This window comes from Pseudomonas neustonica, from assembly GCF_003797945.1.
Lineage (GTDB): Bacteria > Pseudomonadota > Gammaproteobacteria > Pseudomonadales > Pseudomonadaceae > Halopseudomonas > Halopseudomonas neustonica.
This window is the reverse complement of record NZ_RKKU01000011.1, coordinates 1-115,343: the sequence shown is the minus strand read 5'-3', so window position 1 is coordinate 115,343 and position 115,343 is coordinate 1. Positions and strand designations below refer to the sequence as shown.

Sequence of the window (115,343 nt, the reverse complement as noted above, 5' to 3'; positions counted from 1 at the left end):
TGGAGAGAGGCTTCCGTCGAATCGATCTGATTCAGCTACGCGATATATGCGAGGTGCTGAACATAAGTCTGCTCGACTTCGTCAGCCGCTTTGAAGCCGAGCTTTCAGCACCTAACCAAAGCAGATAGCCTGCGACCGGGTCACCGCAACGATCGGGTCAAGGCCAGTTGTTATTCATATGGTAAAAGGTAGTTGTATGAAGCACACACTCGAGCACAAAAGCCTTACCTGCGTCTGCATTTCCGACACCCACGGCCTTCACGCAGAGCTTCCTGTATTACCGGAAGGTGATGTCTTGATTCACGCTGGAGACTGCCTCGGCAACGGCAGTGTTAGATCTCTCGAATCGTTTGCGGAGTGGTTTGAGAGTCAGCCTCACAAACACAAGATCCTTGTCGCAGGCAATCACGACCTCGCGTTACAAAATCACCCGGAACTGATCCCGAAACTCCTGCCAACAACTCACTACCTGCAGGACAACGGTGTCGAGATCGAAGGCGTCAAATTCTGGGGCTCCCCCTGGACTCCCCGCTTTCACAGCGGTGCATTCATGCTGGATCGAGGCTGGGCACTTGAAGAACGCTGGTCCCTCATCCCGGATGACACCGATGTACTTGTCACTCACGGGCCACCCCACCTGTCTGGAGATATGGCAATTGACGACACCCTTCGAGTAAATGTCGGATGCGAGTGCCTGCTTCGCCGCACCCGAGACCTGCCATTGCAGGTCCATGTGTTTGGGCATATCCATGAGGGGTACGGGTTATATCAGCGAGGCGCGCAGCGGCTGATCAATGCATGCTCTTGCACGGAGTATTACGAACCGACCAATCACGCGGTGGTGTTCACGCTAGACACAATGAACCGCTCCGGTAATTTATTCAGCACGGGCAGTCGACCAAGGCAGCCCCCATACTCTTTTGGTTAACCAAGATCGTGATAGAGGCATTCGATTGTAAGCGTATCCCACTTGTGCAAATCACCGGCAATGGCCCCGGCGAAAAAAGCATTGGGAGCACTCCCACTCTCGACGTTACATTCAACCTAGCAAAGCTAACGGAACCCAAGGGTAACCAGGTCTTCATCCGAAACGCTCGCGTCGCTGAGCAGCCCAATAACGGGCCGCTAGTAGTGAGTGCGCACTGCTTTAGCAGCAGCGCTCTGCTCCAGCTACAGCACATGCTTAGAGGCATCAGCGAGGAGCTAGCCCAGCGCCTTGGTTGCCCGCCGTCCGCTGGTCTTACTGCCATTCTCTGTTTTTCTGAGATCGCGCATGCTGTGCGTGTAGATCGCGCGCCCCTGGTACCGTCGCTTGCACGTCCTTCCGAAATGGGTAGAAGAAAACCGTTGGCATGTGTGTTTCATAACTGGCTAGGTGAGCGAAGACTAGCCATGAAGATTGGCAGACACTCTCCTGATCTCATCACATGGCCTAGTTTTCATTACCCAGGCCCGGATGGCGGAACAGAACAAGCTAACCCGCTGCAAAGGCTTCTGAACATATTCAACGAGCAGCAGCCTTGTGAATCCCTTCGTCGAGAGCTTCAATTGCTCGCTGGCGCCTCTAACAACTCGTGGCTAGCCTCGCTAACCCCAGCCACTCTTGAGGACTTGGAAGTCAGTTTTTTTCTGCCCAGAAACACGCAACATACCAAGCAATGGTGGCTATATGACAATGAGGCCTCGACTGCCGTCGACCTGATACTCAAGCGCCTGATATGGAGCCAGCAGTACCTAGCCAGTTTGTAGTTTGCTGAAGGAGGTTTATGGTTCACCCTGCAACGAAGGCATTGTAAAAATATCTGATAAGACCCTGAACGCCTCTTCTTTGCGTGAAGAAGAGTAGTCCTCTCGATCGTGGTAGTAGCAATAGATATCGTCGATGTGAACCGGCCGCTCCGCCAACTCGCTCATTGGCAGCATGGTCGCGTAGTCCGAAACCATGTCGATCCATTCTCCGTCCCGATCCCGAAAGTAGCTTTTGGGCACCCTATCGAACAACGACTTTCTGAATGCACGCATATGCGCCCAAACGTTCCCGCCACCATGCCGGCGCGCACTATCGTAAACAGGTGTGTAGAGCTGCGCAGGTTTGGATGGCCGGAACATCGTTCCGTTGATCAAATCTGCACCAGCTGCGACTTCTTCATGAAGCCGCTCAACCACTCTCGACGACATCAGCGCATCATCCTGGTCAAGGACGACAATCAGTGACTCAGGGTTAGTGCAAATACGTTCAATAGCTTCAATAAAATTCGGCATGTAGCCTTGGCGCTGCTCTCGCCGAATAAGGGTAGTTCTCGCAAGCAAATCGCGCAGTAGCGAGGGAATCCTGGCCTGCCAAGCTACGCTTCCTCCATCCTCAATCAGGATGATGCCGAAAGCTTGAGAGCGCTGCTTTCGCAGAGAGTCCAAACAGCGCTTCAGTTTTTCTACCGGAGTATCCCTGCCCTTCAACAGAAAAACGACACTCTCAGCACGTACCGGATAGCGCCAATGCGCGTCGGGCACCAGGTCGAAATGGTTCTTTTGGCCATCGGGTACCAACCCTTGCCCTATCAGGTCTCGCAACAGAGGCAAGTTGATACAGGCCTTATCCTCGTTCCGCGGATGAATATAAAAAGATCGGCTATCACCACCTCTTAGGCTGGCTAATCCAGCCTTAGGCTGAAGTCGCTCTACCGCCCTGTGCCAGGTCAGTTCAAATTTACCGGCAGCGCTGGGATTGGGTATCGGCAGTTGTTTGAAGAGTTTCTTCAGATCAAGGAGGCAGAAGCGCACCTCTGGAACGTGACCACCAGCGGGTGAACTGTAAGGGTTAAAGCCCGACTTACTCTGAGGGATGTTGAAGCCCACTGAAAGCACACCGGGATCACTGCAAGCATGTTTCATATCCACCAAATAGTCATGCCTTACGTCACACCTACCAATCAGCACATCACTGTCACATTGCAACACAAATTGCGTGTCGATTTGCTCAAATGCCCATAGCTGCGGATAAAGCGGCGCGCGGCCGCTAGTATGAGTATCTAGAACAGTTTCGTTTGCGAACCAGCGTGAGTAGACATCACGGATAATACTCTCTGTGTTCGGCGAGATAAGAACCGCATCAATCACACCTTCAGCTTTCAGACGCTCCGCGATCGCCAAAACATCCTTCAGGCTTCCGCTGCTATATTCGCGCAAAAAGGGGCCTTCAAAGGTATCAACCGCCAAGCAGATTCGTCTGAACCTCGATGGATAACCGAGCTGACTCACAATGTGCTCGACTTGAGGGCGCAGCACATCCGCATCTTGTGCGCAGGCTTTGATGAGCAGTGTGGTCTCGCTATCAAGATAGAATGCTTCAGGTTCATCCTTAGGCGATTCAACGTCGTGAAGCGCGCATACCAGGCGGCCAAAGAAGCTTTCAAATCCAGGCAGTCCTTTAAGGCTTTGATGCTGAGGGATGGTTGACTCTCGCCTCACCAGCTCCTGATCGCGGTAACCCAGCACACCTATCGCGTAGAGCCTGGCAGCCGAGTCAACAAATCGCGGAACAGAGAACGGCACGATATCCGAACCGATATCGATGTTTACCAAGCGACCTGCATGGGTCAAACGCAGGTTGGCCCTACTGACGTTCGACACAACCAATCCGGCATTGAAGCAGTCAGCAAGAAAAGCAAACACCCGATCTTCTGGCAGGAATTCGGGCAGCTCGCGATAGTCTTTCCAATCATAACGGCATCGGATAGCTCCACCAGCAGAACCCTCCCACGAGAGGTGAGGTGCAATGGTGGATGGAGCGCTGCGCAAACGTTCGGCCAGCTTGGTAGCCTCGGCCCAAGTCATGCCCCACGGGTAAAAGCGTTTGACTACCTGGCTGTTTTCCAGCGTTACAACGCCCTCCAAACCAAACCCCAAAACAGGCAACCCCTCGTCCAGTATCGCAACCCAGCGCTCCACTGCACGTGCCAGTCGGAAACGCTGGCGAGCCCATTCCTGCTTGATCCGATTCTCGCTCGTTACCTGCCCCGAGAGCGAGTAATAGCAATAGATCGGCGTTCCAACAACGGCCCCCTTCTCCGGCTTAAAAACAAGCAACGATGCCACTAACCAATGGTCTTCTGCGCTACGAATATCCGGATAACGAATGCTCGATTGAGTTCGCAATATCAGGTTGCATGAAGGAAGCTCTTGCTCCTGATCACCAAGACAAAATGCCTGTATGAACGCGAGCAGTCGAGTGCGGTTGAGCAGCAAAGCTTTGTCCGCGACGTTGATCCTCGAGAGAGTACTTTGGCCCATACGAAGGTAGTTGCTGCCGATCACATATTGCGCCCCGCTGGCGTTGCCTTCTGCGACTAAAGTTTCTAACGAATCCTCAGCAGCTAGCACATCATCGGCATCCAGACGGGCAACCCACTCGGCGCGGGGCAAGTGATCATCAACATAGTCCAGTAAGGCATTTCTTGCCCTGGCTGCAGTACCGCAATTGCCATGTAAAACGACCACACCCGGGTGCTCCAGCGTGATCCTGCACGCCTCCTTCCAATCATCTGTCGACTGATCATCAAGGATGACAACACACGCCTCACCAGATTGAAAAAGCGTTTGCCGCATGGCTGACTCCAGTGCGGCGGGCAAATGATCGCGCTGATTGTGCAACGCAATCGCGATGATGACTTGAGCATCACGAGCAACCTGAGATACAGCCTTGGAACACGATATGTTCCGTGATGATAGTCCGACTGAGAGTTGCTTTGGAGCTGTGCGTTGGTAGTTGCTAGCCGGCAGTGTGGGTACCAGTGATTTGGCTTTCGTCGAATCCGAAATAGGCGTTTGCGCGCTCAAAGAACTGCTTCCTTATTGCAGGTGTCATCCGTCGTCCGTGAAGCTGATAAAACATGGCGAGCCCTCGAAGCTTCTCAGCCCCGCCTTTTCTGGAAAGCTGGTCGGCCGCGGTACCAAGATACCAAGTAGCGGTGTGCTTACCAGTAAACCCGAAAGACACGCTCGGTAAGGACAGCACTCGTACAGCCAGGTCACGGTCATTACAACTTGCCAACCCCTCTGTGAAGGCCCCTGCGCCGACCAACGTTCGGAGGGATATGAACGTGTTGGAGCCCTGCCACCCCGGATTGCCAGCGAGAAAGTCGTCTGCGGTTAACGCGACTGGTGGCGTGGTAGGAACCTCTATACCTTCTTTACACAGCCGCAAACCAGAGACGATAACACTTGGCATGTCGTTCGCCATTGCACAGTCACAGCACAGCTGCAGGTGGTCGGTGTCCCAAGCATCATCGTCGTCAAGTATCGCAATATAGGCAGCCGGCCAACTAGCCCGAATTAGCTCGATGCCCGTGTTCCAGCTGCCGGCGGCACCATGTGTCCCCTTGTTATTCAAAAAATGCACAGGGACTCCCTCAACACACCCCCGTAGCTGATCTTGCTCACTCTCAGTTAGTGGCCTCTCATCGGAAACCACAATCAACACATCCGGCTTACGTTCCTGAGAGGAAATGCTGGGTAATGATCTACCAAACAAGTACTCAAAGCGGGGCTTAGTCGCAACCAGTGCAATTAGCGGAGGGAAAGCGCCGGCAAGCATCATGCTTCGACGGCGCTATCAAGGGTGGGAAAGTACTCGTTTGAGGTACTCTGTTCTGCCGTTCGGTCTCGGAGATTGCGGGTCCAGGCGGTGCGCAGAAGAGGCGTGTCCACGCCAAGCTGCTCTGCGTAGCTCTGCAGGGCAGCAACATCCTTAGGTAAGCAGCGCCCTCCCCAGCCTCTAAGCCCATCCGGCCCTGGAACCTGCCAGTGAGTCGTCCCCATCCGCTCATGGTCCTGATGAAATGCGCGCTGAAGCTGATCCCAAGTACACTGGCTACCGCTGCGCTGGAAGATATCGAACATCTCGTTCATAAAGCTAACCTTCATAGCCAAGAAAGCGTTTTCTTGATACTTCAAGAACGCAGCACTCACGGCGTCTGGGAGGATCAATGTGCGCATCTCGCCAGTGATATTACTGTGGTCGTGGAAAAGCTCAGCCACAACATGGCAGTCTCTCTCATTACCGCCAAGTACCAACGAGCGCATCGAGAGCATATCTTCAATTGGGCTAGCTTCACGCAGAAACTCAGGACTGACTACTAGCCGCAACGTAGGGTACTGAGCAAACGCTTGTGCCACTGCATCAGGAGGGACTGCAGACTTTACGCAAATGACGGGGTAACAACCAGGACTCTTGCCCGATGCCCGCTGGAGGCCATCTATTACCTCGTGAAAAGCTGTCAGATCAGCATTTCCATCTATTTTCGCGGGAGTGGGTACCGCCAAAAAGATAATTCGGCAGCTCGAGACCAGTGCCTCTATGCTCGATGACTGAGTCCCTAACTGCGGGTCACATATTCTGACATCGCAGCGCAAGTCAAATGCAGCTTGCAGCGCTTTGCCCACAGTTCCAAAACCGACAATGCCAATCACTGGCCTCGCAGTGTTCTTCATTCACAGCACTCACAGATTGAATGAGAGCTAAAGTCTTGAGTAACTGACCCTAGTCCCTGGGTATAACGCAAAAGCACTTTTTCGCCGTAAGCCCGCACAGAACGACTTGGACGCGAGACTTTATCAGTCGATATTAGGCCCAGCAAGAATCGAAGCGTATTACGCGCACTAGACGCAACTGTGCCTAAAATCACTCGCGTGACACTATGGCGATACATGCTCAATCGACAACAGCTCAGCTCCCACCAGCCGCCAGTACACCATCACCCTCGATTGCATGATCAAGGAGCCATGGTGTTATTGGTAATCAGCCGCTGCATGCTTTGCATCCATGCTGACTTGAATGCGTCATCTCCGGCAAACAGCTTGTAGAGCTCCAACTCATCCTTACGCCGTTTCAGCATCACTTCTTTCAGGATTTTTTCGAAAGCCAGTTCCCGGTTATGCGGGTCAGGATTGTCTTGATACTTGGGCTTAAAATCCGGGTGCTGCTTGATGCTTTCGGCGATATTGACGAACTTGACCTTCTGCTCCTCAGGAGTCGCGCTCCACCCCTGAAACCAGCGCTCATTGAATGAACGCACGATGTCCTCCAACGGATCAAATTGTGGGTCCGTATCATGCCCACCGCGCGGATTCGGGTTCTGCGGGTCAACCTCGGACTCAGCCTGATCGAGCGCAATAGCCTGATTCAGTTTTACTCGCTGTAAGCCGTAGGAGCTGAGATCTACCGACTCTAGAAGCTCATCGATGGAGTCTGACTCTGGGTCCTTGACCTTCAGCTTCGGAATAAGGAATTTGAGGAACCAGAACAGCTTCTCCCACGCAACAATCTCATACGGCATGATCGACGCCATCTGGCCGTAGACTTTTACGTATTGCTTGGCCTTGATTTTGAAATCAATCTTGTCGCCATCTTCCAGATCCAGGCCTTGCTCAAACCGTGACGCGGCCACATCGATAATCGGGCTTAGGGTCTGGGCGTCCTCATTGTTGAAGTAGCGGCTCACAAAGTCCTCTACCTCATGCCATTCGTACACGCCGACATCATCCATCAGCTCCTTGAGCTCGTGGAGAACATTGACGTCGGTCGACCTTGTGAGAGACGTCGAGGTATAGAACGGATCAAACGCCTCCTTGATCTCGTCGATGGAATTACAAAAATCCAGGACAAAGAGATCCTCTGTTTTTTTGTCCAGTTTCGGAGCTGAACGATTGAGGCGAGACAATGTCTGCACGCACAGCACAGATGCAAGAGGTTTGTCGATGTACATGGCACAGAGTTTAGGCTGATCAAACCCCGTCAGATATTTGTTGGCTACAACTAGCAGCCGGTACTCGTCAGTATCAAACTTGTCCTTGGTGTCGTTATCCGAGAAGCCGTTCATTCCCGCTTCGGTGTACTCAATACCGTCAACCTCTTTCGCACCTGAAAAGGCTACCAGCGCCTTGAACGGATTCCCCTTCTCCTGCAGCATTCGTGCAATCGACTTGTGGTAGCGAATTGCGGTTTCAATATTATGCGTTACGACCATCCCCTTGGCTTTGCCCTTCAGCTTCTTGGCATTCACGACGTGAGGGATGAAGTGCTCAAGCATGATCTCGGCTTTGATCTCAATGGTTCGCTCACTTCGTTCCACGTAAGCTCGCAGCTTTTTCTGAGCCTTTTTAGTGTCAAACAGCGGGTTCTCAGAGATCGATTTCTCGATTTCGTAATAGCCTCGGTACGTGGTGTAGTTGGCCAGCACATCGAGAATGAAGCGCTCCTCGATCGCCTGCTTCATCGAGTAAAGGTGAAATGGCTTGTAGGTGCCGTCAGCCTGCTTTTCACCAAACTTTTCCAGGGTGGTGTTCTTGGGGGTCGCAGTAAATGCCAGGTAGGAAGCGTTACCACGCATCTTGCGTGAACGCATGGCTCTCAGAATTTTATCCTGATCATCCTCGTCATCCTCCTGCCCCATTGCCCGGTTCATATTGTCGTGAGCCGAACCGGACTGAGAGCTATGAGCCTCATCAATGATCACCGCAAAACGCTTGTCACTCAGATTCTCTATCCCGTCGACGATGAAGGGGAATTTTTGAATCGTGGTGATGATGATCTTTTTACCGCTCTCCAGCGCGCTTTTCAGCTCAGAAGATTTGAACACCGGCGCAACGATATTCTTGACCTCGGAGAAGTCCTTGATGTTGTCGCGAATCTGCTTATCCAGTAGGCGTCGATCAGTGACCACGATTACCGAGTCGAATAACGGTGTGTCCAACGCTCTGCCTCGAGCAGCTTCATCAGACGCCGGATAGGCTTCAATCAACTGATACGCAGCCCATGTAATCGAGTTTGACTTGCCCGAACCTGCCGAATGCTGAATCAGATACGTGTGACCTACGCCATGGTGGGCAGCGTGATCCACCAAGCGCCTCACGACTTCCATCTGGTGGTATCGAGGAAAGAAAAGCGTACGTTTACCCAGCGGGTCCTTGCTGCTGCCATCCAGGCGCATGAAGTGCTGAATGATATTGGCCAAGCTCTCCTTGGTGAGCACTTCCTGCCACAGATAGGCTGTCTTGTGTCCATTCGGGTTAGGCGGGTTACCTTGGCCGAAATTATGGCCTTTGTTAAACGGCAAGAAGTAGGTGTTCTTTCCATCCAGCTTGGTGGTCATGTACACCTCATCGGTGTCCACAGCCATGTGCACCAGACAACGAGCGAAGCTGAGCAATGGCTGATTTGCATCGCGGCCCTCGCGATACTGCTTCTGCCCTTGATAACGCGCAGTTTGCCCGGTCCATGGGTTTTTAAGCTCCATAGTCACCAACGGGATGCCGTTGAGAAATAGAACCATATCGATCTCATGGAGGGGGTTTGCTTGGGAGTAACGCACCTGGCGGGTACAGCTAAAGATATTCGCAGTAAAGTTCTGCTTCACCTTCTCACTACTGCTGGCCAACGGAGCTGGGTACATCAACTGAAAGTGCGCATCGTCGACCGCTAGCCCTTTCTTCAGCAGATACAAAATGCCGTGCTTTTTGATGAGCCGGTCATAGCGCTCAATGAGCTTGCGACTCCAGTCGGAGGGGTTATGCTTTTGCAGCTTACCCAGCTCCTTGGCCTGGGTCTTCTCAAGGAAGCGCCAGAACTGCTTTTCATCCAGAGCGAATTGAGCATTAAAATCAGAAGGTAGCCCAAGCTCGAAGCCGTTGTTGGCAACCAACTGTCCCGTCGGGGATTCATTCAATTCAGTGGCCTGTTTGTAGGCTTCAGTGGTCATCCCCGTGAGCGCCTGCTCGATGGCTACTTCCAACGCCAACTCATTGGTTTGGCTAACCATTTATCGCTCCTTGCCCGTAGTGACTTTCCAGTAATGCAATCATCCGCCTTTGGTGCTCGGCGATCTCGTCTACACCCCAACGCTTGTCAGCCTGATCATAGATCTCAAATATCGCCTTCAGCTTCAATGCGTCATACCGGGGTTTGTCCCTAAAGTCTTCACGCTTTTTACCAACCGTCTGGTTGCTGTATGACGAGTTTTCGCCCGGACTCAGCAACACCAGGTTGCCGAACGCATCCAGCGACTCCTTGGACAGGGACTTTTTGTACTCCTCACGCTGAGGATGCACGTGCTCCACAGAGTTCTTTGATGTGATTCGGTACCGCTTGAGCTTTTCATCATCCTTGTCACCGTTTTTCCAGAGCAGGTATTCCAGCTTCTGAAACCAATAATGCTCGAAGCTAGTCCCCTTCGCGCTGGCCAGATACCGTGAAACAGATGCCCAGCTATCAGTAGCCGGCGCACCCCCAACGGCGATTTTGAAACTGGCCTCTTTTTGGGTTTCTGTTGCAAGCGAAAGCTGATTGTCGATCTTTTCCAAGGCCGACAACGCTTGCTCATAGCCCATATCTGGATCCAACACCAACCGTGCGAGAAAAGCGGTCAGCCAGTAATGCGCGGAACGGTCACCCGTAGAGTTTCGCACCGCTTGCAACTGAACCAGCTCGCTCAACTCTCGCGCACTGCGGTTGATGTAGTATTTTCCGCCGGATTGAGAACGGCTCATGTAGGTGAGTCGCAGCTGAGGGTCGGCGCTGTCATCATGCTCCACCCACTTCACCACCCAGGTGTCAAACTGGTATCGAACCTGCCAAAGCAACTGGATGAAAGACTTGATTTCGACCTCGTCCTTGTTGAGCAAACACTCAAAACAGGCCATCAGGTTGGACGCCTTAATTCGTGCGCTGATATCCGGCCAGCCCCTCAATGCGCAGAAAACCCGCAACGCGTGAATCAACAGCAGCTCGAAGCTAACGATTGAGCGACAATAGACGGTTTCGTCTTCAATGCCCTCCTGGACGTCCTTGTCGGCCTTCAGCTCAACATTCGCTGAGGCATCACCGGCTTTGACCTCCTCTAACAGCGACGCAAGCGTCTTACCGCTCAATGTTCCCGAGCGCCCTTCGCTATCAACTGACTTCTGCTGAATGCCACTACTCTCGTAGCTTTTGAGAGCTGAATACTCAATGGCATGCCAGTTGGCATTAGGGAACAGCTGTCGGAGATTACGTTCAAAATAGTTCTCCGTATGCTCACAGGCCTGCCAGATTGCGCTGTACAGCGGCAGGTCACTTGTCAGTTTACGGAAAAGTTTGGCCTTCAACAGGTCGACCGGCTCCAGCTGAATACCTGCAGTATTCATGCTGGCGAACAGGCGGTTGAGGTCCATGCTCGAAGGAACGATATTGTTTACCCAGCTCACCTTGCGGTAGATATAGTCGGCAAACCCCTCTCGGCTGAAACTCTCATTTTCAGGCAGCTTCTTGACCTGCTGTTTGAGCACGCGCAGGTTCGCATCCAGATGGGTCAGGTAGGCGTCATTCTCGATGGCATCAGCCCCTGGGCGCGTCATTCGATCCAGCCCCGCATAGCTACCAAGGAGATCACTCACTGCGTCACGGATCTCGAACGTCAATCTAGGCTTTTTACCAAGGATAGAAACCTCCGCCAAAGGCGTGATCACACCAGCAGCCTTGAACGCCAGTGACAACAACATCAAAGTAGTCGTGCGCTGTTGACCGTCAATCAGCTCGTAAGTGAGCAGTTCTCCCTCATCACGAATAGCTGACAACACACTGCCGATAAAGTACTGAGGCTCCCTCGCCTTGTAAGCGTCCCGGATATCGTCAAACAGTTTGAGTACATCCTCATCACGCCATACATACGGACGCTGATAGCTGGGAATGACGAAGGCCATACCGCGGGTGCGGACCGCTGCCAGCGTCAGCACTTCGGTGCGCACATGATGCTCCGCAAGCGCCCTCATCTCCGCCCTCCCACAATTTGCTGGTGTAATGCAGCAGCGAAGCGACTTTCGTACTGCCCTGCATCCAACTGCAAACCAAACTGCTCGCAAACTGCGTCCATAAACCGCCGCTTCACACTGTTCTTGTCCAAATTGCTTGAATCCACTCTGAGGTTGAAGCTGTCCAGGAATTCAAAGCACTGCTCGGGGGTATAGCTGGCGGCGATCCAGTCCAGAATCGGATACTCTCGAACAAAGGCCGGAACAGAGTTCTCACGCACAGACTTTTGATTACTCACTCGTCTCGAATACACCACACGAAACAGCTTCTTAGCCGCTCGCTCCAGCTGGTTTTCACCAAACTGGCTGATATAAAGCAGAAGGCAGGCCTCGTAGAGTTTTTCGAGATAGCCGCAACCAGACAAGCCTTTTAGCCACTCGATGAACTGCCGATATTCGCGCAGATGCGCCAGATCTGGCTGCTGCCAGTACCGTTTGTGCAGGCCCTGAAAATAGGCCAGATAGCGGATGCTGTTGATGCCCGCGTTCAATGGCTGGCGCACTTCGTAGCCTTGCTGGTCGGCCTGCTGGCGGACGTCGCCTGCCAGGCCAATCTGGCGGCGAATGCGGCCATAGGCAATGTCGTCGCCTTCACCGGTGCCCTGCGCCAGTTCAGAGACAATACAGTCGCGAATCCGCTGCTGTTGGTTGTGGGGCGGTAGCTCCCGTGGTTTCACGCCCTGCCAATAGCGGCCTTTCAACAACGCGCTGACCGTGCTGTCCAGCGAGCCCATGGCTTCCCACTGGCGGGCAAACTGTGGCTGGTACAGCTTGTCCACCGCCCGCAGGTGGTGGGCCTTGATGATATCCGGGCCGCCCAGCCTTACCCCGCCGGTGTTCTGGGTTTCGAAGAAGCGGTAGGCATCATCTTCTGATTGGGTAATCACCAGGGTGAATTGCAGCTTATGGAAGTCGATCCCGTCTCGCACCCGATCCAGACGGTCACGCAGCCACTGTAGGTTGTGCTTGATCTGCTGCTGGCTGATGGGGTGTTCGTAGACCAGGCCACCTACGCTCGACGGGTCGGGATCCAGCAGGCAGCCCATCAGCGCCAGGGTGGTGATGCGCTGCTGGCCGTCGATGATATTCAGTTTGCCGCCTTCCTGATGCAGGATCAGGCTGCCCAGATAGTAAGGCAGTTCAGCATTTCGCTGGGTGTGCGACGCGATATCCCGCAGCAAACCATCCAGTTGCTTGTCCTGCCAGCAATAGGGGCGCTGGTATTCCGGGATAGTCAGCGATCCCGTCACTGTCTCCTTATCGCTGGTGATAATGGCATTGGCGATCGAAGATGTCTCTGGATGCAAACATTCAGAGAAGAGCTGGGCAGCGCTGCAGGTGGCGACCTGTACTGTCATGCTGGATCAGGCCTCCACCATGTCGGGGGTGATTCGGATTTTCCCGGTGACAGCGCTGTTAATCAGGGTGGTTTTGTATTCTTTGAGCTTTTCGATTTGCGCGGCAAGCAACTCGACTCCCTTATCCGATGAGGCAAGGAATCCGCTGACATACTTGCCGATTTTTCGTTGCTCTTCGACTGGAGGAATGAACAGGTCCACCTTAGAAAAGTTCTCAAAATTCAGGTCTTGGCCGTCGCGAATAAAACTGGCCGTTCTCTGTAACGCTGCTATATAAGCTGGCAGCTTGAGTAGATAGGCATAGAACCCTGGATCAATCTTCTGGAGAGGACGAAGAACAACATACGATGAACGAATGCAACCTCTCGACCATGCACGCTCAAGCCCGCCCTGGAAGCTTCGCATACTGATCACGAAATCGTCTCTTTCCACATGCTTCCGTTTATCGAGATGAAACTGAATCTTGACAACCCTATACCCTGTCAATTCTTCGTATTTATCTTGAGGGATAACGCCGTAAGCCTGAGTCGCAGAAAGCTGCACATCATCAGTCCACGCCCTCTCTTTTCGCTGTGTAAAAAGGAACTTGCTTCTCCTAACCTCCCAATGCGCTGGAATCTCCCCAATCCAGTCCACGCCGGAATCTTTCATGGGCACATTGGGATCAAGCCCCTGGGTGACAGCTTTTTGGATAATGATTTGCTTGCGCTCTTTCAGCAGGGCGATCTGCTTCTCTTTGATGGCAATGGCTTCGTCGATTTGGGTGGTTTTTTTGTCGAGGAATTTGGCTATGGCAACCTGCTCGCCTGAAGTTGGCATCAGACCCCAGACATCATAGAAGTCATCACTATATAAGCGCAGCCTACTATCTATGACGCCCGTGCTTTTTCTCTTGTATTCCGCTTTATATATTTCCGTACGAAGCAAGTAATGGAAGTAACCATGACTATTATTATCTTTCAGCCGGTATACTGAGTAAGCTGGGCTAACGATTCCATCAAAAGCAGAAAACCCTAAGCTGCCATTCCAAGCGAGCATAATATTACTCACAAGATCGTTTCTACGGACGATTTTATAACCTTCTAAACTTTCAGCATTTGTCATCAAGTCTCCGTCAGCCATTCTTTCTGACTTTGGAGTGACTCCCGTATATTGAGACACTGAAAGCAAATTTTCCCCTCCGCTTTCACTCCGCTCATTGACCTCGTGAAACAAGTACTTTAAGCGCCTCACATCCCAGTCAGCCGGGATCTCGCCGAGCCAATCAACCCCGGAATCTTTATAAGACTCATACTTCGGCAATTCAGCAATACTCAACATAGCCACCTACCCCTGCACCTGCTCAACATCCACACCCAGAATCTGTGCAATCAGCCCCTCGGCCTTCTGTTCCAGGCTGATAATATCCTGGGCCACTTCTTCCAGTGAGCGCAGTGGCTTGTGGCGGTAGAAGTATTTGTTGAAGCTGATTTCGTAGCCTATTTTGGTGGAATCCAGGTTGATCCAGGCTTCCTCCACATGGGGCTTCACTTCTTCCAGGAAGTAGTCGTGGATGCCTTGCTTGTCGCCCTCCTTGAGCAGGGGGATGGATTCGCTGTCACGCAGGTCGGCGCTAGACTCAAAGATGAGGTATTCGTTGGCCTTGCCGGTGGGGTACAGGCCGTAGTCCGGCAGTTGATCCTGGGTGCAGTCGTAGCGGTGTAGCAGTTCATCCAGCTTGTCGTCTTTGAGCTTGACCACTTTCTTGATCACTTTTTCGGCGGTGTCGTCGTACCAACTTACGGCATTGAGGATGGCGTTCTTCTCGGGAACGGAGAGCTTAATCTTTCTGGCCTTGAGTTCGGCGTCCACCTGTTTTTTGAACTGGTTGTAATCATTGAACTCACCCTCACCGATGGCGGCCATGAGTTCACGGGCGGTGTCCACCAGGGCCTTGAGGCTTGCCCAGCGTTTCACATCCAGCAGTTTGGTTTTGGCCTTGGTGTTGAGGCTGATGTCGTTGTCTTCACACCAGGCCATGACCTGCTTCTCGATGCTTTTCAGGAAGCTCTGCTTGCTGTCCTTGCCGTGGCCGGTGTGGTCGTAGACCTTGTCGCCGTGTTCGGCATAGAGGTGCTCCATGACCTCGCTGATCTGTTTGTCGAAGCGAAGACCAGCGATACGCTCTTCGGAGAACTGGGCCTTACGGCGGTCCGGGCGTTCGATGGTGACCTTGTGATAGCCGAAGTCTTCGTTGCGGAATACCTGGCTGGCGATGCCTGTCGGGTCGTTGTTGCTGTTCATCTCGCGCTCGATGGCCGCGCAGTCCAGGTAGGTGCGGGTGATTTCCTCGATATGTTCCGGGGCGAATTCGCAGTTCTTGTTGCCCAGGTTCTTGCGCAGCTTGCGGTACAGCAGGCTGGCATCAATCAACTGCACCTTGCCGCGCCGGTTTTCCGGTTTGTTGTTGTTCAGCACCCAGATATAGGTGGTGATGCCGGTGTTGTAGAACAGGTTGTTGGGCAGCTGGACGATGGCTTCCAGGCAGTCGTTCTCGATGATGTAACGGCGGATATTGCTTTCGCCGCCGCCGGCATCGCCGGTGAACAGGCTGGAGCCGTTGTGGACCGAGGCAATGCGACTGCCTTTTGAACCCGTGGCCGGGTCTTTCATCTTGCTGACCATTTCCATGAGGAACAGCAGCTGGCCATCGCTGGAGCGCGGGGTGGCGTCGCAGTCCTCTTCATTGCCCCAGTAGTCCCTGAGCTTGATCTTGAAGCGCGGGTCGATGACGTCGCTGCCGTCCTTGATGTGCTTCTGCTCCGAGGCCCAGCTTTTGCCGTAGGGCGGGTTGGAGAGCATGAAGTCGAAGCGGCTGGAGGCGAATTCATCGGTGGACAGGGTGGAGCCCACCTTGATGTTCTCCGGGTTGTTGCCCTTGATCATCATGTCGGATTTACAGATGGCGTAGGTTTCGTCGTTGATTTCCTTGCCGTAGAGGTAGATGTCCCGCTGACTTTTGGAAGAAGGATCGGAGGGATATTTCTCTTCAATGAAGTCCTGGGATTCAGTGAGCATGCCGCCGCTGCCGCAGGCCGGGTCGTACACGGTGAGGGTGAGCGGCAGATCCTCCTTGATCGGGTCGAACACCAGATGGGTCATCAGCTCAATCACTTCCCGCGGGGTAAAGTGCTCGCCGGCCTCTTCATTGTTTTCTTCGTTGAATTTGCGGATCAGCTCTTCAAATACATACCCCATCCCCAGGTTAGATAGTGCCGGCTGTTTGTAGCCATCCGGGTCTACGGCATCGTACGGGGTAAGGTTGATCTTTGGGGAGACGAATTTCTCTACAACATCCAACAGCACGTCCTTGTTGGCCATGTGCTGGATTTTGCTCTTTAACTCGAACCGCTCGATGATTTCCTGAACGTTGGCGCTAAAACCGTTGAGGTACTCTTCGACGTTGGCCAGAAGAATCTGCCGGTTGTTGGTGGCGGTACTGTAGAGGCTGGTCAGCGTCCACTTGGAGATGTTGTAGAACACGTAACCAGACGCCTCTTTCAAAGGCTCCTCATCCAGCTCTGTCGCCAGCATCTCTTCCCGCTGATAGCGCACCTCTTCCAAAACCGCAGCCTTGGTTGGCTCCAACAGAGTATCCAAGCGCCGGAGAACCACCATAGGCAGAATGACGTCGCGGTACTTACCACGCACATACACGTCCCGCAGGCAGTCGTCGGCGATGTTCCAGATAAAGGAAACCAGTTTGTTGTGTACGCTGTGATCCATGTTACTTCCTGGTGACTCAAGCCGCCGACCGACAGTCAGCGGCTCGAAAAGAGTGATTCGTGGAGGGCGGGCCTCACTCCCCTTTTTCATGAAGCCCGTGTTGGCAAGCACTGCTACTTACCAGAGTTCCGACATATTAAGTCGCCGCTGGCTGCCTCCTCAAGCAAATAGGCAGTCTTTGCTGGTCCTGGCGATGTTTCAGCGACGCAGATCGCCCTATGACGATGGGAGGGCTGGCTCCGCCATCGTCGTTTTGCATGATCAGGTGTCTGCATCGCGCAATTCGACCAACACATCTGTAGCCCATTTCTGCTCCGCGTTGATGACCTTAGCCTTCTGGAACCGCTCTGCCATGAGCATCAACTGGTCACCAACAGGTTCGGCAAAGTCGAACCCAACCTCTCTCGACGAAGCGTAGCGAAGTTGCCAGTAGCCCATTCCCTGGTCAAACCGCACTTTCAACCGCTGCCCGTCTGTAAACTCAACGAGCAGTTTGCGATGGTGGGGCACGTCGCGATTGGAGGCCTGAATATCGAGCTGGACTTTTGCTCCGGTTTTTACCGACAGCCACATGCGTCCGAACTCCTCAAAGTCATCAATACTAGGCCAGTCGTCAAAAACTCTTCGGCTTTCCCCACGCGGCTGCTTGAATAGTGTTTGCACATGCACGTCAGCGTCACTAGCAAGGCGATCCTTGAAGAATCCCAGAATGGAGCCAAGCAAGCTCACAGATGGTGGGTTCTGGAAGTAACGATCACTATATGAAAGCGACGCTACTATCCCTGACTTCAGCAAAGCCTCAATCGTCGGGTTACCCGCTGCGATCAGCGACCAAAAGCGTTCACCAAATCCGCTGGCAGGCCCATTGAGCTGATCAAAGATCTCAATATCCAGGGTCGGGGCATGAGGGGCACTGTCTGGCGACGCCGTACCCAACTCCGCGGGCACCAAGTCGGCTAAAGGCTGGAGCCGAGAAACCACAACCAGATCCGCACCTTGATGCCAGCCACTACCCGGCAGGGTCGATTGCGATGATCGGGTAGCGATGGTTGCCACTCCGCTGCTATGCACGATCTGACCAACCACATGGACTGAAGTGTCCGCCACGTAGTGACAAATGTTGATGCCGATCGACTTGAGTCGGCGAAGATCTTGAAGGACCTCGTCGCTGTGCTCGCCACGCGGAATCACAAGGGTCACATCCAACTCATCGGAAAGCAGGTAGTTGTAAAGAGCACGGCTAAACTGAGGTGCCAACATATCCCAGTCACATGACTCTCCGCTCGCCCAGAGCACTATTCCGCTGGCGCCCTCATTGATGCAACGCCGCAGCACCTGCTCAATATTACCGGGAGCGTAACGGGCGTCCTCAAGGGATAGCTTGTCCTCTTGCGCTAGCCCGACATGATGTCCGAACTCATCACCCAACCACTCCAGGGCCGACTGACGATCAATCTTGTCGTGATCATGCCGCGTGTGTGAGTCCAACAGACAGTCGCTGCAGCCGTGCTGGCAACTCGAACACCGGAGCCGTTCAACCATCCCCTTCATTAGTTGCTCTACATGCAACGGAGCACTGGTCGCGAATCCTGCGCCACCGCTGATCACGTCATACAGCTGAATAACGAGTGCAGCATCACCGGATTCCAACCGTGCCGGCCGCGTGGAATAACCTAGCTCTGATGCAGATATACCCAAAATGCTAGCGAGCGAATTACGCAAGGCAATGGAGAGAGTGATCCCGACAGTACGCCCCAATTCGGAATCAGGTAGATACTCGCCAGTAACCGGGTGACGCAGCAGGACTTCAAATACGTCGGTGTAGGTTGTCGCCCCCAGCGTCACATTGGCGAGCAAACTGCCGGCGCCCGGGCAAGGCATCCTCTTGTTGTTGTCGTCTTTGTCCTCTTTGGTCGGGCGCGGGGAAACGTGATCCGACGACGGAGACAATGAAGGCGGAAACTGGTCATGCGCCAACATGGACTCGGCGCGCCCACAGCTCATGCAAAGTGCATAACCTGCGCCCGTGGCACCCAAACTGTGATTGAAAACCCGACCATTCACTCCATAGGCCATACTTCCAAGCGCAGGGTTTGGCAGCGGCACACTCGCCGCATCAACAAAGATCCAGGACGGCTCAACCGGGATATAGCGCTGATGCTCGATGTCATTGGTAGCATTCACATAAGCGTCTGTGACGAACCCTGCAGGCTCGAGGACTTTACGAGTATTGCTTGCTTTAATGGTCGCTCCACACTTGCGGTTCGTACAAATTAACGCATCGCCCTTTACCAGCCCTTCTTCGTATCCCAGGCTACCGCACGCGTCACAGCGCCAGGCCATATTCAGCTTTTGTGCCTCGTTGGTGTCGGCGTTGATGTTGTGCCAATGAAGCGAAACGCCAGCGGAACGGAACACACGCCCATCGAGCACAATGTCGGCACCTGGCGCATACTCACGGATCGCGATAGAGAGGTTGCGAGAAGGCAGCCCCTTGTAGCGGGCCACATTGTCCTCACGGTCTCGTTTTGAGCTGGAGTCACTCTGCTTGCTACGGAAATAATCCTCAACTGTAAAGTTGTCGAAATTAACAACATCCGTCGGGAACCCGTATCCCGGCAAGAAGGTTCGAGCGGCCAGGTCGCGCAACAGATACTCTTTGCAATGCCTGTTTTTCTCCATCCTCAGGCGCTTCTGGTAAGGGCTGTCCGGTTTGGCCTGTAGCTCTTCCCCGACCAGGTAGCGATACTCGTCCAGCCAGCGGGCCTGAAGCGTTTTGATGGCTTCAGCCGTTGTACGACGAAGCTGATCCGCCGAAACGCCATTCAATGCAGTTCCTTTTACTAGTGCCCCCAACGCATCATCAGCATTGGATACCGCCACGCCCAGCCAGTCGATAAAACGTGCACATTGAGACTGGCCCGCGTCTTCACTAAAGAACCACTCGGTGTTGAGATTAGTGCGTTCGGTTTGTGTCGTGCCAACCATCTCATGCCAAAAGGTTGCCAGCAGCAACGAGTTCACATGCCGCTGGACCAGCCGTTCGGAATTCAAAGCTACTGCGGGCGCAGGGATTTTAGTTTCGAAGGGCCAAGATGGATTGGTAAACACCTGCTGATCATGCGGGTTGTTTTTGCAGAGCGTGTAAGACAACGCCCTGGATTCTTTGCCTCGTCCAGCGCGACCAGCACGCTGAAGATAATTTGCTGGATGCGGTGGCACGTTGTTCATCACAACAGCAGAAATACCGCCGATGTCGACACCCATCTCCATGGTAGTGGAGCAGTTCAAGACATTGATCTGCCCTTTCTTGAACATGTCTTCATACTTTTCCAAGCGCTCTGCAGCCTGTTGGGCAGAGTGCTCGGCCGTGCGGTAGTAGAATCCGCCTTCTACGGTGCGGTCACTAATATCCGTCCAGAGATTTCGCTCACGTAGCACCTTGATCGCTGGGTCGTCATTCACAGCAGCCCGCGTTTTCTGCAGTCCTGGGAGGTAATCGTCTTGAGACCGGTCAAACTTCCAGACCTTGGGCATCTCGATCTTTGATGCGTGGAACGACGCCCGACGGGCCTCACTCAGCTTCGAGAAGTCCACACGAGCAGGCAAATAAGGGGTCAGGCCTCTGAACGTGGTATCAAGCAACTTATTGGAAACAGGACACACATATGCCCGGTCTACCAGGGAAAAACCAATATGCTCTCTGGGTAGATAGTGACGGTTACCATCTGATTTGAAAGGCCCGCCGGGGCGGCTTAGCTCAAGCCACGCAGCCTTCAACCATGCGTTGACTAGGGCAACGTCCACCGGGTTGGATGGACTCAGCCCCGCACCTAACAGAAGAAGCTTGATCAGACGCTGGTCATGCCTTCCTTCACGAATTTGCGGCCAACGTTTTACTCGAGCTTCATCCCATTCCGTCGAGTCCGGTTGACGCAAAACCTTCGATGAAAAGCGACTGCCTATCCAGTTAAGCCAGCTTGCTTCCACAGAAATGTAGCTGTTCTCCCGGACGTGGAAGTCCAGAGCAACCTTCAGAAAGTCGTGCCAATCTTGAGCAGAGAGGCCACGCTGCTCCCATTGCGCAGGCAGCGGTCTTGACTCATCAAGACCTCTGTAAGTTAGTTTCACCAAGCCCAAGGTTTCCAAGCTGTTCTGACGCTTTGGACGCCGCATGAACTCTCTGAATAGCAGCATGTCTGCCAGCTTGTGCGGGCCGTCCTTATCGCTAAAGATCTCTGGCTTTTGATACTTATTGTAAAGGAGTATGGAGTCCTTCAGGTCGGACTTATGCTTCAACTCCTCCACCATGGTGCTCCAGTCCAGAGAGACCAGACTAACCTTGGGCTGGCCACTTTGAGGATCTGCCAACTGGGCCGTCAGCCGCTCCAGCTCCTGCCTGGCTTTTTGCTCGTCCTCCCGCAACCCAACCTCTTGATAGAGCTTGATGTCATCCTCGAATTTGGCAATGAGGCGACGCAGCACATCTGGTGGAACATTCGCACTCGCAGCATTTGAACTAGCCTTAGCAGCTTGATGCCATTGCAAAATCTCGACAACCAGTCCGCGCAGCCGACTGCGCTCAGCCTCCTGCTGCATGCGGACAGCCATACGGGCAGTACCCTGCCGGCTGTCAGTGAAGGTAATCAGCCGGCGACCACGCCCAGGCAGAGACTGGCTCCCATATTGGTTGGCCCCTCCGTCACTTTCAAAATCCGGGCAATACTCCAGCACGGTAGGCACTGCCTGAGAGACGTAGAAAGGCGCACCCAGCATAGCCCGCCTAAATGGCAGTCCACCTGCAAAGCCGCTGTATTGGCACTCAGGATTGGCGCAGCAAAGATCCACCGCGTCGTTAATTGAAAGCTCGACTTTGCTTAAGGAGGAAGAAAAGAAGGTGCCGTGAATTTTGTCCAACTCAACCGAAATATAACCATCGGTCGTGTCGGTAAGCGCCGACATGACTATCGGCGTGTAGCCGACTTTGAGCGCGCCGGAGTTGTCTGCCGAAGCAGAGTCTTCGTCAAATGCACTCTCGGACAACAGCGAGAACTCATCACCGGCTGATCGTTCCCACTGGTTCAGACGCCCGTGCCGATCCAGGCCCAGCAGGTGCGGTTCGTTACATTCACGACAAAATGTGAGTTCGAAAACCGGACTACCGCAATTGCACTGTGACCGCTGGTCTGCATACACATTCCCAAGCGGCCAACCCTCTTCTAGCGCCGTGCCCTTCTTAGCGGAACAGTCTCTATCGAAGCAGGCCCATAACCCATGCGTCACTCGTTGAAAAAAATGCGCTCTGAGCTGCAAGAAGGCAGGAGCATCTGACGTTGGCCGCGTGCCAGAACACATATCCAGCCACTGCAGGGCACGCCGTTGATCAAAGGTATCACCGAACTCACGGGACATGCGGGCAGCAATATCTGCAACACCCAAAGGCTTGGGCGATTGCACAAGCATGTCGCGGATACGGCGTGCTTCCGGCGCGTGAACTAGCGCCTCAAACCGCTGGGGGTTTACATCAGGTTCTGCGTTATTCGGTGGAGCCATCTGCAACAAGGCGTCCAGCGCAACCGACGTTTCTTTACTAGGTGGGAGTGTGGGGATAACCCTGCTGCCACCGAGCACGTCGATATTTTCTATCGGAACACCAGACAAGTCAGCCAGAAACTGCTTTAACTGAGCAACAGCGTCGTCCCCGGCAAGGGTCGCAGATGTGGCGACAAAACGAACTTCGCTCGGCGACACTCCAAAAGCAGTCATAACTCGACGTAACTGAAGTGCCAGCTCCGCTGCCTGTGAACCTACGTAGGAGTGAGCCTCGTCCAGCACAATCCAGCGCAGAGATTTTTGCTTTTTGGAAATTTGTACGATGGGAGCATCAATCTGTCGCACCATCATGTATTCAAGCATGGTGCCATTGGTTACCAGGATAGGCGCTGGTTTGTCGCGCATCAGCTCACGCGAGAGCACCTCGTTCGGCTTCCCTTTTTGCTCTGTCTTTACCTTTGCATGCAGCTCAGGGGTATTGCCGTTGTAAAGGCAGTAGCGAATACCATCATCAAAGGATCGCGTCCATGCATCTAGACGCTCACGCTGGGAGTTGATCAGGGCATTCAACGGGTAGAGAAACAATGCGCGCACGCCATTGAGTGGTTGCCCATCACCGGCCGCCAACTCCCGGTACAAATCCTCCAGCACAGGCACCATGAAACACTCGGTTTTGCCCGACCCAGTACCGCTGGTAACTACAACTGAACGACGCTTTTCCAGCAACGCCTGCCAGCTAGCAAGCTGATGAGAAAAGGGCTTCCAGCTTGCAGCAAATCGATAGCGACCATTGCTCTTGGCATCCAACGACGCAACCAACTCGGGACTGAGCAACCCTTGATCGCCCGTCAGTTCTTGCATTGTAAAAGCTGATTCCTGCCAGCCAAAGGTCTGCTCAAATAGAGGTGGTGCCAGGAATGCGCCCTCAGAACCTGGTTCGCCGCTCATGATGCTCGTCAAATGCTTGCGTAAACCAGGGTGTGCGATGCTCAGCATACTCAGCGTCGACTCGGTTGTACGGGACAGCGTCTGGTCTACCAGCTCAGAAAAATAGGAGGTCATATCCTTACAGATCCTTATCAGAACTCAACAAATTGCGCAGCAATGAGATTTGATACAGCGAGCTGAACCAACGAGAGTCAAGGTCACGAATCTGCCGCAAGAAGAAGATCGTGTTGGCGCCATCGCCGAAAACGTCAGATACCTGGGCCTTGCCGCTCGCTACCGCTGCAAGAAAAACAGGCAGATATACAACGGCATTTCTGTAGCTCATTTCTGGCTCAAAGTTGACAACGCACTCGTCCTGAGCCGCACACCAACGCTGCAGTTCACTTCCACTGAAGTCAGGCCATTCCGCATCAGCGCGGTCATGCAGAAGCTCCTGATACCAGTGCGCCCTGACAAGCACCTGCAACATAGGCAGATCCAATTGCGCATCCTGGCCTAGCGGCTGACTGGCCAAATAACGTTGAATGTTTTCGCCAAAGGCTGGTACCGCCTCCCCCAGTTTCTTCGCCATCCGTTCCAGCACAGCCGAGACAGCCTGCTCCGGAAGGCCTTTAACCTTGAGAAATGCACCAAAACGCTGACCAGCACGATGCAGGTGCCGGATTGGAAAGCACTCCCACAGGAACGGGAACTCGGTTTCAATACGTCCGATAAAGATTGGGTCCATTTCGAACTTGAAAAGAGCCATCGCGAGACCACAGGGATGAGCGACAAGGGCCTTCCATACTTCAAAGGTACCAAGTGGCAGATATCCAAACTGGTCGTATAGTGTGCGCAGAAACTGCCAACCACTGTGTATTGGATTGACTGCCATCGAGTCGAAAACCGGCAAGAATGCACTTACCTCTGCCTTAGGGTCGAACGCAAGGACAGCCTTTTGCAGGCTGTGGATGACTTCTTCCTGCGAAGTTGAGGCCGCGTTGCCAGCCAAAAAAAGTGGCCTGAAAGTCACGCTTGAAGCTTTATTCGGCACTACCAGCCAAGGGCCCTCCTTGGCGACCAGCGCGGGTAACTCGTATTCCCCGGTAGCAACCCCTTCGCTCAATCTAGATGATAAAGAACAGGTTTTACGCGCAGGTTCATGCAGCAGCATTAACTCTGGAACCGGGTAAGTTGCGGCACGCAAGTTGGATGCAGAGAGCAGATTACGGTCAGAGTCCAGAAAGACCTCAGTTTCATACTTACGAATACGATAGGATGCTTCATGTCCTCCGCCGAACACCCTCAACTCAACAACTTGATCAATCCCGGACTGCAACGAAAAAAGATCCATAACCTTGCCTCGAATACTGAACAAGCTCACTTCAACGGGCTTCTCTCGAGCAACGTAGCGCCAATGGTAGCGGGCTGAGTTTGCAATGCTGCCACGCAGACTCAGCTCCAACTCAAATCGAGTGGGCGCCCCTGGCTTTCCGAAGAGAAACACGCGTGTACCAAGCAATTCATCTATCGAGATCTCTCGCTTCAGAGGAGTACCGTCAGCGGAAAATGCCAGGCAGCCAGAGGACGGGAACGGCACCTCTACCGTAATTTCGTCACCAAGGAGGTTAGGAGTGATTGTCAGCTCCAGCTTCGCAGGTGGCATACCTTGCGCGTCCAGCTGAAACTCGATGTGATCCGCATGTTTGATCTTGTGAGCAAGGACACCTGGCGCTTCGATAGAGCTCAGGCAGTTGTGCGCGGTATAAACGAGAACACTGCCTTTGTCTGGCTGATCTCCTCGTCTCAATTCAATGCGAAAATCCGATGGCAGCACCCCAAGCCGCCGCCGCAAAAGCGTGTCTCCGTTTTTATTCCGTACGGACAGATACTGGACACCCAGGAGCTCTGGCGCTAAGCACTCCGTTATACGCCGACCGGCAACAAACAGGTCCCCTTTCATATCCAGTGCCTGCCCTTCAGTCTGCGGCCAATAGACACGCGGCATACCAAGGAAGGTACTTTGGGGCTTGGTGGGCCAATCGAGGGAAACGCCAACCAGTTCGGGGCGTGCGGTGGAGTCATGATTGCATCCCGTGCGTATCCGAAACACCTCATCACACATAACCCGGATCTCTGCCCTCCCCCGCAGGATAAATGAACGAAGGGATAAAACTTCTGGACGAGCTTCGGGCAGAGCACTGTCGTCAACACACTCACAAGTCGCGCTCTTCGGTATTACGAGCAGAACCGTTTCCGAATGGGAGGAAAAAGAAGCCTGGCCGCACAGCTGCCAGCGATCATTGACACGCTCAAATCCAACCGGCACATCTCCCAGTGCGACAATGCTGTTTGGCACAGGTACAGCGGCCAACACCAATCCCCCCGCTGTTGCGACAAGAGACAAGCTGGCGCTGTGGTCTTTACGCCTCAGAATTACGTTCCGTCTACGCAGACGAACACGCGCAACGCCATTCTCTACTGTTGCGTACCCCGGCCCTAAAGACACAAGCTCGTTGTCGCCTTCTCTTAACGCGAGATCAAACCGGGTAGTCGCCGGCTGAAAGGCAAGGTTGAACGAAACGATTTCCGGCATCGACAGCTGCAGTCTCAAACACTCCGATGGCTCTTCCAAGTAATGGATACATTGCCATCCATCGCGCTGCCGTCTGGTTTTCGCTGTTTCAACCACAACCCTTTTTAGCAAGCCATTCAGGAGTTCTGTTCCGGTCGAGTGATCCAGCGGAAGCGGGAATACCTCGCGCCACTGCGGGTAGGAAACATCAAGTTTTTTTACTGGCTCCGACTCGTTGTAGAGGTCATAGAAGCTGGCGAAGGAAACCAGTTGGTCTGCCATCCCCGCGATCAACTCGATAGACGTACTCTCAAGGAACGCCTGAGGTAGCCCGGCGTTTGCTACCAGTAACTCCACCTGCTGATAGGTGTTTTGCCCCATCGCATGGGCTTGGTCATAGGATCGCAAAATGCGACTAAACAGAGCCTGAAATTTGCTGTCGGACTCGGCCAGAAGCTTAAACGGCAGCCCACCCTCTCCAAAAAGAGATCCAAGAAAATTTCGCCGATCAGAGTCATATACTCGTATCGGACGCTTCCAGTAGCCGTCCAAACCTTTGGGTACTGCGCGACTTAGATCCCCTGCACTGATTGAGTAGCCGAGAACCTGCCAAATAGGATCCCACGTCCAGCCATGCTCTCGCTGATACTCATGGCGGTACCACTCTGAGCAAAACAAAACAAAGCAAGCACATGCTGCCGAGTCCTTGCTAGCCAATTCGAAGCCGGGAAGATCAGAAAGCAGTTGACCAAGAGCGCGATACTCTTCTGCAGTGCAGTGATAGCCATAAAGTGGACGCTGATCTGGACCTACAAGCGACCGTCGCTGAAAAAAATCGCGCAGCCAAGCTGCGCAGCTGAATACGGACGTTGCGTTGGAGTTCATACAAGCTAGATCCTTCTATGCTGTCGACTACGACCAGATGGAGACAGGGATGGAGGTCGAAAGATAACGGCCCATCCATGAGACCGGCGGTAAAAGTGTGATGGCCATCACTTTAGCCACCGAGCAACGCACGGTAAAGCGCTTATTAACGTCAGCGCGTTTATGCCGTTGGCCCTGAAACAAGCGTGGCCATCCATGACCGCGGGATCCGTCCCTGCCCACTCCCAGCGTGCACAGTTGAATGATATGGCGCGTTACCTGACAGACCAATAATGGACATGCCTACAGGTCAAGTTTTCAGGCGGATGCTGGAACCTGCGCATCGCTTCTTGAACGCGCGCTACTTGGGCGGTAACTTAGTCGTGACTTGCTGTGGGGAAGCGATTTTGCAGCTCCCAGACCGTCGAGGGCCCATCGGCAAAGCAGTCGACCTTGCATCAATCCAAATCAACATGCCATCTTGGTTGACACGTATACACAAGCGACGCTTATGTGTCAGCTTTTCAAGCAGGTAAGGACACCATAAAACGCAGCAACCCCCTGAATCCGTCCGCTGGGATCTCGCCCTTCGCTACCGCCTGATCGAAACGGTTGCTTGGTGGGAGGGTCGACTGACCACACAGCACTTGATCCAGAGCTTTGGTATCAGCCGCCAGCAGGCCTCCAAAGACATCAACACCTACATCACCGAGCATGCCCCGAAGAACCTTGAGTACGACAAGCATCTGAAGGGCTATGTACCAAGCAAGCGCTTTCAGCCACGCTTTATCGATGACAGCGCCAGCGCCTATCTGCACCTGTTGAATCAAAGTCATGACCGTGCGCCTCACATTGAGGGCCTGGCGCTGGCCTATGCGCATACTGAGTTCCTGAAGGTATCGGACCGGTCCGTGCGACCCGAGGTATTGCGGCCACTGCTGCGGGCCTGACGCGAGGGCCAGCGACTGGAATGCGATTATGTGTCGTTCACCACAACCGACGATGAGACCCGCCTGATCGCGCCACACACATTGGTATTTACCAGCATGCGCTGGCATGTGCGTGCATATTGCGAGAAGAACGGCGACTACCGGGACTTTGTATTGAGCCGCTTTCGCGGGGAGCCCGAGCTGATGGACGATGTGTCCGAGCACACCCGCGAGGCAGATGTCGCCTAGAACACCGAAGTTTCCGTGATCATTGAGCCGGATTCCCGGCTGAAGCCCGAGCAGCGCGCCATTGTCGAAGCGGATTACGGCATGCTTGAGGGGCAACTGAAAATCGACACCCCCGGGGCGCTGGTGCAATACGTGCTGCAGCGCTACCAGATTGACCCGACCAAGGTGCAGGCCAAGCCGACGGCGTGGCAAATCGTGGCCGCGAATCTGGACCACTTTCAACAGTGGCTCTATTAAGTAGGGGAATCGAGCGTATTAAACCCGACGCCTCGGCGCCGCGCTCAACCTGAAGCAGTTTTTTCCAGCACGCTGCTAAGAGCCAATTAGACATCTTGCCAGTCTATGCACTACTCGCGTCGATTCCTGTTGCATGCCCACACACAGGCTGGCGCAATTACTTGGGCAGCAGGCCCCGCCAAACCGCTTCATTGGTAACCGCATCTACAAAAGCCTGGGCACTAAAGCCGTCGGGATAAAGTGTTTGGATTTCTGCGTCATCCTCAGCATCTAGAGGCTGCAAGTAGTGTTTCTGGTCCTTCAGGGCAACTTCCATCACCTCGCGCGATACCACTCTAAAACCATCTAGCAGCTCGCCGTCGCATTCTATCGAGGTATCCACTACCCAGGCATGGATTGGCAGCGCTGCGTTGGCATCCTGCAGGTTCAGATCTCGGCGCAAGGTGTGGTCGCTATTCAATAGCGGCTGCAAAGCTTGCTGTTTACGCCTCAACTGTCTGGCTGCCTTACGCAGAGTGTTGGTTCGGTGCAACCATACCTCGTGTCGCGAGGAGCGGATAAAACCTGACTTCACTTCGAGCAATAACACCACGCCATCGAGGTGGCAGATAAGGTCCATTTCGCCTGCATCGTTCCCATCTAGAATCGGAGGCTGATAACCCACAATCACCTTGAAGCCTCGTTGCCGCAATGCTTGCGCCAGGCAAAGCTCAACCTGCTCAGTCTCGCTGCGCAGTTCAGGTCTGCGCACGCCTATGCGGCGTAAAGAGTTAACGGCGGAGACAAGATTGTTTTGCTGACCGGCAATCCAGGGAAACTGAAAGCTGTACCGTCCAATTTTATAGAACGGCTGTTCTGAAAGCCTGGGAACGGGAACTAACGGGCTAGCCTTGATCTGGGCTGACAACTGGCGCAAATCTACGGTCCAGAACTCCAGTATGTTTTTTGCCGCCACTGCATCCCCTGTTGGGTTTGCCTGGCTCACAGTCCAGCCCCGAATCCGCTTTATTTTGGCGGGCAGTTCCGACCAGGTCATGGGGAAGCCGTTCTCGCCTTCGAGCAATCCCTCCCACGCCATCTGTCCTAACGCTGCAATGGTTGATTCGGCATGACTTCTATTGCGCTTGTAAACTTCCAGATACGACTTAACAAAGAAGGCGGAAGATAGTTCACTGGCCAGCAAGGTCTGGTGCAAGTCGACCTCTGCGCCATCAGCCAGAAGGATCTTGTCGCTGCATCCAAAAAGGGTCTGCATCACAAGGCGACTGCGCACAGCCTTGATCCAGGCCCATTGATTGGCTTCATGGTTTTCAGGCGTGCCTATGGTGACATCAGCCATCCCGGCGATGACAAAATCGTCCATCGCGCGACGCAACCAATAGCTCCATAGCAGCAATGACTTTTCTTCAGTCTGCTTCCAGCGGCTAGCGCTCTCAGTGCTGACACTGAAGATGACAGGCTGCCCCTGCTCCATTTGATAGTGCATGTCGCTATCAAAACAAAAGGAATCGATGGTCGCTTCATAGTCGAGTCGCTCGCTCATCGCGGCAATAAGCACAGCAACGGATTCAAGGTGGGCTATGCATTTCTCTGGCGAGCCGCCTCCGGGGAATAATAGCGGCGAGAGATGGCGTTTAAGAGACTTGCCCAGTATTTTTTCTGTCAGCTGAAAGTCTCGCTCGCTACAGCGTTGCAGCTTACGTTGGATAATGCGTTCGTAAACTGCCCAGCTTTGCTGGGTATTTTGCTCAACACTCTCAAGGGCGGGGTAAGCGAGAATGCTCAGATAAGACATCAACTCGAGCAGCGATAGCGTTTTCAAATGCTGCTCGGCTTGCGCTATTAAGTCATCAAATGGCTCAAGCTGTTCCACCAAGCGATTACAGGCATTCAGGAAAGCACCCCATTCATGTCCTGTGACCGTCTGGCCAAGATGGCGCATCACCTGCGAATCAGTTTTAGTAAAAAGCTTTGAATAACGGATCGCCCAGCGCAGTAAATCAGGATTGTGCTGGGCGAGGTGATCCAGCAGAGAGCGGTCAATATCATCTTGGACCCACAGAATCTGAGCCAGGACTAGCCTTGCCAGCTGTGTTTGTTCAAGCAAGCCTGGTTGCCACCAGAAGTCCAAACTCAAAAGACCGGCAGCACGATCACGCTTACCGTGCTTGCCTGCTGGCTTACCATCTAAAAAATCATGCATGCACTCATCAGCAGTTGCAGCTGGGTTCAGCTTAGCACTGTAGCGGGACCACTGATCCTGATAGTAAGACTTGCAAGGCGTATCGTTCATCGAGCTTAAACAGACCTATATGAAGATTTTTGCGGACCGCGGCGAGCGTAGGTGAGCAAACTATCGCGATGCCCCCGACCAGCATTCAGCCTGAATCGCTAATTAGCTTACTCTTAGTCGATGACAGACCCCATACCTGACCCAGTTCAATGCCCTGGCACAAACCAATCCAATTGACGCATTTCTATACTGGATGAGTTGCTCCCAATAGCGATCCGGAGACATTTCTTTGGACTACCCCAGCTCCCCTGGACATTTCCCAACCTCATAAAGAGGCGAATCGCAATAGCGCACTTTAATGCGCCAAAATAAATCATACGTCATTATCCAGGGCATTATATTGCGCTAACCACGTGTTGCCGCTATGCTTCAACGCATTATAATGCGCCGACTACTGGTTTAATCATGGCCAAAGAACTCACTGTTGAAGTATTCGCTGATGGTACCTGGCAAGACGCCTACAGCCTGAAATTCGAGAATCCCTTGAATCCTCGTGAGGGAGCATGCATCACTGGCTACCTGACCAGTTTCTACCTCAACAATATGGAATGCGAAAGCTCTTACTTCGAGCACTCCGTGAGCGTAGTGCATCGCTTGGACATGAACATCTATACCTCTGAGGGCTATCCGGCATTCCTTCTGGACATAATTCCCTCCGGGGCAGCATTTCGTTCGCTGGAGAAGCGCTTCGCAGCCCAAAAGCCAGATGACATCGCCATGAGTCTGTTTCTTCTCGAGCGGTGTACCCCATCCCCTATCGGCCACATGCGGATCAAACAGTCGCTGCCCTACCTTGATGAAGGCGAGCCCTTGGGCTTTAACCGCGCAGAGGTGGCCGAGCGCAATACGGATTTCTTGGAGTATGCCTATGAGCAAGGTGCTGCCATCGGCGGCGCCACTGGGGCTGGCGGTGAAGCGCCCAAGCTGTTGCTGGCGGAAGACCACAACGGGCTAATGTTTGCCGAGGCCACGCTGTCGGCTGAGCAGACCAAGCAGCACTGGTTCGTAAAATTCCCCAGAAACCGGGCAGCAGCCATCGACAAGGATATTTTGAGAGCCGAGTTCCAGTATTACCGCGCAATCACTGAGATCGGCATGAGCACTATCTCTACAGATGGGTTGGCGCTGATTGATGACGGTGAGCACAAACCCAGCCTATGGATGCCCCGCTTTGACCGCGAAGTTACCGAGCAGGGCATCCTGCGTCACCCAGTAGAATCGATTTACTCAGTGTGTGACGTTACTGAGAACGGTGCATACCTGAGACATGAGTTCGTGCTTGGCCGTCTTGGCGAAATCTGGACGATGGCCGAACAGGGTGATGAGCTGTTTGACTTGGCCGTCGAGTACATTTCAAGGGATCTGCTGAACCGCATCCTGGGCAACTCTGACAATCATGGAAGAAACATCTCGATTATACGGGACGGAGGCAAGCTGAGGCTGGCACCGATCTACGATTTGGCCCCTATGGTTCTCGACCCTGACGGAATAACCAGAGTGACAAAGTGGAAGCACGAGAAAGCAGGGGCACCGGACTGGAGGCAGGCGTGCAGCTCTCTGGCAGACGATGCTTCGGGTGATCTTTACTTCGATGCTCTGCGCAGCCAGGCCCAGAGCTTCCGTGCCCTACCCGACCTGCTCGTAAACCTGCCGGACAGCGTTCGCAACGCGAAGAGCATTCCGCTCAACAATCTGGATGCTCGCCTGAAGGAATGGGGGTTGATATGAAAGAGATGACGTTGGAAGAGCGCAAGGCTTACATTCAAACGGTGGCCGATGAGGTCGCACAAGGGCGATTGACCCTCGGCGGTGCCGTTAAGCGTCTGCGTGAAAACATCCTAGGGGTAAATCAAGAGCGCTTCGCCATGGCCTGCAAAATTTCGAAGCGGGCTCTCTCGCAGCTCGAGGTCGATAGCGGCAATCCGACTCTTGCGACCCTGGAAGCCGTCTTCAAAAAGTTCGGCCTGAAAATCAGCCTCTCTCACCTCAGTCCGGTAGACCTCAACGCTGCATTCGCTCAGAAAAACAAGGCCGGCTTTGCCATGCCCAAAGTTGGTACTGCGCCGTCGCCTTCCCCTAAATCAGACAAGCCCATTTAGGTTATTCTTATCCACTGTGCCAACGCAGCGTGCTAAGCATGGCACGGGCTTCATCAACCCAATCCGGCGCTATTTTCAGACGCCAGTTCAAACGTCAAAACGGGAGTTGAACCGATATTATGCGTGCTCAACTTTCAGGCGGGGCCCTTTCAAAAGATTCTTGACAGCCCGTCAAGATCCCATAAGATTACACGCAGTCTTTGTGAGTTATACCAAATCCAAGTTTCACGCAAAATATCGCTGAGATCCGCGGAATAGAGCCTTTTAACGCCTATAAGGCCGGCTCCCCCCGGCTCCACCAAATAAGCAAGACCTAAGACCCTGATTATCCTCGTGATTTTCAGGGTTTTTTGTGCCCTAAATTTGAGACTGTCGGAAAAGTGTCAGATTCACTTCGTTACGATTTACGTATTACCAACTCACCAAGCTTTCATTCCAACCATGTTCAGGCAGGAGCGCCTAGCCATGGGGTTAGTGATCACCGCTCTTTTACCTAACGACAAACACTCTTTGCGTTCGCCTTCAGGCCGCTGAAGTTGATCGGCAAAGCGTCCGCGCTAATCATTGAGTGCTGCCAGCACTCATCTGCCGCGCGGTCCGTCCTCGTCTAACCTGGCAGAGGTCAGCATCTTCAAAATAACCAACGCAAACGCCCGGCTCTTGGTCTCGTTATCCAGCACTTCCAGCGAGAGTTTCTCGTGGTCGGTCATGGCGTCGAGCACAGTATCTAGCACGCGCTTGGGGAACAGGCCGTGCATCACTTGCTCCACCGAGTGGTTGTCCACCTGGGCCATCACATCTTGCTGACGGCTGATGCGCTGGGCGATGCCGGTGAGGAACTGGAGCTGGTCGTCGTCGCTCACCTCGGCACCGAAGATATCGTTCAGTGCTTCGATGATTTCCGACAGGCGCTTTTTTTCCGGGTCATGCGGCTTACCGCTGCCAACATCGCTGCCGGGCTTGAGGGTGTATTCGCCGCCTTCTTCGCTTAAACGCAAGCGGTGTTCGGCTTGCTTGCTGAGGCGATAGTGGGTCAGTTGCAGCTCGCCAACGTCCACGTCCTCTTGCTGCAAGCGATCGTAGCGAAGCAACGGGTACAAGTTTCTTGCATATACGCAGAGCTGCTCCAGCTCGCGGTCCTCGTAAGGCACAATCTGCGAGAGAAACTCGTACAGACGCACAAAGCTTTGCAGGTTCTTGCGAAACAGGTCGAGCTGGTCGATCTGCTCTCCGGCTTCTTTCAATGCGTGTTCGGCTTTTTTCAGGCCAGCGCTGTCGCCATTGGCTTCCGCTGTACCTTTGAAATGCAGCGCTTGTTCGCGCGATTCCAGCGAGAAGGCATAACGCTTGGCAAAGCGTTCCTTGGCCGGAGTGCAGTAATAGGTAAGCTTGCTGGCCGCCGCTTTAGGGTTGAAGAAGGCCATGGCGAACGCCTCGACCTCCTGCCAGTAATAGATTCCCTCGGCGTCCAGTTTCTTCTGCAGGTCATAAATGATCTGCGGGTCGGTCACGTCGGTCAGCTCGGCCTTGGTGTAGTACGGTAAGAAAGCGTCGAGAATATCCTGCGACTCGTTGAAGAAATCGAGGATGAAGGTGTCCTTGCTGTCACCGAAGGTGCGGTTCAATCGCGACAGGGTTTGCACGCAGTCCACGCCCTGCAGTTTCTTGTCCACGTACATAGCGCACAGCTTTGGCTGGTCGAAGCCGGTCTGGTACTTGTTGGCGGCGATCATCACGTTGAAGTCCTGGGTGTCGAAGGCCTTGGCCAAATCGCGGCCATTCAGACCGGCGTTAAGCAGGCTGCTGCTTTCCGTCACCTCTTCGGGGATCACCTCATCGGGTAAAACGCTGCCAGAGAACGCCACCAGTGGGTGCACATCGTTGTAACCCATCTGCTGCACGTAAGACTTCACCGCCAACTGGTAGCGCACCGCTTCCTGGCGGCTACTGGCAACGACCATGGCCTTGGCCTGGCCACCCAGCAGACCCCGTATATTCGCGCGGAAGTGCTCGACGATGATTTCGACCTTCTGGCTGATGTTGTACGGGTGCAATCGCACCCAGCGAGCCAGCTTGATACGGGCCTTCTTGCTATCCACCTCGTCGTCCGCTTCCTCCCCGTTGGGGTGAGCAATCTTCCAGGCGGTGCTGTAGGTGGTGTAGTTGCGCAGCACGTCGAGGATAAAACCCTCCTCAATGGCTTGGCGCATGGAGTAAAGGTGAAACGCCTCCGGCTTGTTGCTTGAGCTGGCCGGCAGCGTCGGGTCGGCCGGGCGACCGAACAGCTCCAGGGTCTTGGCCTTGGGCGTGGCGGTAAAGGCGTAGTAGCTGATGCGCTCATTTGGTTGGCGCGCCTGCACGGCGGCGTCCAGCAGCTCTTCGGCACTGACTTCTTCCCCTTCCAGGGCATCACTGCCGAGAATCTGTTTCAGCTTGCTGGCCGACGAGCCGGTTTGCGAGGAATGCGCCTCGTCGGCGATCACTGCATAGCGTCCGCTGGCCAGCTTGGGATACTTGTCCAGGGCATCGAACAGCGCCGGGAAGGTCTGGATGGTGACGATGATGATGCGCGTCTGCTCAGCCAGCGCCTCGGCTAACTGCTCGGATTTACTCTGGTTGCCGACATCACGGCTGATCGGCTTGACCACGCCCTGGGCGTGCTCGAACTGGTAGATGGTGTTCTGCAACTGGCTATCCAGAACCGTGCGGTCGGTGACCACGATCACCGAGTTGAAAAGCCGTTGGCCGTCAGCGTCGTACAGCGAGGCCAGTTGATGGGCGGTCCAGGCGATGGAGTTGGACTTGCCCGAGCCAGCGCTGTGCTGGATCAAATAACGCTTGCCCGGCCCTTCAACGCGGGTGGTGTTGATCAGCTGGTTGACCACTTCCCACTGGTGGTAACGCGGGAAGATCATGGTCTCCTTGGTCACCGGCGTGCCGTCAAAGCCTTCACTGGTTTTCTTCTCTAGGTGCAAAAAGCGCCCCAGCACCTTGAGCCAGGCATCCGGCTGCAGCAGGCGCTGCCAAAGGTAGCCGGTGGCGTATTGGCTGTCATCTTCCGGTATCGGGTTGCCCGCACCGCCTTCCGCACTGCCGAGGTTGAACGGCAGGAAGAAGGTGTCTTTACCCGCCAACTTGGTGGTCATCGCCACTTCGTTCTGGCCCACGGCAAAGTGCACCAGCGCGCCACGCCTGAAGGTCAGCAGTGGCTCGGGCTTGCGCGTCAGTGGGTCTTTGACTGGGCGGTCGTTACGGTACTGGCGCTTGGCGTTTTCCACCGACTGCTTGAACTCGCTTTTTAGCTCAAGCGTGGCGGTGGGGATGCCGTTGACGAACAGCACCAGATCCAACCGTGGGTTGTAGCTCTGCCCTCCGCTAGCCGCATCACGCGCATGGGGTGAGTAAGACACCTCCGGTACCACGCGCAAGCGGTTGCACTGGTAGCGCTTGAGGGTATCCGGGTTCATGCCGTGGTCGGGCTGGAAGCTGCACGTCTCAATCTTCACCCCCGGCAACTTAAAGCCGTGGCGCAAAACATCCAGGGTGCCGTTCTGTTCCAGCTCGCGCACCAGCTTCTGCACCAGCACGCCGTCCGGATCAGTCGGGTTGGCCTTGGCGAACTTGTCCCAACGCTCGGGCCAGGCCTCCTTGAAGTACCCCAGCACATCCTCGATATACAGCGCAGTGCGGCGGTCGTAACCGCTGGCCGTACCGACTAGCCAGCCTTGAGCAGCCAGGGCGTCAATAATGTCGTTTTGAAACTGTATTTCGCGGCTATCTGCCATACCTACCCCTAGCTGTCTTACCCCGAACTGAACAAGAGCCGCTCTCCTTACACAAGAAAACTCTTATGTAAACATAGGGCCTCAAATTTACATATGGATTTTCATATGTAAATTTGAGCCTGCTCTCTTACACACGCTCTTAGCCGCCTAAAAATCAGCTATTAAATAACTGCACATATCGAGAGAAGAAAAATATCCGATTACGTTGGTACCCAGTGATTTCAACCAGCATCTGATCATCGGCCATTTTTCGCAGTAACGCCGATGCTGTTTGGTGGCTTACCTGAAGTATTTCGCTCGCCTGAGTGGCCGTTACCGCCGGGCGACGGTAGAGATGTTTAAGCAATGTCTGAACATTCTCCGCACGCTTGCCGTAACCAAAAGCCAGTGCATCCATCTCCTGGCGCAGTGCCAAAATACCTTCAAAAGTCTTTTTGCCCTTGCCGGCAGTTTCGATGACCGCAGAGAGGAAAAATTTGACCCAGTGTTGAATGTCGTTTGAAAGACGCACGCGCATCAATGCGTCGTAATAGCTGGCACGGTTGCGCTCGAAAAAATCGGAAAGGTACAACGAGGGCTTGCGCAGTAACCCCTTATTGACCAGGTAAAGCGCAATCAGTAATCGACCAATACGGCCATTACCATCCAGAAAGGGGTGAATGGTCTCGAACTGATAATGGCTGATGGCAATACGTATAAGCTCTGGTACATCGACCTGCTCGTTGTGCCAGAACAGCTCCAGCTCGCCCATCAGATCTGGCACTTCCGATGGGTGCGGCGGGATAAAAGCCGCATCAGCCAGGCTACTACCGCCGATCCAGTTCTGCGATAACCGGAACTCACCTGGCGTCTTATGCTCACCTCGCACGCCCTGCATAAGGATGGAGTGGGTGTACTTGAGTAATCGGTTGGACAGCGGAACGTGCTGCAACTCTTCCACCGCCTCGTTGATAGCCTGAATGTAGTTCTGCACCTCCTGCCAGTCGTCGCGCTTCTCCGGTGCAAGCTGACTACTGTCCAGCACAGCTTCATCCATCTCCGTCTGCGTGCCCTCGATGCGCGATGAATTGTTGGCCTCCTTGGTGATGTGCATCTGAATAAACAGTTCCACATCCGGGACGATCAAGGTGAAGGCATCCAACTCAGCCAAGGCGCGGGAGGCACGCTCCAGCAGGGTGTTGATTTTCGGGTCTTCCCAGCTCCACTCGCGGTTGACTGTTAGCGGGCTGAAGCTCTTGTATTGATACTGTTGCAGCCACGCACCCGCTTTGAACTCTTCAAACTTCATAAGGCGTTCCCCACTGCCGACTGTTGGTTGTCACCGTGCTCAGGTCATAGCGGTTGGCAGGGCCGACTAGCCAGCCTTGAGCAGCTAGGGCGTCGATAATGTCCTGCTGAAACTGAAATCCCCTGCTGTCAGCCATTTTGCTGGTCCTTTTCCCAAACATCCTACCGAGGTTAGATACGCCAGATACCCTCGGCGATCCCCGCTAGCCTTTGCTGGCGCTCATCGATTTGCTCAAGCCCCCAGCACTCTTCAGTAGCCAGCTCGTGGGCCAGGGCGATCTTAGACTGCTGGTAAATCTTGATTTTGCTGGCAAATGGCATGTTCGAGGCGCCGATATTCAGCTTGCCGCCGAGCAGCGTCAGATTGCCCCAGCGATTGATATACAGCGCATGCTGATCTGCATCTTCGCCCAAAGTATCTCGCCAAGCAGGCGATAAGGTCTGCGGCATGATGTGCTCGATATGCACACCCAGGGTGTTTTGCAGCGTCTTCTCTTCCGGTGAAAGATGGTTCTCGATACCCCGAAAGATGTAGTTAACGATGTAATGCCGTCCCATCGACTGATTACGAAACGCCAGAACGAACTCCGCACTGCTGGGCGACGCCGCTTCGAGAATCTTGCTTGCCTCAACTAGGCCTGCGGCACCTTGACTCGCCAGCACTTTAGCTGCCTGGTGGTAAACCTTTTCCAATTCCTTGGAATCCTTGCTGCAAATGGTGCTGTAGCGGAAAGTCAGCACTTCACACAAGCGGGCAAAGTCACGCAAAGCCTCGTTATTCAATACGGCAGAGCCAGCCAGGAGTGCGGAATAGCACATACTGGCTCGCAGGGTGTTGAGATTCTGGTACACCTCGCGCACGGCGTTGTCGCTTACCAACTCAGGTTTGATGAACTGGCCGTAGAAACGCGACATCTGCTTTAGATCTTTAATCAGCTGTTTGACGCCCCGGCTGCTGACCTCCTTCTTGAATAGGGCAAAGACGTCGTCCTTCTGCACCTGAGCATGCTGGGTCAGCAGGTAGTGGCGCAGAAAGCGGGTAATATCTCCGCCTTCCAGGTTGTCGATGATCTTGTCCCAGTCCTCGGCCAGGGCCTCGACCGACTCATTGGTCTTGGCTGCAGCGGCCAACAGGTGATTTTTCAGCAAATCACCCGCCGACAGCGCCAAGCCACGATCATTCAGGGTTTCGAAGATAATGAAGGCATTGGCGATATCCGGCACATCGATGACTACGAACTCCAGGCCGGTCATGATCTTGCGCTCTATCTGCTCAAGCGCCTTCAACGGGTTGTCACTGGCCGCTAGTAGCTGATTCAGATAGCCAGCCAAACGCTCGGTATTTTCGATCATGCGCTTGTTACGGTTCAGCTCATGGCTGTCGAGCTGGCGAACGGTTGCCCAATCACGGCGCGAAGAGTCTTCAGGCCCACAGAGAATAAAATCTGTAAATACCTTGGCGTTGGCATTGCCCGGGCGAAACTTGAAGCGCAGATCAGGCTCGGCGTAGGCGTTCTCCAGGAACTGCTGTACCCGCCCAACCAAGTCGGGTTTCAAGTGCTGATACTGGTCGCGAATCAAGCCAAGCAGCAAAATGATGGTGGTCAAGCGTTGCTGGCCATCGATGACCTCTGGCCGAGCCTGGTCAGGTGAGCACAACACCACAGAGCCCATAAAATGATTGCTACCCAGGGTTTCGACGATGTCATGCCACAGCTCATCAACCTGCTCAAACTCCCACGCATAGGGACGCTGATAAGCAGGGATGGTCAGTTGGCGGTTGGGCACGCCCAGTAATTTGTTCAGGTTGGTTTTATCGACATTTATGATCATGCTGCTTCCTTGGTGATCGCTAGCGCCCCTTGGGCGGTCATACTCGTGTCGAAGTGCTGGCTGGCTCGGTTCGCTCTAAACCATAACGCACACTCATATATGATTTCGAGAGGCCTGCAGGGTCGTTCTCGAGTCGCTTATCAACTCATCGACCAAATCAAACCACTCCGAAATATCATCGAATTGAAAAGTAAGAATGGGATTGAATCGTTTGGCAATGGTTGAAAAATGATTGGAGCCATTCTCAGGCGAATACTGCCTGCGCAAGTCATCAAGCAAGAGGCCATCGCAGTCGATGCTAAGGTCCGCAGCAATACTCTCGAAATCACCATCGCCTCTCACCTCGAACCCCAGACTTAAGGTCACAACTATTTCAGGGCAGTGGTCCGGGTCTTCGCAGACTTCATCTATGGCTTCAAGCACCTCCCCCAAACCGATCAAGGCATTAGCGCTCAATGCTTTGTTCCGCCAAGACAGCAAGGTTGCTCGCAACCGCAGCAAATCAGCACTCATAAGAGAGCACCTCAGTATCAAGTCCAGCGCGTCGGTCATAGCCGCTGGCGGTGCCGACCAGCCAGCCTTGAGCGGCCAGGGCATCGATAATGTCTTGTTGAAATTGCGCTTCCTTGCTGCCCGCCATTACACGGCCTCTTCTACTAATTCGGGAATAGGCGCGCTGGCCGGTGGCTGCCAGCCGCGTACGTCGATCTTGCCGGTGACGGCGGCGGAGATTAGGGCGGAGCGACGCTCTTGAAGAAGCGCTATCGTGTTTTGCGCTTCTCCAAGCATCGAGTTGAACATTTCGGTTTTTTGGATCAAATACTCAGCGATGATCTTCTGCTCACCCTGCGGTGGCATTGGCACAATAATGCCCCGAATATCTTCCACGTTTACTCGTTTGAAGGTCGAACCGATCATCAGGTTATCAAGCTGAACCATAACGACTGGTGAGCGCAAAACGGCCTGCAAGTAATCACTCGAAAGCCATTCGTATTGTTTTTTCAGCACACACACGTCTTGCCCCATGGCAAAAGGAGGATGCCAATTAGCGACTTGTGCCACCTCACCAACCGTTGCGTTACGACTGAATATTAAATCGCCTGCAACAAGCTCTCGACCGCCCTCAATAAGCTGCCGGTAAAATACTTCCGTGGTCTGCTTTGCGTTATCGAGAGCGACATAACGACTCTGTACTTCACGAATACTCGCGAGAGGAATGCCTTCGTCCACAAACTCGGCGGTGATGTGCTTGCAGTCTGTTACTGACCAATACCATTTCAGACCGGCCACCACCCAATGCGCCGGCACCTCGCCTAGCCACTCCACGCCGGAGTCTTTCATCGGCACCGTGGGGTCGAGACCTTTGGTGACGGTGCGGGAGATCACGGCCTGACGCTTTTCCTTGAGCAGTTCGATCAGGCGCTGCTGCTCTTCGATCAGGGCATCGATTCGGGCGGTTTCGTGGTCGAGGAAACGGGCGATTTGGGTTTGTTCACAAGCAGGTGGAATTGCGGTGAAGAGTCGTCCAAAAGACTCCGGGTAAAGCCTTAACCGAGAATCCATAATCCCTGCGGAGTGCGTTTTGAAATACCTAATGCACTCATCTGAGCGCACCAGGTAATCAAGAAACTCAGGTACAGATCCATCCGTCACATAAAAAACGCAGTACGCAGGGCTGACAATTCCTCTCTGCCAAGAAAAACCAAGTCCCCGATTCCAGGCAAGCATGATGTTAATGACAAGGTCGCCTGCCTGGCACACTTTGTACCCTTCAAGAGACTCCGCGCGTGATAAGTGATCACCTTCATCTAGCGTCTCAGACCGTGGCTTTATCCCGAAATAAGCGGAAACGGACAAAAGCTCCTCAGATCCATCTGTACTGCGCTCAGCCCTTTCCACAAAAACATTCTTAAACCGCTTTAGCGCCCAGTGATCTGGAAACTCGCCAAGCAGTTCAACGCCGGAATGCTTGTACCCCGGATATGAAGGAAAACTCATGCCGATAGCCCTTCAATCATCTGCTTGATGCGGTCTGTGCAGGCTTTGAGGTCGCGGTCGATCTCGGCCAACGCACGCGGTGCCTGGAACACATAGAAGTGTCGGTTAAAGGGGATCTCGAAACCGACAATACCGACTTCGCCATCCAGCGCATCGGTTTTGCTTTCGTCGATCCAGGCATCCGGTACATGGGGGATAACTTCGCGCGCAAAATACTCGTACACCGATTCGCCCAGCGGCACGTTCTCGTTGTCGCGCAGACCGGCGTCGGCTTCCGGCTGGCCTTTGACCATGCAGATATCGGCCTCTGGGTCGCGCTCGCTCAGGGCGCTCATCAGGGCTTTTAGCTCCGGCGTGCTAAGGCTGACGCTGTGCGCAGCCAGGGCTTTTTTCAGCAGCTTGATGAACTGCTCGCGGTTGCGGTGCAACTGACTGGCGTCCATCGCTTGCAGGGCGGCCAGCAGGTGCTGCTGAGCGGCGCTGTCGAGTTTTTGCAGGGCTTTTTCTTCCAGCGCCTTAGCGATGCGTTCGCCACTGGTTTGAAAGTTCAGGCGCAGCGGGCGTTCGACGGTGATACGGCGGTAGCCGAAGGCGTCGATGAGGAAGATTTTGCTCTGCGCGGTTTGCTCAAAGCTGCCATACAGGCGCACCAGCTCGCTGATTTGATCCTCGGTGATGTACTGGCGCTTGCTGCCGAGCGATTTGCGCATCTTGGCGAAGTGCTGGCTGCCGTCGATCAGCTGCACCTTGCCCTGGCGCGCGCTGGCTTTGTGGTTGGAAAGAATCCACACATAGGTGGCGATGCCGGTGTTGTAGAACATGTCGGTGGGCAACGCGACGATGGCTTCGACCAGATCGTTCTGCAGCAGGTAGCGGCGAATCTCCGACTCACCTGAACCCGCGCCGCCGGTAAACAGTGGCGAGCCGTTGAGGATGATGCCAATGCGCGAGCCGCCGTCGCGCGGGTCACGCATCTTGCTGACCAAGTGCAGCAGAAACAGCAGCGAACCGTCGGACACACGCGGCAGGCCCGGGCCGAAGCGTCCGTCGAAGCCTTTGTGGCTGTGCTCGTCGGCAATCTGCTTCTGCACCTTCTTCCATTCCACGCCAAACGGCGGGTTGCTAAGCATAAAGTCGAAGTGGTGCTCGGGGCCAGCCAGTTGGTCGTTGGACAGGGTATTGCCCAGCTTGATGCTGGTCACGTCCTGGCCCTTGATCAGCATATCTGCCTTGCAGATAGCGTAGGACTCGGGGTTCAGCTCCTGGCCGTGCAGAGATACGGTGACCTTGTCGCTGATGGATTGGATGTACTCATCACCCTCGGATAGGAAGCCACCTGTGCCGGCGGTGGGGTCATAGATGGTGACGATGCTATTGGGCGCGAGTTTATGGTCCTGATCGGTGATCACCAGCGAGGTAGTGAGGTGCACGATATCGCGCGGGGTAAAGTGCTCACCGGCCGTTTCGTTGGAGCTTTCCGCAAACTTACGGATCAGCTCCTCAAAGATGATGCCCATGCCAAAGTTGCTGATGAACTCGGGGCTCAGGTCGGTGGCGGCGAAACGCTGCACCACCTGATACAACAGGTTGGCGGTTTCCAGCTGCTGGACGAAATCTTCAAAGTGGAAATGCTCGAAGATCTCGCGAGCATCTTTGCTGAATGCCTGCACGTAGCTCATCAGGTCGGCGGCGGTCTGGGTGTCGGACAAAGTGCCAAGGGTCAGCGGCGATGCGTTGAAGAACTGCTGGCCAGCAGCACGCAGCAGTAGGCGCTCACGTACCATATCAGGCCGACCTTCCTGCGCGCAGGACTCACTAATTACCGCCTCTTTGCTCGGCTCAAGCACGCACTCCATTCGCCGCAGCAGGGTGAAGGGCAGAATAATGCGGCCGTACTGAGACTGCTTGAAGTCACCGCGCAGCAGGTCTGCGATGGACCAAAGAAAGGCGGCGGTTTGGGAATGGTTTTCCGTGTTCAAGCAATTGCTCCTTGGGGTGCGCGTAAATTCGCAGTGTAACTTAAATGGCGGCGCGTAAAGACGCGCTCTGGCTCGCTAAGCCAGGTTGTCCCACCGCCCGACTGAGGCCTGCGCAGTCATCAGCCAAGCCCTAAACTGAGGTGCGGTCGCGGACTAGCCGCGCCTCACAAACCGTCATTGGGCCTATTCAGACGTGATCACCGATCAGGGTGAGCACGTCATCAATAAAGCGCCCCTCAGCCGGATCGGTTCCTTCGCGCAGGTAACCCGGCAGCAATTGCTGTAGCTCGCTGCGGTCGATCGGTTGGAACTCCAACAGAGCTTCGAGCATGGCGGGACGAAGCAGGCGACGCTGGGGCGGCGTATCCGGCAAGGCAGGTCGAATGACCTGCTGATCCAGATAAAGCAGCTTCTCGCGCAGGCTGGCGCCAGCATCCTGAGCTATGCGTTCAGCATGCTCAGTCTGCTCCTCGGCAACTTGTTGAATGACCTCATCTTCGGCTTGTTCCGGTTCTGCCTCCGCCGTCGGCTCGGTACGCAGTGCGGCAAGCTCCTGAAGAAGAGGTTCTAGCTGCAGCTTGGCATTGCGGAACCAGTCCACTGACCAGATGCGGCGAATACGCCAGCCAAGCTGTTCCAGCACACTCTGGCGCAGCCGGTCGCGATCGCGGGCCGACTTGGCTGAGTGGTAGGTCGCGCCGTCGCACTCAATGCCCATAAGGTAGCGGCCGGGTTGGCCAGGGTCGCGCACGGCAAGGTCGATAAAAAAGCCAGCGACACCTACTTGCGGCTCGCACTGATAGCCATGGCGCTCCAAGGCGTCGATAACTGCCACTTCAAAGTCACTGTCAGGCGCTTTACCTGTTTCCTGGGTGTGTGGCATGTGGCCGGACTCGGCGAACTGCAGAAAGTCTCGCAGAGCCAGTACGCCACGGCTGGAGGTGCCCGTCGCCACCACGTCTCCGGAAGTGAAGGACGCAAATACCTGCATGCGTTTCTTGGAGCGGGTAAACAGCACGTTCAGACGACGCCAGCCAGCGGCTCCGTTGATCGGGCCAAAGCGCTGCGGCACGCTGCCGCCAATCTCCATCGGGCCGTACGTGGTGGAAATGTAGATAACGTCACGTTCATCACCCTGGACGTTTTCCAGGTTCTTGATGAATAGCGGCTCATCGTTTTCTTCGTTGCGGCTGAAGGCCTCCTGCAACGCCATATTTTGCTTGGCCAGTTGGTCCAGAGCGCGCTGAATTTGCTCAGCCTGCTTGACGTTCATGGCGACGACACCAAGCGACTCGTCGGGGCGGTGGAGCAGATGGTGCTCGATGGCCTTGGCAACCACCTCGGCTTCTTCAATGTTGCGCTGCTCAACGAACCGGCCGCGCGTCACCCGCACAAACTTCACCCCGAATTCGTTCGACTCGCGGTTTGGTGACGGGTAGACCACCAGATTGCTGTCGTAAAACGCCCTATTGGAAAAGGCGATCAGGCTCTCATGACGCGAACGGTAGTGCCAGCGCAATCGGCGCAGCTTAAACAGCGGCATAGCCGCTTCGAGGATGCTTTCTGAATCCTGCGCCAGAGAGGTCTCGTCACTGTCTTCGTCGTCATCGCCACCTTGGCGTGAGAAGAAGCTGGTGGGAGGTAGCTGTTTGGGGTCACCGACAACGACCAATTGACTACCGCGCGAGATAGCGCCCAAGGCTTCTTCCGGGCGCAGCTGTGAGGCTTCGTCCATGACGATAATGTCGAAATGGACCTTACCGGCCGGCAGGTACTGGGCGACGGCCATGGGCGACATCATAAAGCAGGGTTTCAGCCCCTGCAGAGCCTCGGAGGCACGCAACATCAGCGACCGGATGGGTACGTGGCGCGTCTTCTTGCCGGCCTCATGCGCGAGCAGCGCAAGCTGGGTACGGTCTTTAACTCGGCCAGAGTTATTGCCATCCGGCACCTTGTGCTGATCGATCTTCGCAGCCAGCTGCTCGCGTTGAAGTTTAGTGAGCTGGCTGTCAATCTCGGCGAAGCGCGCGCGAATGGCCTCTTGGTCCTTACCGGAAAACTGACCCAGCGCAGGATTGCTTTCGAGTACTTGCTTGGCCCAAAGATCCATCAGCCCCAGCAGGCAGGCCTCTTTGGTTCTATCTGCAGGAAGAGTTTGGTTTTCAACCGCGAAAATCACGGCCTCAAAACCCAAGTCAGCCAGGCGCTTGCGCAGACGACGGTATTCCAACCAATGCTCAAGCAGTTCTTCGTTTTCTGCTGCCCGTTGCAGGCGTTGCTTGATGGCGGAAAGATCATCCTGATCCACACCCTTCCACCAGTGGGCCGCTTCTATCTCCGCTTTATCGATGAAGTTGGCCGAAGCACGCTCCCAGGCCTGCAACGCACCCGCTAGCTGCTGACCTGTGGTGTTCCAATTACCAACCAACTGCTCAGCCTGCTTGGTGGTGCAGCCCGTCAATTGAGGCACCAGCAGGTGGCGTATCGACAATGTCATCACTGGGCGAATAAAGGACACTGTATGGCGCCAGGCGATTAATCGACCACGTTCCTCAGCAAGATTGTCGAAGCTGGGCAGATCGTGTCCTGCAAAGCACGCAAGGAGTTCGGCATTGTTCTGCAGGCTTATGGCGCGCTCCTGCCAACTTTCAACTGCTTGCGCGAGCGCCAGTACCCGGCCGGTGGTTGGTGCCTGCTCGTTAATTAGCGGCAATAGCGCGTCAAGCGCGCTGCCAAGCTGGTTGATGAGCCGCAGGTAAAGGCCCGCTGGAGCGAGCAAGTCTTCCGACTTGAGTTGATGCCCATCCAGAGGAAGCGTACTTTCCAACTCATTGCGATGAGACAGCACATCTGAGAGGTACTCTTCGAGCTCGCTGGCGTGATCTCGCAAGCCCTCCAGTACCTGGGGGCTTTCTTTGAGCAGATATTCTGCAATCCAAACATTGCCACCGAAGCCACGCCCGCACTTGTCACGAAGCATGCTGTACCATTCACGCAGGGCAATAAGCTCGCTGGTTTTAGTCTCCTCGTCGATGAAGTGCTCACCGAGCTTCTCGCGAAACGCCGATTCAGTTATCAGGCGATTCTTCTGACGTTTAAACGCTATACCTCCGGGCAACGCCTGAAGAGCGACCTTCAACTTAATACCTGGCCGCACCATGGTAAGAACTTCTGCCTTTGCGGCCCTCCATCCGCTCTTGAACCAGCGGAATAACGAGTCATCTGCCAGCACTCGTTGCAAGTCCTCCAGCCGTGTGTGGCTAGGCAGACGATCGATAGTGAAGACACTGGAAGATTGCTCTTCGAGCTGTTTGATGTCCGCTAGAAGCTCGCTTAGCTCGGAAAGCACACTGTCTAGAGTGTCATCTTCAAAGCGCTTGTGACGCCACTCCGCTAGGGCAACAGGCATCTCTAGCAACAGCTCAAGCAATAGGCACATCTGCTCTATGCCCTGCTTATCAGTACGCAGTGACTGGACGGTAGCTGTTTTTGTGATGATTTGAATCAGTCGCTGGGCCCTGGGCGCCTCCTCGATGAGCTCTTTGGCCTCTAAAATCAACTCAAGAAGGTCATCCAGTTTCAGGCCGCTGTTGTCATTGTGCTGTCGAATTTTCGCGCAAGACTGCTTAATTGTGTCGAGGGCATCAGGTGAGGCGATAACGCTGGAGTGCAAGGCCTCGCTCAGGCTGACCTGCTGCTCCATCAACTGGTCCATGCCTACGAGCCAGTCTTGGAGTGCTTCACAGCTGGCCGTATCGAGCCGGTTGATTAGATCCCAATCTTCATCACCTTTCGGCATAGGCATCGCCGAGAGCGCATCCGCCAGGTGCCGGATGGCATCAGGTGAGAAGGTTGCAACCTCGGCTGTTTGAAGCTCGCCGGAGGCCTGGGTGCGCGCTACGTTCAGCTCATCAAGTGCCGTTACTGCGTTTTTCAACTGGAGCAAGATGTCGGATTGCTCAAGCCCGCTTATCTGCGTTTTGGTACAGCCAAACCATGGGTGGGTCTCCAGTTGACCAGTCTGGCCTGCTTCTTCAGCTGTTTTTGTGTAAATGTGGGCGAAGTAACCCGCTTGCTCATGAATCTGGTTTTTATCCAGATTGGCTGCGTTAACCGGGTGGAAGTCGGTAGGACGGATGGCAAGGCTTTCACGCAGGCGGGTGGCCTGCATCAGTATCTGATGCGCAGTTAAACCAGTGCTTGCATGCAGAGCATGCAGTTGCCTGACATGCTCATTGAGCTGCTGCTTTAATCGCTCGTAATTATTGATCAGGTCGTTCAGCTGACGCGGTTGTCGATGGCTACCACGATTACTTATGCGCTGCCCAATGCTCGTGGCTACCGCGCTCTTCTGACTCTTGTGACTGTGTAGCTCCAAGCAAAAATCACCTAGCCCGGCGCGCGTGAGCCTATTTTTAACAACCTCCAACGCTGCCCGTTTTTCGGCTACGAAGAGCACCTTTTTTCCCTGCGCCATGGCGGCAGAGATCATGTTGGTGATTGTTTGCGACTTGCCGGTGCCTGGGGGCCCCTCGATTACCAAGTCTTCACCACGCATTACATCGACCAAGGCGCTGTGCTGCGAGCTATCAGCATCATCGATCAGAGGATAGTTTTGATGCACATCCTGAAGCTCGTCGATAGCGTGCTCGCTGCTGAAGCCACTGGCGGTGGACTCGGGTCGTTCGCTATCGGTGAGGCCAATCAGACGCTGCACTAGACTGCTTTGGAGTATGGCCTGATTTTTACCGGGCTCTAGATCCAGGTACATCATTAGCTTGCCGAACTCGAATAGACCCAGGGAAGCAAAACGGTGCAAATTCCAACCAGGCTTCAATTCGAGAACGGTGTCCCGCACACGAGCGAAATATTCTTCCGGAAGCAGATCTTCAGTAATACGCGGCAGAGCAATACCAAAGTCGCGGCGTAACTTTTCCCGGAGCGATAGGTTCGTGAGAATGTCCTCGCCGGTATACACAACCTCATAGTCGAAAGTCGCTGTTTTAGGGTTGAGCTTTCCTTTCTCCAGGCGGACGGGTAACAGCATGAGAGGAGCCAGGCGCGCGCTGTTCTTCCCGACTAACGACTCATCCCATTCGAGAAAACCGAATGCTAAATAAAGAATGTTGGCACCGGTTTCATCCAGCGATAAACGTGACTGTGTATGCAGTATCTGCAGTCGTGACTCAAGTTCGGAGGGGTAGTAAAGCGTTTGAATCGCATCGTCAGCGTGCTTGTCGCAGGGATCCTCTGATCCCGTTGGCAGCTCGTAGCTGGTTTCCATACCCAGGATCTGCGCCCAGGTTTCAGCAGTCGGCGGTTTCTTCAGCTCGCTCACACTGCCTGTTTGCTCGTCGTATTTGAGATAGCCTTGCTCAATCAACTGACGCTCAGTCGGTTCGGGAACCGGCGCGAAGCGCATGGTCTGCTCGCTGGTCAGAGACTCAAAAAGCTGATCGGGAAGCTCATCGATAATTCGTGCGAAACGCTTGGAGCGAGCATGCGAAAAATTAAGCAGTCTGTTTCTTGCACTGAGGTCTAAAAGGCGGCTGCGCAGTTTTTCCAAGCTTTCTGGACTGTCGCTGGCAGGTTCCTCAAGATCCTCCCAACTGCTTTGGTTGTCGACTTCGCTCTGTTGCCTGTCGGCTTTCCAGTTTTTATCAAAACGAAACACCGAGCCGCCACGGCCACTGCCTTTCTGCAGTTTACCTAGCGCAATCAAGTCTTCTCGAAGTGACCAATAGTCTTCGTCGGTAACCACAATGTCATGCAGCTCTGCCCTGTGATCAAGGCGCTGCTTCAGCGTTTTGTTACCTACTGCGGCTCCATCTCCTGGCACCAACTCCAATATCCAGTCCTGTATGAGCGTCCTTTCATTGACTGCCAAAGGTCGGTTGGCTGGGGGCTGTGCCGTCATGTAAATCATCCATTGGGTAACGTTAATGCAGATGCAGGTCTGGATTGTCGGGACAAAGGGCTTGAAGGCGGGACATTTGGAACGTCTCGAGCGCTGCACTGGCAGAAGCCATCCTTGGTGTCATGCGGCAAACTGTGACTGCGTTCGCATTACAGTAACGTGCAGGGCGACCGTGGTAAAGATAGAGCGACTTATAACTAAGCAAAGCGTGCAGTAACGCCGCGCTGCGACTGGCGTGGTGGTTACCGATATCCTTATGCTGTCCTGAATACTGCTGCAATGGCCAATATGCTGGAACCAACATGCTGAATTGGAGAGAAAGGCGTGACGCTTCTGGCGTACGCTATCTGCTGGAAACGGCACAAGATGATGGCGTGGACATCCAAGCCTGCCTGGCAGGGAGTGCCATCTCGGCAACCGCTCTGTTAGAGCCCGGTGTAACTATCGAGGCGTGGCAAGAGCTGGCAGTAATTCGTAACTTGATACAGCAAGGTATCAAGCCCGACTTTGGGTACAGACTTGGTCGATGTTATCACTTGACCAGCCTCGGCCTCCTCGGATTTACCATGCTGGCCAGCGATAACCTGGAAAGCGCACTGGCGTTACTGGATCGATTTCAAACGCTGGCACTGACCATCTGCCCGGTAACGACTGAGCGGCATCCTTTGGGGCTTTGGGTTTTCTTTGATGAACGCGTTCTTCCTGCCGACGCTCAAAGCCTGGTAGTCGAGCGTGGGCTTTCCGGCATCATCAGCTTGGCGTCAGAACTGATGCAACGCAATGTTCACCCCCTTGAAGTACAGGTAAAGCACAGCGCACCAAACCAAGCAGATCAACACCTCCACGCAATGCCCTACGCCATACAGTATTCAACACAGCGCAATGGAGTGCTGTTCGCCCAGCAGGACATGGTCGCGCCACTGCCCCAGGCAAACCTTAGCTCACGCTTTGAAGGTGAGCGCCTGTGCACACAACTTATCGTCGAGCTCGACCTATCGCCGACCAGCTCGGTAACGGTTCGCCGCGTTCAGGAAGTGCTGCTGGAAAGCGCTTCAACTCTAATGACAAGCAAGCAGGTGGCGGACGCCATTGGCCTCTCGGATCGCACGCTGCACCGCAGGCTGGCTGCCGACGGCAAGACCTTCGCCATGGTTAACGACGGCATCAAACAGAAAATGGCGGAGCGCCTGCTTACCGAGTCAAATATCAGCGTAGCCGCCGTCGCGCAGCGATTAGGCTACGCGGAAGCCGCGTGTTTTTCTCGCGCCTTTAGCCGCTGGACGGGCACCGCACCAGGGCGGTGGCGCAGAAGCGTGTAGGTACCATAGTGCTTTAACAAGTAACCTTGAGAGACGCCATATTTCCTTTCCGGCGCTTATAACTCAGCTCATTGGTTTGGCGTACGTACAAAGCTGGGCAGTCATGAAACTGCAAAAAAATGACGCTAAAACCATGAGCCTAAAAGACAAGATGCGCCATAGCACACCTAGTTTTGAAATGGGCTTGAGCACCACCAAAGGTAAAGAATGTCTGCTACAATTCTTCGCCACAATGCTAGGGATCGGCAATCAAGAATCTGCTGCAACTCTCTAGCCATGAGGTCAATAAAGACAGGCCGCCGAGAAAGATCAAAGGCACTGTCATAACAATGATTTGAACTGTTCAGGTATCCAGATTCCGATGAGCTCTCCACTTGTATCCATCGTCATGGCTTGCTTCAATCACGCTAACTACGTGGAGGAGTCCATCCGCTCTGTCATGGAGCACGACTACGACAACATCGAATTCCTTGTGGTAGATGATGGTTCGACAGATAACAGCCTGGCGATTATTCGAGCGCTTCAAGCCGAGTATGGTTTTAAAGTGATAACGCAGGAAAACCAAGGCGTTACCAAGGCCGTAAACACAGGTTTTTCCGCCACCAATGGCGAGTATTTCGCCTCGTTTGACTCTGACGACATCATGCTGCCCGGGCGGATACGCCTCCAGGTCGAGTACCTGCAGACACGACCTGAAGTAGGCGGCTGTGGCGCCAACTTTGAGTATATAGACGCCCAAGGCAACCATAAGCCGGGGGCGCTATTCAAAAAGGCTGCGAGCTATCAATTTCACGACTTCTTCGTTGACCGCAGATGGCTCGGCGGCCCCACTGCGTTCTTTAGAAGGCAGGCGATACTGGACGCTGGCGGCTATGATCTGGATAACCCGATACAGGACACGCATCTGGAACTCAAGGTGGCACATGCCGGTTATCGCCTGGATATTATCGAAGATATCGTCACCCTATATAGAAGACACGATACAAACATATCGTCCAACAACAAGGGCAACTTCAAATCTCATTTACTGGCAATCAACCAGTTTCAGGCGGAGCCGGGCTACATAGCAGCCAAACGAGGCTTGATTCACGCCGAATTAAAAAAAGCCGTTGCTGAAGACCGAGCCTATGCCAGGGAGTTGTTTGCTCTGTTACCGCTCAAAGAGTGGAACACAAAAACACTCAAGCGCTTCTGGCGCTATTCCAGAAAACGCTTCTCACCCGATTTTAGTAAGCTGAGAGCACAACGCAAAGCAGCATAAAGCGGCGCTTTTTTGCCTTTAGCTGCCTAAGAGCAGCATCTCAAATACCATCGATTTCTCCGTCATGCGCTGCGTTATTTTGGGTAGCTGAACTGGTACGCATTGGCAGCAGACGCGCATGGTCATTGAGCATCACCCTGTAGCATTCGCACGAGGCCAGCTCCAGGCCCGAGCGGTCCAGAATAGTAATGTCGCCACGGCGGTAGGCAATCAGCCCGCGCAGCTGTAAGGCGCCTGCGGCAATGGTTACGCCACTTCTGCGCACGCCAAGCATATCCGCAAGAAATTGATGGGTAAGGTGAAAGGTATCCTTGTGCGCGCGATCCTGGGTCATTAACAACCAGCGCGCCAGACGTGGCTCAATCTCGTGAAAGTGAACACAGGCAGCATTCTGCGTTAACTGGGCGAGCAACACATAAAGGTAGTGTTTGAGTGCGCGCTGAAATAGCGGGCTATCGCGTAACGCGCGTCGCAGCTGGTCAGAACTGATGCGCAGTGCCGTACCGGAGCCCTGCACGACCGCACGGCTAGGCGCCATGTTGACCCCCAGCGCCATAGTCGCACCCAGCATCCCTTCGCTGCCAATCAAGCCCAGTTCCAGCGGATGCTTGCCACCCAGGGTAGTAACCAGCGAAACAAAACAGGTAGTCGGAAAGTACAGGTAACGAAATAGCATGTCTCGTTCACAGAGAATGCTGCCGAATTCAAGCTCAACCATCTCGCATTGTTCCAGCACTCGGTTCTGCTCGTTATGCGGCAGACAGTCGAGCAACTGGTTGGTGACGGGTCTTGGGCATGCAACTGACATAAGGCCTTCTCAGCAGCACGAAAATAGCCTGTAGCGGCGTGAGAAAGGTGCCTGGCGATCCCGTTTGATAGTGTGCACGCGATACGCCGTAAACTCTGTTCGCTATAGCACTCAGCGCCTGCTCGTTGCCGAGCAGCTAAATACTGGGAACCAAGAGCGCGGCCACGTCGAGATGCGTATGGTAGGACAACAGCCGGTCGCTCTCCTTTTTAACCACGGCATAACACTCACAACTCAGCTGCTCAAGCCTGGGACGATCCAGCACGGTGATGTGGCCCCGCCGGTACTCAATGACGCCGAGTTTTTGTAGCTTGCCTGCCGCCTCGGTAACGCCTTCACGGCGCACGCCGAGCATATTGGCAATCAACTCCTGGGTCATGGTCACCTTATTATTCGGCAGCCGATCCAGTGACAGCAGAAGCCAGCGGCAAAGCTGTTGATCAATGGAATGATGACGATTACACACTGCGGTTTGCGCCATTTGCGTAATCAACGACTGGGTATAGCGCAGCATCAGCACCAGCATCTCGCCGTGGCGATTAAACTCGTCTTTTAACCGCTGCCCCGGCAACCGATAGGCCTGGCCGCCGCTTTGCACAATGGCTCGGCTCGGTGTGCTCTCTCCGCCCATAAACAAGGCAATACCTACCAGGCCTTCATTGCCGACCACGGAGATTTCTGCGGAGGCACCGCTTTCCATCACATAGAGCAGTGAAATGATTGAATCGGTAGGGAAGTAAACATAGCGCATGGTTTCGCCGGATTCGTACATCACCTTGCCGAGGGGTAACGACACCAGCTCAAGATGATTGAACAGACGTTTTTGTGATTCAAGGGGCAAGGCAGCCAGCAAGCGATTGTGCTGCGGGCGCGGTAAATCAGGCATTGCGGACTCCATCCGGGGAGATCAACCTAAATACCAAGTATACGCCTGACACTCTCACACTCTGTTCGGTAGCGTACATAGCACGAGTTCTATACTGAACCTATCCGGCTACCTATGCGAGCAACCTTTGATCAAGTAATGACGGCAGCGGTTGGTTGTTGCTACCCAAGGTAGAAAACCGCGATAAATCCTGCCCCGCTCAGGTCGTTCTATTGCGCTCAAAAAAACTGATGACCTGTCTCTCGGCCTCGTTATGCGTCATCTCATAACGCTGTTGAACCAGCAACGTGAGTTTTTTTGCGTCACCTTTGGATTTCACCAGCTCATCCAGCGTTAGATCATCCCAGACGATGTGAGCAAGACCAGCGAGCTGCTGCCACTTGCCCTGAATTATCTCGGCGAGTGATTGGGTCATAGTTACCTCTATGGATTAACTGACTGCGAAAAAACGCATCACTCATCGAGAGTGACAGACGAGGTCAGCCGTGTCGGTACGCCACAGCACTTAGCGTCGACCAATTGCAACAGGAGCAGCTAACACTCTGTGTTCGCTAGCGCACGGTGAACAGGTGCTCATTGGGGGCACGATGGTCTGGTCATGGTCCGACAGCCGTCCTAGCAACAAATGTCTGCGGCCCAGACAAGACCACTGACCAGGGGCCAAAGATGACAGAGCGCCAAGCTGCAGACAAAACCGATGCACCCAATGTCGGCACTATTGTCACAGTCCACGGTAGCGTCATCGACATGCGTTTTGACAGCGCGCTGCCAGCAGTACATAACCTGCTGCACGCTGGCGACGGTGACCATGTTGCCATCGAAGTATTGGCCCAGCGCGATCAGCGTCACGTGCGCGGTATTGCCCTCACACCCACGCAGGGCCTGGCCCGCGGCATGCCGGTAAAAGACAGTGGCGGTCCCTTGCAGGCGCCGGTCGGCAAAGCCATTCTGTCACGCATGTTCGATGTCTTTGGCAACACCGTAGACCGTGGCCCGCCGCTGGATAGCGTGCAATGGCGATCGGTTCACAACCAGCCGCCAGCGCTGGTGCGCCGCTCGACCCACGCCGAAATATTCGAGACCGGCATCAAAGCCATTGACGTGCTTACCCCGCTGGAGCGCGGCGGTAAGGCCGGTTTATTTGGCGGCGCGGGCGTGGGCAAAACGGTGCTGCTAACCGAAATGATCCACAACATGGTTGGCCATCAACAGGGCGTCAGTATTTTCTGCGGCATCGGCGAGCGCTCGCGCGAAGGCGAAGAGTTGTATCGCGAGATGGACGCCGCTGGGGTGTTGCCCAATATGGTAATGATCTTCGCGCAGATGAACGAGCCACCCGGCGCACGCTTTCGCGTGGGGCATGCGGCGCTGACCATGGCTGAATACTTCCGTGACGATGAACACCGCGACGTGCTGCTGCTGATCGACAATATCTTCCGCTTTATTCAGGCTGGCTCGGAAGTCTCGGGACTGATGGGGCAGATGCCGTCACGCCTCGGTTACCAGCCCACCATGGGCACCGAACTGGCATCGCTGGAAGAGCGTATTGCCAATACCGACAACGGCGCCATTACTTCACTGCAGGCGGTCTATGTGCCTGCCGACGACTTTACCGACCCCGCCGCCGTACATACGTTCTCGCACCTGTCGGCGTCCATCGTACTGTCGCGCAAACGCGCCAGCGAAGGTTTGTTTCCGGCCATCGACCCGCTGCAGTCCAGCTCAAAAATGATCACACCGGGTATCGTCGGCGAGCATCACTATGCAATAGCACAAGCCATCCGCCGCACGTTGGCGCAGTACGCCGAACTTAAAGACATCATCGCCATGCTCGGGCTGGAGCAGTTGTCGCCCGACGACCGCAAGGTGGTGGCAAGGGCGCGGCGGCTGGAACGTTTTCTGACTCAGCCGTTTTTCACCACCGAACAGTTCACCAACCTGAGCGGCAAGCTGGTCAGCCTGGACGATGCGCTGGATGGTTGCGAACGCATCCTCGCTGACGAGTTCAAGGATATGCCCGAAAGCGCGCTCTACATGATCGGCGCGATAAGTGAAGCACAAGCCAAGGCCAAATCCAGCGCGGTAGACCAGGAGCAACCCGCCGAGGAGCCCGCGCATGCCGCTGATGACGCTTAAGGTACTGCTGCCCTTTGAGGTATTCGTCGATGAAAACGACATCTCGCGCCTCGTGGTCGAGACGGTACAGGGCTCATTTGGCCTACTGCCAAAGCGCCTGGACTGCGTCGCGGCGCTGGTTCCGGGCATCCTGAGCTTCACTGACCAAGCGCAGAACGAAGTATTCGTGGCGCTGGATGCCGGCGTACTGGTCAAGACCGGTCGCGACGTGGTGATTTCCGTACGGCAGGCGCTGCGCGGTACAGACCTCGCTCAACTGCACGCTGCTATCGAGCAGCAATTTCTGACCCAGGACGCGCAGCAAGAAGCCATGCGCGCGGCCATGAGCAAACTGGAAACCGGCTTTATACGGCGCTTTGCTTCTTTGCGAGACCCCGGCGCATGACGCGCAAAACCAAGCCAACCGAGCCGAGCTCAGCCCCTGCCGATCTGACCCTGGCGCAGCAGGTTGGCGCCAAGGCGGCGCGCAAACTCAAGGCCCGGCGCAACGGCACTCCCGGAGTCTGGTTCGGGCTGGGCATGATGGGGCTGATCGGCTGGTCCGTGGTGGTACCCACCCTGATGGGCGCAGCACTCGGCCTCTGGCTGGACCAACACTATCCCGACGGCCGCTCCTGGACACTGGCGCTGCTGATGGCCGGACTCACCCTCGGCTGTATCAACGCCTGGCACTGGATTGCTCAGGAAGACCGTTCGATGCACGAAGAACAGGAGAACGACGATGCCTGACGACATAAGCTGGATGCTGGGTGGCGCCGCGGCGCTGCTGACCGGCTGGGCGCTGGGCGCCATCTTCTTTGGCGGCCTCTGGTGGACCGTGCAGCTGGGTGCCGCCTCGCCAACGCCGTCACGCTGGTTTGTCAGCAGCCTGATCCTGCGCACTGGCATCGTTCTCGCTGGCTTCTACCTTATTGGTGCGGACCAGCCCGCGCTGCTCGGTTTGTGCCTGCTGGGTTTTATCACCGCTCGCGCGCTTATCCTGCGAATAACCCGCGATCAACCTGACAAAGCTGCACCAGGAAAAGTACAGGCGTCAGGAAAACCACCATGCGCCTGACCCCCGATGCCTGGATCTTTTGGCAGTACGGCGTCGTTATGCTGAATGCCACCATCGTATTCACCTGGATACTAATGGCCGTGCTGGTGCTGGGCGCCGCGTTGATTACCCGCCGCCTGGCCACCGGGCACGAACGCTCAGGCTGGCAGAACCTGCTGGAGATAGTGGTGACCGCCATCATGGGGCAGATCAAGGATGTCGGTCTGAAAAACCCGCGTCAGTACCTGGGCTTTCTCGGCACCCTGTTTCTGTTTGTCGCCGCTGCCGCCCTGGCGACCGTCATCCCGGGCTATGAGCCACCCACCGCCTCACTGTCGACCACCGCCGCACTGGCGCTTTGTGTGCTGGTCGCCGTGCCCTTGTTCGGCATCTCCAGCCAGGGACTGTTGAGCTACCTGAAGTCCTATATGCAGCCGACACCCATCATGCTGCCATTCAACCTGATCAGCGAAGTCTCGCGCACCATGGCCCTGGCCGTGCGTCTGTTCGGCAACATGATGAGCGGCGCCATGATCATCGCCATTTTGTTGTCCATCACGCCCTTTGTGTTCCCCATCGTGATGACGCTGCTGGGCCTGCTGACCGGCATGGTACAGGCCTACATCTTCACCATTCTGGCAGCGGTCTACATCGCGGCGGCCACCCGCAGCAGCAAGGCGGCCAAGGCACCCGCGCCGGAAACCAACACATGAAACCTCGCCCTCCTCCCCATCAACCACTACAAAGGCACCGCTTATGGACGCTCTTACCTGGATCGCTGTCGCATCCATCATCATGGCAGGCCTGACCACGGGGTTTGGCACCATGGGTCCGGCCCTGGCCGAAGGCCGCGCGGTCGCGGTCGCGCTCACCTCGCTGGCGCAGCAACCCGATGCCTCCGCCACCATCACCCGCACGCTGTTCGTGGGTCTGGCGATGATCGAGTCCACCGCGATTTACTGTTTCGTGGTGTCGATGATCCTCATCTTTGCCAACCCGTTCTGGAACGCCGCACTGGCTGCGGCCACTAAGGCAGCAGGCCAATAGCCCATGCTCATCGACTGGTTTACCGTCGGCGCGCAGGTGCTGAACTTCATTATCCTGGTGTGGTTGATGAAACGCTTTCTATACCAACCGGTATTGAACGCCATCGCCGCCCGCGAGCAGAAGATTACCGCCGAGCTGGCGGATGCCGCTGACACCAAGGCCAAAGCGCACCAGCAGCAAATCGAATACCAGGAGAAGAACCAGACCTTCGACCAGCAGCGTGCCGACTTGCTGCAGCAAGCCAAGCAGGAGGCCTCGGCTGAGGCCGAACGTCTGCGTGCAGCCGCAGCCGAAGCCGCCAAACAGGCGAAAGCCAAGCGTGCAAAAGCGCTGGCGATCGAGACGCAGCAGCTGCATGCCGAGATAGTGCAGCAAACCCAGCAGCAGGCATTCGAGATCGCCCGGCGGGTAATGGCTGACCTCGCCGATGCCAGCCTGGAGCAGCGCGCCTGCGAGGTGTTCATTCAGCGCCTGCAGACCATGGCCGATGACACCCTGGCCACTCTGGGCAGCGCGCTCAAGACCACCTCCGAAGCTGATCCCGCAGTGCTGCGCAGCGCTTTCGAGCTAGCCGAATCGCAGCGGGAGGCGATTCAGAGCGCGCTGAACGACAAGCTAGGGCAGTCGATTGCGCTCAGATACGAGACCAACCCTGAGCTGGTGGCCGGCATCGAACTCAGCGCCAATGGGCAAAAGCTGGCCTGGAGTATTGCCGATTACCTGCGCGCGCTGGCCATAAGTCCGCCGCCGGCAACCGTCGAGCCCGATGCAACGGAGCCAGCATGACCGCAGCCATACCTGATAGGGCCAGTCTGGAAGGCGTGTATGCGGGCGCGTTCGCCGATCTTCAGCAGCGTCTGCAGGCGTTCAAGCCACAACTACTGCCGCGCGAAGTCGGCGTTATCGCCAGCGTCTCCACCGGCATCGCGCAGGTGCGCGGGCTGCAGCACGCCACCTCGGAAGAACTGCTGCTGTTTCCCGGCGGGCTGTCCGGTATCGCCTTCAATCTCAACGAAGACAGTATCGACGTGGTGCTGCTGGGTGACTATGCGCACCTGCACGCCGGCGACGAGGTACAGCGCACCGGCCGGGTCATGGACGTCGCCGTGGGAGACGCACTGCTGGGGCGCATGATCGATCCACTGGGGCGGCCGCTGGATGGTTTGGGTCCGATCGCCACGCATGATCGCCTGCCTATCGAGCGTCCCGCCACGGCCATCATGGATCGCGCCCCGGTAACCGAACCACTGCAGACCGGCCTGAAAGTGCTGGACGCGCTGATTCCCATCGGCCGCGGCCAGCGCGAACTGATTCTCGGCGACCGGCAGACCGGCAAGACCGCCATCGCCATCGACACCATCTTTAATCAGCGCGGCAAGGATGTGCTCTGCGTCTATTGCGCCATCGGCCAGCGCGCCTCTGCGGTGGCCAAGACGGTAGCCAAGCTGCGCGAGAAACAGGCGCTGACCTACACCGTCGTGGTGGTGGCCGAAGGCAACGAGGCGCCGGGGCTGTCCTATATCGCACCCTACGCGGCCACCAGTATTGCCGAGCATTTTATGGAGCAGGGCCGCGACGTGCTGATTGTGTATGACGACCTGACCCACCACGCCCGGGCCTATCGTGAGCTGTCGCTGCTGCTGCGCCGCCCGCCCGGTCGCGAGGCCTTTCCCGGCGATATTTTCTACATTCATTCGCGCATGCTTGAGCGCGCAACTCACCTGAACGAAGAACGCGGCGGCGGCTCGCTAACTGCACTGCCGATCATCGAGACCGAGGCGCAAAATATCTCGGCCTATATCCCCACCAACCTGATTTCCATCACCGATGGCCAGATTGTGCTGTCGCCGTCCCTTTTTGAGCTCGGTGTGCTGCCCGCGATTGCAGTGGGCCAGTCAGTTTCACGGGTAGGCGGCAAAGCGCAGCGCGCTGCCTACCGCTCCGTGGCTGGAGACCTCAAGCTCGCCTACGCCCAGTTTGAAGAGCTGGAAACCTTCGCCCGCTTTGGTGCGCGGCTGGACGAGGACACGCGGCAATCCATTGAACACGGCAAACGCATCCGCGCCTGCCTGGGCCAGGCGGAATTCTCGCCCGTCTCGGTACCCGCGCAGATCGCCATCCTGCTGGCACTCAACGCAGCACTGTTTGATCCCGTGCCACTCGAGCGCATGAGCGCCGCGCAGCAGGCAGTGGAAGACGCTACTCAGGATCTGCCCGATGACCTGAGCGCTCGGCTCACTGCTGGCGACAAGCTGACCGACGCCGATCGCCAACAGGTAACCGAGGCCGCGCGCGCGGCGCTCGAAAGCTTCCTCCCGCAAACAGACAACCCGCACGACAAAGCGGCCGCAACCACACAGACAGCAGAGAAACCCCATGAAAATCCAGATCAACAGCGGTAGTCATACCAACGGCGACGAAGCACACGCCGCCGCCTACAGCGCCCTAATCGAAAAAGCGCTGAAACGCTTCAGCGATCACGTCACCCGCGTCGAAGTGCATCTCAGTGACGAGAATGGCGACAAAGATGGACAACACGACCAGCGCTGCATGCTGGAGGCACGGCTGGAAGGCCAACAACCGGTTGCGGTTACCGACCACGCGGCCACGCTCAGGCAGGCTGTAAAAGGCGCAGCGGCCAAGATGGTGCACCTGCTGGACAGTAAACTGGGGCGTCTGCACGAGCATCGCGACAAGCACGCAGCCGCAATGCCATTGCCCGACAGCGATCCCGAGTAACCCCGATGGCAACCACTCTGACCGCCCTGCGTCGTCAGATCGATAGCGCCGGTGATCTCAAGTCGGTGGTGCGCACCATGAAGGCATCGGCGGCATCCGCTATTGGGCAATATGAAAGGTCGGTAGCCGCCCTCGGCGATTACGCCCGCACCGTCGAGCTCGGCCTCGGCGTGTGTTTGCGTTCAGTCGAGCAGCCACCTCGTGAAACGCAGACTGCGCTGGCCGCAACGCCGTTGATGCATGCGGTGGTATTTGGCTCCGACCAAGGGCTCGTCGGCCGTTTCAATGAGGTAGTGGTTGACCATGCGGTGTCCGCACTGGCGCAGACTCGCTGCAGAGTCTGGGCCGTGGGTGAACGCGCGAATGCGCGGCTAGTGGACGCCGGCATTACCCCCGAGGGATGCTTTGCGGTACCGGGGTCGGTAGAACTGATCACCCGGCTGGTCGGCGATATTCTGCTTAAAGTGCAGGCCCCCGCTGCCACTACCCAGGCGGATCAACCTGCTGCAACCCAGAGCACCGCGCTGACTCTTTTCTATAACCGGCCAAACGCTGCCGGCTATACACCGGTGAGCCAACGACTGCTGCCGCTGGATGCGCTTTGGCAGCACGGGCTGGCCAACCGGCCATGGCCCGGCGACCAATTACCCGAAGTACTGGACGCCAGCGCGCAGACCTTGCGCGCCTTTATTCGCGAACACCTGTTCGTTTCGCTGTTTCGGGCCAGCGCCGAATCACTGGCCAGCGAGAATGCCAGTCGGCTGGCTGCGATGCAGCGCGCCGACCGCAATATCGGCGAGCTGCTGCAGGAGCTACAAGCCCATTTTCACCAGCTGCGCCAGGCTGGCATCGACGAGGAGCTGTTCGATGTCATCTCCGGCTTCGACGCGCTCAGTACCAGCGATGAGGCCAAGTCTACTCCCTGAACTATCCCCTGAAAGTCTTGCGTGCGCTGTCGAACAGACGCAACCCGGCCGAGGGAAGAGACTGGTAGTGTCCCTGCCAGCCCCCGTGCAAACGCTGCGGCTGGCAATAACCTGCACAGGTACCTGCCATGAACCAGCCCAAATCCGACGTTTACCGCTACATCGTCAGGGAGCTTGCGCCGACCGAACACACGCCCGAGCAAGCCCCTATCACTATCGTCTGCGAACCGCAGAACGTGCCGGGGCAAGAGCCACCCAACGGCACCGTCTTTTTACATATGCTGCCGGGTACCACCACAGCAGAAGCGCAAAGCATAGCGGACACACTCCAGGCCAAGGTTAAGGGGCTGTGCCACCTGCAAGCTCCCGCGGACGCAACCGCATGAACAAGCCAGACGCAGTAGCTACCGATAAAACCATCGTCGCCGGCGATGCTGCCAACGCCAAAGCCCCTGCCAAACTAGGCCTTAGCCTATTGGTAGCGCTGGTGGTGGGCTCGATCATCGGCAGCGGTATCTTTGGCCTGCCGCAAAACATGGCCGCCGGCGCAGGCGCTGGAGCCATCCTGATCGGCTGGACCATTACCGGTATCGGTATGCTGCTCCTGGTGCGGGTGTACCAGATGCTTTCGCTGCGCAAACCCGAACTCGATAACGGCGTCTATGCTTACGCTCGCGCTCTGTCAGGTGAGTACGTGGGCTTCAACTCGGCCTGGGGTTACTGGGTTAGCGCCTGGATCGGCAATGTCGGTTATCTGGTCGCGGCCTTCAGTGCGCTCGGTTATTTTTTCCCGATCTTCGGCAGCGGTAACTCGCCAGCCGCCATCGCCGGGGCCTCAGTCGTACTCTGGATTATCCACCTGCTGGTGCTGCGCGGCATCCAGGGCGCTGCGGTGCTGAACGCCGTGGTCACGCTGGCCAAGATAGTGCCGCTGCTGCTGTTCATCGCACTGGTAGCAATGGCCTTTCAGCTTGATACCTTCCGCCTCGATTTCTGGGGCACCAGCGAGCTCGGTTCGGTGCTTGATCAGGTCAAGAGCACCATGTTGGTCACCGTCTGGGTATTTATTGGAATTGAAGGCGCCAGCGTCTACTCGGCAAGGGCCCGCAAGCGTGAGGACGTTGGCCGCGCCACTATCATCGGCTTTCTGATCTGTCTGCTGTTACTGATGGCGGTATCGCTACTGTCGCTCGGTGTGCTCAATCAGCCCACCCTCGCTGGCCTGAAAAACCCCTCAATGGCCGGCGTACTGGAAGACGCGGTTGGTACCTGGGGCGCCGTACTCATCTACGTGGGCTTGATCGTCTCGGTGGGTGGTGGCTTCCTGGCCTGGATGCTGCTAGCCGCCGAGTCGCTATTCACCCCTGCTGGTGGTGGCGTGATGCCGAAATGGCTGGGGCGGACCAACAAGAAGGGGGTGCCCGCCAATGCCATGTGGCTGACCAATGGCATGGTGCAGCTGTTCCTTATCTTCACGCTGTTCTCCAAGGCCTCCTACCTGGCACTGATCTCGCTATCAACGGCGATGATCCTGCTGCCTTACCTGTTCAGTGCAGCCTACGGCCTGTCACTGGCATGGCGTGGCGAGGGGGTGAAAGCTGCGATCCGCCGCGCTGATGTACCGGTCGCTGCACTGGCCACGGTGTACTGCCTGTGGCTGCTCTACGCCGCCGGATTCAAGTATTTGCTGCTGAGCGCGATGCTCTACGCACCGGGCGTAGTGCTCTATGCCTGGGCCAAGCGCCAGCGTCAGGAGCGGGTTTTCAATACCGCCGAATGGGTGCTGCTGGCGGTGCTGGTGATACTCGCTGGCGTCTCCGCCACGCTACTGGCCATGGGGCGACTGAGCCTGTGAGCCCGACCCTATTGCTGATTCCCGACTATATGAACAGGAGATTGTTGCCATGACCACCCAAGGTTTGCACTCTGAAGTTGGCCGCTTGCGCCGCGTACTGGTATGCCGCCCCGGCCTGGCGCAACAGCGCCTGACACCAGCGAACTGCCGCGAATTGCTGTTCGATGACGTCATCTGGGTCGAGCAGGCGCGCAATGACCACGACGCCTTCACCAACGCCATGCAGAGCCACGATGTCGAGGTGCTGGAACTGCACGATCTACTGGCTACCACCGTAGCTGACCCTGCCGCTCGTACCTGGCTACTGGACCGCAAACTGGACGCTGGTACCGTCGATGCCGAACTGGCGCTGCAGTTACGCCCCTGGATGGAAGAACTGCCACCAATGCGCCTGGCAGAACACCTGATCGGCGGGCTGGCGCGTGCAGAACTGCCGTTTGAGCCTGCGGGACTGCTGGCACGTTACGCCGCCGCGAACGACTTTCTGCTGCCGCCACTACCCAATACCCTGTTCAGCCGCGACAGCAGTTGCTGGATCGGCAAGGGCGCAGTGCTGTGCTCAATGTTCTGGCCGGCACGTCGCCAGGAGACGCTGCTCACCGCAGCCGTATACCGCTTCCATCCGCTGTTCGCTGGCAAGACCACCATCTGGTGGGGTGACCCCGACATAGATCACGGCGGCGCCACCATGGAAGGCGGCGATGTGATGCCGCTGGGTAACGGTGTGGTACTGATCGGCATGGGTGAGCGCACCTCACCCCAGGCGGTCAGCCAACTGGCACGCTCGCTGTTTGCCCAGGGCGTAGCGACCCGCGTGCTGGCCGCGCAGATACCCAAATCGCGCGGCGCCATGCATCTGGACACCGTGTTTACCTTCTGCGATGTGGATCTGGTCACCAGCTTTCCGGAAATGGCCAACGCCATCCGCGTTCACAGCCTGCGCCCCGGCGAGCAGGAAGGCAGCCTGGATGTGCGGACCGAAACCAAGCCCTTCCTGGAGGTGGTGGCCGAGGCGCTCGGATTGAAAAAGCTGCGCTCAGTGGCTACCGGCGGCGACGCCTGGCAGTCAGAACGAGAGCAATGGGACGACGGTAACAACCTGCTGGCCCTGGCACCGGGCGTGGTGATGGGTTATGCCCGCAACACCCACACCAACACCCTGCTGCGCAAGGCCGGCGTTGAGGTGATTACGGTATCGGGTTCCGAGCTGGGCCGCGGGCGCGGCGGCAGTCATTGCATGTCCTGCCCGATTGAGCGCGACGCTATCTGATCCTCCATCCAGACGAGAACACACCATGAGCTTTAATCTGCACAACCGTAGTTTGCTGGCGCTGAAGGACTTCACCCCGGATGAAATCCGCTACCTGCTGGAGATGTCCGCCGAACTAAAGCGCTCCAAGGCCGTGGGTAACGAAGTACAGCGCCTGAAGGGCAAGAACATCGCGCTGATCTTCGAGAAGCCCTCAACCCGCACTCGCTGCGCCTTTGAAGTCGCCGTGCATGATCAGGGCGGCCACGTCACTTGTCTGGATTCCGGCAGTTCGCAACTGGGTCACAAGGAATCGCTGAAGGATACCGCCCGTGTACTCGGCCGCTTCTACGACGGCATCGAGTATCGCGGCTTCCTGCAAACTGTGGTCGAGGAGCTGGCGCAGTATGCCAAGGTGCCGGTATGGAACGGCCTGACCGATGAGATGCATCCAACCCAGATACTCGCTGACCTGCTGACCATGCAAGAATTCGGCGAAAAGCCGCTACACGAGTTGAGCTTCTGCTACCTCGGCGATGCCAGCTTCAATATGGGCAGTTCGCTGCTGGTTGGCGGTACGCAAATGGGTATGGATGTGCGCATCTGCTCACCCACCGATCTGCAGCCGCCCGCTGAGCTGGTGGCCGAGATGCGCGAACTGGCGAAGACTACCGGTGCGCGTATCACCCTGGAGACAGACCCACTCAAAGCCGTAGCGGGTGCCGATTTTCTGTACACCGACGTATGGGTGTCCATGGGGCAAGTTGATACCGTATGGCAGCAGCGCATCGACCAGTTACTGCCCTACCAGGTCACAACTGCCCTGATGCAGGCGACCGGCAAACGCAGCGCCAAGTTCATGCATTGCCTACCGGCCTTTCACAACCTGGAAACCGAGGTCGGTCGCCAGGTGCACGAGAAGTATGGCCTGAGCGAGATCGAGGTGACCGACGAGGTATTCGAGTCCGACGCTTCAGTGGTATTCACCCAGGCCGAAAATCGCATGCACACCATCAAGGCCGTGCTGGTAGCGACGCTCGGATGAAGCCCGCTGGAGCTGACTCGTGAAAATAGTCGTCGCTCTGGGCGGTAACGCCCTGCTGCGCCGCGACCAAGCGCCAACGGCTGAAAATCAGTTGACCAATATTCGCAGAGCGGCCAGCCAACTGGCGCGCGTGGCAGCCAATCACGACCTGGTGCTGACACACGGTAATGGGCCGCAGGTCGGGCTGCTGGCGTTGCAAGCAGATGCCTATATTGAAGTGGACGCTTACCCACTAGACGTACTGGGCGCGCAGACCGACGGCATGATCGGCTACCTGCTGGAGCAGGAGCTGGGCAACCAGCTGCGCACCACCCGGGTCGTCACAACGCTGATCACCCGCGTGGAGGTGGACCCACAAGACCCCGCCTTCCAACATCCGAGCAAGCCCATCGGCCCGATCTATAGTAAAGCCGAATCTGCCAAGGTCGCCGGAGCAAAAGGCTGGAGCATGGCAACCGATGGCAAAGCGTTCAGGCGAGTCGTCGCCTCGCCAAAACCGCTGCGCGTACTTGGGCTGCAAGCGATCCACTGGTTGCTGGAGCGCGGCGCACTGGTCATCGCCGCTGGTGGCGGTGGCATACCGGTAGCACGCAATGCCGATAGCCAAGGCCTGCACGGCGTGGAAGCCGTGATCGACAAGGATTTGTGCAGCAGCCTGCTGGCGCGCGAACTACAGGCCGATGTATTGATCATCGCCACCGACGTGCCAGCGGTCTACCTTAACTGGGGTAAACCCACCCAGCGCGCACTCGGCAAAGTCACGCCTGAGTATCTGGCTGAATACGATTTCGCTGACGGCTCGATGGGACCCAAGGTAGAAGCGGCGCGCGCCTTCGTCACGGCTACGGGTAAACGCGCCGTGATCGGCTCCCTTGAACAGATAGAAGGCATGCTCGCGGGCACATCCGGGACGCAAATCTGCCAGTCAAAAGCAACTAGCAACGCCTCTAAATAGACATTATCGGCTCGTTGAGGCTGGAATCAAAAAGCCAACAACGATAACTGGTCGACAGCTATACAGCTCGAGACTGAAACCTAATTGCAACAAAGTAATTCCGTTGCTAAATTGAATAAACTAACTCACTGAATATGGAAACGCCCACATGAAACGGATCTTACTCGGCACCGTCCTGGCTGCAGCTTCAATCAACGCCTTCGCGGCTGCTCCCGGCGGCCCTAGCTGCGGTTGGGGTAACATGTTGTTCGAAGGTCAAAGCGGCCTGCCATCCCATCTGGTGGCCTCCATCACCAATGGCACGTCCGGTAACGCCACCTTCGGTATGACCTCTGGTACCAATGGTTGTGATACCGGCGGCAAGCTGACCTACGCTGGCAAGCCAATGCTGGTTTTGGGCAGCATCATGAACGAGCTGTCTGAAGACGTTGCTCGTGGTGAAGGCGAAGCTCTGACCACTTACGCGGTAGTATTGGGTGTGCAGCCTGAAGACCGCGCGCATTTCAACGCCGTAACCCACGCCCACTTCAACGACATCTTCACCAGTGCCGACGTAACTGCTGAGCAGGTACATGAAGCCACTCTGAACCTGATGCGCCAAGACGCCGTGCTGGCCAAATACGCAGCCTAAGCCTGATCGCGGTACAATCTGCAAAAGGCCGGAGCCAAAAGCCCGGCCTTTTGTGTTTATATCCGACGTACCTCTTTTTCTATTACTGCAAGTGACGCCCACCATGTTCAAACGCTTAGCCCCGCTGCTGATCGGCAGCCTGTGCGCTGCTGCGCAGGCCTCTCCCCAAATGGCCGATACCCAGCTGCAGGCGCTAGCGAGCGAACGTTATTGGCTGTTGCTTGGGCACTATCTACCGAGCCGCCTTGACGGTTGGCGCAGCTACGTCGATGACGACGCGTTTTTTCTGGCCGACGAGGGCGCCACGTCACCGACTGCCGAGCTGCAAGCGACGCTGGACGGACTCTATGCCGACCCCGCGCAGGGCAACGACCACGTCCAGTGCAAGTACCCCGCACGCACGCGCTGGCTGCGTGAACAGTTACAGCTAAGCGATCTGCCAAGCCCGGACTGCGGCGAGTACCGCAGCTGGTATGACGATATCAACCCGCACGCCACCGTGCTGGTTTTCCCGGATGCTTACCTGAATAGCCCATCGTCGATGTTTGGCCATACCTTGCTGCGGATCGACTCGCCTGATACGCAAGCCAGCGGCACCACTCTGCTGACCTACGCGCTTAACTTTGGTGCCATGGTAGAGAATATGGACAACGGCATTCTGTATGCCTGGAAAGGGCTGGCGGGTGGCTACCCAGGTCAGTTCTCACTGCTGCCCTACCGCGACAAGATTGGCGAATACAGTCGCCTGGAGAATCGCGATCTGTGGGAATATCAGCTCAACCTGACGCCAGAAGAAACCGCCCGCATGGTCGAACATGTGTGGGAATTGCGGCAGGTGCGCTTTGACTATTTTTTCTTCGACGAGAATTGCTCCTACCGCCTTTTGGAGTTACTCGAAGTCGCCAAGCCGCAACTGCATTTGACCGAGCAGTTTCCGCTGACCGCCATTCCCGCCGATACCGTGCGCGCGGTGCGCGAAGCAGGCCTGATTACCGACGTAACCTATCGGCCTTCGCGCGAACGCGAGCTACTGGCCCAGGCCGAGCCATTAACCAGCAACGAGCTTGATTGGGTCACTCGCCTGGCGGCCGACAGCGCGGTGTTGAAGGACCCGGACTACCAAGCAATCGATTCGCAGCGCCAGGCACTGATTCAAGAGTCGGCATACCGCCTGATTCGCTATCAGAGCAGCGGCCAGGAACGCGATCAGGCGAGCGCCGACCGTAGCTACCAGTTGCTCCAGGCGATCAACCAGAACCCACCACCCAAACTGCTAATCGACACGCCGACGTATCCGGAATATGGCCACGAATCACGCACCTGGCAACTCGCGCTGGGCAGCCGTGATGACCGTGCCTTTGCCGAGTACGGCTTACGTCTGGCGTATCACGATCTGGCCGATAACCTGGCCGGCTTTCCGCTCGGCGCACAGATTGAATTGGGCACGCTGAATATCCGTCAGTACCAAGGCAATCACTGGCAACTGGAAGAACTGGGGCTGGTCAGTATCCGCTCGCTGACCCCGCGCAACCAGCTGCTCAAACCCTGGTCCTGGCAGGTAGCCACCGGGCTGGAGCGCGTCGCTGGCGACGACGACAAACGCAGGCTGGTACCGCACCTGAACGGCGGCGGCGGGTTCAGCTGGAATCCGGTAAGCGACCTGCAAACCTTTGCGCTGGCGACCCTGCGCGTCGAGCACCACCCGGATGCCGACGAAGCCTTAAGCCCTGCCGCCGGCTTCAATGCGGGCCTGCTGTGGCGCAACGGGTTAGGCAATCTGCTGATGGAAACCAGCAACGACTTCTTTACCAATGGCGAGGTGCGCCGCAGTCTCAAGCTTAGCCAGCACTGGGAGCTGGGAACAGATCTGGGCCTGCGCCTGAGGGCCCGCCGGGAGTTTAGCCACCGCAGCGACCCCGAGAATGAAGTCAGCCTGCAGCTGCGCTGGTATTACTACTGAGAGGTCCACGCAGCAGCAACTGCCACCGTATAAAAAATCTAGTGCCACCGGCACGGTCGATAGGCACCTGATGCTCTTCGAGTGCCATGCCTGCGACCAAAACAGGGACACTTTTCTGATTGCTGCGCAGTGCCATAAAACTGCCACTCAACGGAAATTGAATCTATACTGACAATATTCCAACCCCTTGTGACCGAACCTTCAGGTTCCCACATCAGAAAACACGGGTTAGAATCAAAATCACATACTGTTTAGAAAAGGAGTCAGGGATGAGCCAAACAATGATTTGCGTTGCCCGGAGTGCGGTGGCCGCAGCCATTCTGAGCACAGTGTCTTTTGGCGCTACAGCCAATGACATCGGCTTCGGGGTTGGCGTCAGCTATGTATTCGGGCAAGGTCCGGCCATCGGCATCAAGGCCTTCTCGGATGACGAAGAAAACAAGGCAGCAGCAACCCTGGGCCTGGATTACGTTTTTGCCAGCGGCTCATTCCGTCCAAACGTTGGTATCGGTTATCAGGGTGAAGGCTACTTCGGTGATGCCAACCTGGGCTACTCGTTGAAAACCAGAAACTTCGACTTTGCTACCGGTGCGGGCTGGTCAGATGCGGACAGCAAGTCCAATGACAATTCAACAACGCCAACCCTACCAGACAACGGCAACGGGCAACTGCCGCCCCCACAACAAGGTCAAGGTTAAAGTGAGTTAAGCAGAGGCCATAACCATAATCTGGACCTCTGCTACCTAGCAAACGGGTTGCCTGGCGGTAGCCAGTTCACGTTAGCGACTACTTCAAGCAAACTTCTGTCCAACTGATCTCAGTCAATATCCGTAATACCAACAACCGCTAAGCTCTCGGCCTTTCTGCAGACCAAGCGGTTCATCGCCATGCCCACATTTCCCGAACTGCTGGCGCCCGCCGGCACCCTCAAAGCCATGCGCTATGCCTTTGCCTACGGCGCCGATGCGGTCTACGCCGGACAGCCGCGCTACAGCTTGCGCGTGCGCGAGAACGATTTTCATGACCCTAAGGTGCTGGCTGAGGCGATTACGGAAGCACATGCGCAGGGTAAGAAGTTCTACCTGGCCAGTAATATCGCCGCGCACAACAGCAAAGTGGCAACCTACCTGCGGGATTTGGAGTCGGTCGTGGCGATGGGGCCGGATGCACTGATTATGTCGGACCCCGGTCTGATCATGCTGGTGCGTGAACGCTGGCCCGAGTTGCCGGTGCACCTCTCGGTGCAGGCCAATGCCGTCAACTGGGCCACAGTGACGTTCTGGCAGAAATTGGGACTGGAGCGCATCATACTCTCGCGCGAGCTATCGCTGGACGAGGTTGAAGAGATTCGCCGCCGCTGTCCGGATGTGGGCCTGGAGGTATTTGTCCATGGCGCACTCTGTATTGCCTACTCCGGTCGCTGCCTGCTCTCAGGTTATTTCAATCACCGTGATGCCAATCAGGGCGCCTGCACCAATGCCTGTCGCTGGCAATATGACGTTAAGCCGGGCGTTGAAACACCCGAGGGCAATATCGAGCCCGTAAGCAAACCGGTGCAGATCATCACTCAACGCAACAAGCCTGACGAACCTATGGCCATCGAGGAGGACGAGCACGGCACCTACGTCATGAACTCCAAGGACCTGCGCGCCGTGCAACACGTCGAGCGCTTTGTCCGCATGGGGGTAGATTCGCTGAAGATTGAAGGCCGTACCAAGTCGCACTTCTATGTGGCGCGCACCGTGCAGGCGTATCGTCAGGCCATCGACGACGCTGTGGCCGGACGCCCGTTTAACCTGGCCTTGATGGATGATCTGGAAAGCCTGGCCAATCGCGGCTACACCGAAGGTTTTTATCGCCGCCATCCGCCTGGCGTGTACCAGAACTACGAGCAGGGCGCCTCACGCATGACCCGGCATCAGTTTGTCGGCGAGCTGGCAGAGGCCGACAGTGACTGGATAACCATTGCAGTGAAGAACCGTTTCAGCCTGGGTGACCGGCTGGAGCTGATGACGCCAACCGGTAACCAGGCGTTCATTTTGCAGGCCATGCAGGACCGGCGCGGCCAGCCGATTGACGTGGCTCCCGGCGATGGTCACCTGGTACGTATCCCGCGGCCAGCGATAGACAATCTGGATTTCGCTTTGCTACTGCGCTATCTGCCCGACTGAGCAGGGCGCGCCAACCACAACGCGGCACCCCGATGTCGGCACCCGGTCAGCCTTGGCTGGTCAGCGCCTCGCGTAGATAGTCGATTAGAAACTGCACTAGCAAAGACGACTGGCGGTGCTGTGGATAGACCGCATAGACCTTACCGGCCGGCATTTGATAGGCCTCAAGCACAGTCACCAACTGGCCGCTGGCGAGCGCGTCGCCCACAATAAAGGTTGGCAACATGGTCAGCCCCAGACCGGCAATCGCAGCATCACGGACCAGCTCACCGTTGTTGACGCGGTAACGTCCGTGCAAGGCTATGCGCTGGCTACGCCCATCACGCCAGTAATGCCACTCCACCGATTTACTGTGGCCATAAAGCATGCACTCGTGGGCGCGCAGATCATCCGGCGTTTGCGGCTCGCCATGCATGGCCAGGTATGCCGGGCTGGCACAGGTCACCATGTGCAGCGGTGCCAGCTGACGCGCAATCAGGCTGGAATCAGCCAGCTCGCCAATGCGGATTGCCATGTCATAACCTTCACCCAGCAAGTCGACCGTACGGTCGCTGAGATCCAGCTCGATATTGACCTCGGGATACCGCTGCATAAAGGCTGGCAATAGCTCACTGAGGTGCAGGGTGCCAAAAGACATAGGCGCCGCCAGCCGCAGAGCGCCGCGCGGCGACGCGCCTTGCTCGGAGACCAACATGTCGGTTTCCGCGACATCCTGCAGTATGCGCCGCGCGCGCTCGAAATAGCTTTGCCCCAAGGCGGTTGCACTGAGTTTGCGCGTCGAGCGGTTGAGCAGGCGCACACCCAGGCGGGCTTCCAGCGCCGCCACTCGGCGACTGACAAACTGCTTGGATAGACCTAACACTTCAGCTGCCGCCGTAAAGCTGCCTTGCTCCAGCACACTGACAAACAACTGCATATCTTCAAGCTGGCTCATTGTCTCGCCCTAGTAGACAGTAATACCTATCCCAGCATCTTAATCCACGAATCAATAGACAGTAATCTGTTTTCAATGGGCAAAGCCGCTTTAGGTCAACAGCGCCCACCCTGACAACAGGAGTACTCGATATGAGCAATAACACCGAGCTACGCAAAGCCACCGAACGCGGTATCGCCAACCACGGCTGGCTGCAGTCGCGGCACAGTTTTTCCTTCGGCTCCTACTACGATCCCGAGCATGTCGGGTTTTCTGACCTGCTGGTGATCAATGATGACCGGGTGGCGCCTGCTGGCGGCTTTGGCAAACACCCACACCGCGATATGGAGATTTTCTCCTACGTGCTCGAAGGCGCCCTGAAGCATGAAGACACGCTGGGCATCGGCTCGCAGATCAGGCCCGGTGACGTGCAGCTGATGAGCGCCGGTACCGGAGTTGCACACAGCGAGTACAACGCCAGCAAGACCGCGCCGGTGCACTTCCTGCAAATCTGGATCATGCCCGGCAAGCAGGGCATCCAGCCGAAATATCAGCAGCAGCATATTGCTGCCGAGGAAAAACGCGGGCGGTTACGCTTGATTCTCGCACCAGACGGCGCCGAGGGTGCGCTCACCCTGCATCAGGACGCGCGGGTTTACGCGGGCCTGTTTAACGGCGCCGAGCGAGACACGCTGACACTCGCTGCCAACCGTCATGCCTACGTGCATGTGGCGAGCGGTACGGTGGCGGTGAATGGCAAGCGGCTAAGCGAAGGTGATGGCCTCAAGTTACGGCATGCACAGACGCTGGAAATCAATCAGGGGCAGAACGCAGAGGTGCTGGTGTTTGACCTGCGGCCGCACGAAGTACCGCGCATCTAAGTACGTCGGACGGCAAAAGGCCGGAACCTGTCAGGGCTCCGGCCTTTTTCTATGCGCAACACTTGGTGCGCAACACTAATGCGTATATCAACGCACCCGGCGCCGCTGTTAGGCCTCGGAGGCCTTTAACAAGGCGTTGTAGAGTTGATCCTTGAGATGTGCGCGGCTAGCCTTCAGCTGCGTGAAATTCTCATCGGATACCGGCAGATTCTGCTTCTCCAGCGTCTGAATTTCCTTGTCCAGCTCGGCATATTCCTTCAGCTGCTTTTTGAAGTGGCCGTCGTGCTCGGTCAGTTGGTCGATCAGATCGCTGTACTGTGGAAAGTCATGATGAAGTTCATGGTTCGAAATACCCATCTGCGATAACTCCTTGCTACTACGAATGTGACGAGCCAAGTGCCGCTAAGCTCTGTTGGCTGCTCGATCGCGCAATGCGGCGGATCCTGCAGTCAACCCGGACATACCTGCACTGCTCTATGGTGTAGAGCCTAGTGTTCGCCTTTGGTTCCTGGCTATTATCGCAGTGCGACAGCACGTCGCGTTCAATCCAGTAGCAGATGCCAAAGCAAAAACGCCAACGGCAGCAGCACGGCCGTCAAAGCCCCCAGCGCACCCATCGCCAACGCCGCAAAGGCACCACATTCATCACCCTCCTCCAGCGCTCTGGCGGTACCCACCGCATGGGCATTCATACCGTACGCCATGCCGCGCGCAGCAGGGTGCTGCACGCCACAGAGATTCAATAACGGCGGTAGCATGGCAGTACCAGCCACGCCCGTCAGCATCACCAGCACCGCAGCCAAGGCGGCGATGCCGCCCAACTGTTCGGCCAGCGGCATTGCTATCGGCATGGTCACCGACTTGGTCGCCAACGTCATCAGTACCGGTACGTCAGCACCCAGCCAGCGTGCAAACAGCAGCGTCAACGCCACGATGGCGACACCACCTACCAGCAACGTCAGCATGACCGGCCATAGCGCCTGACGAATGCGCCGCACGTTACGATACAGCGGCACCGCCAACGCAACCGTCGCTGGGCCGAGCAACCAGGAGATGGGCACCACGGCTTCCCGGTAGGCCTGATAATCCAGCCCCAGCAGGCGGATTCCGCCGATAATAATCAGCATGGTCACCAGCACCGGCTGCAATACCAGCCAGCCGCTACGACGATATAGCCAGACAGCACACAAAAAAGCCGCCAAGGTCAGCGCTATCGCGATAACCGGCGAGTGTATTACCTGCAACAACGGATCAGTCATCATCGGTTTCCGCCGCTATCAAACGCTGCATCATCCAGCCACACAAGGGGATGCAAAACAGCAGCGACAACAGGAGCCCGCCGCTGATCGCTGGCAATTGCGCCAGCAACACATCACCGCCCAGGAGAATGCCGGTAGCCGGCACAGCCAGCAGTAGCGGCAAATACTGGAACAACACAGCGCTGGCCTGCTCCAGGCACTGCGGAATGCGCCCGAGCACCAGCAGTAACACCAACAGCAATAACAGGCCGATCACCGGTCCTGGCAGCATCGGCAAACACAGTTGCTGCAACAAGGCGCCACCGGCCTGCATCACCAGCAGCAACAGCACGCCCTTGATCACAACGTATCTCGGCGTCGAAACAAGGGGCGGGGCTCGATGGCGGAGCGGCCGTAGAGCACACTCATGCCAGCCAAGCCCTTGAGGGCATCCTCAGCCGACTTGTCTTCACGCACCGCAAAGGCATCAAAGCCACACTGGCGCATATGGCTGAGCTGATCGCGCAACACGTCACCCACCGCCCGCAGCTCACCCTGCCACCCCAACCGGGTACGCAACAGGTAGGCCTGGCTGTAGCCGCGACCATCGCGGAACGTGGGAAAGTGCACCGCGATCAACGGCAGCACGGCAAGATAGGGCTCCAGTTGTTCTGCTTCATCATCCGGCTGCAGACAAACCGCATCGGCGCTGATCTGCTCTGCCCGCAAAACGGCCTCAGGCTGACGCGCCAGCCAGTCGCTGAGCGATAGGATCAGCAGTGCAGTCGAGTCCTCGGGCAGCGTTAGCGCCAGCATCCAGGGGTCAGCGTCGACCAACTTGGCACCCTCACCACCCAGGCGTATCAGGTTATTCATGCGCTCGCCTCCTCACGCTGATAGACCCGCGCCTTGAACGGCTCCAGCCCTACGCGAGCGACGGTATCAACAAAGCGCTCGCTCTCGATGCGCTGTTCGCGATAAACATCAGCCAGATGCGCAATCACATCCGGTACCTCGGCGGCGCTGAACGCCGGACCAATCACCTTGCCCAGCGCACTCTGTTTGCCCTGTGCACCGCCAATGGTGAACTGATACCACTCGCTACCATTCTTATCGACGCCGAGAATGCCGATATTGCCAATATGGTGATGCCCGCAGGCGTTCATGCAGCCGGAGATATTCAGGCTGATCTCGCCCAAATCCTGCAGCAGCGTCTGATCGGCAAAGCGATGCTGGATCGCTTGCGCTACCGGAATGGATTTGGCATTGGCCAGTGAGCAATAGTCGCCGCCGGGGCAGGCAATCACATCGGTCAGCAGTCCGATGTTGGCCGTCGCCAAGCCAGCATCACAGACGGCCTGCCAGAAGCAGTAAAGATCGGCCTTGGCAATATCCGGCAGCACCAGATTCTGCTCATGCGCCACGCGAACTTCACCAAAGCCAAAGCGCTCCGCCAAATCCGCGACCTGCTCCATCTGCTCAGCGGTGACATCGCCGGGCGGGATATCGCCACCGGGTTTGGTCGACAACGTGACGGACACATAACCCGGCACCTTGTGGGCGTGGGTATTGCGTTGCACCCAGCGGGTAAACTGGGCATCTTGCGCCAGCGCGGTGCCATACCCGAGGTCAGTAGCCGGCTGCGGCAGATAGGCTGGCGGCACAAAGTTGGCCGCTACCCGACTGAACTCGGCTTCGGTCAGCTCGGCCAGCCCGTCCTTGATATGCTCCCACTCGGCATCGACCTCACTAGCGAAGGCCTCGATCCCCAGCGCCTTAACCAGAATCTTGATCCGCGCCTTGTATTTGTTGTCGCGTCGGCCATGCCGGTTGTACACCCGCAATACCGCCTCGACGTACGACAGCAGATGGCGCCAGGGCAGCGCGCGACGGATCGGCTGCGACAGGATGGGCGTACGCCCCAGCCCGCCGCCAACCATGACGTCAAACAGCATCTCGCCGTTCGTATCGCGGTAAAGATACAGACCGATGTCGTGCATCATGACCGCCGCCCGGTCTTCAGTGGCCGAGCACAGCGCAATCTTGAATTTGCGCGGCAAGTAGAGAAACTCCGGATTGACGGTCGACCACTGCCGCAGAATCTCGGCGAGCGGGCGCGGGTCGAGCACCTCATCTGCCGCCACGCCCGCAAAGGCGTCGGTGCTGATGTTGCGCACACAATTGCCCGATGTCTGGATGGCATGCATATCGACCTGCGCCAGGCGTTCGAGAATATCCGGCACCCGCTCCAGCTCAATCCAGTTGTACTGGATATTCTGCCGGGTGGTGAAGTGACCGTACCCGCGATCAAAGTCGCGGGCGATACTAGCCAAAGTACGCAGCTGGTTTGCCGACAACGTGCCGTAGGGGATCGCCACCCGCAGCATGTAGGCATGGCGCTGCAGATACAGGCCGTTCTGCAGGCGCAGCGGCAAAAACTCTTCTTCGCTCAGTTCACCGCTCAGACGCCGCGCAACCTGATCGCGAAACTGGGCTACGCGCTCGGTTACCAGCGCGCGGTCATATTCATCATAGTGGTACATGCAAACCTCTCGGGTGGGCTGCACGCGCCGCCAATAAGGCGCTGGCAACGGGCAGCTCGGATCAGATCACCACTATGCGCAGCCAGGCGCTTACCAACCAGACCCAGATCCAGCCAAAAAAAGCGGATCAGATCGCCGCCCCGCAGGCGTCTGGCGCTAACGAGAAGCAGTAGCAGATAGCCCTGAACAGCGCCGGACGACCTCATCTGATCCGCTTTTTTAAGTACATTCTGAATCTGTTACCGGATCAGCTGACCGCGCATCATGCTCCGAGCCTGATAACCAAGAGCCGTGATTGCCATGACCAGCCAGATTCCGATTAAAGACGTGACTGCCAAAAACAAGCAGCCGATCACCTTCGTGCCGCCCGCGCAGACCGGCGACCCCATCCATACCCGCAGCTTCAAGGGGTTGTTTCGCAACCTGCGCCTGAGCGGCGCCGGCGCGCTCATACTCTTGTTCTTCGGCACCGCCTGGCTGAACTGGAATGGCCATCAAGCGGTGCTCTGGGATCTGAACGCCAAGCAGTTCTTTATCTTTGGTGCGACCTTCTGGCCACAGGATTTCATCCTGCTGTCGGCGATCCTGATGATTGCCGCTTTCGGTCTGTTCTTCATCACCGTCTTTGCAGGACGCGTGTGGTGCGGCTATACCTGCCCGCAAAGCGTCTGGACCTGGATTTTCATGTGGGCCGAGAAGGTAACCGAGGGTGAGCGGCATCAGCGCGTTCGCCTCGACGCCGCCCCTTGGTCACTCAACAAACTGGCGCGGCGCGGCGCCAAACACGGTATCTGGCTGGCCGTCAGCTTGGCCACTGCGATTGCCTTTGTCGGTTATTTCACCCCGGTGCGCGAACTGGTCAGCGACATGCTGCACTTGCAACTGGGCACCAGCACCGCCTTCTGGCTGTTCTTTTTCACCGCTGCCACTTACTTCAACGCAGGTTGGCTGCGTGAGAAAGTCTGCCTGCACATGTGCCCCTACTCCCGCTTTCAGAGCGTCATGTTCGACGAGTACACTCTGGTCGTCACCTACGACAGCGCCCGTGGCGAATCCCGCGGACCACGCAAGAAGTCCATCGACCATACCGCTGCGGGCCTGGGTGACTGCATTGACTGTACCGTTTGCGTCCAGGTGTGCCCTACCGGAATTGATATCCGCGACGGCCTGCAACTCGACTGCATCAGCTGCGGCGCCTGTATCGACGCCTGCAACAGCGTGATGGACCAGATGGACTATCCGCGCGGACTGATCCGCTATACCTCCGAGCGCGCGCTGGAAGGCAAGCCTACACACTGGCTACGCCCTCGCTTGGTCGGGTATGCCGCCGTGCTGCTGGCGATGGTGGGTAGCCTGGCCTGGGGCATCCAGACCCGCCCGCTGATTGACTTGGACGTGAGTCGTGACCGGAGCATTTTCCGCCAGAATAGCGCCGGCGAAATTGAAAACCTCTACACCCTGAAGGTCATCAACAAGAGTCAGCAAAGCCGCTCCTACATTATCGATCTGGGCGAGCCCGATCGCTTCAAGGCCCAAGGCCTGGGCGAGGTGACCATCGCCGGTGGTGAAACGGCGGTAGTGCCAGTGCGCGTCAGCCGCCAGCAGCCCGACGGCCGCGCCGGTAGTCAGCCCCTGCAGTTTGTGGTCAAGGATCTGCAGGATACCGACAGCCAGGTCAGCGATGCATCGACCTTCGTTTCGCCTGCGGCGCGCTGAGCGTCGCATGGCCACTACCGATGGCGTAAAGTATGTGCATGCCTCTAAACCCGCACAGGACAGGATGAAACGCTACGAGAAATTCGCCGACGAGATCGCCGAACTGATCCGTACCGGGGTGATTGCCCCAGGTGAAAAAGTCCCCTCGGTGCGGCATGCCAGCCGCACCTATGGGGTCAGCCCCTCTACCGTGTTCCAGGCCTACTACCTGCTGGAAGACCGTGGCTTGATTCAGGCGCGCCCGCGTTCCGGTTACTTTGTGCATGCCCTCGCCCGCCGCCAGCTGCACGAGCCGGATATCGGCCAGTACGCCTCCGACAGCGTGGAGGTAGATGTCAGCGAGCTGGTGTTCTCGGTATTGAGCTCGCTCAAAGACCCGGATATGGTCGCGTTCGGCTCGGCCTTCCCCAGTCCCAACCTGTTTCCGCTGGCACGCCTGTCACGCTCACTGGCCAACAGTGCACGTGATATGCAGCCACATTCGGTGATTGCCGATATGACGGCCGGCAATCCCGATCTGCGCCGACAGATTGCCCTACGCTATATGGTCAGCGGCATGATGCTGCCGCTGGAAGAGCTGGTGATCACCACCGGCGCCATGGAAGCACTCAACCTCTGCCTGCAGACGGTGACCCAGCCCGGCGACCTCGTCGCCATCGAAACCCCCGCGTTTTACGCCACCCTGCAGGTACTGGAACGGCTTAAGCTCAAGGCGGTGGAAATTCCGGTCCACCCGCGCGAAGGGATTGATCTGGACAGCCTGGCAGACAGCCTGCAGCGCTTCCCGATCAAGGCCTGCTGGTTCATGAGCAGTTTGCAGAACCCGCTGGGCGCCAGCATGAGCGATGAGAAAAAGCAGGCGCTCTACGCCCTGCTCAAGCAGCATCAGGTGCCGATGATCGAAGACGACGTCTATGCCGAGCTGTACTACGGCAGCCAGCCGCCCAAGCCGGTCAAGAGCTTTGATACCGAGGGTTTGGTGATGCACTGCGGTTCCTTCTCCAAGTGCCTGGCCCCCGGCTATCGGGTTGGCTGGGTGGCTGCCGGGCGCTTTGCCGAGCAAATCAGCCGCCTCAAACTGATGACCACCATCTCGCCCTCGGTGCCCGCCCAGGCGGCACTGGCCGACTACCTGCAACACGGCGGCTACGATCGCCACCTGCGCAAGCTGCGCCATGCGCTGGAAAGCCAACAGCGCGCGATGCTCGCCTCTGCCGCGCGCCACTTTCCGGCCGATACCCGAGTCACCCGTCCCAATGGCGGCTACTTTCTCTGGTTCGAGTTTCCCACCCGGGTTGACTCGTTACAGCTATTCCAACACGCCCTGGCCCAGGGCATCAGCCTGGCGCCAGGTCCGATATTCTCGGCCAACCGACATTACGGCCACTGCGCCCGCCTGAACCACGGTCATCCGTGGGACGCGCGTAGCGAACAGGCAATGGCTACCCTGGGCCGCATCATCGCGTCCTTCTGACCTCCTTCCGGCTGCGACACCCGACCGCAGCCGCCTCAGACCGCACACTGACCCAGCGCAATATTCGATGCCACAAGCACGTTCAGACTGGAGGCCTTTCACCTCTGGAGAGACGCTGCGCATGAACTGCGATATTGCCATCATCGGTGCCGGACCAAGCGGACTTTGCCTGGCGCGGGCACTGGCCGAAACAGGACTTTCAATCGTACTGATCGAACGCCAGAAAGAGAGTAGCCTGGCCGATCCGGTGTTCGATGGTCGCGAGATTGCCCTTACCCATACCTCGCGCGCCATACTCGAAGAACTCGATATCTGGTCACGCTTGCCACAGGAGGACGTTGCCCTGCTGCGCGACGCACAGGTGCTCAATGGACCGTCACCCTTTGCTTTGCAAATTCAGGCCGGGTACGCCGGCGCCGATCATCTGGGACACCTGGTGGCCAATCGAGCGATTCGCCAGGCCGCCTGGCAAAGCGTGCAGGCGGTCGGCGGCGTGCAGCTGCTATGCGAGACCCGTTTACGTCAGCTGCGCCAGCACAACGGCGGCGTTGAGCTGGCGCTGAGCGACGGCACCCAACTCGAAGCCCGTCTTCTGGTCGCCGCCGACAGCCGCTTTTCAGACACCCGTCGTCTGCTCGGCATTGGCGCCCAGATGAAAGATTTTGGCAAGAGCATGATGGTCTGCCGCATGAACCACGAGGTCGACCATCAGCAGGTTGCCTGGGAGTGGTTTGGCTACGGCCAAACGTTAGCTCTGCTGCCGCTAAATGGTCGCCAGTCCTCTGTGGTCGTCACCCTGCCGCCACGCGAGATCGAGAAACTACACGAGATGGACCCGCTGGCCTTCGCCCGCGAAATGGAAGCGCGCTTCTGCGGTCGGCTGGGCAGCATGGAACTTGCCAGTGGCCGCCATGTTTACCCATTGGTCGGCGCCTACGCTCGCCACCTCGTAGCGCATCGCAGTGCGCTCATTGGCGACGCCGCCGTGGGTATGCATCCAGTCACGGCACACGGTTTCAACTTCGGCCTGTCCAGCGTACAGCGCTTGAGTCACTTGCTCAGAGAAGCCCATCAACGCCACCGCGATATCGGCGCGCACGCCCTACTGGCACGTTATGAGCGGCAACAACGAATGGCGACCTGGCCGCTGTACCAGGCCACCAACCTGCTGGTTGAATGCTACACCAACGATCGTCTGCCTATGCGTTTGCTGCGCGGCGCGGCGCTGCGCGCGGCGCAGCAGCTGATACCGCTAAAACGCGGTATTGCCCGCCACCTGACCACGGGGTAGAGCACTCAGGGGAACGCCATCTGATCTGCATTATGGCTTAACTTCTGAGTCTGTTTTGCTTTGCTTATCTTTTCTACAGTGCTGCTACTTTTGCGGCTACGGCCGCAGTCACTGTCAGAAAGGTTTTCAAGATGCAAAACACAGGTGCTGTGCAGCCCTATAACTACCGGGTGGTACGCCAGTTCGCCATCATGACGGTCGTGTGGGGCGTGGTAGGTATGTCTGTCGGGCTATTGGTCGCTTCGCAGCTGGTTTGGCCAGCCCTGAACTTTGATCTGCCCTGGACCAGCTTTGGCCGCCTGCGCCCGCTGCATACCAGCCTGGTAATTTTCGGCTTTGCCGGGAGCGCACAGTTCGCCGCCAGCTACTATGCGGTGCAGCGTACCTGCCAAACGCCGCTGATTGCGCCGCGCCTAACGGCCTTTACCTTCTGGGGCTGGCAGGCAGTGATCATCATCATGCTGGTCACGCTGCCACAGGGTCTGACCACGACCAAAGAATATGCCGAGATCGAGTTCACCGGCGCGGTGGTGATGGCCATCGTTTGGGTGGCCTACGCGGTGGTGTTTTTCGGCACAGTAATGCGCCGCAAGACCCGTCATATTTATGTTGGCAACTGGTTCTTCGGTGCCTTCATTCTGGTTATCGCCGTGCTGCATATTGTTAACCACGCCTCGATCCCGATCAGCTGGTTCAAGTCCTACCCGGTCTATGCCGGCGCGACCGATGCCATGGTGCAGTGGTGGTACGGGCACAACGCGGTGGGCTTTTTCCTGACCACCGGCTTTCTCGGCATGATGTATTACTTTGTACCCAAGCAGGTGAACCGGCCGGTTTACTCCTACCGCCTATCCATCGTGCACTTTTGGGCGCTGATCACCCTGTACATCTGGGCCGGCCCTCACCACCTGCACTACACCGCCCTGCCAGACTGGGCGCAATCGCTCGGCATGGTGATGTCGCTGATTCTGTTGGCGCCCAGCTGGGGCGGCATGATCAACGGCATGATGACGCTATCCGGCTCGTGGCATCAGTTGCGCACCGATCCGATCCTGCGTTTCCTGGTGGTTGCCCTGGCCTTCTACGGCATGTCCACCTTTGAAGGACCGATGATGGCGATCAAAACCGTGAACGCGCTGTCGCACTATACTGACTGGACCATTGGCCACGTACATGCAGGCGCTCTGGGTTGGGTCGCGATGATCACCTTTGGCTCGCTGTATCACCTGATTCCCAAGGTGTTCGGGGTGGAGAAAATGCACAGCACCGGGTTGATCAACCTGCACTTCTGGCTGGCGACCATCGGCACGGTGTTATACATCGTCGCCATGTGGGTCAACGGCATTACCCAGGGCCTGATGTGGCGCGCAGTGAATGTCGACGGTACGCCGACCTACTCGTTTGTCGAAGCGCTGGAGGCCAGCCATCCGGGTTACGTAGTACGAGTCATTGGCGGCGCCTTCTTTCTCACGGGCATGCTGTGCATGGCCTGGAATACCTGGCGCACTGTACGCGCGGCACGCCAGCTCGAGGCACAGACTGGCGCCCTGGCAACCGCCCACTGACAACACAGGAGCTCATACCATGCTGATCTCTGAAATAGTCGCCTTAGTGACGCTGATCGGTTTTTTCCTCGCCGTCAGCGCCAGCCTGGCAAACCATCCGGACGACGAACTGGAAGACGCAGCCCAGCTGCCGTTTCTGGAAGAACCGGACCGACTGGACGCCTGAGCCCCGGCGACCCAAAAAACTTGCGCTCACTGAACAGGCAACACTCAGCCCTGCTCTATGCGACCAATCACATCCGCCGTAGTGGTGACCTCACCAAACTCGTAGGCGATGGTGGTGAGCGAGGTGCGCTGAACCTCCTCAGCGGAGACCGGGCCAAAGCCCAGGTCGGGGTAGTCCATCGCGGCATTGGCGTCGCTTAGCGCAATCACCTTGTATTCGCGATGCACGCCATCACGAATGGTGGTTTCACAGCAAACGTTGGTGACGGTGCCACAGACGATGATGGTGTCCACGTCACGCGCCCGCAGCACGGTATCCAGGTCGGTATTGTGAAAGCCGCTGTAGAACAGCTTATCAATAGTGATATCACCCGGTTGCGGCTGGAGCGCTTCGATAACGTCAACATAGGGATCGCCGCGTGCGAGGATCTGATCGACATTAGGGTAAAGGTCACGCATGCGCCCGGTATCCGAGCCGTCGCCGCGCACGATATGACGCAGATAGACCACAGGCAGGCCAGCGCTTCGAGCCGCGGCGGTCAGCGCCTGAATCGGTTCAATAATGCTGGCGGTATGTTTGACGTACAAGGCGCCATCAGGCTCACAAAACACTCTCTGCATATCAACCACAATCACGGCACTGCGCGCGGGATTAAGCGCCCATTTGACCAACGGCTTGCTCATGTAACTCTACTCCTTAGGGTGAATGGCTCTTATCGGTCGGGATTAACCAGCGAGACGAGAAAGGGTTGCGCAGCCCGGTTACGCCAAGAAAATCCCAGGCCAGCGCAGAACCAAGCAAACACCGTACCGTACTGAACACGACTGGCAGCAGGGGCCAGGCAATGACCGAGCAGGCTTGAGCGATGCAGTCTGTAAACCGCTGTGACTGTCTATATCGGTACCAGCGCTGCCCACCCAAGCTGCACTGAGGCGGTGCAGTAGCACGCAACAACCCCGCCATCTATATTCCAAAAAGAACTATAAAAATAGATTTATATTATTTTGAGTTCGCACAAGGCAGCCTTAGAGTAACCTCCGTGTCACCCAACATTCATATTGGTCAGCCAAGCCACGCGACAACGCAGAGCCCAGCTGCGAGCACTCACTAAAGTCATCTGGAGTATTTCCATGCGATCCAAATATCTTGCCGGCGCAGTCGCCACCGGGCTGGCCTTTCAGGTTTCCGCGGCAGCCGCACAAACCGATTTTATCGATGACGCCAGCGCCAACCTGGCGCTACGCAATTTCTACATCAATCAGGACAACCGCAGCGGCAGCGCCGCGCCGTCCAAAACCGAGGAATGGGGCCAGGGCTTTCTGCTGGATCTACGCTCCGGTTTTACTGCTGGCACCGTAGGTTTTGGGGTCGACGCGCTGGGCCAGTTTGGCCTGCGCCTGGATTCCGGCGGCCGCACCAACAAGGCTGGCCGCAATCGCAACCCCGGCACGCTGTTTCCGTTGGAAAGCGACAACAGTGCAACAAGCAACTTTGGTCGGGTAGATCTGACCGCCAAAGCGCGCCTAGCTAAAACCGAGCTGCGCTATGGCGCCCTGCGCCCTGCTCTGCCCATTCTCTCAGCCAACGATGGTCGCCTGCTGCCGCAAACCTTTCGCGGCGGCCAACTGACCTCAACCGATGTATCCGGCCTGACATTCAACCTCGGGCAAATCGACCGGGCCAGTGGTCGTGCCTCCAGCGACTATGAAGCGCTACGCATCGCCGGTGGCCAGGAACGCGTTGATCAGTTCCGCTTTGCCGGTGGCGACTATGCGCTGAATGATAATCTGACCCTGAGCTACTACTTTGCCGAGCTGCAGGATTACTACCGCCAACATTTTCTGGGTACACGCCACAGCTTCGCGCTGGGTGCGGGCAAAGTCTCCAGCGACCTTCGCTTCTTTGACAGCAATGCCGAGGGTGCCAACGCCGATGGCAAAGCCGGTTACGCCGCCAGAGGCTTCGATAATCAGGGCAAGGTAGACAACCGCGCCTACAGCGCTTTGTTCAGCTATGCGCTCGGCGGCCACAACCTGGGTCTGGGCTACCAGCACCTGAGTGGCGACAGCGACTTCCCGTTCGTCAATAACGGCGATGGTTCCAGCGCCTACCTGATCACCGACTCGCAGATCGGCAAATTTCAGCGGGCCGGTGAGCGCACCGCACTGGCTCGCTATGCCTACGACTTTGCACAGGTTGGAGCACCCGGATTGAAAGCTACCGTCACCTACCTGAGCGGCAACGATGTGGATGCTGCCAGCGCCAGCAACGACAGCGAATGGGAACGCGACCTGCGCCTGGACTACAGCGTGCAGACAGGCCCACTGAAAAACCTCGGCCTCTCGCTGCGCAATGCCAGCCTGCGCAGCAGTGTTGCCGGGCAGCGTGACATCGACGAAACCCGGGTGATTCTCAGCTACAACATCGCCCTGTTGTAACCGGCCAACCGGAGGACTCCCGCATGACCACTGCACTCACTCGGTATCTAATCCTGCCCGGCTGGCAAGGCTCCGGCCCGCAGCATTGGCAAAGCCACTGGCAGCAGTTGCTGCCCAACGCCCAGCGGGTAGAACAGCACGACTGGCAATGGCCACTGCGGGCAGACTGGGTCGCGCAGCTTGAGCAGCAGATCGCTGCCGATCCAGCGCCGACCATCCTGATTGCCCATAGCCTGGGCTGCATTACCCTGGCGCACTGGGCGGCGCAGGCCAGCCCGGCGCTACTCAGCCGTATCAAGGGCGCCCTGCTGGTGGCGCCCGCCGATGTCGAACGCGCCAACTGCGCGCCGGCATTGCAGAATTTTGCCCCCATCCCCAATGCGGTATTGCCCTTTCCCAGCCTGCTGATTGGCTCCACCAACGATCCTGCCGCGAGCGCAGAACGGGCCTTGTGCCTGGCCAACCAATGGGGCAGCCGCGCTGTGGTGCTGGAGCAGGCAGGACACATCAATACAAGCGCCGGCTTCACCCAATGGGAAGCCGGCTTCGCCTACCTGTACCAGCTGCAACGGCAGATTGAACAGCAGGCACTGAAACAGGCTTAAAAGAGGCCTTATGAGACCGCTACAGCCCCCAGGCGCGCTGCTGACCTTCGCTGACGCCGACAGAAGCCCAATCAGCATTCGCGCCAAGGCGCTGGTGTTTATCGACCCACGCTCGCAGCGTCTGCACGCTGAGCTGGAAGCCTTGGCGCCCACCTCGTTGGCGATACTGATTCAGGGTGAAACCGGCTCCGGCAAAGAACTGCTGGCCCGGCAGATTCATCGCTCCAGCCAACGCTCCGGCCTGTTTGTGGCCGTCAACTGCGGCGCCCTCGGCGGCGCGCAGGCGCAGGCCGAGCTCTTTGGCCACAGCGCCGGGCAGTCTCGCCCCAGTGCGGCCGGGCGAACCGGCTGGGTCGGTTCAGCCACGGGCGGCACACTCTATCTGGACGAAATCGCCGACTTGCCACGCTGCCTGCAAGACCAGCTGCTGGCCACGCTGCAAACCGGCGAGATACACCGCGTGGGCACCACACAGCCAACGCCGTTAGCGGTGCGCCTGATTGCCGCGACCAGCATCGATCTGGCCCGCGCCGTCTGGGCAGGCACCTTTAGCGCCGAGTTGTTTGAGTATCTGAATGCCGGTTTCATTGCCCTGCCGCCGCTACGCCAGCGCCCAGCCGATATCCTGCCGTTAGCAGAGTATTTTCTGGCCATGTACGCCGAGCGTCTAGAGCTGCCGCTACCCGCCATCAGCGAAGACGCGGTTAGCGCTTTGCAACGCCATCGCTGGCCCGGCAACACCCGCGAGCTGGAAAACGTCATTCACTTTGCCCTGCTGGTCAGCCGCAACGGCCTGATCACGCCCGACAGCCTTAATCTGCCGCCGCCCTGAGCAGTTAATAAGTAATACCACCGCAGACGACAAAACGCCGCCCACTGCTGATGCAGCGGGCGGCGTTTGGTTTTCAGACGTTGGCTGGCAGACTTAACCCCGGTTATCCGCCAACTGATCATCATTCAGAAATACCCGCGTATGCAGCGGTTTCAGCCAGGCATCAGCGCCCTGCTGTAATCCCAACTCACGAAAACGCGAGCGCGGCAGCTCTACCTTTACTACCGCCTCTGAGGCGGCGGTGCGCAGCTCCAGCCGTACCTGCGGCCCTACCACCAACACCTGTTCAAGCTGCGCGTGCAGGGCGCCACGCTGCTGGCTGGTCAGCACATCAATATCGTGCGGCCGCACATAGGCCGTGGCTCTGCTGGGCTGCTGACCGGCAAACTCAGGTGCTGCCAGCTGCAGCTGGCCGATACTCGCCACACCATCGCGCACCTGCGCACTGAAGCAGTTCACATTACCAAGAAAGCCATACACAAAGGGATTGGCCGGATGATCGTAGACATCCTCCGGGCTGCCATCCTGCTCGACCCGGCCCTTGTTCATCACCACCACCCGGTCGGAGACTTCCAGGGCCTCTTCCTGATCGTGGGTCACAAACACGCTGGTCACATGAATCTCGTCGTGCAAGCGCCGCAGCCAACGACGCAGTTCAGCGCGCACCTTGGCATCCAGTGCGCCGAAGGGTTCATCCAGCAACAGCACTTTAGGTTCGACCGCCAGGGCGCGCGCCAAGGCGATGCGCTGCCGCTGGCCACCGGACAACTGCGACGGCAAACGATCGGCCGTCCAGTCCAGCTGCACCATCTCCAGCAGATGCATCACCCGCTTACGGATCTCGGCCTTGCTCGGGCGTTGGCTGCGTGGCTTGACGGTCAGGCCGTAGGCTACGTTTTCGTACACGCTCATGTGTTTGAACAGGGCGTAATGTTGGAATACGAAACCCACGCCGCGATCACTGACGTGCAGATCGGTAGTGTCCTGGCCCTGGAAGCGAATACGCCCCGAGTCCGGCTGTTCAAGCCCGGCGATAATCCGCAGCAAGGTGGTTTTGCCGGAGCCCGACGGCCCCAGCAGCGCCGTCAGCTCGCCGTCATGCAAGCTGAGGCTGACATTATCCACGGCAACGAAATCACCGAAGCGCTTGTTCACCTGATCAATTTCGATACTCATGACACTGCCCCTTCATGGCTGATGGCGGTAGATTCGCGGCTGCGCTCATCCAGCCATTCGACAAAACTCTTGATTGCGATTGTTACCAGCGCCAGCCCGGTCAGTAATGAGGACACGGCAAAAGCGGCGGTAAACATGTATTCGTTATAGAGCACCTCAATGTGCAGCGGCATGGTGTTGGTCTCACCGCGAATCCGCCCGGAGACCACCGCCACAGCGCCAAACTCGCCGAGGGCGCGGGCGTTGCACAGGATGATGCCGTAGATCAGCCCCCACTTGATGTTGGGTAGCGTCACGTACCAGAAGGTCTTCCAGCCATTGGCGCCCAGCGTCAGCGAAGCCTCTTCTTCCTCCTTGCCCTGTTGCTGCATCAGTGGAATCAACTCGCGGGCAATGAATGGCATGGTGCCGAAAGCGATCACGATGATGATGCCGGGCACCGCAAAAATGATGCGGATGTCATGGGCCGCCAGCCAAGGTCCAAGCCAGCCTTGCGAGCCGAACAGGATCACGAAGATCAGCCCCACCACCACGGGTGAGATGGCAAAAGGCATGTCGATCAGCGAGATCAAAATCGGCTTGCCGCGAAACTCGTGCTTGGCGATAGCCCAGGCTGCGGCCACACCAAAGAGCACGTTGATCGGCACAACTATCACCACCACCAGCAAAGACAGGCGAATAGCTGCCCATGCATCGGGCTCGTTGATGGCGGCGAACCACACTCCCAGCCCCTGTTCGAATGCGCCGTACAGTACGACCAATAGCGGCAGCACCAGAAAGAGACCAAGGAAGGTCAAGGCTATGGTTATCAGCGTCCAGCGTATCCAGACCGGCTCTTCGGTAGCCCTGCGCCAGCGCGCCGACAATTCCGGGTTGGCCTCGTGCTGCTGGGAGACACCGCTTGCGGTTGTCGTTGTCATGGGATTCTCCTGTTCATACGCCCCGCCTTGAGGTCCACCACTGCAGACCGTTAATCAGCAACAGCAGCGCGAACGCCGCCAGCAGCATGACGGTGCCGATCGCTGCAGCGCCGTGGTAATCAAACTGCTCGGCTTTGGCGACAATCAGTAAAGGGGTGATTTCGGTGCGATAGGGCATGTTGCCCGAGATGAAGACCACTGAGCCGTACTCGCCCACCGCGCGCGCGAAGGCCAGCGCGTAACCGGTCATCAACGCCGGTAGCAGCGAGGGCAGAATGACCCGCCTGATGGTGGTAAAGCGGCTTGCACCCAGGCTGGCAGAGGCTTCTTCGCGCTCTGCCTCCAGGTCTTCCAGCACCGGCTGTACCGTGCGCACGACAAAGGGCAGGCCAATATAGGTCAGCGCCACCACCACACCCAGTTGGGTGTAGGCCACCTTGATACCGGCGATCTGCAGATACTGCCCGACCCAGCCGGAGCTGGCGTACAGCGTCACCAGCGCGATACCAGCTACCGCCGTTGGCAGCGCAAACGGCAGATCCACCAGCGCATCAATCAGCTTTTTACCCGGAAAGCGATAACGCACCAGTACCCAGGCGACCAGTGCGCCAAACACCAGGTTGATGGTGGCGCCTATCAATGCAGCGCCGAACGATAATTTGTATGAGGCGACCACCTGCGGATGGCTGACCGCACGCCAGAAGTCCTCCCAGCTCATCATCGAGGTGTAAAGCAGCAGGCCGCCGACTGGGATCAGAAAGATGAAACTCAAATAGAACAGCGTAAAACCCATGGTCAACCCGAAGCCGGGTATAACGCGACGCTTTTTAGCCACAGACATAGATCACCTCAAACGGAATCCCGGGCGATTGGCGCCCGGGTTGGTAGGCTGGTTCGGTTCAGCGCCGGGAGATTTCTTCCAGGATGCTGTCGAACTTGCCGCCGTCGTTGAAGTGGGTGTCCTGCGCTTTCTGCCAGCCGCCAAACACGTCGTCGATCCTGAACAGCTCGACATCCGGGAAGCTATCGGCAAACTCCTTGCCAATCTCCGGATTGGAGGGGCGGTAGTAATGCTGGCCCGCCAGCCGCTGCGCTTCATCGCTGTAGAGATAGCCAAGATAGGCTTCGGCTACCTCGCGGGTACCCTTGCGATCCACATTCTTGTCGACCACGGTCACTGGTGGCTCCGCCAAAATGCTCACCGAAGGCACCACTATCTCGAACTCCCCCTTACCCAACTGTTCAACCGAGAGGAAGGCTTCGTTCTCCCAGGCGATGAACACATCACCCAAACCGCGCTGCACAAAGGTGTTGGTCGCACCGCGAGCGCCCGAATCCAGCACCGGCACGTTCTGGAAAAGCTTGCTGATGAACTGGTAGGTCTTGTCTTCATCGCCATCAAACTTGTTCAACGCATAACCCCAGGCAGCCAGGTAGTTCCAGCGTGCGCCGCCGGAGGTCTTGGGGTTGGGGGTGATAACCTCCACATCGTCGCGGACCAGGTCATCCCAGTCGCGGATGTTTTTCGGGTTGCCCTTGCGGACCAGCAGAACGATGGTCGAGGTGTAGGGCGAGCTGTTGTCCGGTAAGCGGCTTTGCCAGTTTTCCGGAATCAGGTCTGCCTGCTGACGCAACGCATCCACGTCATAGGCCAACGCCAGGGTCACTACATCAGCATCCAGGCCATCGATCACCGACCGCGCCTGGGAACCGGACCCACCATGGGATTGGCGAACTCTCACCTCATCGCCCTTCAGCTCGCTCCAGTGCTTGCTGAAGGCAGCGTTGTACTCACGATAAAACTCGCGAGTCGGATCGTAGGATACGTTAAGCAGCTCAATCTCGGCGGCGGAAGCCGAGGCAACAAACAGCGTGGCCAAGCCACCGATCAGGGTGTGGCGCAGGGAAATCTTCATGGTGCTTTCTCTCTCTATTTAGCGTGTATCAGTAAGGGGTCGTGCCGCGATCATGTGTATTGGCAAACACATTCGGCAGAGCTGATGCGCAGAGAGGAGGTAGCGAGCGGTTGACTGGTACATAAGGTGCTCCTGAGGTGAAATTCGTCAGCTACCTCTGGCGGTCCAGTCGGTGGAAAAACGGTGTTGGTTAAAGTCTGTTGATCCCGTAATCGGGTGGTCAGGACGATCTGGCGGGCGGCTGAAAACGAACCTTTTCCTTGCGTTCGATTTGCACTACCTGGCCGTTATGCAAGGTTATTTCCAGCGCACCAAATTGAATGCTGCGCAGCGCATCGGTAATAAGGGCGATAACCTGTGGATCGTCTGCCCCCGCGTTGAGTTTGTTGGTTGCGGTCATGGCTGGCTCCTGCAGTCCCGTGGCGACACACCATGTGTCGACCGGCACATCATAGCCACAGAATGGTTATTCTAATAAATACTGTTTATTTATTCTTATATTCTATTTGGAAATAAGAGAAGACGCATTGCGGTGCCCATATTGGCGGCACATATAGACGTGTTTTCGGAGGGAGCGGGCCCTGCTTTTGAGTCCCACCTGACAGCAGATTTTCTCGCGTGCGGGGCGTGAGCGCGGAGCGGATAGAACGGATACGCGTTAGAGGTCTTGCCCGCGCTCAAGCCACCGGCAAGACCTCTACTTAACAAACACCCTAAAGCGTTGCGGCACCCCGTGCCGGTTTTATAACGCGCAGGGCTGCGGACTATTCAGAGCCAGCCTCTTGCTGTAACGCCTGCACATCAGCCAACGCCAGATCACTGTCTGTCCCGCCCCAGGTCTGCCGCAGATAATTGAGCAGGTCTGTCAGCTCTTGCTGGTCCAGTTTGTCAGCAAAGCCGGGCATGGGCTGCATACGCTCAAAGCCCGTGAACTGCTGCTCGTCGATGCCATCCTCGATTACCCGCAGCAGATTGCGCGGATCATCCAGACGCAGGGTGGTATTACCGCGCATGGCGACGGCGATATGCGGCTTACCCTCGCCACTCACGGCATGGCAGCCGGCGCACACATTGAGGTATTGCTGGCGACCACGCTGTGCGCTGGTGCTGAGTTCATCCAGCGCCACCTCGGTTAGTACCTTGGCTTCAGGCGGCTGCTCGCCGAGTAGAAAGGTGGCAATCGCGTTCAGATCAGGGTCGGCAAGATACTGGGTACTGTTGTGAAACACCGGGTACATTTCATTAAACATGGCGCCCTGGTCGCTCATACCCAGCTTGAGAAACGAACTCAGATCGTCCTGATTCCAACCGCGTTCCGCCAAATCATTGGCTAACAGGCTAGGTGCTAGATAGCCGCCAAGCACCGCGCCCATCATGCGTTTATCCGGCTGCATCGCGCCGGTCATGCCGCGCGGCGTATGGCACTCGCCACAGTGTCCGAGCACATCAACCAGATACTGGCCGCGCTGCCAGGCCTCACTTTTACCTTCCGCAGACTCCAGCGGCACACCATCTCCGTAGAGCAGGTTCCAGGCGGTAATCCCCATGCGGACGTTAAACGGAAAACCCAGGCTGGTTTCCGGCGCCGCACGCTCGATGGGCTCAACGGTTTTCAGATAAGCGTGAATGGCGTCGGAGTCTTCCCGCGTCACGCGGTGGTAGGAGGTATAAGGCATGGCCGGATAGAGGTTGGCGCCATCGCGCCTTATGCCCTCGTTCAACGCGGCGAAAAACTCGTCGTCGTTATACAGGCCAATACCGTGGTCTTTGCTCGGCGTGATGTTGGTGCCATAGATGGTGCCGAACGGCGAGTCGATCGGCAGCCCGCCCGCATAGGGCGCACCGCCTTTAGCCGTGTGGCACGCCATGCAATCGGCAGCACGGGTAAGATATTCGCCGCGCTCTACCTGAGTCTCTGCATGGGCGAACACGCCGGAGGCTGCCAGGCCGACCGCCATGGCCGTACGCAAAAGTGGGTGCTTCATACTTAACCCTCCCTGACCAGACCGAGTTCGGTCAGTACGTTGCGGGTCGCGCTGAAGTAACGCACATAGCCGGTACAACGGCAGATGTGATGACCCAGGCTGTCCTCCACGACTTTCTCCAGCTGGCTTTTCGCAACCGGCTGGCGCTGCAGCTTTTCTACCAGCACCGTCGCCGCATTCACAAAGCCAGGCGCGCAATAACTGCACTGAAAGGCGAACTCATCAACGAAGCGCTGCTGAATCGGGTTGAGCTGGCTGACCTTGCCCTCTTCATCGCGTATGGCGTGGCCCTCGATGGTGCGCACGCGCTTACCGGCGAAGTAATGCGCACCCGTAATGCAGGTACGTACCTCCTCACTGGTACCGTCGGGATTGTCGACGATAACCACACAGGCGTGGCAAATACCCTGACCGCAGCCCAGCCGGGAGCCGGTCAGATTCTTGTATTCGTGCAGGTAATCGATCATCAGCAGATCATCGGGGATGTCCGCCGGGTCGACTGACTTACCGTTTAACGTCAGTTGCAGGGAACGACTAGCCATTGAGGGCCTCCTTGATGCGCGCAGAAGTGAGAGGCAAGTCGCGAACGCGTTTACCTATAGCGTGAGCAACAGCATTACCGATCGCGCCCACTACAGGGATCATCACCACTTCGGCAATGCCCTTGGCTGGATCACTGCGCGACAACGGCGGCAGGATTTCCGAGGTTTGTTTCCACACCGCTACGTCGCGTGCCCTTGGCAGACGGTAACGATTGAAGTTCCAGTTGCCCTCCCCTGGCCCGCCTTCATACAAGGGCATTTCTTCCATCAGCGCGTGACCAATACCCATTGCCACCCCACCTTCGAGCTGGCCCTTCACCAACTCCTCGACCAACACCCGACCGCACTCGATCCAGGAATGATGGTTGAGCACCTGCACTTCGCCGGAGCCCTTGTTAACTTTCAACTCCACCAGGGTGGCTACCGGGCTGTAATAAGTCACGGCAGCGTTGTTCAACTGCACATCGGGGTAATGCACGGTTTTACGATCGAGCAAGTGAAAACCAGCGCTGTTCATTTGCGCCTTTCTGTCACTCGCAGCGCCGTCCCCGTATTTGACGGCCAGACCATCAAGTGGCAGCCGCACGCGTGTCTTGCCAATATCAAACTCGGACTCGGCCCAGCTCCAGCGATTAAAGCCGTGCACGGTTGCACCGGTGACTAGCCCCATGTCATGGGCGTGCTTGGCCAACTGCGCAAAGCTCAGTGGCTGCATACCGTTGGCGGTGAGCTGACCATCGACCCAGTTGGCGTCTTCACGGCGCACTACGTAGGGGTTGGCTTGCCCGCCGTACGGGCCTTGACTCCAGATGTGCAAGGCGGCTGGCCACAGACCGTGATTGAAAACGATGCGTGCAGCTTCCCGCGTAGCATGACTGAAATAGTAGGCGGAGTTACTCGCCGACGATGCCGATCCCAGTTTGCCCACCCAGCGCGGATCGCGCAGGTAGTCATTCTGCTCGGCCTGACTCATGGTGTAAGGATCGCCGCCGGTGGTGAGCTGCAGCTCATCCCACTCGGTTTCGCCGGTCTTCACCTCACTCGCGGGGCTACCCAGAAAGTCAGACACGATCAGCGCCTGCGAAGTCGACATGCCCGTGCCGATTTCTATGCCGATATGGCGCAGGCTAATGTGCCCGTCGGCATTGAACTCAACGCTAGCCATCGGCGCTTCTGAGCCGGTGCCAAAGTCCTTTTGGCAGATGGCGAAGCCCACGCCGTGCCAGTGATCCGGATCCTGCGCTTCGCGCTGCTGCTTGAGCGCATGGCGGTTCTTCCACACCTCATGGGTTGCGGCTTTATCCAGAATCTCGTGCAGTCGTATGGCGCCAGCAGGTATGGCCCCCTGGGTATTCTTCATACCCGACACCATGGCGTTTTTCTTGCGCAGATCGATTGCATCAATGCCCAGTCGGTCGGCGATTTCATCCACCATCATCTCGGTAGAGGCCATGCTCTGCAGCGTGCCGTAGCCGCGCATCGACCCGGCTTCCACCGCGCGCGAATGATAGGCCGTTACCTGTAAGTCGTTCTGCGGCATGTAGTAAATAGACTGGGCTGCGGTAGCGCCAACCGCTGCTACCGAGGAACTGTAGTTCGCGCGGCCACCACCATCAACGCTCATCTCGGCGCGGAAAATCTTGAAGCTGTTATCCGTCTTATCGACCGCCAATTGATAGCGAATGTCGAACGGATGCCGCTTGATGCCACTCTGGAACTGCTCATACCGGTCGTTGGCCAGGCGCACGGGGACACCTCCGCCATAAAGTGCTGCCAGTGCCGCGTAGTAAACGAAAATATTGTGGTCTTTGGAGCCATAACCGACGGTGTAACCCGGATGCATTTTCAGGTTATCCAGCGCAAATTTAGATGGCGCGATCATTTTTGCGGTTTCGGTTGCCGCTTCCAGCGGGCATTGGGTCGCCACCACAAAATGCAGCGTCTTGCTTGCTGCGTCGTACCAACCGTTGCCGTTATCCGGCTCCAGGGCAGCGGGCTCAATGGACGGCGTTTTATAGCGCTCATCAAATACCAGCCAGTTGTCTGGCGGGCTATCCATCTGCTGTTTCATGCGGTCAGCGTAATACAGCCCCCTCTCGGTAAGATCACCGTGCAGGTCGGGCTGGGAATCCCATACCGGGCGGCGGTTGCGTAGCATCGGAAAGAGGATCGAATCCTTGAGACTGGCAAACTCGTCTTCATCAGCCGAGGTCGCACCGCCGACACGCACGTAGCGGAAACTGCCGTAGGGGTCGGTTTGATAAAGCGGAGCCTTGGCGCCATAACGAATAGCTTTGTCATTGAACTGGAGCTTGACCTTGGCCTGACGGAAGCGCTCAAAGTCATTCCAGATCAGCATGGCAACCGGATGACCAATAAACATCGGCACCTGGCCAACCGGCAACAAGGGATCAGGCCCGTGGGCCTGCGGGAAAGCGATGCCGTCGTTAGCCAAATCTTCTGCCGTCACGATCCGATCTGGCTGCAGCTCGGTACCGAGCCAACTGAGATCCATACCGGCGTAGATGTGATCGGCCTTGGTTATTTTCAGTAGCATGGCGTGCCCCTGCTGCTCGGGCCAGCCGGGCATATCCTTGGCGCGAATATCACGGGCAAATACTTTGCCACCGCAAACCTTGGACAGGGCATCATTGCGCGAGCGCGCCTTGCCGTTACTGCCAAGCCACTGCTCAGAGGGCATGGTGACGCTCTTTTCTTTCAAGGCGGCGAAAGCCTTGTTGGCGAGCGGCACCAGCGACACGGTCACCCCGGCCACCAGCCCACCCTGCAGGAATGAGCGCCGGGATACATCACGGTTGGACATAAATCATCCTTTTAGCGGTTATTAGCCCGCTATTTTGATTGTTTCCTGACTAAAGGCCTCAATCAGTGCGAAAGCCTTGTTGAACAACAATAGGACCCCCAAGGTAACGCAACGTTGCCCCTCAAATTAAATTATTTCTATTTATGTCTTGCCGCGAGCACTCAAAATACACTGCTTACCTGGAAGAGCTGTATACGCGTAGGGTTTGCGTTGTGCGGCGCATCGCGGGGAGAATGCAGCCAGCACCGAGTATTTATCTCGACCTTATTTCGCATCAGGAAAACCGAATGCCAGCAAAAAAGGTAATCAACGCGTCCGTCAGCCCCAAGGGCAGCCTGGAAACGCTCTCGCAACGGGAAGTACAGCAACTCAGCGCCGCCGGCTCCGGCAGCACCTACCGCCTGTTTCGCCAGTGCGCGCTGGCGATTCTTAACACCGGCGCACACATCGATAACGCCAAGACCATTCTTGAGGCCTATGCCGATTTTGAGGTGCGCATCCATCAGCAGGATCGCGGCGTGCGCCTGGAGCTGCTAAACGCACCAGCAGATGCCTTCGTCGACGGCCAGATGATTGCCAGCACCCGCGAAATGCTGTTCAGCGCGCTGCGCGACATCGTCTTTACCGAGAGCGAGCAGGAAAGCCAGCGCATCGATCTAAGCAGTTCTGAGGGCATCACTGACTACGTGTTCCACTTACTGCGCAACGCACGCACGCTGCGCCCGGCCGTAGAGCCCAAAATGGTGGTGTGCTGGGGCGGCCATTCGATCAGCACTGAAGAGTACAAGTACACCAAGAAGGTCGGCCACGAGCTGGGCCTGCGTAGCCTGGATATCTGCACCGGCTGTGGACCGGGCGTGATGAAGGGCCCAATGAAGGGCGCCACCATAGCCCACGCCAAACAGCGGATTCTGGAAGGTCGTTATCTGGGCCTGACTGAACCGGGCATTATTGCCGCCGAAGCGCCCAATCCGATCGTCAACGAACTGGTTATTCTGCCGGACATAGAGAAGCGCCTGGAGGCCTTCGTACGTGTGGGCCACGGCATCATCATCTTTCCCGGTGGCGCCGGCACGGCCGAGGAGTTTCTCTATCTGCTCGGCATCTTGATGCACCCGGCCAATAAAGAGCTGCCTTTCCCGGTTATTCTCACCGGCCCGACCAGTGCCAAGGCCTACCTGCAGCAGCTGCACGAGTTTGTCGGCGCGACCCTGGGTGAGGACGCGCAGCAGCATTATCAGGTGATCATCGACGACCCGGCGGAAGTAGCGCGGCAAATGACCCGAGGTTTACGTGATGTAGAAGCCTTCCGCCGCGAACGCAACGACGCCTTCCACTTCAACTGGCTACTGCGTATTGAGGAAAGCTTTCAACGCCCCTTCGACCCAACCCACGAAAACATGGCCAGCCTGCAACTAAGCCGTGACCTGCCACCACACGAATTGGCCGCCAACCTGCGCCGCGCCTTTTCCGGCATCGTCGCCGGCAACGTAAAGGACAAGGGGATTCGACGCATCGAGCAGCATGGGCCATACGAAATTCATGGCGATGCCGCGGTAATGCAGCCGCTTGACCGCCTGCTGCAAGCGTTCGTCAGTCAGTACCGGATGAAGTTGCCGGGCGGCGCTGACTATGTGCCCTGTTATCGGGTGGTGAGCTGAGCGCAGCGCTCAGCCGGAAGCTGCAAGCTGCAAGCTGCAAGCTGCAAGCTGCAAGCAAAAATTATAGCCCTTGGTTTGGGGCTGGAAGCTGGAAGCTGAGAGTTTGGCACATTACCCAAAGCCCAAATCTGATATCTGGGCACGGGTGTACGCTTCTAGCTTCTAGCTTGAGACTTGCGGCTTGCGGCTTGCCACTTATAGCTTTGAGCTTGAAACCTCAGCAGCAGGCGCTTCTACCTCAGGTCGCCGGGCATAGCGCTCGGCTAATACCGCACAGACCATCAACTGAATCTGGTGAAACAGCATCAGCGGCAGAATCAGTGCACCAATGGCACCACCCGCAAATAACACCTGGGCCATGGGCACGCCAGTCGCCAGGCTCTTTTTCGAGCCAGCGAACAGGATGGTGATGCGGTCCTCGGTGTTGAACCCGGCGCGGCGGGCCAGAAAGCTGACGATAAACAGCACCAGCGCCAGCAGCAGACAGCAGGCCACCACCAGTCCAGCCAACTGTATCAGTGGCACCTGCTGCCAGATCCCCTCCACTACTGCGTGGCTAAAGGCACCGAATACCACCAACAAAATGGAGCCCTGGTCCACCGACTTGAGCCAGACCTTGTTACGGGTAACCCATTCGCCGATCCAGCGACGGGCGATCTGACCGGCAATAAAGGGCAGCAGCAACTGCACCACGATCTTGCCGATGGCATCCAGCGTATTGGATTCGCCAGCCTGGGCACCAATCATCAACAGCACCAGCAAGGGAGTCACAAAGATGCCCAGCAGGCTGGAAGTGGCTGCGCTGCAGACGGCAGCGGCAACGTTACCGCGCGCCAGCGAAGTGAAGGCGATGGCCGATTGCACGGTGGCCGGCAAGGCGCAGAGAAACAGGATACCCAGATAGAGCTCATCGCCTACCAGCGGTAGCAACACCGGTTTGAGGCCCAGCCCGAGTAACGGAAACAACAGGAAGGTGCAGCCAAACACCAGCAAATGCAGGCGCCAATGGCCCATACCAGCAATGATCGCCTGGCGCGACAGCTTGGCACCATGCATAAAGAACAGCAGCGCAATGGCCGCATTGGTTAGCCCATCAAAAGCCACAGCTGCCTGGCCGCTGACCGGAAACAGGCTCGCAGCGATGACCACTGCGATCAGACAAAGGGTCATGTTGTCGGGGAGAAAACGGGGTCTGGCCATAATCAACTCTCTTTTTATGATGGGGCTTGCCACTGCACAAGGCGGAAGTTTACTGTGTACCAACACGACCGACTAACGCGATCTGACCACACAATGTCGAGAAACGGACAAAGCCTGCCAATCCATCGTGCGGTACCTGCCTTAGGTAGCTTGCCGAGGCCGCTCTATGCCCGCGTAGAGTCACTGCAGCGCAGCGCCGCAACGGAGTGGCATAGCCATCCCTGGGCGCAATTATCCTACGCAATTCGCGGGGTGCTTTCGGTGCATACCCAGCGCGGGCGTTTTCTCGCACCACCGCAACGGGCGATTCTGGTGCCGCCTGATTTACCGCACGCGGTCATCAGCTCACCAGCAACCGAAATGCGCAGTCTGTATATCGACCGCAGCGTCATCCCTTGGGCAGCCAGCCATTGCAAGGTGCTGGAGATTAACCCGCTGACCCGCGAACTGATCAGTCAATTTGGCGGCCTACCCGCCGAGTACGACGAGCACAGCGCCGACGGGCGCCTGGTTGCGGTGCTGCTGGACCAGTTGCAGGCAGCCGCAGAGTCCGGGCTTTATCTGCCCTGGCCGGCAGATCCACGCCTGCAACCTCTATGCGAGGCGCTGTATGAGACACCTGATCTACCGCACAGGTTAGGCGACTGGGCCAGCCAACTGGCACTGTCGGAAAAAACCCTGACGCGCCTGTTCCAGCAGCACACCGGCCTCACTTTCCGCGCTTGGCGCCAGCGCCTACGACTGCTCAGCGCCCTGCCCCTACTGCAACAGGGAGAGCGGGTAACCGATGTGGCGCTGGCCTGCGGTTACGATTCCACCTCGGCCTTTATTGCCGCTTTCCGCAAACACCTGGGCGTTACGCCCAGCGCCTTTGGTGATCTGCCCGAGCATGTGCCGCAACCGCTCAGCGCGCCGCAGCGTTAGGGTTTGGCGACCTCGGGCGCGAGAATCCACTCGGCGCTGTCATTCCAGACATCCATACGCGTGATCTTGCCGTCTCGCACCTCAAATCGGTCCAGATAGCGGTTACCGCTGAAGCTGCTGCCATCGGGCCATTCGCCGTAGAGCGTGCCGTTGGAGTACACCACGGTGTGATCGGCATGCTCGGTCCAGTCAAACTGGCCCAGTTCTTTCTTAACCCAGTTATAGCGCGCGGCATTGAATGCGGTGATTTCAGTCGCCGACGGCATGACCCGACCTCCGGTAAAGGTGATGCGCACATCGCTACTCATATAGGTAGCCGCCTTGACGGGGTCTGGCGCCATGGATGCGGCCAGAAAATCGCTAACAATCTGTACTGCCTTATTTTCAGAACTCATTGCCTGCCTCTTCTTGAATCAATGTATGACCCAGCTGGATGCTGTTGTCCTTGCCTGCATTCAGTGCACAACGCACCACGTGAGTGCAAAAAAACGCAGAAAACCTGCTGAAAATGCGGTTTTATGCGCTTTTCAAGCATGGCCTCTATTTTGCTAGCAAATATCGTACAAATGCTAGCCATCCAGGAGAAACATATGTTCAAGCTACTCAAACCACTGCGCCGCCGCTGGCCGCAAGCCGCTGCAGTCACTGCTTTAAGCCTGCTGGTACTGAGCCCGGCACAAGCCGCCGAGGCAATAAAGGTGGGCCTGGTTGCCGCACTGTCCGGTCAATCAGCCAAATCGGGGGAGGCGCTGACCCGTGGTCTGACTATCGCCATCGACGAAATCAACGCCGCTGGCGGCATTCTCGGGCAACCGGTTGAGCTGATCCGCCGCGATGACGAAAGCAACCCGGCCAAGGGCATGCTGGCCGCCCGTGAGCTGATACAGCGGGAAGAGGTGACCGTGCTTTTTGGTGGTCTGGATACGCCGGTTTCCCTGGCCATTGTGCCACTGGCTAACCAGATGAAAGTGCCATTCATGGGCATTTGGGCTGCTGGCACCGGGATCACGCATAACGGCGCAGAGGACAACTATGTGTTTCGCGTTTCAGCCATGGACGAGATCGTCGATGAAGCCTTGGTGCAGTACGGCATTGATGAATACAACATGCAGAAGCCCGGCATGCTGCTGATCAACAACCCCTGGGGCGAATCCAACGAAAAGGGCTTTCGTCATGCGCTGGAAACCCGCGACATGCCTTACGCCGGTATCGAGCGGATTGAGTCCAGCGACCTGGACGTGATCCCCCAGCTGACCCGCCTGAAAAACGCCGGTGCCGATACCCTGCTGATGGTCGGCAACGTCGGCCCCTCCGCGCAAGTGGTCAAGTCGCTAGACCGCATGGAGTGGGACGTACCCGTGGTCTCGCACTGGGGTCCGGCCGGTGGTCGTTTCAGTGAGCTGGCCGGTCCGAATGCCAGCCGTGTGCACTTCATCCAGACCTATGTGTTTACCGAACACAACAGTGCCAAGGGTGACCAGGTGCTGAGCGCGCTGAAATCCACCTATCCCGAGATCGAAACGCTGGCTGACATTACCCCTGCTGTGGGTATAGCCAATGCCTACGACGGTATGCACCTGGCGGCACTGGCAATCGAACAGGCCGGAAACACCGAGGGCCCAGCAGTACGCGACGGGTTCTATGCGATTGACGAGTACCAGGGCCTGATCAAGGACTACAAACAGCCCTTCACTACCGAGCAGCACGATGCGCTGGGGCCGCAGGATTACATCTTCACGCACTTTGTCGACGGCAGCATCGTTCCAGTCAAACCCTGACCTGTAAACCGTAATCCGGTGGCGCGCAATAACTGGCGCCGCCTTAAAGGAGCATGCAGATGATTACCGCCGCCCTTATCAGCGGTCTCGGCCTGGGCAGTATGTATGCCCTGCTCGCGCTGGGCTTTCATATTACCTACGTGGTCTCGCGCACGGTGAACTTCGCCCAGGGCAGCGCGATGATGGTGGGCGCTGTACTGGGTTACAGCTTTTACATCACCTGGGGCTGGCCGATCTGGCTGGCGGTCCCCATGACCCTGACGCTGTGTGCGGTATATGGGCTGGCGGTCGAGCGCTTTCTGGTCCGACCGTTCAGCTCACGCGGCTCTGAAGCCTGGCTGATGGCGACAGTGGCGGCGGGTATTCTGGTCGACAACCTGGCCATGTTCACCTTCGGCAAGGAGCCAAGGCAATTCACCTCCGAGCTAACCAACACCGGCGTCACCCTGTTGGGCGCCAATATTTCCGTATTGCAGATGCTGATCCCGGTGATCGGCGCTGCGATTGCCCTCGCGCTGTTACTGGTGCGCCGTTACACCCGGCTTGGCAAAGTGCTGGAGGCCTGCGTGCAAAATCCGCAAGCCGCCATGTTGATGGGCATCCGCGTCAATCGCGTGGTGGCTATCGCCTTTGCCGTCTCAGCGGTATTCGCAGCGATTGCCGGCATGCTGATCGCGCCGCTGTTCAACGTGAGTGCCGAGATGGGCACGTTATTTGGCCTCAAGGCGTTTGCCGTAGCCATTCTGGGCGGTATATCCAGCGCCAGCGGCGTCTTTCTCGCGGGCCTGCTGTTTGGTCTGGTAGAGGCTCTGGTGACCATTTACTTCGGCTCTGCCTTTACGCAAATTTTCACGTTCGGACTGGTTATTCTGGCGCTCGCATTACGCCCTAACGGCCTGTTTGGCAGCAAGACAATGGTGAAGGTATGAGCAAACACAGCAAAACCCTGCTGGCCAGCGGCGTGTCAGCTCTGGGTATCGCCAGCGTAATCATGGCCTTCATGCTCGACAGCTACTCCCTGCTGGTATTCAGCTTCTTTGCGCTGACCGTCGTCGTCGGCGTTGGCCTGAATATCCTGATTGGGTTGAGCGGGCAGATTTCTTTCGGGCACATCGCCTTTTACGCCATTGGCGCTTACGTGTCGGCGTTGCTGACCATGCAGGGCGTTTCACTCTGGCTGGCGCTGCCTGCCGCCGGGCTGGTGTGTGCCATCGCTGGCGGTCTGCTGGCGATTCCGGCACTGCGGGTCAACGGGCCTTATCTCGCGATGATCACCATTGCCTTTGCCCTGGTAGTACATCACGGGCTGGTAGAGTGGCGCAGCCTGACTGGCGGCGCCAATGGGCTGATGGGCATTCCCATGCCCAGCCTGGGCGACACCGATCCAGCCGTATTACTGGCACTGATCTCCACGGCGCTGATGCTCGGCGCGCTGGTATTTTTCCAGCTGCTGCGCAACAGCGGTTGGGGCCGCGCCATGCGCGCGGTCAAGGCATCCGAAATCGCCGCACGCTCACTGGGCTTCAACCCGGTGCAGACCAAAACGCTTGCCTTTGCTCTCTCGGCGCTGCTAACCGGTATGGCGGGCGCGGTGGTTTCGCCGCTGATGATGTTCATCAATCCGGCGTCCTTTCCATTTACCCAGTCGATTCTCTTTGTCCTGGCGGTGATCGTGGGCGGCGCTGGCACCGTGATGGGTCCGGTGCTGGGCGCACTACTGATCGTACTGCTGCCAGAGGCGCTGTCCGGCGCTGCGGAATACCGTTTGCTGATCTTCTCCGGCCTGCTGTTGGGCGTGCTCTGGGTGGCGCCACGCGGCGTACTCGGTAGCGCGGCGCGGCTGTGGTTGAAGCCGGTGCAACAACCCGCACCGGTGCAACCCGACCTTGACCAGTTGAGTGCCTTTTTCGCCGAAACGCCTTCCAGCAAGGGGCTTGAAGTAAAGGACATCAGCATCCGTTTCGGCGGTGTGCAGGCAGCCAAGGACGTCAGCTTCAGCGCGCCGCCCGGCAGCATCACCAGCATTATCGGTCCGAACGGCGCGGGTAAAACCACTGTGCTGAACATGATCAGTGGCTTCTACGCACCCAACAGCGGCAGCATCAAACTGGACACCGAAGTGGCCGGCCTCCCCGCGTGGAAGCTGGCCCGCGCAGGGATTGCCCGCACTTACCAGACCACTCAGCTGTTTGGTGAGCTGAGTGTGCTCGACAACCTATTGGCAGGCATGCAACAGGGACACTTGGGCAATATCGTCAAAGGCGCCAGCGACCAGCAGCGCGCGTTGGCGCTGCAGCTGCTGGCCCTGGTTGGCTACCGCGGCTCGGTCAACAGCCTCGCGGATGAGCTGCCGCACGTGGATCGTCGGCTGGTCGAGATTGCCCGCGCGCTGGCTTCCCGACCGCGCGTTTTGCTGCTGGATGAACCCGCGGCAGGGCTTGGCCAGCAGGACACCCAACAACTGGCTGCGCTATTTCATACGCTGGCGGGTTATGGCATTGCGGTGATTCTGGTCGAGCATGACATGACGCTGGTGATGGCCGTTTCCGAACGTATTCTGGTGCTCGATGCCGGCCGCCCGATCGCCTGGGGCAGCGCCAGTGAGGTACGCCAGGACAAGCGCGTGATCGCCGCCTACCTGGGCGGCACCAGCTATCAGGCAACGCCACGTGATCAACCCTGGAAAGGCTCGCGTGACGCACGTCTGTATATCAAGGATCTGGTGCTGGACTATGGCGCCGCACCGGTGGTCAACAAGGTCAACCTGGTGGTCAATCCGGGCGAGCTGATTGCCATTCTTGGCGCCAATGGCGCCGGCAAATCCAGCATCCTGCAAAGTCTCGCGGGCCTGCATCCCGCCACGTCCGGCTCTATCCTGCTGGACGACGAAAGTATCCATCACCTGGACGCCAGCCAGATTGCGGCGCGCGGTCTGGCGCTGGTGCCTGAAGGACGGCAAATGTTCCCGCAGCTGACCGTGCGTGACAACCTGATGCTCGGCGCCTTTTCGCGCACCGACAAGGTGGATGCCGATGCCGAGATCGAAGCCATCCTGCGCCGCTTTCCACGCCTGCGTGATCGCATTGATAGCCTGGCCGGGCTGCTGTCCGGCGGTGAACAGCAGATGGTCGCAGTAGGCCGCGGCCTGATGGCCAAGCCAAAGATTCTATTACTTGACGAGCCGTCGCTTGGCCTCTCGCCGGCCATGATCGGTGAACTCTACGACGCCCTGGCGGCGCTGCGCGACGAAGGCGTCACCCTGCTGCTGGTAGACCAGATGGCCAACCTGGCGCTACAGGTTGCAGACCGCGCCTACGTGCTGGAAACCGGTCGCATCGTCAAATCCGGCACCGCCGAAGAACTGCGCGGGGATAGTGCGCTGGAAGCGGCTTATCTGGGCGAAGGAGCAGTAGCATGAGTGTATTACGGGTAATCAACGCCCGCCTGCCGGACCAAAGTGGACTGTGCGAACTGCGTATCGAAGACGGACATTTTGTCAGCAGCTTCAGCCCCGGCCAGTCAGCCGGCACCCTCGATCTCAAAGGCCGTCTGGTGCTGCCCGGCCTGCTGGAAACCCACATCCATCTGGACAAGGCCTGCATCATGAGCCGCTGCCATCTGCAGCAGGGCACGCTCGCTGAAGCCGTCGAGCAGACCCGGCAGGCCAAGGCCTCCTTCAGCGAAGACGACGTGTATCAGCGCGGCGCGCAGGTGCTGGAGCAGGCCATTATTCAAGGCACTACGCACATGCGCACGCATGTGGAGATTGATCCACAAATCGGCCTGACCGGGCTGCATGCGGTACAGCGCCTACGTGAAGACTACGCGTGGGCGATTAGCCTACAGATTTGCGTATTCCCGCAGGAAGGTATGCTCAACAATCCGGGCACCGAGGCCCTGCTGGTGCGTGCATTGCAGCAGGGTGCAGACCTGCTCGGCGGCTGCCCCTATACCGATAGCGACCCGGACGGCCAGATTGAACGGCTGTTTGCTCTGGCACAGGAACACGATTGCGATCTGGACTTTCACCTCGACTTTGACCTCAACCCCAACCAAATGGGACTGAATAAGGTCATCAGCTGCACCGAGCGCTTTGGCTGGCAGGGCCGGGTGACCGTGGGTCACGTGACCAAGCTATCGGCGCTGCCGCGCGATGAACTGCTGCGCAAGGGTGCGCAACTGGCGCAGGCCGGCGTCAATGTTACCTGCCTGCCCAGCACCGACCTGTTTCTTACTGGTCGCGAGCACTTCCATAACAAACCGCGCGGCCTCGCGCCCCTGGCGCAGCTGGATCAGTGCGGAGTGACCTGCTCGCTCTCGACCAACAACATCGACAACCCTTTTACGCCCTACGGCGATGCGTCATTGGTGCGTCAGGCCAACCTGTTTGCCAACGTCAGCCAGTTGGGCACAGAGGCCGAATTGCTACGCTGCCTGGCTTGGGTTTCAACGGAATCTGCACGCCTGCTGCGACTGCCGGACTATGGACTCAAGCCCGGCTGCAAGGCGGACTTTGTGGTGTTTGACGCGCCCTCAGCGGCAGCTGTAGTGGCGCAGATCAAAGCCCCGTCGATGGGCTTCAAGGCGGGCCGGCAGACCTTTGTCCGGGAGCAGCCGCAGCTCTTGATGCCCGGCTTAGAGGTCAGCCAGCGCCTGGCGTAAATCAACCTCGGGATCAGGCGCTTCGCTCAGATCGAGCTGGCTTTCCAGCTCATCGAGGTGCTCGATCATGACCCGCACAGCGCGCTCACGGTCGCCCTGGGCCAGCGCAGACAGAATCTCCTCGTGCTCATCCGATGCGCAGGACGGCACGTCGTTACGCTGATACAGCGATACGATAAGTGAGCTGCGCACCATAAGGTTGGCGAGAATCTCGCTCAGCACCTGATTACCGCTGAGGTCACCCAGCATCAGGTGAAACTCGCTCAACTCGCGCACAATGTCGCGGCGGTCATCCGAATCGGTTGCCTTGCGTTCGTTGCTCACATGGCTGCTGACTCGCTGCTGATGCTTGCGCATAGCCTCAGGCGTAATGCTCTCGACAATCGCCCGCTCAATGGCGCGGCGCGCCACAAACACATCACGCGCTTCGCCAGCACTGGGCTGCGACACCAGGGCGCCCCGGTTCGGCTCAATGGTGACGATGCGTTGCAACGCCAGCCGCTGCAGCGCGCTCTGTACATGATTACGGTTTGCCTTGAGCGCCTCGACTATCTGCGCCTCGACCAGACGGGTACCGGGACGCAGACGATGTTGAGCAATGGCCCGCGATAGCGCATCAAAGATACGCTGCACTTCGGCCTGTTTAGTGGTTTGGATTTTCGCGACCATGATTCTCTCGTCGATCCCAACCGGCGGTAGGCCGGAGGGCGATGGCTAGCAGTGCGGCATTATGACCCCACGCACACTGCCGATACAACCGACCCGCTCCCTCAGCCGAGCTGACCTAGGGCTTCCCCCTGCCCGCGCGGATCATGCATCGCATAGCGCCGCCCATCGGTTTCGATGGCGATGGCACCAGCCTGGCCGGTAAAGGGGCTTAGCGCAGGAATACCCTCTACCTCATGCCCCAACGCTGCCAGTTCGACCACTACCGCAGGATCGATGTCGGCCTCCAGTTTGAGGTTGTCGGTGCTGTCGAAGAAGCTGCGGCCAAGCAGAAAACGCGGCATACGCAGCGCCTTGTCTATCGGCTGCGCGAAGTCCACTAGCTGCGTCGCCAGCACCATCTGCGTTTGCGGCTGACCATCACCACCCTGGGTACCAAAGAACAAACGTCGGCCATCGTCCGCCAGGTAAGCAGACGGGTTCAGCGTATGCGCCGGTCGCTTGCCCGGCGCCCAGGCATTGGCATGCTGCGGGTCGGCATTGAACCCGGCCGCGCGGTTTTGCCAGAGCACACCGGTATCGCCCATTACGCAGCCAGAGCCGAAGTCATGAAACAGACTCTGGATCAGGCAGGCGGTACGGCCTTGCGCGTCGGTCGCGGCCATCCAGATGGTATCAGCCGGGCGCCCTTCCTCACTCCAGGCAGCGGCCCGCTGGTCATCGATGATGGCGGCATAATCGCGACCACAGGCATCCGAGAGGCTGGCGGCATAGTCCCAATCAACGAACCCAGGATCACAGAGCTCGGCATTGCGCCGCAGCAGTCCCTGCTTTATCGCCTCGACCAAGTAATGGTAATAACGCGCACTGCCGTTGCCGCAAGCGGCTATCGCCTTGTGCTGCAGTGCCGCCATCGCCTGCAAGGTGTAAAGCCCCTGACAGGGCGGCGCAACGTTATACAAGGTGCCCTGGCGATAGCGAATCGACAGCGGCGCGCACTCTTCGGCGCGGGTAGCGGCGAGATCTTCACGGCGTAACCCACAGCCTATTCGCTTAAAGGACTCGGCAAAGGCGCTGGCTAGCTCACCGTGGTAAAAATCCACTACGCCATGGCGAGCCAACTGTTCAAGGGTGTTGGCCAACTGCGGCTGACGCAGAAGATCGCCAGCCTGCAACCAGCGCCCGCCCACCTGGCACAACGCTTTGAGATCCGGCAGGGTTTCGATCAGCGCCTGGCGCTGCTGCTGCCAAAATAAATGTGATTCGCTCACCTCGGCGCCCGCACGCGCCACCTGCGCAGCCTCACCGAGCAAGTCTTGCCAGCCCATGCGTGAACTCCACTCGCCCCGGCTGATGTTATGCGCCGTCTGCCAACTGGCCAGCGCACCGGCCGTTGTGGCAACAGCGCTAGGGCCGCGCAAGCCAATCACGCCGCCATCGGGCAATACCTGCCCTGCCTGCCCGATCCCCACAATGGTGCGCACCCGGCGATCATGAATCATCCACAGTGCATCACCACCCAGCCCGGTCATGTGCGGATAGACCGCTGACAACATGGCGCTGGCCGCCAGCATGGCATCAATCGCCGTGCCGCCCGCATCCAGAACACGCATGCCGGCGGCGCTGGCCTCGGAATGGGGAGTACAAATGACGCCTGCGCGGGATTCAGCCAACATGCCAACCTCTCTTCTTCTCTAGCGATAGTTGTGTTAATTGCTAGCAATGCAAGCAAGACCCGTTCCAGCCTCACGCCCTAGCTCAAGCGAAAACCTGTATGGGAATTTGTTTTTTGCTCTACGCGTTAACCGGAGCCAGAAAAGCGAAAACCATTTCGCGTGCCTGCTCGCGATGCTGGAGCTGCCATGCAGGATCAAGCAGATCATGCCGAAATATCTGTGACAGGGTATAGGCGTTCGAGCGATGGAAGTACGCGAGACTGACAATAGTCACGTACAGGTGCAGGGGATCAACATCCGATCGAAAAACCCCAAGCTCAGCGCCACGCCGCAGCAAGGTAGCCAGCGCCGCGATCACCGGCGAGGCGCGCTCGGGGATGCGCGTCGACCGTTGCAGAAAGGCTGCCTTGTTAAGGTTTTCTGAGGACAACAGGCTCATCAGCTCAGGATGACTGGCAAAGTGACCGTGAATGAAGTCGAAAATCCGGTGCACGCCCTCGCGCGGACTGACGTGCTCGAAATCCAGACCTAGCTCATCTTCACGCAACTGATCCAGCACATGCTCAAGCACCTCGATATACAGCTGGTCCTTGCTGCCAAAGTGGTGATAGATCATCCGTATGTTGGACTTACCGGCACGTGCGATATTTTCAATGCGCGCGCCACTGAAGCCATTGGCCGCGAATTCGCCAACCGCCGCCGCAAGGATCCGCTGGCGTGTGGCAGCAGCATTACGCGGCGGCCTTGAGCGCTTGTTTTCGCTGCGGGAGGTTGGGGCAGCTTCCATGTCGATCATCCAGTTATCAGAGGTGAGTTCAGCTTCGGCTATAGGGCTGAGCCAGCGAGCCCGGCGCGGTCTGACGACCGATCAGGCCAGCAACAGCAATCAGCGCCAGCACGTAGGGCAACATGATCAGCAGCGCATTGGGCACCTGGATGCCGATCGCCGGTAAAAAGAACTTCAACGCAGCTGCCGCACCAAACAGCAAACAGGCAAGTACCATACGACCGAGCTTCCAGTTACCGAAGATGATAGCGGCAATTGCCAGGTAGCCGGCACCACTGGTCATACCCTCGGTAAAGGTATGGATGTCTCCGATGGAGATAAAGCAACCGGCAAGCCCCGCCATCAAACCACTGAACAAGACCGCCAGATAGCGCAGACGTGCAACCGACAGCCCGGACTTGTCGACCGCTCGAGGTTCGGCGCCACAGGCATGCAGCGCCAGCCCGAGTGCAGTACGGTGCATTACCAGCGCCGTCAGAAGGATGATCAGCCCGCCCAGATACAGCAACCAAACCTGATCAAACACCTGGTCCCCCCACAGCGGAATATCACGCAGCACAGGCGGTGACCACTTGCTCAGACCCGGTATTGCTTCGCTGGAGCGGCTGCCGAAGATTTCTCGATAGGCCAGGGTAGTCGCACCCAACGCGAGAATATTGATGCCGATCCCCGTAACGATCTGATTAGCCTTCAGGGTAATACTGAAGAACGCCTGCAGCAACGCGACTGGCAGGGCAGCGAGGGTTCCGAACAGCAGCCCGATCAACGGGTTACCGGTATACCAGGAGGCCAGAGCGCCAGCGAAAGCGCCCGTCAGCATCATGCCTTCCAGGCTCATGTTCAGGACACCGGCACGCTGACTGACCAGCTCACCCGTTGCACTCAGCAGCAAGGGGGCAGCCAGACGTATGGTTGAACCTATGAATACCGCCATCATTTCCCAGCTCATACGGCTTCTCCACGACGATTAATCAACGTGACGGCCGCCAGCGTGAGAATGATCACCCCTTGCACTACCAGCACCAGCGCCGAAGGCACCTGCGCCACCATTTCCATGTAGATCCCCCCCGAGCGCAGGAAGCCGAATAGCAAAGCACCCGCAAAAACCCCAGCAATAGAGCCCCGAGCCAACAGCCCGACCACCAGGCCGTCAAAACCGAAGCCAGAGGAAAATCCCGCTTTCAGGGAATACTGCTCGCCCTGCAACATAAAGCCGCCAGCCAAACCACCCAGCGCGCCGGCGATGAACATGGCCAGGATAAGCGTGCGTGCAATCGGCATACCCGCACGATGTGCGGCCTGTTGATTGAGCCCAACTGAACGCAGGTGCATGCCAAATAGCGTGCGCCCCAGCACCAGCGCAACCAAGGGGCCAATCACCAGCACCGCCGGGAGCCCGACATGCAAAGGCATTGATGGATCACCGAAAAAGAACGGCAGCATGGTGCTGGACGGAATCTCGAGCGACTCGGGCAATGTTCCGGAATTGGACATGGGTTGACGCAAAAGCGCGCTGGACTGCACACACCAGTAAAGCAACCAGATGCCAATGAACGACAGCATCAGAGTGCTGATAACCTCATTGGTACCGGCCTTGACCTTGAGCACGCCCGGTAAACCGCCCCAGAGTCCGCCTGCCAGCGCAGCCGCCAGCAACGGCAGAATAAATGCCAGCCCCATTGGCAGATCGGCTACGCCACCGTAGAGGCTGACCGCAGTCGCAGCGATGCCACCCACTGCAATCTGCCCCTCACCACCTACGTTGATTAACCTGGCACGCTCGGCCAGGACAAAACCGATACCCACCAAGGCGAACACCAGCGAGCGGTTTATCGACGCGGCAATGGCATAGGGAGACCCCCAGGCGCCCTCGGCGAAAGCGCCCAGCGCCTCGCTGACGGAGGCCCCGGTCGCAGCTACCAGGGCGACACCAAATAGCAATGCGATGAGCACCGCGGTCAGGGGAATGAATGGCCGCAGCAGCGGCTGTGGCACACGTTGCAAAAACGAAAGGCTCATGGAGTTTGTCCCGCCATCATGGCACCAATACGAGCACGCTGATCCGGCTGCGCCGGGCAACTGCCCATGATGCGCCCGCGATACAGCACGACAATACGATCAGCCACAGTCAGCAGCTCATCCAGTTCTGAGGAAATCAGCAGCACCCCAACCCCCTGATCACGGGCCGCACGAATATGGCCATATACCGCCTGTACCGCACCCACATCCAGACCGCGTGTAGGTTGCGAGGCAATCAGACAAGTGAGGTTGCGCAGAGTAAGTTCACGCGCCAGGACAGCTTTCTGCTGATTACCACCCGAGAGGCCGCCAAAGCGACTGTCGACACTGGCAGCACGCACGTCAAAGCGCCGCATCAGCTCGCTGGCAGCCGCACGCATTGCCGCGCGATCAAGGCAGCCCCAACGCTGAAACTCATGCAGCCGGTTGAGGAAAATATTCTCCGCCAGGCTCAGGTCGGTGATACAGCCCGTTGCATGGCGATCTTCCGGCACCACACCCACTCCGGCACGGGTAACCGCTTGTGGCGACGCACCACTGAGCTCCTCACCGTTGATGAAAAATCGCCCTCGGCTCGGGCTGCTCATGCCCGAGAGCACCGACGCCAGCTCACTCTGACCGTTACCCTCAACGCCGGCCACGCCGATAATCTCGCCGCGATTGAGCACCAGCGTAAAGTTATCCAGACGCGTTACGCCCTGCACATCGGTAACACCCAGGCCATCTACCTGCAGCACCTCGTCCTGCAGGCGCGGTGACCGGGATGCAGCAGCGGCCGGGCGCGCGGGGCTATCCGGCGCATGCTGAATCATCGCCTGCACCAGGGCATCCAGCTCGTCCGCCGGATGCTCCGAGTGCGCCACAATACGACCACCACGCAGCACCGTTACCCGGTCAGCCACCTGCTTTATTTCCGCCAGTTTGTGCGTCACCAGCAGCACACTGCAGCCCTGCGCAGCGACCCGCCGACAGACCCGTAACAAGGCATCAATTTCATCCGGCAGCAGTACCGCCGTCGGCTCGTCCAGCACCAGCAGACGCGGTTCACGCATCAGGCACTTTACGATCTCAACCCGCTGACGTTCGCCCACCGAGAGCGTACTGATCAGTGCGTGCGGGTCCAACTGCAAGCCATACTGCTCGGCCAGGCGCGCAACCCGGTCAGCCATCGCGCCGCGCCGTAAAAATCCATGCGCCTGCCCGAGCAACAGGTTGTCGACCACACTCAGATCAGAGACCAGACTGAAATGCTGGTGCACCATGGCAATGCCTTGGGCGAAGGCATCCGCCGGGCCCTGGGGCTGGTAAACACCGCCATCGAGTAACATCTGTCCGGCGGTTGGCTCATGTACGCCAAATATCAGATTACAGAGGGTCGACTTGCCCGCACCGTTCTCCCCGAGTAAACACTGGATTTCACCGGGACGAATCTGCAGCGCGACGTCCTGCAAAGCCTGAAAACTGCCGAAGCGTTTGCCGATCGATTCCAGCTGCAGCCAGGGCTGACCGGCCTTGGCTGCATGCTGCTGGGACTGATGCATGGCGCTGGCGCTGTGCTCCATGTTCAGCCCTCAAGTACTGAAATCTTGCCGTCTTTGATGTCCTGCATGATCTGCTCGAGCTTGTCTTCCATCTCGGGCGTGGCATTACAGACCTGCATATCCGCAGCTTCAGGCCCCATATTCAGACCGAACGCCTTGTAGCCGGGAACCCAGGTGCCGGCAACTGCCTGATCGATAGCGTACTGCACCTGATAGCCAACACCGGTAATGCTGTAACCGACATAAAGCGGATCGCTGCCGCAACGGTTGGTGTAGCTGCCGACGATGTGGGTGCCCTGCTCCTTGGCTGCCTGCTCCATGCCGCGCAGACCCAGGTTGAGAATGTGATAGTGCACATCGGCGCCCTGGGCGATGGCGGCGAGCGTCGCTTCCTTGGCCATCGCGACGTTGTCGAAGTCGCCGGTATAGTTCTCGATGAACTTGATATCGGGGTTGATTGAGCGAGCGCCATTACCGAACTCCGTACCGGCGTTGACGATAGAAGGCAGCTCCATGCCGCCGACATAGCTTACGCCACCGGTCTTCGACAACATCGCGGCTGCGGCACCGGCAACATAGGCGATCTCAGCCTGTTTGACATCGTAGCCAGCCACATTCGGCGCTTCAGTGCCCGCATTACCGCCAACAATCGAAAAATGCGTATTGGGGAAACGCTTGGCTACTTTGAAGACGGCAGCCTGAGTCTGACCACCGATCCCGATCACCAGCTCGTTGCGCGATGCCAGGTTAGTCAGCGCCTGCTCCATATCGGCATAGCTGATGTTCTCGATCATCTGAACCTTGATCTCACCCTCATGGGCCTGCTCGGCGGCCATGAGACCGTCGTAGCCTGACTCCATCCAACCTTTGTCAGACTTGGAGCCGGGAATCAGCACACCCACCGTCAACTGATCAGCAGCCTGCACCTGCGGTACCAGAAGAATTGCGCTGGCCCCCATGAACAGCGCCGCAGTAAAAGACAGCACAACTCCACTACGCGATTGCAGATTAGACATTCTGGCACCCCTTTTGCAGTTTTCGAATAAGTAAGTAAACGTTTACTTAATTTCCTAAAGCAATCCGCATGCCAGACAATGGAGACCTCAATGACTACCGAATTTCAGCCGCTGATCAAAAGTCGCAATGGCGTTCTGGGCAGCGCCAGCAATAATCGTTGGCAAGCCAGCGTTGAGCTGGTCGACATGACGCCAGCCCCTGCAGCACCGGTAAGGATTAAGCTCACGTGCGAGCCGCAGTCAGTCATCATTGACCTGCGCCAGAGCGCAATCGTGGTTATCGATATGCAGAATGACTTTTGCGCAGCCGGTGGCTGGGTCGATCAGATGGGTACCGACCCAAGCCCCAATCGAGCGCCTATTGCACCACTTCAGGGCCTGCTGCCCGAGCTACGCGCCAAGGGGGTGCCTGTCATCTGGGTTAATTGGGGAAATCGCCCGGACCTGGCCAACATGCCGCCGAACCAGATTCACTTATATAAGAACAGTGGCGAAGGCGTCGGTCTGGGCGATCCGCTGGACAGCAACGGCGCGCCCGTATTGCAGAAGGATTCGTGGGCGGCAGCGGTAGTCGACGAACTAGCCCCCGACGCCAGCGATATCTGCGTCGACAAGTACCGCATCAGTGGCTTCTGGGATACACCGCTGGACAGCATACTGCGTAACCTGGGCGTCAAAAGCGTGCTGTTTGCCGGAGTCAATATTGACCAATGCGTACTGCACTCACTGACTGATGCCAACTTTCTAGCCCGGATTTCTCATAGGTCCCCAGCAAGTCTCGCAGACTGTGCGGGTTACCGCCATTACCGCTCATTGGCGGCCGTGACTGATCAATAATCGATCAATTCCTGTTGTCCGGACACACGGCCCCCTTT

89 protein-coding genes and 1 pseudogene (1 of these 90 running past the window's edge) are annotated in these 115,343 nt (G+C 57.2%); 43 read left to right on the top strand and 47 right to left on the bottom strand.

All coding sequences use genetic code 11. The features are described from left to right. Positions 1-128, top strand: partial view of a helix-turn-helix domain-containing protein gene (locus tag EF096_RS10690; protein ID WP_123889616.1) — the 3' portion only. It extends 133 nt beyond the left edge of the window; only the last 128 of its 261 coding nucleotides appear in the window; the start codon falls outside the window, past its left edge; its stop codon occupies positions 126-128. Between the two features lie 68 nt (positions 129-196). Beyond that, positions 197-928: a metallophosphatase domain-containing protein gene (locus tag EF096_RS10685; protein ID WP_123889615.1), complete on the top strand. Its 732-nt coding sequence runs from the start codon at positions 197-199 to the stop codon at positions 926-928. A gap of 836 nt (positions 929-1,764) precedes the next feature. Here the strand turns inward: EF096_RS10685 and EF096_RS10680 are convergent. From EF096_RS10680 to EF096_RS10635, 10 genes are all read right to left on the bottom strand, one after another. Continuing rightward, the gene (locus EF096_RS10680; RefSeq protein WP_256671256.1) at positions 1,765-4,650 is read right to left on the bottom strand and encodes a glycosyltransferase family 2 protein; all 2,886 of its coding nucleotides are present in this window, start codon (positions 4,648-4,650) and stop codon (positions 1,765-1,767) included. 118 nt (positions 4,651-4,768) lie between these two features. Next, positions 4,769-5,593 (bottom strand): glycosyltransferase, encoded by an 825-nt coding sequence (locus tag EF096_RS10675; RefSeq protein WP_235869714.1) that lies wholly within the window; start codon positions 5,591-5,593, stop codon positions 4,769-4,771. After that, complete coding sequence (locus EF096_RS20940) at positions 5,593-6,489, bottom strand: hypothetical protein (RefSeq protein ID WP_123889612.1); 897 nt, start codon at positions 6,487-6,489, stop codon at positions 5,593-5,595. Before EF096_RS20940 ends, EF096_RS10675 begins: the two co-directional genes overlap by 1 nt. A gap of 281 nt (positions 6,490-6,770) precedes the next feature. Beyond that, positions 6,771-9,815 carry a type I restriction endonuclease subunit R gene (locus EF096_RS10665; protein WP_123889611.1) on the bottom strand — a complete coding sequence of 1,015 codons (3,045 nt, stop codon included), beginning with the start codon at positions 9,813-9,815 and terminating at the stop codon, positions 6,771-6,773. Next, positions 9,808-11,766: a DUF262 domain-containing protein gene (locus tag EF096_RS10660; RefSeq protein WP_218565729.1), complete on the bottom strand. Its 1,959-nt coding sequence runs from the start codon at positions 11,764-11,766 to the stop codon at positions 9,808-9,810. The genes EF096_RS10665 and EF096_RS10660 overlap by 8 nt, the downstream gene beginning before the upstream one ends. A gap of 32 nt (positions 11,767-11,798) precedes the next feature. Next, complete coding sequence (locus tag EF096_RS10655) at positions 11,799-13,199, bottom strand: DUF262 domain-containing protein (RefSeq protein WP_123889610.1); 1,401 nt, start codon at positions 13,197-13,199, stop codon at positions 11,799-11,801. A 6-nt stretch (positions 13,200-13,205) separates the two neighbouring features. Continuing rightward, a complete protein-coding gene (locus EF096_RS20385) occupies positions 13,206-14,519 on the bottom strand; it encodes a restriction endonuclease subunit S (RefSeq protein WP_177412332.1) in 1,314 nt (437 codons plus the stop codon). A 6-nt stretch (positions 14,520-14,525) separates the two neighbouring features. Then, positions 14,526-17,075, bottom strand: a complete 2,550-nt coding sequence (locus tag EF096_RS10645) for an HsdM family class I SAM-dependent methyltransferase (RefSeq protein ID WP_235869709.1) — start codon at positions 17,073-17,075, stop codon at positions 14,526-14,528. Between the two features lie 150 nt (positions 17,076-17,225). Then, positions 17,226-23,579: a DEAD/DEAH box helicase gene (locus tag EF096_RS10640; RefSeq protein WP_123889609.1), complete on the bottom strand. Its 6,354-nt coding sequence runs from the start codon at positions 23,577-23,579 to the stop codon at positions 17,226-17,228. Between the two features lie 4 nt (positions 23,580-23,583). Further along, positions 23,584-26,904, bottom strand: a complete 3,321-nt coding sequence (locus EF096_RS10635) for an STY4851/ECs_5259 family protein (protein ID WP_123889608.1) — start codon at positions 26,902-26,904, stop codon at positions 23,584-23,586. 578 nt (positions 26,905-27,482) lie between these two features. Between EF096_RS10635 and EF096_RS10630 the strand changes: the two are divergent. Continuing rightward, positions 27,483-28,298, top strand: a pseudogene (locus EF096_RS10630) (helix-turn-helix transcriptional regulator). Between the two features lie 157 nt (positions 28,299-28,455). Here EF096_RS10630 and EF096_RS10625 read toward each other — a convergent pair. After that, positions 28,456-30,501, bottom strand: a complete 2,046-nt coding sequence (locus tag EF096_RS10625; protein WP_235869708.1) for a nuclease-related domain-containing protein — start codon at positions 30,499-30,501, stop codon at positions 28,456-28,458. Between the two features lie 495 nt (positions 30,502-30,996). On the opposite strand from EF096_RS10625, the gene EF096_RS10620 reads away from it, so the two are divergent. Next, positions 30,997-32,319, top strand: a complete 1,323-nt coding sequence (locus EF096_RS10620) for a HipA domain-containing protein (protein WP_123889606.1) — start codon at positions 30,997-30,999, stop codon at positions 32,317-32,319. Further along, positions 32,316-32,690 carry a helix-turn-helix domain-containing protein gene (locus tag EF096_RS10615; RefSeq protein ID WP_235869707.1) on the top strand — a complete coding sequence of 125 codons (375 nt, stop codon included), beginning with the start codon at positions 32,316-32,318 and terminating at the stop codon, positions 32,688-32,690. Before EF096_RS10620 ends, EF096_RS10615 begins: the two co-directional genes overlap by 4 nt. A gap of 581 nt (positions 32,691-33,271) precedes the next feature. Here EF096_RS10615 and EF096_RS10610 read toward each other — a convergent pair. The 9 genes from EF096_RS10610 to hhe all read right to left on the bottom strand — a co-directional run bounded on the left by EF096_RS10610 (position 33,272) and on the right by hhe (position 49,489). Then, the gene (locus tag EF096_RS10610; RefSeq protein ID WP_123889605.1) at positions 33,272-36,475 is read right to left on the bottom strand and encodes a type I restriction endonuclease subunit R; all 3,204 of its coding nucleotides are present in this window, start codon (positions 36,473-36,475) and stop codon (positions 33,272-33,274) included. Between the two features lie 154 nt (positions 36,476-36,629). Continuing rightward, complete coding sequence (locus EF096_RS10605; RefSeq protein WP_123889604.1) at positions 36,630-37,763, bottom strand: Fic family protein; 1,134 nt, start codon at positions 37,761-37,763, stop codon at positions 36,630-36,632. Next, positions 37,753-37,899: a hypothetical protein gene (locus EF096_RS20300; protein WP_158611265.1), complete on the bottom strand. Its 147-nt coding sequence runs from the start codon at positions 37,897-37,899 to the stop codon at positions 37,753-37,755. The genes EF096_RS10605 and EF096_RS20300 overlap by 11 nt, the downstream gene beginning before the upstream one ends. 34 nt (positions 37,900-37,933) lie before the next feature. After that, a complete protein-coding gene (locus EF096_RS10600; protein WP_123889603.1) occupies positions 37,934-39,595 on the bottom strand; it encodes a DUF262 domain-containing protein in 1,662 nt (553 codons plus the stop codon). 93 nt (positions 39,596-39,688) lie between these two features. Then, entirely contained in the window at positions 39,689-40,108 is a 420-nt protein-coding gene (locus EF096_RS10595; protein WP_123889602.1) for a hypothetical protein, read from the bottom strand. Next, the gene (locus EF096_RS20295) at positions 40,098-40,235 is read right to left on the bottom strand and encodes a hypothetical protein (protein ID WP_158611264.1); all 138 of its coding nucleotides are present in this window, start codon (positions 40,233-40,235) and stop codon (positions 40,098-40,100) included. Before EF096_RS20295 ends, EF096_RS10595 begins: the two co-directional genes overlap by 11 nt. Beyond that, positions 40,235-41,593: a restriction endonuclease subunit S gene (locus tag EF096_RS10590; RefSeq protein WP_123889601.1), complete on the bottom strand. Its 1,359-nt coding sequence runs from the start codon at positions 41,591-41,593 to the stop codon at positions 40,235-40,237. The genes EF096_RS20295 and EF096_RS10590 overlap by 1 nt, the downstream gene beginning before the upstream one ends. Further along, complete coding sequence (locus tag EF096_RS10585; protein ID WP_123889600.1) at positions 41,590-43,572, bottom strand: type I restriction-modification system subunit M; 1,983 nt, start codon at positions 43,570-43,572, stop codon at positions 41,590-41,592. Before EF096_RS10585 ends, EF096_RS10590 begins: the two co-directional genes overlap by 4 nt. Before the next feature lie 187 nt (positions 43,573-43,759). After that, a complete protein-coding gene (gene hhe / locus EF096_RS10580) occupies positions 43,760-49,489 on the bottom strand; it encodes a DUF4011 domain-containing anti-phage protein Hhe (protein WP_123889599.1) in 5,730 nt (1,909 codons plus the stop codon). A gap of 302 nt (positions 49,490-49,791) precedes the next feature. Here hhe and EF096_RS10575 point away from each other — a divergent pair, with 302 nt between their 5' ends. From EF096_RS10575 to EF096_RS10570, 3 genes are all read left to right on the top strand, one after another. Next, positions 49,792-50,808 (top strand): AraC family transcriptional regulator, encoded by a 1,017-nt coding sequence (locus tag EF096_RS10575; RefSeq protein ID WP_235869706.1) that lies wholly within the window; start codon positions 49,792-49,794, stop codon positions 50,806-50,808. 103 nt (positions 50,809-50,911) lie between these two features. Beyond that, complete coding sequence (locus tag EF096_RS20290; protein WP_158611263.1) at positions 50,912-51,082, top strand: hypothetical protein; 171 nt, start codon at positions 50,912-50,914, stop codon at positions 51,080-51,082. 87 nt (positions 51,083-51,169) lie between these two features. Beyond that, positions 51,170-52,069: a glycosyltransferase gene (locus EF096_RS10570; protein ID WP_305955054.1), complete on the top strand. Its 900-nt coding sequence runs from the start codon at positions 51,170-51,172 to the stop codon at positions 52,067-52,069. 40 nt (positions 52,070-52,109) lie between these two features. Here EF096_RS10570 and EF096_RS10565 read toward each other — a convergent pair whose 3' ends face one another. The 3 genes from EF096_RS10565 to EF096_RS10555 form a co-directional block, all read right to left on the bottom strand. Then, positions 52,110-52,877, bottom strand: coding sequence for a Crp/Fnr family transcriptional regulator (locus tag EF096_RS10565; protein WP_123889597.1), 768 nt, complete (start codon positions 52,875-52,877; stop codon positions 52,110-52,112). A gap of 136 nt (positions 52,878-53,013) precedes the next feature. Continuing rightward, complete coding sequence (locus EF096_RS10560) at positions 53,014-53,763, bottom strand: Crp/Fnr family transcriptional regulator (protein ID WP_123889596.1); 750 nt, start codon at positions 53,761-53,763, stop codon at positions 53,014-53,016. A gap of 199 nt (positions 53,764-53,962) precedes the next feature. Beyond that, positions 53,963-54,178, bottom strand: coding sequence for a CsbD family protein (locus tag EF096_RS10555; protein WP_123889595.1), 216 nt, complete (start codon positions 54,176-54,178; stop codon positions 53,963-53,965). Positions 54,179-54,429: 251 nt separating this feature from the next. Between EF096_RS10555 and atpD the strand changes: the two genes are divergently transcribed. From atpD to trhP, 19 genes are all read left to right on the top strand, one after another. After that, positions 54,430-55,899, top strand: a complete 1,470-nt coding sequence (atpD, locus tag EF096_RS10550; RefSeq protein ID WP_123889594.1) for a F0F1 ATP synthase subunit beta — start codon at positions 54,430-54,432, stop codon at positions 55,897-55,899. Further along, on the top strand, positions 55,880-56,284 hold the full coding sequence (locus EF096_RS10545) for a F0F1 ATP synthase subunit epsilon (RefSeq protein WP_123889593.1): 405 nt from the start codon (positions 55,880-55,882) through the stop codon (positions 56,282-56,284). Before atpD ends, EF096_RS10545 begins: the two co-directional genes overlap by 20 nt. Continuing rightward, the gene (locus tag EF096_RS10540) at positions 56,281-56,628 is read left to right on the top strand and encodes an AtpZ/AtpI family protein (RefSeq protein WP_123889592.1); all 348 of its coding nucleotides are present in this window, start codon (positions 56,281-56,283) and stop codon (positions 56,626-56,628) included. The genes EF096_RS10545 and EF096_RS10540 overlap by 4 nt, the downstream gene beginning before the upstream one ends. Beyond that, entirely contained in the window at positions 56,621-56,956 is a 336-nt protein-coding gene (locus EF096_RS10535; protein ID WP_123889591.1) for an ATP synthase subunit I, read from the top strand. Before EF096_RS10540 ends, EF096_RS10535 begins: the two co-directional genes overlap by 8 nt. Next, positions 56,947-57,648 carry a F0F1 ATP synthase subunit A gene (locus tag EF096_RS10530; protein WP_123889590.1) on the top strand — a complete coding sequence of 234 codons (702 nt, stop codon included), beginning with the start codon at positions 56,947-56,949 and terminating at the stop codon, positions 57,646-57,648. The genes EF096_RS10535 and EF096_RS10530 overlap by 10 nt, the downstream gene beginning before the upstream one ends. Positions 57,649-57,691: 43 nt before the next feature. Then, positions 57,692-57,982, top strand: a complete 291-nt coding sequence (locus EF096_RS10525) for a F0F1 ATP synthase subunit C (RefSeq protein ID WP_123889589.1) — start codon at positions 57,692-57,694, stop codon at positions 57,980-57,982. 3 nt (positions 57,983-57,985) lie between these two features. Further along, on the top strand, positions 57,986-58,768 hold the full coding sequence (locus EF096_RS10520) for a F0F1 ATP synthase subunit delta (protein ID WP_123889588.1): 783 nt from the start codon (positions 57,986-57,988) through the stop codon (positions 58,766-58,768). Next, positions 58,765-60,384 (top strand): alternate F1F0 ATPase, F1 subunit alpha, encoded by a 1,620-nt coding sequence (locus EF096_RS10515; protein ID WP_123889587.1) that lies wholly within the window; start codon positions 58,765-58,767, stop codon positions 60,382-60,384. Before EF096_RS10520 ends, EF096_RS10515 begins: the two co-directional genes overlap by 4 nt. Continuing rightward, positions 60,359-60,721: an HPF/RaiA family ribosome-associated protein gene (locus EF096_RS10510; protein WP_123889586.1), complete on the top strand. Its 363-nt coding sequence runs from the start codon at positions 60,359-60,361 to the stop codon at positions 60,719-60,721. Before EF096_RS10515 ends, EF096_RS10510 begins: the two co-directional genes overlap by 26 nt. A 5-nt stretch (positions 60,722-60,726) precedes the next feature. After that, positions 60,727-61,647, top strand: coding sequence for a F0F1 ATP synthase subunit gamma (locus EF096_RS10505; protein WP_123889585.1), 921 nt, complete (start codon positions 60,727-60,729; stop codon positions 61,645-61,647). 128 nt (positions 61,648-61,775) lie between these two features. Continuing rightward, positions 61,776-62,033: a hypothetical protein gene (locus EF096_RS10500; RefSeq protein ID WP_123889584.1), complete on the top strand. Its 258-nt coding sequence runs from the start codon at positions 61,776-61,778 to the stop codon at positions 62,031-62,033. Further along, entirely contained in the window at positions 62,030-63,502 is a 1,473-nt protein-coding gene (arcD, locus tag EF096_RS10495) for an arginine-ornithine antiporter (RefSeq protein ID WP_123889583.1), read from the top strand. Before EF096_RS10500 ends, arcD begins: the two co-directional genes overlap by 4 nt. Positions 63,503-63,551: 49 nt before the next feature. Beyond that, complete coding sequence (arcA, locus tag EF096_RS10490; protein ID WP_123889582.1) at positions 63,552-64,772, top strand: arginine deiminase; 1,221 nt, start codon at positions 63,552-63,554, stop codon at positions 64,770-64,772. Between the two features lie 25 nt (positions 64,773-64,797). Continuing rightward, positions 64,798-65,796: an ornithine carbamoyltransferase gene (gene argF, locus EF096_RS10485; protein ID WP_123889581.1), complete on the top strand. Its 999-nt coding sequence runs from the start codon at positions 64,798-64,800 to the stop codon at positions 65,794-65,796. Positions 65,797-65,815: 19 nt separating this feature from the next. Further along, entirely contained in the window at positions 65,816-66,751 is a 936-nt protein-coding gene (gene arcC / locus EF096_RS10480; protein WP_123889580.1) for a carbamate kinase, read from the top strand. A gap of 148 nt (positions 66,752-66,899) precedes the next feature. Next, a complete protein-coding gene (locus tag EF096_RS10475; protein WP_123889579.1) occupies positions 66,900-67,382 on the top strand; it encodes a DUF3015 domain-containing protein in 483 nt (160 codons plus the stop codon). Positions 67,383-67,485: 103 nt separating this feature from the next. Then, on the top strand, positions 67,486-69,342 hold the full coding sequence (locus EF096_RS10470; protein WP_123889578.1) for an Lnb N-terminal periplasmic domain-containing protein: 1,857 nt from the start codon (positions 67,486-67,488) through the stop codon (positions 69,340-69,342). A gap of 269 nt (positions 69,343-69,611) precedes the next feature. Further along, the gene (locus tag EF096_RS10465) at positions 69,612-70,040 is read left to right on the top strand and encodes a hypothetical protein (RefSeq protein WP_123889577.1); all 429 of its coding nucleotides are present in this window, start codon (positions 69,612-69,614) and stop codon (positions 70,038-70,040) included. Between the two features lie 189 nt (positions 70,041-70,229). Next, complete coding sequence (trhP, locus tag EF096_RS10460) at positions 70,230-71,513, top strand: prephenate-dependent tRNA uridine(34) hydroxylase TrhP (RefSeq protein WP_123889576.1); 1,284 nt, start codon at positions 70,230-70,232, stop codon at positions 71,511-71,513. A gap of 46 nt (positions 71,514-71,559) precedes the next feature. Here trhP and EF096_RS10455 read toward each other — a convergent pair whose 3' ends face one another. After that, the gene (locus EF096_RS10455; RefSeq protein ID WP_123889575.1) at positions 71,560-72,447 is read right to left on the bottom strand and encodes a LysR family transcriptional regulator; all 888 of its coding nucleotides are present in this window, start codon (positions 72,445-72,447) and stop codon (positions 71,560-71,562) included. Between the two features lie 131 nt (positions 72,448-72,578). On the opposite strand from EF096_RS10455, the gene EF096_RS10450 reads away from it, so the two are divergent. Beyond that, entirely contained in the window at positions 72,579-73,307 is a 729-nt protein-coding gene (locus EF096_RS10450; RefSeq protein ID WP_123889574.1) for a pirin family protein, read from the top strand. Positions 73,308-73,415: 108 nt separating this feature from the next. Here the strand turns inward: EF096_RS10450 and EF096_RS10445 are convergent, their stop codons facing one another. From EF096_RS10445 to EF096_RS10425, 5 genes are all read right to left on the bottom strand, one after another. Next, complete coding sequence (locus EF096_RS10445) at positions 73,416-73,664, bottom strand: YdcH family protein (RefSeq protein WP_123889573.1); 249 nt, start codon at positions 73,662-73,664, stop codon at positions 73,416-73,418. Positions 73,665-73,849: 185 nt separating this feature from the next. Then, positions 73,850-74,566 (bottom strand): LrgB family protein, encoded by a 717-nt coding sequence (locus EF096_RS10440; RefSeq protein WP_235869705.1) that lies wholly within the window; start codon positions 74,564-74,566, stop codon positions 73,850-73,852. Then, the gene (locus tag EF096_RS10435) at positions 74,559-74,909 is read right to left on the bottom strand and encodes a CidA/LrgA family protein (protein ID WP_235869704.1); all 351 of its coding nucleotides are present in this window, start codon (positions 74,907-74,909) and stop codon (positions 74,559-74,561) included. Before EF096_RS10435 ends, EF096_RS10440 begins: the two co-directional genes overlap by 8 nt. Further along, the gene (locus tag EF096_RS10430; RefSeq protein ID WP_123889571.1) at positions 74,906-75,421 is read right to left on the bottom strand and encodes a DUF934 domain-containing protein; all 516 of its coding nucleotides are present in this window, start codon (positions 75,419-75,421) and stop codon (positions 74,906-74,908) included. Before EF096_RS10430 ends, EF096_RS10435 begins: the two co-directional genes overlap by 4 nt. After that, positions 75,418-77,088 carry a nitrite/sulfite reductase gene (locus tag EF096_RS10425; protein ID WP_123889570.1) on the bottom strand — a complete coding sequence of 557 codons (1,671 nt, stop codon included), beginning with the start codon at positions 77,086-77,088 and terminating at the stop codon, positions 75,418-75,420. The genes EF096_RS10430 and EF096_RS10425 overlap by 4 nt, the downstream gene beginning before the upstream one ends. Positions 77,089-77,388: 300 nt before the next feature. Here EF096_RS10425 and ccoG point away from each other — a divergent pair, with 300 nt between their 5' ends. From ccoG to EF096_RS20285, 5 genes are all read left to right on the top strand, one after another. Further along, positions 77,389-78,804 carry a cytochrome c oxidase accessory protein CcoG gene (ccoG, locus tag EF096_RS10420; RefSeq protein WP_123889569.1) on the top strand — a complete coding sequence of 472 codons (1,416 nt, stop codon included), beginning with the start codon at positions 77,389-77,391 and terminating at the stop codon, positions 78,802-78,804. A 64-nt stretch (positions 78,805-78,868) separates the two neighbouring features. Further along, positions 78,869-80,278, top strand: coding sequence for a GntR family transcriptional regulator MpaR (mapR, locus tag EF096_RS10415; RefSeq protein WP_123889623.1), 1,410 nt, complete (start codon positions 78,869-78,871; stop codon positions 80,276-80,278). A gap of 121 nt (positions 80,279-80,399) precedes the next feature. Next, complete coding sequence (gene ubiM, locus EF096_RS10410; RefSeq protein WP_123889568.1) at positions 80,400-81,569, top strand: 5-demethoxyubiquinol-8 5-hydroxylase UbiM; 1,170 nt, start codon at positions 80,400-80,402, stop codon at positions 81,567-81,569. 131 nt (positions 81,570-81,700) lie between these two features. Then, complete coding sequence (gene ccoN, locus EF096_RS10405; RefSeq protein WP_123889567.1) at positions 81,701-83,134, top strand: cytochrome-c oxidase, cbb3-type subunit I; 1,434 nt, start codon at positions 81,701-81,703, stop codon at positions 83,132-83,134. Between the two features lie 19 nt (positions 83,135-83,153). Beyond that, positions 83,154-83,300 carry a hypothetical protein gene (locus tag EF096_RS20285; protein WP_158611262.1) on the top strand — a complete coding sequence of 49 codons (147 nt, stop codon included), beginning with the start codon at positions 83,154-83,156 and terminating at the stop codon, positions 83,298-83,300. A gap of 44 nt (positions 83,301-83,344) precedes the next feature. On the opposite strand, the gene EF096_RS10400 is transcribed toward EF096_RS20285, so the two are convergent. Then, positions 83,345-83,983 carry a cysteine hydrolase family protein gene (locus EF096_RS10400; protein ID WP_123889566.1) on the bottom strand — a complete coding sequence of 213 codons (639 nt, stop codon included), beginning with the start codon at positions 83,981-83,983 and terminating at the stop codon, positions 83,345-83,347. 447 nt (positions 83,984-84,430) lie between these two features. On the opposite strand from EF096_RS10400, the gene EF096_RS10395 reads away from it, so the two are divergent. From EF096_RS10395 to EF096_RS10385, 3 genes are read left to right on the top strand one after another with little or no spacing between them, the layout of a single operon-like run. Beyond that, the gene (locus EF096_RS10395; protein WP_123889565.1) at positions 84,431-85,738 is read left to right on the top strand and encodes an OprD family porin; all 1,308 of its coding nucleotides are present in this window, start codon (positions 84,431-84,433) and stop codon (positions 85,736-85,738) included. Positions 85,739-85,761: 23 nt separating this feature from the next. Then, a complete protein-coding gene (locus EF096_RS10390) occupies positions 85,762-86,343 on the top strand; it encodes an RBBP9/YdeN family alpha/beta hydrolase (RefSeq protein ID WP_123889564.1) in 582 nt (193 codons plus the stop codon). 10 nt (positions 86,344-86,353) lie between these two features. Beyond that, entirely contained in the window at positions 86,354-87,175 is an 822-nt protein-coding gene (locus tag EF096_RS10385) for a sigma 54-interacting transcriptional regulator (RefSeq protein ID WP_123889563.1), read from the top strand. Between the two features lie 93 nt (positions 87,176-87,268). On the opposite strand, the gene EF096_RS10380 is transcribed toward EF096_RS10385, so the two are convergent. The 8 genes from EF096_RS10380 to EF096_RS10345 form a co-directional block, all read right to left on the bottom strand. Continuing rightward, positions 87,269-88,351 carry a sulfate/molybdate ABC transporter ATP-binding protein gene (locus EF096_RS10380; protein ID WP_123889562.1) on the bottom strand — a complete coding sequence of 361 codons (1,083 nt, stop codon included), beginning with the start codon at positions 88,349-88,351 and terminating at the stop codon, positions 87,269-87,271. Then, positions 88,348-89,271 carry a sulfate ABC transporter permease subunit CysW gene (gene cysW, locus EF096_RS10375; RefSeq protein ID WP_123889561.1) on the bottom strand — a complete coding sequence of 308 codons (924 nt, stop codon included), beginning with the start codon at positions 89,269-89,271 and terminating at the stop codon, positions 88,348-88,350. The genes EF096_RS10380 and cysW overlap by 4 nt, the downstream gene beginning before the upstream one ends. A gap of 13 nt (positions 89,272-89,284) precedes the next feature. Beyond that, entirely contained in the window at positions 89,285-90,112 is an 828-nt protein-coding gene (cysT, locus tag EF096_RS10370; protein WP_123889560.1) for a sulfate ABC transporter permease subunit CysT, read from the bottom strand. Between the two features lie 58 nt (positions 90,113-90,170). Then, positions 90,171-91,181, bottom strand: a complete 1,011-nt coding sequence (locus EF096_RS10365; protein ID WP_235869712.1) for a sulfate ABC transporter substrate-binding protein — start codon at positions 91,179-91,181, stop codon at positions 90,171-90,173. Between the two features lie 226 nt (positions 91,182-91,407). Further along, positions 91,408-91,587 carry a DUF2292 domain-containing protein gene (locus tag EF096_RS10360; RefSeq protein ID WP_123889558.1) on the bottom strand — a complete coding sequence of 60 codons (180 nt, stop codon included), beginning with the start codon at positions 91,585-91,587 and terminating at the stop codon, positions 91,408-91,410. Between the two features lie 364 nt (positions 91,588-91,951). Next, positions 91,952-93,172, bottom strand: coding sequence for a cytochrome c (locus EF096_RS10355; RefSeq protein ID WP_123889557.1), 1,221 nt, complete (start codon positions 93,170-93,172; stop codon positions 91,952-91,954). 2 nt (positions 93,173-93,174) lie between these two features. Next, entirely contained in the window at positions 93,175-93,714 is a 540-nt protein-coding gene (locus EF096_RS10350; protein ID WP_123889556.1) for a (2Fe-2S)-binding protein, read from the bottom strand. Next, positions 93,707-96,538: a xanthine dehydrogenase family protein molybdopterin-binding subunit gene (locus EF096_RS10345; protein WP_123889555.1), complete on the bottom strand. Its 2,832-nt coding sequence runs from the start codon at positions 96,536-96,538 to the stop codon at positions 93,707-93,709. Before EF096_RS10345 ends, EF096_RS10350 begins: the two co-directional genes overlap by 8 nt. A gap of 287 nt (positions 96,539-96,825) precedes the next feature. Between EF096_RS10345 and ppnN the strand changes: the two genes are divergently transcribed. Further along, entirely contained in the window at positions 96,826-98,199 is a 1,374-nt protein-coding gene (gene ppnN, locus EF096_RS10340; protein WP_123889554.1) for a nucleotide 5'-monophosphate nucleosidase PpnN, read from the top strand. 195 nt (positions 98,200-98,394) lie between these two features. Here ppnN and EF096_RS10335 read toward each other — a convergent pair whose 3' ends face one another. Beyond that, positions 98,395-99,399 carry a bile acid:sodium symporter family protein gene (locus EF096_RS10335; RefSeq protein WP_123889553.1) on the bottom strand — a complete coding sequence of 335 codons (1,005 nt, stop codon included), beginning with the start codon at positions 99,397-99,399 and terminating at the stop codon, positions 98,395-98,397. 93 nt (positions 99,400-99,492) lie between these two features. On the opposite strand from EF096_RS10335, the gene EF096_RS10330 reads away from it, so the two are divergent. Further along, a complete protein-coding gene (locus EF096_RS10330) occupies positions 99,493-100,323 on the top strand; it encodes an AraC family transcriptional regulator (RefSeq protein ID WP_123889552.1) in 831 nt (276 codons plus the stop codon). Here EF096_RS10330 and EF096_RS10325 read toward each other — a convergent pair. Continuing rightward, complete coding sequence (locus EF096_RS10325; RefSeq protein WP_123889551.1) at positions 100,320-100,718, bottom strand: nuclear transport factor 2 family protein; 399 nt, start codon at positions 100,716-100,718, stop codon at positions 100,320-100,322. The genes EF096_RS10330 and EF096_RS10325 overlap by 4 nt on opposite strands. A gap of 195 nt (positions 100,719-100,913) precedes the next feature. Between EF096_RS10325 and EF096_RS10320 the strand changes: the two genes are divergently transcribed. Genes EF096_RS10320 through EF096_RS10305 form a run of 4 tightly spaced genes read left to right on the top strand, consistent with a single transcriptional unit; the run spans position 100,914 to position 106,763 of the window. Then, the gene (locus tag EF096_RS10320) at positions 100,914-102,101 is read left to right on the top strand and encodes an ABC transporter substrate-binding protein (RefSeq protein WP_123889550.1); all 1,188 of its coding nucleotides are present in this window, start codon (positions 100,914-100,916) and stop codon (positions 102,099-102,101) included. 59 nt (positions 102,102-102,160) lie between these two features. After that, a complete protein-coding gene (locus EF096_RS10315) occupies positions 102,161-103,030 on the top strand; it encodes a branched-chain amino acid ABC transporter permease (protein WP_123889549.1) in 870 nt (289 codons plus the stop codon). Next, a complete protein-coding gene (locus EF096_RS10310; protein WP_123889548.1) occupies positions 103,027-105,519 on the top strand; it encodes a branched-chain amino acid ABC transporter ATP-binding protein/permease in 2,493 nt (830 codons plus the stop codon). Before EF096_RS10315 ends, EF096_RS10310 begins: the two co-directional genes overlap by 4 nt. Then, positions 105,516-106,763, top strand: a complete 1,248-nt coding sequence (locus EF096_RS10305) for an amidohydrolase family protein (protein ID WP_123889547.1) — start codon at positions 105,516-105,518, stop codon at positions 106,761-106,763. Before EF096_RS10310 ends, EF096_RS10305 begins: the two co-directional genes overlap by 4 nt. On the opposite strand, the gene EF096_RS10300 is transcribed toward EF096_RS10305, so the two are convergent. The 7 genes from EF096_RS10300 to EF096_RS10270 all read right to left on the bottom strand — a co-directional run bounded on the left by EF096_RS10300 (position 106,737) and on the right by EF096_RS10270 (position 114,468). Further along, entirely contained in the window at positions 106,737-107,432 is a 696-nt protein-coding gene (locus EF096_RS10300; protein ID WP_123889546.1) for a GntR family transcriptional regulator, read from the bottom strand. The two genes, EF096_RS10305 and EF096_RS10300, sit on opposite strands and share 27 nt — an antisense overlap. Positions 107,433-107,533: 101 nt before the next feature. Further along, the gene (locus tag EF096_RS10295) at positions 107,534-109,105 is read right to left on the bottom strand and encodes a gamma-glutamyltransferase family protein (protein WP_123889545.1); all 1,572 of its coding nucleotides are present in this window, start codon (positions 109,103-109,105) and stop codon (positions 107,534-107,536) included. Between the two features lie 118 nt (positions 109,106-109,223). Further along, entirely contained in the window at positions 109,224-109,892 is a 669-nt protein-coding gene (locus tag EF096_RS10290; RefSeq protein ID WP_123889544.1) for a TetR family transcriptional regulator, read from the bottom strand. Positions 109,893-109,920: 28 nt separating this feature from the next. Next, positions 109,921-110,841 (bottom strand): ABC transporter permease, encoded by a 921-nt coding sequence (locus EF096_RS10285; protein ID WP_123889543.1) that lies wholly within the window; start codon positions 110,839-110,841, stop codon positions 109,921-109,923. Further along, positions 110,838-111,911, bottom strand: coding sequence for an ABC transporter permease (locus EF096_RS10280; protein WP_123889542.1), 1,074 nt, complete (start codon positions 111,909-111,911; stop codon positions 110,838-110,840). The genes EF096_RS10285 and EF096_RS10280 overlap by 4 nt, the downstream gene beginning before the upstream one ends. Beyond that, positions 111,908-113,473 carry an ABC transporter ATP-binding protein gene (locus EF096_RS10275; protein ID WP_218565728.1) on the bottom strand — a complete coding sequence of 522 codons (1,566 nt, stop codon included), beginning with the start codon at positions 113,471-113,473 and terminating at the stop codon, positions 111,908-111,910. Before EF096_RS10275 ends, EF096_RS10280 begins: the two co-directional genes overlap by 4 nt. Before the next feature lie 2 nt (positions 113,474-113,475). Further along, positions 113,476-114,468: a BMP family protein gene (locus EF096_RS10270; RefSeq protein WP_123889541.1), complete on the bottom strand. Its 993-nt coding sequence runs from the start codon at positions 114,466-114,468 to the stop codon at positions 113,476-113,478. A 90-nt stretch (positions 114,469-114,558) separates the two neighbouring features. On the opposite strand from EF096_RS10270, the gene EF096_RS10265 reads away from it, so the two are divergent. Next, on the top strand, positions 114,559-115,305 hold the full coding sequence (locus EF096_RS10265) for a cysteine hydrolase family protein (protein WP_123889540.1): 747 nt from the start codon (positions 114,559-114,561) through the stop codon (positions 115,303-115,305). Positions 115,306-115,343 lie beyond the last annotated feature (38 nt).

Bases quoted from the DNA above. Each gene is read 5' to 3' on its own strand.
- EF096_RS10575 (WP_235869706.1), top strand. From the start codon at position 49,792: ATGCTGAATTGGAGAGAAAGGCGTGACGCTTCTGGCGTACGCTATCTG.
- EF096_RS20285 (WP_158611262.1), top strand. From the start codon at position 83,154: ATGCTGATCTCTGAAATAGTCGCCTTAGTGACGCTGATCGGTTTTTTC.
- EF096_RS10445 (WP_123889573.1), bottom strand. From the start codon at position 73,664: ATGGGTATTTCGAACCATGAACTTCATCATGACTTTCCACAGTACAGC.
- EF096_RS10395 (WP_123889565.1), top strand. From the start codon at position 84,431: ATGCGATCCAAATATCTTGCCGGCGCAGTCGCCACCGGGCTGGCCTTT.
- EF096_RS10520 (WP_123889588.1), top strand. From the start codon at position 57,986: ATGCTCATCGACTGGTTTACCGTCGGCGCGCAGGTGCTGAACTTCATT.
- EF096_RS10430 (WP_123889571.1), bottom strand. From the start codon at position 75,421: ATGAATAACCTGATACGCCTGGGTGGTGAGGGTGCCAAGTTGGTCGAC.
- EF096_RS10290 (WP_123889544.1), bottom strand. From the start codon at position 109,892: ATGGAAGCTGCCCCAACCTCCCGCAGCGAAAACAAGCGCTCAAGGCCG.
- EF096_RS10510 (WP_123889586.1), top strand. From the start codon at position 60,359: ATGAAAATCCAGATCAACAGCGGTAGTCATACCAACGGCGACGAAGCA.
- atpD (WP_123889594.1), top strand. From the start codon at position 54,430: ATGACAGAGCGCCAAGCTGCAGACAAAACCGATGCACCCAATGTCGGC.
- EF096_RS10600 (WP_123889603.1), bottom strand. From the start codon at position 39,595: ATGATCATAAATGTCGATAAAACCAACCTGAACAAATTACTGGGCGTG.
- EF096_RS10425 (WP_123889570.1), bottom strand. From the start codon at position 77,088: ATGTACCACTATGATGAATATGACCGCGCGCTGGTAACCGAGCGCGTA.
- EF096_RS10360 (WP_123889558.1), bottom strand. From the start codon at position 91,587: ATGACCGCAACCAACAAACTCAACGCGGGGGCAGACGATCCACAGGTT.
- EF096_RS10270 (WP_123889541.1), bottom strand. From the start codon at position 114,468: ATGTCTAATCTGCAATCGCGTAGTGGAGTTGTGCTGTCTTTTACTGCG.
- EF096_RS10265 (WP_123889540.1), top strand. From the start codon at position 114,559: ATGACTACCGAATTTCAGCCGCTGATCAAAAGTCGCAATGGCGTTCTG.
- EF096_RS10590 (WP_123889601.1), bottom strand. From the start codon at position 41,593: ATGAGTTTTCCTTCATATCCGGGGTACAAGCATTCCGGCGTTGAACTG.
- ccoG (WP_123889569.1), top strand. From the start codon at position 77,389: ATGACCAGCCAGATTCCGATTAAAGACGTGACTGCCAAAAACAAGCAG.
- EF096_RS10615 (WP_235869707.1), top strand. From the start codon at position 32,316: ATGAAAGAGATGACGTTGGAAGAGCGCAAGGCTTACATTCAAACGGTG.
- EF096_RS20940 (WP_123889612.1), bottom strand. From the start codon at position 6,489: ATGAAGAACACTGCGAGGCCAGTGATTGGCATTGTCGGTTTTGGAACT.
- EF096_RS10470 (WP_123889578.1), top strand. From the start codon at position 67,486: ATGTTCAAACGCTTAGCCCCGCTGCTGATCGGCAGCCTGTGCGCTGCT.
- EF096_RS10350 (WP_123889556.1), bottom strand. From the start codon at position 93,714: ATGGCTAGTCGTTCCCTGCAACTGACGTTAAACGGTAAGTCAGTCGAC.
- EF096_RS10275 (WP_218565728.1), bottom strand. From the start codon at position 113,473: ATGGAGCACAGCGCCAGCGCCATGCATCAGTCCCAGCAGCATGCAGCC.
- EF096_RS10475 (WP_123889579.1), top strand. From the start codon at position 66,900: ATGAAACGGATCTTACTCGGCACCGTCCTGGCTGCAGCTTCAATCAAC.
- EF096_RS10525 (WP_123889589.1), top strand. From the start codon at position 57,692: ATGGACGCTCTTACCTGGATCGCTGTCGCATCCATCATCATGGCAGGC.
- cysT (WP_123889560.1), bottom strand. From the start codon at position 90,112: ATGTCTGTGGCTAAAAAGCGTCGCGTTATACCCGGCTTCGGGTTGACC.
- argF (WP_123889581.1), top strand. From the start codon at position 64,798: ATGAGCTTTAATCTGCACAACCGTAGTTTGCTGGCGCTGAAGGACTTC.
- cysW (WP_123889561.1), bottom strand. From the start codon at position 89,271: ATGACAACGACAACCGCAAGCGGTGTCTCCCAGCAGCACGAGGCCAAC.
- arcD (WP_123889583.1), top strand. From the start codon at position 62,030: ATGAACAAGCCAGACGCAGTAGCTACCGATAAAACCATCGTCGCCGGC.
- EF096_RS20290 (WP_158611263.1), top strand. From the start codon at position 50,912: ATGAAACTGCAAAAAAATGACGCTAAAACCATGAGCCTAAAAGACAAG.
- EF096_RS10610 (WP_123889605.1), bottom strand. From the start codon at position 36,475: ATGGCAGATAGCCGCGAAATACAGTTTCAAAACGACATTATTGACGCC.
- EF096_RS10280 (WP_123889542.1), bottom strand. From the start codon at position 111,911: ATGAGCCTTTCGTTTTTGCAACGTGTGCCACAGCCGCTGCTGCGGCCA.
- ppnN (WP_123889554.1), top strand. From the start codon at position 96,826: ATGCCAGCAAAAAAGGTAATCAACGCGTCCGTCAGCCCCAAGGGCAGC.
- EF096_RS10385 (WP_123889563.1), top strand. From the start codon at position 86,354: ATGAGACCGCTACAGCCCCCAGGCGCGCTGCTGACCTTCGCTGACGCC.
- EF096_RS10450 (WP_123889574.1), top strand. From the start codon at position 72,579: ATGAGCAATAACACCGAGCTACGCAAAGCCACCGAACGCGGTATCGCC.
- EF096_RS10665 (WP_123889611.1), bottom strand. From the start codon at position 9,815: ATGGTTAGCCAAACCAATGAGTTGGCGTTGGAAGTAGCCATCGAGCAG.
- EF096_RS10640 (WP_123889609.1), bottom strand. From the start codon at position 23,579: ATGACCTCCTATTTTTCTGAGCTGGTAGACCAGACGCTGTCCCGTACA.
- EF096_RS10625 (WP_235869708.1), bottom strand. From the start codon at position 30,501: ATGCATGATTTTTTAGATGGTAAGCCAGCAGGCAAGCACGGTAAGCGT.
- EF096_RS20385 (WP_177412332.1), bottom strand. From the start codon at position 14,519: ATGTTGAGTATTGCTGAATTGCCGAAGTATGAGTCTTATAAAGATTCC.
- EF096_RS10555 (WP_123889595.1), bottom strand. From the start codon at position 54,178: ATGACCCAATCACTCGCCGAGATAATTCAGGGCAAGTGGCAGCAGCTC.
- mapR (WP_123889623.1), top strand. From the start codon at position 78,869: ATGAAACGCTACGAGAAATTCGCCGACGAGATCGCCGAACTGATCCGT.
- EF096_RS10315 (WP_123889549.1), top strand. From the start codon at position 102,161: ATGATTACCGCCGCCCTTATCAGCGGTCTCGGCCTGGGCAGTATGTAT.
- EF096_RS10345 (WP_123889555.1), bottom strand. From the start codon at position 96,538: ATGTCCAACCGTGATGTATCCCGGCGCTCATTCCTGCAGGGTGGGCTG.
- ccoN (WP_123889567.1), top strand. From the start codon at position 81,701: ATGCAAAACACAGGTGCTGTGCAGCCCTATAACTACCGGGTGGTACGC.
- EF096_RS10440 (WP_235869705.1), bottom strand. From the start codon at position 74,566: ATGACTGATCCGTTGTTGCAGGTAATACACTCGCCGGTTATCGCGATA.
- EF096_RS10595 (WP_123889602.1), bottom strand. From the start codon at position 40,108: ATGAGTGCTGATTTGCTGCGGTTGCGAGCAACCTTGCTGTCTTGGCGG.
- EF096_RS10305 (WP_123889547.1), top strand. From the start codon at position 105,516: ATGAGTGTATTACGGGTAATCAACGCCCGCCTGCCGGACCAAAGTGGA.
- EF096_RS10380 (WP_123889562.1), bottom strand. From the start codon at position 88,351: ATGAGTATCGAAATTGATCAGGTGAACAAGCGCTTCGGTGATTTCGTT.
- ubiM (WP_123889568.1), top strand. From the start codon at position 80,400: ATGAACTGCGATATTGCCATCATCGGTGCCGGACCAAGCGGACTTTGC.
- EF096_RS10515 (WP_123889587.1), top strand. From the start codon at position 58,765: ATGACCGCAGCCATACCTGATAGGGCCAGTCTGGAAGGCGTGTATGCG.
- EF096_RS10565 (WP_123889597.1), bottom strand. From the start codon at position 52,877: ATGTCAGTTGCATGCCCAAGACCCGTCACCAACCAGTTGCTCGACTGT.
- EF096_RS10560 (WP_123889596.1), bottom strand. From the start codon at position 53,763: ATGCCTGATTTACCGCGCCCGCAGCACAATCGCTTGCTGGCTGCCTTG.
- EF096_RS10675 (WP_235869714.1), bottom strand. From the start codon at position 5,593: ATGCTTGCCGGCGCTTTCCCTCCGCTAATTGCACTGGTTGCGACTAAG.
- arcA (WP_123889582.1), top strand. From the start codon at position 63,552: ATGACCACCCAAGGTTTGCACTCTGAAGTTGGCCGCTTGCGCCGCGTA.
- EF096_RS10570 (WP_305955054.1), top strand. From the start codon at position 51,170: ATGAGCTCTCCACTTGTATCCATCGTCATGGCTTGCTTCAATCACGCT.
- EF096_RS20295 (WP_158611264.1), bottom strand. From the start codon at position 40,235: ATGGCGGGCAGCAAGGAAGCGCAATTTCAACAAGACATTATCGATGCC.
- EF096_RS10465 (WP_123889577.1), top strand. From the start codon at position 69,612: ATGAGCCAAACAATGATTTGCGTTGCCCGGAGTGCGGTGGCCGCAGCC.
- EF096_RS10540 (WP_123889592.1), top strand. From the start codon at position 56,281: ATGACGCGCAAAACCAAGCCAACCGAGCCGAGCTCAGCCCCTGCCGAT.
- EF096_RS10325 (WP_123889551.1), bottom strand. From the start codon at position 100,718: ATGAGTTCTGAAAATAAGGCAGTACAGATTGTTAGCGATTTTCTGGCC.
- EF096_RS10620 (WP_123889606.1), top strand. From the start codon at position 30,997: ATGGCCAAAGAACTCACTGTTGAAGTATTCGCTGATGGTACCTGGCAA.
- EF096_RS10605 (WP_123889604.1), bottom strand. From the start codon at position 37,763: ATGAAGTTTGAAGAGTTCAAAGCGGGTGCGTGGCTGCAACAGTATCAA.
- EF096_RS10300 (WP_123889546.1), bottom strand. From the start codon at position 107,432: ATGGTCGCGAAAATCCAAACCACTAAACAGGCCGAAGTGCAGCGTATC.
- EF096_RS10310 (WP_123889548.1), top strand. From the start codon at position 103,027: ATGAGCAAACACAGCAAAACCCTGCTGGCCAGCGGCGTGTCAGCTCTG.
- EF096_RS10500 (WP_123889584.1), top strand. From the start codon at position 61,776: ATGAACCAGCCCAAATCCGACGTTTACCGCTACATCGTCAGGGAGCTT.
- EF096_RS10530 (WP_123889590.1), top strand. From the start codon at position 56,947: ATGCGCCTGACCCCCGATGCCTGGATCTTTTGGCAGTACGGCGTCGTT.
- EF096_RS10400 (WP_123889566.1), bottom strand. From the start codon at position 83,983: ATGAGCAAGCCGTTGGTCAAATGGGCGCTTAATCCCGCGCGCAGTGCC.
- EF096_RS10320 (WP_123889550.1), top strand. From the start codon at position 100,914: ATGTTCAAGCTACTCAAACCACTGCGCCGCCGCTGGCCGCAAGCCGCT.
- EF096_RS10685 (WP_123889615.1), top strand. From the start codon at position 197: ATGAAGCACACACTCGAGCACAAAAGCCTTACCTGCGTCTGCATTTCC.
- hhe (WP_123889599.1), bottom strand. From the start codon at position 49,489: ATGACGGCACAGCCCCCAGCCAACCGACCTTTGGCAGTCAATGAAAGG.
- EF096_RS10635 (WP_123889608.1), bottom strand. From the start codon at position 26,904: ATGAACTCCAACGCAACGTCCGTATTCAGCTGCGCAGCTTGGCTGCGC.
- EF096_RS20300 (WP_158611265.1), bottom strand. From the start codon at position 37,899: ATGGCTGACAGCAGGGGATTTCAGTTTCAGCAGGACATTATCGACGCC.
- EF096_RS10330 (WP_123889552.1), top strand. From the start codon at position 99,493: ATGTCGAGAAACGGACAAAGCCTGCCAATCCATCGTGCGGTACCTGCC.
- EF096_RS10295 (WP_123889545.1), bottom strand. From the start codon at position 109,105: ATGTTGGCTGAATCCCGCGCAGGCGTCATTTGTACTCCCCATTCCGAG.
- trhP (WP_123889576.1), top strand. From the start codon at position 70,230: ATGCCCACATTTCCCGAACTGCTGGCGCCCGCCGGCACCCTCAAAGCC.
- EF096_RS10455 (WP_123889575.1), bottom strand. From the start codon at position 72,447: ATGAGCCAGCTTGAAGATATGCAGTTGTTTGTCAGTGTGCTGGAGCAA.
- EF096_RS10390 (WP_123889564.1), top strand. From the start codon at position 85,762: ATGACCACTGCACTCACTCGGTATCTAATCCTGCCCGGCTGGCAAGGC.
- EF096_RS10545 (WP_123889593.1), top strand. From the start codon at position 55,880: ATGCCGCTGATGACGCTTAAGGTACTGCTGCCCTTTGAGGTATTCGTC.
- EF096_RS10535 (WP_123889591.1), top strand. From the start codon at position 56,621: ATGCCTGACGACATAAGCTGGATGCTGGGTGGCGCCGCGGCGCTGCTG.
- EF096_RS10285 (WP_123889543.1), bottom strand. From the start codon at position 110,841: ATGAGCTGGGAAATGATGGCGGTATTCATAGGTTCAACCATACGTCTG.
- EF096_RS10355 (WP_123889557.1), bottom strand. From the start codon at position 93,172: ATGAAGCACCCACTTTTGCGTACGGCCATGGCGGTCGGCCTGGCAGCC.
- EF096_RS10335 (WP_123889553.1), bottom strand. From the start codon at position 99,399: ATGGCCAGACCCCGTTTTCTCCCCGACAACATGACCCTTTGTCTGATC.
- EF096_RS10505 (WP_123889585.1), top strand. From the start codon at position 60,727: ATGGCAACCACTCTGACCGCCCTGCGTCGTCAGATCGATAGCGCCGGT.
- EF096_RS10655 (WP_123889610.1), bottom strand. From the start codon at position 13,199: ATGACAGTACAGGTCGCCACCTGCAGCGCTGCCCAGCTCTTCTCTGAA.